This is a genomic window from Leisingera aquaemixtae, assembly GCF_019801145.1.
Classification (GTDB): Bacteria; Pseudomonadota; Alphaproteobacteria; order Rhodobacterales; family Rhodobacteraceae; genus Leisingera; species Leisingera aquaemixtae_A.
The window spans coordinates 450,921-562,461 of the sequence record NZ_JAHVJQ010000002.1 but is presented as its reverse complement, the minus strand read 5'-3'; the positions used below and the strand labels follow the sequence as shown (position 1 = coordinate 562,461).

The following is a 111,541-nucleotide window of genomic DNA, read 5'->3' as shown; positions in this document are numbered from 1 at the left end:
GCCTCCTCAATCGCCAGCTTTCCGGTCCATACATCCGAACCGGTCAGCACCCCGAACCGCCCTTCCTCGTCCTGGAAACTGACGCAAGACACGGGCGGCCCGCCTGCCTCTCTGGCCGCCCTCGCGACCTCCAGCCCGGCGATCACACCCAGCGCTCCGTCCAGCCAGCCGCCCTCTGGCTGGCTGTCGCTGTGGGAACCGACCAGCAGGCTGTTTTCCCCAGCCAGCCCGAACAGATTGCCGAGAGGGTCGAAATACGGCTCTAATCCTGCCTCTTGCATCCGGCCCGCCAGCCATTTGCGCGCCGCAATGTCGGCATCTGAGTAGGCCTGCCGTACCACACCCTTGCCCACGCCGGAGGCACCAAAGCTGCGCAGCTTGTGCAGGTCATCAAGAAAACGCTGAGGGTCGAGGGGCATGGCGGGTCTCCAAACTGACAGAGGCACATTGCGCCATGTTCCCGCGGCCCTCAACGAATTTGATCAGAGCAGCGCCAAGCCCGCCCTTCCCTCTGCCTGCAAGCTCCCCTAAGACTCCCCCGGTAACAACGGAGCCGCCTGTCCATGTCCCACATCACGCTGATCCGCCACGGCCAGGCCAACACCCAGGCCCGCGACGAGGAAAGCTACGACCGCCTCAGCGACTTGGGCCATCAGCAAGCGGCCTGGCTGGGAGACCACCTGCGGGCCAGCGGCAGCCATCATCCGCGCGTCTATTGCGGCACGCTCACGCGGCATATCGAGACGGCGGCCTCGATGGGGTTTGCGGATGCGGTGCAGGACGCGCGGCTGAACGAGATGGAGTATTTCACCCTCGCCGAGGCAATGCGCGATCAGCACGGGCTGCCTATTCCAGAGGAACGCGAGGGGTTTGTCGAGCATCTGCCACAGGTCTTTGCCGCCTGGGCGGCAGGCGACATCACAGACCCTTACGAGAGCTGGGAACACTTCGAAACCCGCACCCGCCAGGCGCTGGATGAGATCGCCGCAGGCGACGGCCCGGCCTTGGTGGTGACGTCCGGCGGGCTGATCTCGATGGCGCTGCGGCAGGCGATGGGGCTGGACACCGCGGGCATGGCCCGGATTGCCCTGGCGGTGATGAACACCTCCATGCACCGGCTGTTCCCCATCGGCGGCCACTGGAGCCCGGTTTTGTTCAATGCGGTGCCGCATCTGGAAGCGCCGGACCGGCATTTTGCCCAGACACATCTCTGAGACACGCACGGGAGGGACGACATGCAGCTCTACTACGCCCCAAATACCATTTCGGTGGCTGTCGCCATCGCGCTTGAGGAAGCCGGGATCGAATATGAGGCAGTGAAGATCGACTTTGCCGCCAAGGAACAGACCGGCGCGGCCTATGCCCAGATCAATCCCAAGGGCCGGGTGCCGGCGCTGGCGGTTGAGGGCGGCATCCTGACCGAGACCGGTGCGCTTCTGGAGTATATCGCCGACATGGCACCCGAAGCGTCTTTGCGCCCGCAAGACCCGGTGGTGCTGGCCCGGATGCGGGAAGTGATGTTCTATCTCGCCTCCACAATGCATGTGAACCATGCTCACAAACTTCGCGGCGCCCGCTGGGCCAAGGAGCGTTCCAGCTGGAAGGACATGCAAAAGATGGTTCCGCAGACCATGACGGCCTCCTGCGAACACATCAGCCAGTTCGGCCTGCGCGGCCCCTTTGTGCTGGGCGAAGACGTCAGCCTGGCCGACTGCTACCTTTATGTGGTTTGCACCTGGCTGAAAGGCGACGGAGTCAAGGTCGCGGACTTCCCCAAAATCCAGAACTTCATGACGGCAATGGAACAGCGCGAGTCGGTGCGCGCGGTCTATGCCAAGGGAATGCTTTAAAGGACTTAACAATGACGCATCTGTGGGTACGGGCGGAACAGCGCCCCAACGAAGAACGGGTTGGCCTGACCCCCGAAGGCGCCAAGGCACTGATGGCCGCGGGCATCAAGGTCACAGTCGAGGAAAGCTCTGTCCGGGCAATCCCGCTGCAGGGCTACATTGATGCAGGCTGCGAAATTGCGCCGGAAAACTCCTGGCCAGAGGCGCCTGCCGACGCGATCATCTTCGGCCTCAAGGAACTGCCCGAGGACGGCACTCCGCTGCCGCACCGCCACATTATGTTCGGCCATGCCTTCAAGGGCCAGCACTCCGGCAAGGCGCTGCTGGAGCGGTTCAAGGCCGGCGGCGGCACGCTTTATGATCTGGAATACCTGGTCGACGAGACCGGCCGCCGGGTTGCCGCCTTTGGCTATTGGGCGGGCTATGCCGGCGCCGCGGTGACGCTGAAAGCCTGGGCGGCGCAGCAGCGCGGCGAGCTCTGCGGCCCGGTTGGCGTCTACGGCGGCAAAGACGCGCTGCTGGCGGATCTGGGCGCCGAGCTGGATGCCCTGAACAGAGACCGCCCCACCGCCATCGTGATCGGCGCGCTTGGCCGCGTCGGCACCGGTGCTGCCGACCTCTGCGAGGCAATGGGCATCGCCGTCACCAAATGGGACATGGCGGAGACCGCCCACGGCGGCCCCTTCCCGGAAATCCTGGCCCATGACCTGTTCCTGAACTGCATCTTTGCACGTCCCGGCACCCCGGTCTTTGTCCCGCAAGAGGCGCTGACCGAGGACCGCAAGCTCACCGCCATTGGCGATGTCGCCTGCGATCCGGACAGCGACTACAACCCGGTGCCGGTCTACGACCGCGCCACCACCTGGGAGGCCCCCGCCCTGCGCGTCGCCGAAAACCCGGTGCTGGACGTGATGGCGATCGACAACCTGCCGTCAATGCTGCCGGTCGAAAGCTCCGAGGATTATGCGGCGCAGCTGCTGCCATCGCTGCTGACGCTGGCCGATTTGGACAGCGGCGTCTGGGGCCGGGCCAAGGCCACATTCCAGGAGCACCTGCCGGAATGACCGCAACCTACATCGGATTTCTGGCAGCTCTTCTCGGCACCGTTTGCTGGCTGCCGCAGGCCTGGAAAGCCTGGGCAACGCGCGATACCGCCGGTCTGTCCCTGCCAGCCAACCTGATGTTTCTCGGAACCGTCAGCCTGTGGCTGATCTACGGACTGCTGGTGGGCGATGCGCCCATCATTTTTGCCAATGCCTGCTCAATCGTCATCGTTCTGGCGATCATCGGGGCAATCCTGAAATACAAGAAAGGGACTGACACATGACTATTCACTGGTGCGGCACCGGCCTGTCGGCAATCCCCGGCCTGCGCCGTCTGCTGGAAGCGGGCCACGACGTGGCGGTCTGGAACCGGACCACCGACAAGGCGCGCGAAGCCGTGGGCGACCTGACCACCAACATTCACGCCTTCAGCATCGCCAACCTGGGCCAGATGCTGAGCCCCAAGGACGTCATCGTGTCGATGCTGCCGGGCGACTGGCATGTGCCGCTGGCGGAACTGGCGATCGAGCGCGGCGCGCATTTTGTCTCCTCCTCCTACATCGCGCCGGAAATGCGCGCGCTGGACCAGAAGGCCAAGGACGCTGGCGTTTGCCTGATCAACGAGGTGGGTCTGGATCCGGGCATCGACCACCTGATGGCGCATGCGCTGGTGGCGGACTACAAGGCCTCCGGTGCCTTCGACCCGGCAAACGAGATCAGCTTCATCTCCTACTGCGGCGGCATCCCCAAGACCCCGAACCCGTTCCGCTACAAGTTCAGCTGGTCGCCCCTGGGCGTGCTGAAAGCGCTGCGTTCGCCGTCGAAGTCGATCCGCGACTTCAAGGAGCTCGACGTTGCCCGGCCGTGGGATGCGATCTCCTCCTACGAGGCACCGCTGCCCGCGCCGGAAAGCTTCGAGGTCTACCCGAACCGCGACTCGATCCCCTTCATGTCCCAGTACGAATTCGGCGAAGACTGGAGGGTCAAGGAATTCGTCCGCGGCACCCTGCGCCTCAACGGCTGGGCCGATGCCTGGGCGGATGTCTTCAAGGAGGTCGAAACCCTCTCCGGTCCAGAAGGCGACGCCCGCCTCAAGGAAATGTCGGATCAGTTCTGGGCCGAGAACGCCTATGACGAAGGCGAGCCGGACCGGGTGGTGCTGTGTGTCGGCCTGAAAGCCGAGAAAGACGGCGCCGAGGTCTGGCACAAGACCTATGTGATGGACGCCTGGGGCGACGAGCGCGGCACCGCCATGGCGCGTCTGGTCTCGTATCCCGTGTCCTTTGCCATCGAGGCCGCCATGAACGGCAAGATCCCCGCCGGTGTGCACGCCGCGCCCAGCGACCCGGAACTGGTCGCAAAGTGGATGGGTGAGATCGGCAAGCTTGCCCAGCATCTCGAGATTGTCGACAGCAAGGCCTGACTGCGGGCTGAAAAACCAAGGGCGCCCGGTTGCGGCGCCCTTTTTCGTAGTGAACCGGTGCAGCAGCCTCAGCGGCCGATCACATCATCCTCGACGTCGTTCACGTCAATGCCCAGCGCCTCCAGGCCGGCTTCCAGGTTGTCGGCCAGATGCGGCGTGCCGAGCAGGTAGTCCACAGTCGGTGTGGTCGCTTCCTGCCGGGCGGTATAAATCGCCTCGGCCAGCTCCTCCGGTTCGAAACTTCCGCGGCCGACCCACATGATGCCGACCAGTTCGGATTGCTGGTCCTCGCTCATCCGGTCGATAAAGGCGCGCAGCTCACCCTCGGCCCGGCCTAGCTCCCGGGCCATCATCGCCACCTGTGCCACCTTGCGGACTGAGATCTCCAGCATTGCTCCATTCCTTCTGTTCGCAGCCTCAGCATATCAAACAGTCAAGAAAACACCTAAGTCTTTGATCTGGGGCAAATGGAGAGGCGGCTAGCCCTGCGCCTTGCCGAAGAGTGCAAGCCCCTTGCTGCGCCCGCGCAAGACCTCCGCCGGCAGCGCGGTCCAGCCCTCGCGCGCGGGCTCTGCCCCGGCCTCCGCCAGCAGATCGGCTGAAACTATCAGCGGCATGCCTTGCGCCTTGGTCAGCTGCTCCAGCCGCGCCGCGGTGTTCACCGTGTCGCCGAAGACGGAATACTCCAGCCGCGCCGAGGTGCCGGTCACACCCGAGAACACCTCTCCCCAATGCACCCCAACCCCGACACCCAAACCGGTGTCCCCGGCCTGCTCCCGCGTCTTCCGCCAGTCCTCCATGTGCGCCAGCAGGCCTTCCGCGCAATCCAGCGCCCGCGCCGCCGCCCGCTCGCCATCAAACAGGATCATCGCCGCGTCGCCGATATATTTGTCGATCAGTCCGCCAGTCCGGGCCGCCACCTCCTCGACCCGGCCCCTGAATTCGGTAATCAGGCGGCTCACCTCCTGCGGCTCGCGGCCCTCGCACCAGCTGGTGAAGCCGCGGATGTCGATGAACAGGATCGCCATCTGCTGCTGGCGGCCCTCCTGCATCGCCTCCAGCCCGCCGCCTGCCAGGCGGTCAGCCAACTGAGACGGCAGGTAACGGGTCAGATTTGCCTTTTGGCGGGCTTCTTCGATGGACCTGTGCAGAAGGGCCCGCATCCGCACCGCGGCCACAACCAGAACCACGCCTGCCAGGCACAGCATAACCAGCCGCATGAAGTTCGGAGGTGAATCCAGGGAAAGCCTGATCCTTCCGACCAGATCCGGCGTGGTTGCAGGCGGCTGCCACAGGATCATCCAGCCGAACCCAACGGCCACCAGAACCACCATCACTGCAAGCCGCAAGGGGCTCAGCCGCAGCACTCCGAAAGCCAGCACGACGGGCGCCATCCAAACAGCGGGCATGACAAAGACTGCGCCGCCGGGCACACCTGTGTTCAGCAGCGAAAGAAAGGTGTTCAGCAGCAGAAAGGAGCAATCCGCCAAAACCGCCGGCCAGATCATCCAGGCTTTGAACAGCCCCTTGCCGATTGCCCAATAGATCAGCACGCCGACCGCCAGGTAAGACAGCATGGTGACTGCCGCCAGCCCGACCTGGCGCCGCAAATGCGGCTCGTCAATCACCCGTACGGACTCAACGGCCAGCATCATTGCCATCATCAGGCCCAGCGCCACCGCAATCCGCAAAAGCGCGACGATGCGCTCGGCCTCGACCTCCGCAGCGCTCAGCAGGGCCGACTCTTCCGGCCTCAGAGCTTTCAGAGCCGGCAGCAGCCGCATCTACTCATCCGCCAAAAGCGCCACCTGGCGCGGCTCGACCTCCACCTGGCCAGGGTCCTCCAGCTCAGCCCCGTTGGCGACTACGCCCATCGCCTCAAACCTTCGGGCCGACGGCAGCACCCGCGCTTCCAGAGAGCCCACCGCCTTGTTGTAGTTGTTCACCGAGGAAGACAGCGACCGCCCTACCGACGCCAAGTTCTTGGAGAAGGTCGCCAGCCGGTCATATAGCTCCTTGGCGGTCTTCTGAACTTCAACCGCGTTTTCTGCCATCTTCTCCTGCTGCCAGCCATAGGCAATCGACTTGACCAGGGCCATCAGCGTGGTCGGAGTGGCGATCAGAACCTTGTTCTCAAAGGCGTATTCGATCAGGCCCGGGTCCGCTTCCGCCGCGGCCGACACGAAGGTTTCACCGGGGATGAACATCACCACGAAATCCGGCGTCTCGCCCAGCGCGCTTTGATAGGATTTGGAGGCCAGCTGCCGCACATGGGTTTTCACGTGGCTGGCATGCCGCGCCAGCGCCGCCTGCTGCTGATCCGGCGTTTCCGCTTCCAGCGCATCCAGATAGGCCTCCAGCGGAGTCTTTGCATCCACCACGATGCTTTTGCCGCCGGGAATGCGCACCACCGCGTCGGGGCGGCGCAGGCCCTCATCGGTGCCGACGCTCTTCTCCAGTTCGTAGTCCACATGCTCGGCCATGCCAGCCATCTCGAACACCTGCCGCAGCTGCATCTCGCCCCAGCGGCCGCGGGTTTTCGGCGCCCGCAGGGCCTGCACCAGCTTGCGGGTTTCGCCGCCCAGCGCGGCCTGCCCATCTGCCAAGTGTTTCACCTGCGCCTTGATCGCGCCGTAGGCCTCGTTGCGGGCCTGCTCGATCTCCTTGATCCGCTCGCCGAACTGGCCCAGCTTCTGGTCCAGCGGTTTCACCAGGCCTTCGATCGCGGCGTGGCGCTTGGCCAGATCCTCATCTGCTGTCTTGCTGTGGGCCTGAAACCGCTCGCTGACCAGGCTCAGGAAGCTCTCGGAGTTCTGCTTCAAAACGCCCGAGGCCAGCGAGGCAAACTTGTGCTCCATCTGCTGGTTCATGTGCTGCAGTTCTTCCAGCCGCGCCGCGTGCTCCGCCTTCAGCGCCTGCACCTGCGCTTCCGCCTGATAGCGGGCCGCCCGCTCGTTCTCGCTGGTGCGGCGCAGGGTGGCCAGCTCATCCATCAACTCCGGCAACCGGGCCGCCTCGGCCCTCAGCCCGGCAATATGGCTGCGCTGGTCTGCGTTCACGTGTTCGAGCTGCCGTGCCGTGCCGCGCAGACGCAGCCCCGCCAGCGCCAGAAGCGCGACCAATCCGGCCAGCGCGTAGATCGCCCATTGGGCCTGTTCCAATGTCACTGCTCGTCCTCCGTTTACCGGGGGTTATAGTTCAGCTGCGCCCGAACAGGCGCTCGATATCTGCCAGTTTCAATTCCACATAGGTAGGCCGGCCATGGTTGCACTGGCCGGAATGGGGGGTCGCCTCCATCTCCCGCAGCAGCGCGTTCATCTCCTCACCCCGCATCCGGCGGCCGGAGCGGATCGAGCCATGGCAGGCAACCCGGCTCAGGATCGCCTCAACCCGCGCCTGCACCAGCTGGCTTTCGCCCTGGTCCGACAGCTCATCCAGGATGTCCTTGATCATCGCCTCGGCATTCACTTCGCCCAGGATCGCCGGGGTTTCCCGCACGGCAATAGCGTTGCCGCCGAACGCCTCGATGCCAAGGCCGAATTTCGCCAGATCATCGGCCACCCCCAAGAGGCAGGCGCAGTCGTTGTCGCTGAGCTCGATGATTTCTGGGATCAGCAGCGCCTGCGCCGCGACGCCGTTTTCGGCCATCTGGCGTTTCAGCTTTTCATAGACCAGCCGCTCATGCGCGGCGTGCTGGTCTACAATCACCATGCCGTCGGCGGTCTGGGCGATGATGTAGTTCTCATGCACCTGGCCGCGCGCCGCGCCCAGCGGCAGGGCTTCGGCCCCGGGCGCGGTGCCCTCAGTCGCATCCGAGGGCTGACCCGGGGCCATCGGGGCCTCGGGCGGTTCTGTCACCCGGCCGCTGTAGGCACCGGCCAGCTCGGCAAAACCCGGAGACGCCGGGGGCTGGTAGGCGGGTGCGGGCGCAAAGCTCTCTGGCTGCTGCGCTGTATAAGATGCCGCCCGTGCGCCATAGGAGGGCCGGTCCATCTGATAGATCCGGGGGGCACCGCTCGCGGTGGGCTGTTCTACCTTCATTGCTCCGAGCGTGGCACCAGCCACGGTGGTCGAGGCGCGGTGCCCGGCCTCTGCCAGCGCATGGCGCAGGGAAGAGACGATCAGCCCGCGTGCCAGACCGGGATCCCTGAACCGCACCTCGGATTTCGCCGGATGCACGTTCACGTCCACCAATTGCGGATCACAATCGATGAACAGCGCCGCCGCCGGGTGCCGGTCGCGGCTGAGGAAATCGAAATAGGCCGCCCTGAGCGCGCCGGTCAGCATTTTGTCCCTAACCGGCCTTGTGTTCACAAACAGGAACTGCGCCACCGCCGCGCCGCGGGAATAGGTCGGCAGCGCCGCATAGCCATAAAGCCGGATTCCCTCGCGGCTGGCGTCGATCTTCAGCGCGTTTTCGGCAAATTCCCGTCCCAGCACAGAAGCCAGACGCCCGTGCAGCGCATCGAAAAGGTCGCCTGACAAGGGATCGGCGCGAAAGGTCACCCGCCCCTCGCCGCCGCCGGAGACATCGCGCAGGGTGAAGCCAACCGAAGGCTCAGCCATCGCCAGGCGCTTTACCGTGTCCCCGATTGCCTGCGCCTCCGCCCGGTCGGTGCGCATGAACTTGAGCCGCGCAGGCGTGGCAAAGAACAGGTCGCGCAGTTCGACAATGGTGCCTGCCCGAAGGGCAGCAGGCTTCACCGGCTCCAGCTTGCCGCCTGAAACCCGGATCTGCGCCGCCTCATGCCCCGGCGCACGGCTGGTGATGGTCAGCCGCCCGACAGCGCCAAGCGAGGGCAACGCCTCGCCCCGGAAGCCGAAAGTGTGGATGTTCAGCAGATCCGTGCCGTCGATCTTGGAGGTCGCATGGCGGCTCAGCGCCAGCGGCAGGTCCTCCGGCGTCATTCCGCAGCCATCGTCAGTGACCCGGATCAGCGTCTTGCCGCCATCGGCAATCTCCACCGTGATCCGCGTGGCCCCGGCGTCAATGGCGTTTTCCACCAGTTCCTTCACGGCGGATGCGGGGCGCTCCACCACCTCGCCCGCGGCAATCCGGTTGATGGCGCTGTCGTCCAGCTGGCGGATGACCGGCCGGACGTCTGACGCCGATTTTTCGCGGATATGGGGTTCTGCACTGCTCATACCGCTAAATTTAGCATGTATGGCCGATTCTGCCACCGGAATGCGCAGCCGCTCCTCAGCAGTGATAATAATTAGAAAAGTCGCCCAATAGAGCCAGACCCCAGCGGCTTTCCGCGCGGGCACAGGCCCTGCCCCTTGATTTTTTGTCCATTTAGTCAAAAAATATGCCCGTCTGCGGGGCCGCTCGCTTGCCAATATGCCGCACCCGTGCGATTTTCGCACGGAACTCTTCCGAGGAATTCCAATGGATAGCCAAACCGCTGAACGAAGCGCGCAGCTGCCGCAGCTGGCCGAGCCGCGCAATCCGGGCATGGATCTGGACCTGGACTGGGTCGCTGCCGTGCAGGCCAATACGTCGGCCATTGAACGCCGCTGCGCCACCCTGCCGGGCCGCCGCAGCGTCAAGAAGGACCACCAGGCCGCCTGGCTCTTGAAGGCGATCAGCCTGATCGACCTCACGACCCTGTCCGGTGACGACACCGAGGGCCGTGTCCGCCGTCTGTGCGCCAAGGCGCGCCAGCCGGTAAGCGCAGGCCTTCTGCGCACGCTGGGGATGGAGGGCCTCACCACCGGTGCGGTCTGCGTTTATCACGACATGATCCCGACCGCGGTCAAGGCGCTGGAAGGCACCGGCATCCCGGTTGCCGCCGTCTCCACCGGCTTCCCGGCCGGCCTGTCGCCGTTCCACCTGCGGGTCGCGGAGATCGAGGAGAGCGTCAAGGATGGCGCCGAGGAGATCGACATCGTGATCACCCGCCGCCATGTGCTGCAGGGCAACTGGCAGGCGCTGTATGACGAGATGAAAGCCTTCCGCCAAGCCTGCGGCGATGCCCATGTGAAGGCAATCCTCGCGACCGGCGAGTTGGGCAGCCTGCGGAACGTCGCGCGCGCCTCGCTGGTCTGCATGATGGCTGGCGCCGACTTCATCAAGACCTCCACCGGCAAGGAAAGCGTCAACGCCACGCTGCCGGTGTCGCTGGTGATGATCCGCGCCATCCGCGATTACTACGACCGCACCGGATACCGCGTCGGTTACAAGCCCGCAGGCGGCATTTCCAAGGCCAAGGACGCGCTGGTCTATCTGGCGCTGATGAAGGATGAGCTGGGCGACCGCTGGCTGCAGCCCGACCTGTTCCGTTTTGGCGCCTCGTCGCTCTTGGGCGATATCGAGCGCCAGCTGGAACACCATGTCACCGGGGCATACTCCGCCGGCTACCGCCACGCGATGGGCTGAGGGCTGAACAGATGACCATCAAAGAGATCTTCGACACCATGGAATACGGTCCCGCCCCCGAAAGCGCTGCCGAGGCTCTGGCCTGGCTGGTTGACCAGGGCAGCCGGTTCGGCCATTTCATCAACGGTGAATTCACTGCCCCCGGCGACGGTTTCGACAGCAAGAACCCGGCTACCGGCGAGGTGCTGGCCACGCTGACTCAAGCCACGCAAGCCGATGTGGATGCAGCGGTTGAGGCCGCCCGCAAGGCGCAGGGCGCCTGGGCCGGTCTTGGCGGCGCAGGCCGTGCCAAATACCTTTATGCCATCGCGCGTCTGCTGCAAAAGCACGCCCGCCTGTTTGCCGTCCTGGAAACGCTGGACAACGGCAAGCCGATCCGTGAGAGCCGCGACATCGACATCCCCCTGGCGCAGCGGCATTTCTACTACCACGCCGGGATGGCCCAGCTGATGGACAGCGAGCTGCCGGATGCCGAAGCCTTGGGTGTCTGCGGCCAGATCATCCCCTGGAACTTCCCGCTCCTGATGCTGGCGTGGAAAATTGCGCCGGCCATTGCCATGGGCAACACCGTGGTGCTGAAGCCCGCGGAATACACCTCGCTGACCGCACTGCTGTTTGCTGACATCTGCCGCCAGGCAGGCCTGCCCAAGGGCGTCGTCAACATCGTGACCGGCGACGGCGCCGTGGGCCAGATGATCACCGCCGCGGACGTGGACAAGATTGCCTTTACCGGCTCCACCTCCGTCGGCCGCAGGATCCGCGAAGCCACCGCAGGCAGTGGCAAGGCGCTGACGCTGGAGCTGGGCGGCAAGTCGCCCTACATCGTGTTTGACGACGCGGATATTGATTCCGCCATAGAAGGCCTGGTGGACGCAATCTGGTTCAACCAAGGCCAAGTCTGCTGCGCCGGTTCCCGGCTCCTGGTGCAAGAGGGCATCGCAGACCGCTTCCACACCAAGCTGAAGGCCCGCATGGACGGCCTGCGCGTCGGCAACCCGCTGGACAAATGCATCGACGTCGGTGCGGTGGTGGACCCGGTGCAGCTGGACACCATCAGCAGCATGGTCGCGGCCAACACCGCGGGCAGCATGCACCAGGCACGGGTCGAAATGCCCGCGGAGGGCTGCTTCTACCCGCCGACACTGATCGAAGGCCTGTCGCCTGCCGATCCGCTGATGCAGGAGGAGATCTTTGGCCCTGTCCTGGTCTCCTGCACGTTCCGCACCCCCGAAGAAGCGGTGGAGCTGGCCAGCAACACCCGTTACGGGCTGGCTGCGACTGTCTGGACCGAAAACGTGAACCTGGCCCTGGACATGGCGCCGAAACTGGCGGCCGGCGTGGTGTGGGTCAACGGAACCAACATGTTCGATGCCGCTGCAGGCTTTGGCGGCGTGCGCGAAAGCGGCTTCGGCCGCGAAGGCGGCTGGGAAGGCCTTGCCGCCTATACCCGGCCCAAAGCCAAGGCCAAACCGCTTGCCAAGGTGGAAGCGTTTGAAGGCTCCGGTGCCCCGGCGGACACGCTGGACCGTACTGCCAAGCTCTATGTCGGCGGCAAGCAGGCGCGCCCGGACGGCGGTTATTCCCAGGCCATCTACGGCAAGTCCGGCACTTTGCTGGGCCATGCCGGACTTGCCAACCGCAAGGACGTGCGCAATGCAGTTGAAGCCGCGGCGGGCGCAAGCAAGTGGTCCAAGACCACCGGCCACCTGCGGGCGCAGATCCTCTATTACATCGGCGAAAACCTCTCTGCCCGTGCAGACGAGTTCGCGGCCCGCATTGACGCGATGACCGGCAAGAAAACCGGCGCGGCAGAAGTCGAGGCCTCGATCCAGCGGCTGTTCTCCGCCGCTGCCTGGGCCGACAAATACGACGGCCAAGTCCACGGCGTACCGATCCGCGGCGTGGCGCTTGCGATGAAAGAGCCGGTTGGCGTGATCGGCGCGCTCTGCGCGGATGAGGCGCCGCTCCTGGGTCTGGTCTCGGTGATGGCACCGGCCATTGCCATGGGCAACCGGGTGGTGCTGGCTGCCTCCGAGCCGTTCCCGCTGGCGGCGACGGATTTCTACCAGGTGCTGGACACGTCGGACGTGCCCGGTGGCGTGGTGAACATCCTGACCGGCAGCCACGCGGAGATGGCAAAACCGCTGGCCTCGCATCTGAACGTGGACGCGGTCTGGAGCTTCTCCTCCACCGATCTGTCTGCGGCAATCGAAGCGGCCTCGGCAGGCAACTTGAAGCGCACCTGGGTCAACAACGGCACTGCAACCGACTGGATGCAGGACCAGACCAAGCGCTTCCTGCAGGAGGCCACAGAGGTGAAGAACATCTGGGTGCCCTACGGCGAGTAAGCCCGAACTGCATCCGGCAAGAATCAAGACGCCGCTCCGTCCGGGGCGGCGTTTCTTTTTCGATCTGCAGCCGGTCCGCGAAAGCCCGCCGCGCAGGCAGGAGCCACCCGTGCGCAGCACGGGCCACGCCCAAGACCAAAGGCAGCCCTGCGCAGCCGGGGGGCCTGGGGGCGCGGGAGCGCTCCTTGGCTTGAGATCGCAGATAAAAAAGAAAACGCCCGCTCCTTTTGGAACGGGCGCTGAAAATCCGGATATGCGCGGATTAGCGGCGGATACCCAGGCGTTTGATCAGGTCCTGGTAGCGGGCCTCATCCTTGCCTTTGGTGTAGTCCAGCAGCTTGCGGCGCTGAGCAACCATTTTCAGGAGGCCACGGCGGCCGTGGTTGTCCTTCTTGTGGGTTTTGAAGTGCTCAGTCAGGGTGTTAATGCGCGAGGTCAGGATTGCAACCTGGACTTCCGGGGAACCGGTGTCGCCTTCTTTGGTTGCGAATTCTTTCATCAGGCGCGCTTTTTCTTCCGCAGTGATCGACATCGGGGTCTCCTTCATAGGTTAGAGTGGATGGCGCAGGCCGGGATGTCGTCCAGCACAGGCCCGTGGAGAAACCTGCCGCAGAATCGCGGCAGATGCGGGCGTATATGATGTTTACGCCATAAAGGCAAAGGATAACTGCCAGCCGCCTGGTGTCATACTCCTGTCTGCGGCGGCAGCATCCCGGCGGCAGCGGCAGAAGCGGTATCGATCAGAACGAGATCCGCAGCCGTCAGCCCCTCAGCGCCGACAACCCGCAGGGCCGGTTCGCCGTCAACAAGGATCAGATGTTCCTCTTCGGCATCCGGGTTTTGCTGCACCTCGACCGCGGGTTCTTCGCCAATCGAAAAGTCCCAGACCAGCACCAATTGGTCCTCGCCCGGGTCATAATCCATCAGCTGTACACCTTCCGCGGTGCCGGTCCAGTTGCCCGCCGTGAATTGGTCTGCGCCCGCGCCGCCGGTCAGCACATCCCCAGCCCCCGCAATCAGGGTGTCATCGCCATCGCCGCCATTTACATAGTCCTGCTCAGTTCCATCCCCGGCGCCGGACACCACGTCATTGCCGGTGCCGCCGAACAGCGCATCTTCGCCGCCGCCGCCCAGCAGGCTGTCATCGCCGTCATTGCCGTGCAGTGAGTCGGCGCCGTCGCCGCCCGCAAGCCAGTCTTCATCACGGCCGCCGTGCAGCACATCCGCACCGCCGCCGCCCAGCAGGCTGTCATTGCCGAAATGCCCGAACAGACTGTCGCCGCCGTCCCCGCCTTGCAGGGCGTCATCGCCGTCTTCACCATGCAGCAGATCCTCATCTTCGCCGCCCAAAAGACTGTCGTCACCGCCGCCGCCATGCAGGACATCGCTGCCGGAGCCGCCCTCCAGCCAGTCATTGCCGCCGTAGCCGCCGATCTGATCGTCTCCGCCGCCGCCGTTGATGCTGTCCTCCAGCGCGCTGCCCGCCAGAACGTCGCCGTCCTCGGTGCCGGTCACGGCCCCGCTGCCCTCAGGGGTCAATGCCTCGCTTTCGTCCGCAGCCGCAGTCTCTCCGCCCGGCTCGATATATCCGCCGTCAAGGCCGCCGCCCGTCATCTCCGGATCAGCCTGCGCGCTGATGTCCTCTTCTTCTTCGGGCTCGGTCTCAACCAGAACCGCGCCACCGACCGCAACCAAACCCAATAAACTTGCCAACCACAACATTGCCAACTCAACCCAAGAGGAACGAAACTCTCACGCCACAATTGTACAAAGACCCGCGCCAAGCAAAACAAAACAAGAACATCGGTTAATGACGGTTAATGACAGCGCTCCTCCGCCTTCCACAACTGCGGCTGCTGGCTGTAGGCGATATACAGCGGATGCTTGGGATGTCCCGCCTTGCTGAGACCGAGATGATGGAGCAGCATGCCAGTGGCCCGCAGTGCAGCTGCCACCCGCGCGCCCTGACCGCGATGTTCGCCATGGGTGCCCCAGGCGCAGATCACCATGTCCGCCCACTCCATGCCCTCCAGGATGGCCGCCATATTGCCCGGCCCTTCCGGCGCATCCAGACGGCGCATCTCGCGCGGGTCGGTCACACGGCAGGCAAAGATGTTGGTGGCCCGGAAACCGCCAAACCCCAGCGCCCGGGCGCGGCGCTCGCAGCGTTCGATTGTCGGATCGTTCTGCACCTCGGTGGCGGTGGAGGGGTTCAGCATCACGAACATCACCTTCCGCCCGTCCGGATCCCAGATCCGGGTCAGGCTGTAGCGGTAGGTCTCGCAATCTGAATAGACCGCGGTTGAGGGCGCGTCGCCCTTGGTGTGGCTGCGAATGATCATGCGGCTGGTTCTACTGCGGCCGGGGTTGCGTTCCAAGCGGTCTTCGCGCAACCTGAAGTCGAAGGGCGGGCGCATTTCTGCCGCTATGATTTTGACCGGTTCGAATAGTCAGAGTGATATGGAACTTCTCATTTTTCTTGCACTTGCAGGTTCGGCCATAGCGGTTGGCTATGACGGCTCAGATGCTGCTTCTGAAGGATCATCCGAAACGGAGGGGCCAGAAGAACCAGACCAGCCGGTTCAAGCCATAGAAGTCTCCGGTACCGCCGGTACTAATGACGTTCTGGAAGGCGGAGATGGAAACGACACGCTGACGGGCAATGCCGGCGACCGGGACCTGCTGGCAGGCGGCGGCGGCGACGACGAACTGCACTTGAGCGCGGGCAACTCCGCCCAGGGCGGCGAGGGCGCAGACCGCTTCATCCTGGGCGATCAGGGCAGCCGTGAAACGGTGATCGAGGATTTTGAACTGGGCACCGACCTGCTTGCACTGACTCCCTATCACTCCGGTTACGTTAGGCTGATCGAGACCGAAGACGGCGGCGGCCTCCGCTTTATCGACACCCTCAACAACAAGACGATCCTGACCCTGCCAGGCGTTTCGCTCGCAGAGGGAGAGGTTTTGGAAGTGGATTTTCTGCTCGAAAATGGAGACATTGAACGAACAGAGCGCTTTGAAAATCCCGGCTTCAGCGCCCCCTTCGCTCTGGATGCGATCCGCGGCACATCGGACGGTGACACACTGGACGGCACCGCAGGCGATGATGTGATCTTTGGCGAACGCGGTGCCGACACGCTCACCGGCGGCGCGGGCAACGACTGGCTCTTCAGCGGCAGCGGCGCGGTCTTTTACGAGGGCTCTTACAATCACTACCCAGGCGACTTGACCAGGATCGGCGACGATGGCGATGTGCTCGACGGCGGCGCCGGCGATGACCACCTGTGGATCGGACCCGGCACCACCGCAGCCGGCGGCGCTGGAGCAGACAGCTTCCACGCCTTCACCAATGTTTTTGAACCCGGCACCCCGGCAGCGGAAATCAGCGATTTCGACCCATCAGAGGATCAGCTGCGGATTGATTTCCCTGTTGTCGCCGGCCACAGCAGGGTTCCGGATTTCCACTTGGAGGACGCCATAGCCGGGCTAAGCATCAACTATGACGCGGATCAGGACAGCACCCTGATCGCCATGGACGGTGTAAGCATCGCCACCCTGCCCGGCGACCAGTCAGGCGTCGGCATTGCATTCCATGACGACTATTCCACCAGCGAAGACCGCTGGCGCAATGCTGCGGGTGAAGAAATCAGCGCCGAAGACGGCGCAGATGCCACCATACTCCTGACCGCTCAGGATTATTATTCAGTGTTCGGAATCAACGAAACGGCCGCACCTGCCTGAGGAAAAGGCGAACAGCCGCCTGACTGCCGGCTCTTGCGAGAGCTGCCGCCAAAGCAGCGCGGTTCCGGTTTGGGTAGGCGGGATCAAGTTAGCAGCTGATTGCAAAGGCACTTTTCACACCCTAGGGTGGAGTCACTTCATACCTGAACATTGTCCTTGATATTGATCTCCTAAAGAGATTCCCATGGAACTTCTTTTCTTACTCTCGCTTGCAACAATCGGTTCTGCCGCAATGGCAATGGGCGGTGATGACAGCTTCGAAGCGGACGAACCGGCAGAACCAGCAGAACTGGACGACCCGCGTGAGCTGACAGGTGAAGTCAACTTTGATGACACCCTTATTGGCGGCAGCGGCAATGACACCCTGACCGGCAACCGCGGCGACACTGACGTGCTTCTAGGCGGGGACGGCGATGATCAGCTGCACCTGCAGCAGGGCAACACCGGAACCGGCGGCGAGGGCGCAGACCGGTTTTCCGTGGACGGAGCTCATTTCTCCAATGCTGGCGAGAACCTGATCAGGCTGACCGATTTCAACCCGTCAGAAGACCAGCTGGTTCTTGAGGACTTCGGCACCGGGATGCAGGTTGCCCCCTTGCCGGACGAAGAAGGCCTGGGGATCTATTCCCGTGATGGAGAACTGGTTCTTTCCCTCCCCGGCGTGACGGAGCTGCCGGAGGGCTCGGTCATCTTCGAAGGGCAACTGCCTGTGCAGGGCTGGGAGTATGAAGAGGTTTCCTTTGACGCCGTGACGTTGGAAGACAGTGAAATCACTATCGCCGAACCGGCAGCCGGGGACCTTTACAGGATGGTGATCGCAGGCAGCGGAGACAACGCCATTTCCGTCTCATCTGATGCCTCGCTGATTGACGGCGGCGCAGGGGGTGATGTGATCACGGTCACGGGCGATGGCGAAACCGCCCTGCCCGAGGCAAGTGTTAGCTCCGGCTCTGCCCTCTATGAGATCCGGGATCAGGGCTGGCTGCACGGATCCGAAGTCCTGCATCACAATCTGTTTGGCGGTGAAGGCACGGACACGATCCGGGTTTCAGATGCGGAAGCCTCCGTTTTCATCGGCACCACAGGTGACGGCGAAGGCGACCTGGTTCAGCTGGACAATGCAGCAACAGTGCTTGTTGAGGCCGGGGACGGCGACACCGTGGTGGCTGCAGACGGGGTTGAACGGCTGTACGCGTATTTTGATGGCGACGGCGGGGTTCTGGAAGGCGGCGCTGCCCTGGTTTCGGCCTGGGCCGAAGGCGACAGCACCCTGAACGGCGGCGATGGAAACGACATTCTGGTTGGCGGCGATGGGGCACAGAGTATCCACGGCGGCGCCGGGAGCGACACCATCCACGGCAACGACAACAGCTATCACTCCAACCACAGCGCCTCTGTCTTCGAGTATATCGACCAAAATCGGGATACTCTGGATGGCGGAACAGGGGAGGACCGGATTTATGCCTCCGGCGGCGACCTGGTGACAGGGGGCGAGGGGGCAGACAGCTTCTGGGCCTACGTGAACCCTGACAGCACGCTGGGCGGCACGGTCATCACTGATTTTGACCCTGCCGCGGAAAGCGTGCAGGTTTCGATTGCCGGCGGCGCGGTTCTGCCAGAGGACAGTGTGGCGCATGGCCCCAGCTACGACCTGCGCGGCCGGGTCACACTGAGTGAAACAGCGGATGGCGGATCAAGCGTTCTGGTAGACGGTCACGAGGTGCTGAACCTGCAAGGCCAGACGGGCCTGAGCGCCGGCTTCCTCCATACTTCGGAAACCGGAGAGGAAACCTGGTACGATCTGGAAGGCAACGAGGTCAACCGGAACGGCCTGCACATTCAGTTGAGCGTCTTCCACAACTACCGGGGCTAAAGAATCGGCCCCAAGGTACTGCTGGCAGCCGGATCACTCCGGCTGCACAAATACCCTGCTGGGATGAAGGGTGCCGGATTTGTATACGCCAACGGCCACTGCCTGCCCATCATGCGAGGCCCAGGCCTCATCCCCGTATTCCACGTCGTCATTGGGCAGCACCATGCCCGGGTTGCCATTGCGCAGCCGGACGGCGCCCTCGGGGGTGCACTTGACCTCCGGCAGATCTGCAAGGCCTTCCTCCAGCGGGCGCAGGAATGCGTCCAGCTCCGGGGTGCGGGCCAGGCGGTCGATTTCCTCCAGCGATATCCCGTCTTCGGCTGCATCAAACGGGCCGGACCAGATGCGGCGCAGTTCCTTCACATGGCCGTGGCAGCCCAGCGCCGCCCCCAGGTCGCGGGCGATCGACCGCACGTAGCCGCCCTTGCCGCAAGTCATCTCCAGCACCACATGGTCTTGGTCCGGGCGGTCCAGCATGACCAGCTCTTCCACCCTCAGCGGACGGGCTTCGATTTCGACGTCTTCTCCGTCGCGGGCCAGCTTGTAGGCACGCTGGCCGTCGATTTTCACAGCAGAGAACTTTGGCGGCACCTGCATGATCTCGCCCAGGAAGGGCATCAGCGCCTCCTTGATCTGTTCATCCGTCGGACGTTCGGTGCTTTCGGCAATCACCTCGCCCTCGGCATCATCCGTGTTGGTCGCCTGACCCAGCCGCACGGTGAAGGTATAGGCTTTGAGCGCGTCGGTGATATAGGGAACGGTCTTGGTCGCTTCGCCCAGCGCCACCGCCAGAACGCCGGTTGCTTCGGGGTCCAGGGTGCCCGCATGGCCAGCCTTCTTGGCATCCAGCGCCCAGCGCACCTTGTTCACGACCGCCGTCGAGGTCAGGCCCGCGGGCTTGTCCACCACCAGCCAGCCGGAAATATCGCGCCCTTTGCGTTTGCGTGCCATGCATCGTCCCCATGTGTATGTGAGGCGCGCCGGTTACCGGATCGCCGGGACAGTGTCAATTTAGCAAAGGTGCTGGCGGCGGGAAAGCGGCGCTGCGCAGCTTGCCCTTGCCGTGATCACGCAGTAGGCAAGCCGCCATGGCCGTTTCAAGCGAATACACTCCTCCGCAGGACCCGCTGAAAATCCTGCACCACGACGCCGAACTTTTGGCGGTGAACAAGCCTGCCGGCCTGTTGTCGGTTCCAGGCCGCGGGGAGCATCTGGCCGATTGCCTGATCAGCCGCATCCAGGCTGCCTTCCCCGAGGCCCTGCTGGTGCACCGGCTGGACCGCGACACCTCCGGCGTGATGGTGTTTGGTCTCACCCCGCATGCGCAGCGGCACCTGTCGATGCAGTTTGAAAAACGCACCGCGAAGAAAGCCTATGTAGCGCGGATTGCAGGCAGGCTGGAGCCGCGCAGCGGCACCGTGGACCTGCCGCTGATCGTCGACTGGCCGAACCGGCCCAAACAAATGGTATGCCACGAGACCGGCAAGCCTGCCGTCACCGACTGGCGGGTGATGAAGTATGAGGACGGTGCCACACGGGTGCGGCTGACCCCCAAGACCGGGCGTTCGCATCAGCTGCGGGTGCATATGCTGTCGCTGGGCCACCCGATCCTGGGCGATCCGCTCTATGCCACTGGCGCCGCACTGGAACATCCGCGCCTGATGCTGCACTCGGAGGAATTGCGGATCAAGCACCCGGACAGCGGTGAGGCTTTGAAGTTCCGGGTCAAGCCGGATTTCTGAAGCCTGCGGAGCTTACGGTGCCTCCATCACCATCATGAACAGCGTCTCCGCCTGCAGCGCCTCGTAGCTGTGCGGGCGGTCGCCGGGATAGGTGTAGTAATCGCCGGGCTTCAAGGTCTCCTCCTGCCCCTCCGGCCCGGCCCGCATCTGACCGGAACAGACCAGCATATGTTCCACCGTGCCGCGCGGATGCGGCTGGGCGCGGCGGATTTGCCCCGGCTGCATCACTACCCGGTAGACATCGCGGCGCACGTTCGGCGGACAGCGCGACAGCAGCACGGCAGCGAAATCCGACTGTTCGGATTCCAGCACCTCGCCTTCATCCGCACGGATCAGCCGGGTGGCAGGCGCCTCGGTTTCAAACAGCAGGCTCAGCGGAACGTCCAATGCGGCGGCCAACGCCCAAAGGGTCTCGACACTGGGGTTGCCATTGCCGGCCTCCAGCTGTGAAAGCGTTGATTTGGCTATCCCCGCCCGCGCAGCAAGGGCCGAAAGCGATATGCCCGCCCGGCTGCGTTCGCGCTGGATGGCCGCGGCGATCATCTGGTGCGGCGCTGTAGCGTTCATTATTTCACCCATTTGTTCGACTTGACGAACGGTAAAGTCGTTCGATATAGAAACCACACGTTCGGACTAGACGAACACTCAGCCAGTTTCCAGAGGAGCCGTGCAATGGCCATTCAGGAGATCACCGCCCATCCAGGTGCCCGCAGCCAGCTGATGGCCGGCCTGCAGGACATTCTTCCGCTTGCGGTCGGCGTCGCAGTCTACGGGCTCGCCTTTGGCCTGCTGGCCGCGCAGGCACAGATGAGCGGGCTGCAGACCGGGGTGATGGGGACCATCGTCTTTGCCGGTTCGTCTCAGATCATCGCGGTGGAGCGGCTGGTGGCTGGGGCGAGCGCCGGTGCGGCGTTGCTGGCTGGCCTCGCGCTGAACCTGCGGCTGTTGCTGATCAGCGCCTCGCTGCGGGATGAGCTTGCCGGGCGGCCATGGTGGCAGATCCTCTTGGGCGTGCACCTGGCTACGGATGAGAACTGGGCGCTGATGCACGCCAAGCGCGCCCGCGGCAATAGCGTTGGCTACTGGTACCTGGTCGGCGGCGGATTGGGCTTGGTGGCTGTCTGGGTGCTGGCCACGGTGGCGGGGGCGAGTTTCGCCACGGCAGTGCCGGAGCCGCGCGCCTTGGGCATGGACTTTGCCTTCACTGCCGCCTTCATCGCCATCCTGCGCTCCCTGTGGAGCGGCAGCGCCATGCTGCTGCCATGGGGCGGATCCGTTGCCATCGTTCTGCTGGCCGGACTGCTCACCCCGCTTGATCCGACCTGGACGCTGATCCTAGGGGGGCTGGGCGGCGCTGCAATTGCAGGAGTGCTGAACAATGACTGAAACCTGGCCCCTGATCCTTGGCCTTGCCGCTGCCACATTCACCGTGCGCCTCTCGGGCTACCTGCTGGGCCGGCGTCTCCCGGACCACGGCCCTTGGGCGCGCGGGCTGCAGGCGCTGCCGGGCTGCCTGATCCTGTCGCTTGTCACCTATCTGCTGATGCAGGGCGGGCCGCAGGAATGGGCTGCAGGCGCAACCGCGCTGGTGGTGGCGATGCTTTCTCGCAGCCTGCCGCTGACAATGGCGGCCGGCATCGCTGCCATTTTCCTGCTTAGAGCCTATTATTAACCTACTCCAGGTTTCGCCTTGCAGGCGCCGGAGCACCACCGGCCCTTTCCGCACAAATAAGAAAGCCGCCCCGAAAGGCGGCTCTCCATCACTGCGAAAGCAGCGGGCTTACTCGGCAGCCCAGCCACCGACGGCTTTTACTTCCAGGAAGTCCTCGATACCCCATTTGCCGCCTTCACGGCCCTTGCCGGACTGTTTCATGCCGCCAAAGGGCGAGCCTGCCGAGCGGGACTTACCGTTCATCTCCACCATGCCGGACCGCAGCGCACGGGCCATACGATTGGCGCGGGCGCCGTCCTGGGTCTGCACATAGTTGGTGAGCCCGTAGGGCGTGTCATTGGCGATCTCGATCGCTTCTTCCTCTGTCTCGAAAGGAATTATCGACAGCACCGGACCAAAGATTTCCTCGCGCGCGATGGTCATCTGGTTGTTCACATCGGCAAAGACGGTGGGCTTCACATAATAGCCCTTGTTCAGGCCATCCGGACGGCCGGTGCCGCCGGCCACCAGCTTGGCGCCTTCGTCGATACCCTTCTGGATCAGGTCCTGGATCTTGTTCCACTGCATCTCATTCACGACCGGGCCTATATGGCGGCCCTGCTGATCTGCCGGGCCGACCTCGACCTTGGCGGCCACTTCCGCGGCCTCAGCAACCACGCGATCATAGATGCTGTTCTGCACCAGCATGCGGCTGGGCGCGTTGCAGCTCTGGCCGGTGTTCTGCATCATGTGCAGCACGCCGCGCTTCACAGCCTTCTCGTCGGCGTCGTCAAAGATCACGTTGGCACCTTTGCCGCCCAGCTCCAGATCCACCTTCTTGAGGGTCGGCGCCGCTGCCTGGGTGATCGCGATGCCCGCGCGGGTGGAGCCGGTGAAGGAGATCATGTCCACATCCGGGTGGGTGGTCAGCTGCGAGCCAACGCCCGCGCCGTCGCCATTCACCAGATTGAACACACCCGCCGGGAAGCCGGCCTCGTCCATAAGCTCGGCAAAGATCATCGCATTGAGCGGGCTCTGCTCCGACGGCTTCAGCACCATGGTGCAGCCGGCCACTGCCGCAGCGCCAACCTTGAGCGTCACCTGGTTCATCGGCCAGTTCCAAGGCGTGATCAGAGCGCAAACGCCCACTGCCTCATGAATGATGCGGTCGTTGGGGCTGCGGTCGTTCAGCGGCGCGTCAAACGGAAACTCCTTGGCCGCGGTGATGAAGTTGCGCAGGTGCCAGCTGCCTGCACCCACCTGCGAGGTGCGCGACATGTCGATGGGCGCGCCCATTTCCAGCGACATCGCCTGGGCGAGGTCTTCGGCGCGGGCTTCGTAGACGTCGATCAGTTTCTCCACCAGCGCGATGCGCTCCTCCACCGGGGTCGCCATCCAGCCCGGCAGCGCCGCCTTGGCCGCGGCCACGGCAGCGTTGGTGTCGGCCTCGGATCCCAGCGAGATCACTGCGCAGGGTTCTTCAGTCGAAGGATTGATCACCTCGAAATCGTTGGCTGCAGAGGGGGCGACCCAATGGCCGTTGATATAAAAGTCGCGTTTCTCGATCATCTGGGAACTCCCGATTCAGATGGATGTCTGGCACCGGCTTGCCGGTTTTGCGGCCACTCTGTCACTGCACCTCAGAGTGGGCAAGGGTGTTTGCTGCATAATTTGATCAAATTATTGCGGGCACTGTCAATGCCTATCCGCAGCAGCAGCAGGCGGCTGCCGACACGGGAAGCAATGATATTTTGCGCTTTACTTGCACGTCGGCTTTTTCGTTGCGTTAGAGTACTTAGATAACAGTCAAAACGACTCAATACTTAACCGACAAGGAGATACCGCCATGGGTTTGCGCATTAACGACACGGTCCCGGATTTTACCGCGGAAACGGATCAGGGCACGATTACCTTCCATGACTGGATCGGCGACAGCTGGGCGATTCTGTTCTCCCATCCCAAGGATTTCACCCCGGTCTGCACCACCGAATTCTCGGCCGTCGCGCAGCTGGGCGACGAATGGGCCAAGCGCAACACCAAGGTGATCGGCGTCTCTGTCGACAGCGCCGAAGATCACCGCAAGTGGAAAAAAGACATCGAGGAATACGGCAAGGCCGCACCTGGCTTCCCGATCATTGCCGACGACGGGCTGACGGTATCCAAAGCGTTCGACATGCTGCCGGCCGAGGCCTATCTGCCCGACGGCCGCACCCCGGCCGACAGCGCCACCGTGCGCTCGGTCTTCATCATCGGCCCGGACAAGCAGCTGAAACTGTCGATGACCTATCCGATGACCGTGGGCCGCAACTTTGCAGAGATTCTGCGGGCACTGGACGGGCTGCAGATGACCGCCAAGGGCGTTGCCACCCCCGCGAACTGGGTTCCGGGCGAGGACGTGATTATTCCGCCTGCGGTTTCCAACGAGGAAGCCAAAGAGAAATTTGGCGAGTTCGAGACGATCTTCCCTTACCTGCGCAAAGTGAAGGCGCCGGAATAAAGCTTTTCCTTGCAGACACAATGCGGGCGCTATTCTCTGCGCCCGCACTTTCCGCATGCAGACTGGATGCACGCTGCCGGGCAGTGCTTATAGCGCTGGTACGGCGCTCAACTCTCCAGAAACTGCAGTGCGGCAAGACCGATATGAACTGCGCCTGTCCGAAAGCTTCGCCAATGCCTGTGACGGCTTATCAGGTGCCCGTCACCTTGTGATACAGCTCCGAACGGTATCCAACCAGAATGCCCAAGGCTCCCAGCACCCAGCCAAGTGTGCGCGCCACGTCCATTAGACGCTGCTGCGGCTGGAACGGCAGAACAAGAAGCAACCCGACCAGAAGAAGCGCTTTTAGCGGAAGCGCCATCATCCGCGCTAGGCCAGTGCCAAAGCTTTCATCAAATTTCCGCCGCAAGTTGGTGTTTACCTGATCGCGCGCCCGCAGGGCCTGATACCAGAACGACAGGCGCTGCTGCGGAATTTCTTCATAAACGAAGGCGTCCTTGACCCAGCCGACGGGAAGCCCTTTGGCCCGCGTTTCGGCGTGGAACTTCGCGTCGGTGCCGCCTGTCATTCGCATCGCTTCGTCAAACCAAAGGCCGTGTTCCGTGAACAGCCGAAGATCAGCCATCCAATTGTTCGTCACCGTGGTTACAGGGCCGGAGTCCTGCAGGCTGGCTTTCCGGGCTGCCCGGTTCTCTTTCCGCAAATAACGGTTGGCAATATTTGCGTGCATCAGGCGCTGCACGAGGCTGGCGCCCTCATGAACCGGAGCGGCCCGAAGCGGCGCGCCGGCCAGCATCGCGCCGCTAGCGCGGAACCCTTCGGTCAGCCGCACCAGCCAGTCCTGCGCCACTGTCTCATCGTCGTCCACAAACGCCAAAATGTCCGACCCGTTGGCGATTGCTTCCTTTGCCGCACGGTTGCGGCCGAAGGGGATACCCAGTTCTGTTTCCAGAACATAGTCAAGCGCAACACCGTTAGGCATAGACCCGGCTTCTTGGACCACGGACTCGCTGCAGGGAACAGTGTCGTTCTCGACAACAAGACAGCGGACTTCGCAGCCTTCGGGGATATCCATTTCACCCCAGCTGCGGACGAGCGCCGCAAGCATGGCAGGCCGTTGCCGCGTCAGCGCAGCAACCGTGATTCTGAAGGGGGCCGATATGGACATGGGGCAGCAATAATGGCTATACGTTCGCCGCGCAACCGGCACCGCCGGGACACCTGTAGATAGGGCAGTCTGTTGAGTCTCACCGCATCCGTTATCATTCCGACCTACCATAGCTGGTCAGTGCTGCAGCGTTGCCTTGATCATCTCGCTGATCAGACAGCAGAGCCATCGGCTTTCGAGATCATTGTCGTCAACAACGCGGAATATGACGATGTTCCGGAGGATCTTGTTCTTCCGCAAAACGCACGCGTCATCTGGGAGCCGAAGCCAGGCTCGTATGCGGCCCGGAATGCAGGAATTGCCGAGGCACAGACCGACCTGCTGTTCTTTACCGATGCTGACTGCACACCCAGGCGCAGCTACATCGAAAACGGGCTGCGCACGTTCAAGGAGCATCCCGGCATCCTGCGTTTTTCTGGCGCGGTTGAGCTGGAGCCCGCCGGTTCGGACTGGACCGTGCCCGAAATCTACGACCGGCTGACCTGCTTGCAGCAGGAGCGTTATGCACGCCAAGGCCGGGCTGCCACTGCCAACGTCTTTGTGCGGCGGGCAGCATTTGAGAAGGTCGGATTGTTCGATGGCGAAGCGCTGTCCGGCGGCGACATGGAATGGAGCAGGCGGGCGCAAGCCAACGGACTTGAACTGATTTATACGCCGGACGTGATTGTCGGGCACCCTGCCCGTGAGAGTTTTGATGCGCTGGCGACAAAAGCCCGGCGTATTCTGGGTGCAAAAATCCGCAGCGCCGGAAACTTCCGGTTCCGCTACTACATTCCGCCAATCAAGAAAATCATCCCTCCCACCAAGCTCCTTCGGCGAGCCATCAAGGATCCTGAACTGAGCTCCCGGCAGGTTTTTCAGGTCTGGGGCTGTGCCTACCGGCTGCGGCTGGCCATGATCGCCGAACAGATGCGGCTGACCTGGCTGCGCGGCACGCACGAACGCCGCTGATCTGAAAAGCCTTTACCCCAAAGAAAAAGCCCCGGCTGAATGCCGGGGCTTTCTTGTGCCTGCCGCCGGAGATTAATCCTCGGCTTGGGCCTTTTCTTTTTTCTCCGGCTGGACTTCCTCGCCGGTTTCCTGGTCGACAACCTTCATCGACAGGCGGACCTTGCCGCGGTCGTCGAAGCCCAGCAGTTTCACCTTCACTTCCTGGCCTTCCTTCAGAACGTCCGAAGGGTGGTTCAGGCGGCGGTTTTCGATCTGGGAGACGTGCACCAGGCCGTCACGCTTACCGAAGAAGTTCACGAAAGCGCCGAAGTCGACGATCTTCACGACCTTGCCGGTGTAGATGGCGCCCTCTTCCGGCTCTGCCACGATCGAATAGATCATGTCATAGGCCTTCTTGATGGCTTCGCCGTTCGGGCTGGCAATCTTGATCACGCCGTCGTCGTTGATGTCGACTTTGGCACCGGACACTTCGACGATCTCGCGGATCACCTTGCCGCCGGAACCGATCACTTCGCGGATCTTGTCGGTCGGGATCTGCATGGTCTCGATGCGCGGCGCGTGAACCGAGAACTCGGAAGCTTCGGTCAGGGCTTTACCCATCTCGCCAAGGATGTGCAGGCGGCCGTCCTTGGCCTGGGCCAGGGCTTTCTCCATGATCTCCGGGGTGATGCCGGCGACCTTGATGTCCATCTGCAGCGAGGTGATGCCGTTTTCGGTGCCTGCCACCTTGAAGTCCATGTCGCCCAGGTGGTCTTCGTCACCCAGGATGTCGGACAGGATCGCGTAGGAACCGTCGTCTTCCAGGATAAGGCCCATGGCAACGCCGGCCACCGGCGCCTTCAGCGGAACACCTGCGTCCATCATCGACAGCGAGCCGCCGCAGACGGATGCCATCGAGGACGAACCATTCGATTCGGTGATCTCGGAGACAACGCGGATGGTGTAGGGGAAGTCGGTTGCCGCGGGCAGAACCGCCTGCAGCGCACGCCAGGCCAGCTTGCCGTGGCCGATTTCGCGGCGGCCCGGGGAGCCGACACGGCCCACTTCACCGACCGAGTACGGCGGGAAGTTGTAGTGCAGCAGGAAGTTCGATTTGAAGTTGCCGTGCAGCGCGTCGATGAACTGCTCGTCGTCGCCGGTGCCCAGCGTGGTCACGACCAGGCCCTGGGTTTCACCGCGGGTGAACAGCGCCGAGCCGTGGGTCCGCGGCAGCATGCCGGTTTCAGCCACGATATCGCGGATTTCGTCGGTCTTGCGGCCGTCGATCCGCTTGCCGGTTTTCACCACGTCGCCGCGCAGGATGCCGGCTTCCAGCTTCTTCAGTGCGGAACCCAGGTTGGCATCTTCCAGCTGCTCTTCGGACAGGGCGGCCTTGATGGTCTCGCGGGCAGCGGCAACAGCGGCGGTGCGCTCCTGCTTGTCGGTGATCGCAAAGGCCGCGCGCATGTCGGTTTCGCCCGCCGCCTTGACCGCCTCATACAGCTCGGAGTAGTCCGGCGCCTCGAAGTCGAAAGGTTCTTTGGCGGCTTCTTCGGCCAGCGAGATGATCAGGTCGATCACCGGCTGGATCTGCTCATGCGCAAAGTTCACCGCGCCCAGCATTTCGGCCTCGGTCAGCTCGTAAGCTTCCGATTCCACCATCATCACGGCGTTCTTGGTGCCGGCCACAACCAGGTCCAGGCGCTGCTCGGGGTTGAGGCGCAGATCCTGCATGTCGTCGACGGTCGGGTTCAGAACGTATTCGCCATCAACAAAGCCGACGCGGGCACCGGCGATCGGGCCCATGAACGGCGCGCCGGAGATGGTCAGGGCAGCGGATGCCGCGATCATTGCGACGATGTCCGGGTCGTTGACCAGGTCGTGGCTCAGCACGGTGCACATCACCAGCACTTCGTTCTTGAAGCCGGGGACGAACAGCGGGCGGATCGGACGGTCGATCAGACGCGCGGTCAGGGTTTCTTTTTCGGTCGGGCGCGCTTCGCGCTTGAAGAAGCCGCCGGGCACCTTGCCCGCAGCATAGTATTTTTCCTGGTAGTGCACGGTCAGCGGGAAGAAGTCCTGGCCGGGCTTCTGCTGACGGGCAAAGGTCACGTTGGCCATGACCGAGGTTTCGCCCAGCGTGGCAATCACGGAGCCATCAGCCTGGCGGGCAACCTTACCGGTTTCCAGTGTGAGCGTCTCTTCGCCCCACTGCATCGATTTTTTGGTGACGTTAAACATCTAGCGTATCCTAATTGGGAGCACTCCCGGCCCTCCGGGTCTCCCGTTTGCGTGGCGGCCCCATTGCCGCCGGCCCCATCTATCTTTCTTTCGCGTGCCGGGGCCTTGGCACATCGTCTCAGACAGGCCCGCCCATACAGGAGTTTCAGGCAAAATGAAAGGGAAAGCGGCAGCGCGCCGCCGCAGTGGGCGGCGGCACGCTGTGGTTAGGCTGCAGGCGGACGGCGAAACCGCGCCTGCCCCGGGTCAATTGGTGGTTTCCAGGCCTTCCGGGCGGCCCGCAATTGTGAAATGCAGCCCGTCGGGGTCCAGGAACTCCGCCGCAAAACGCTTCACATCTTCCAGTGTGACGGCGTTAATGCGGTCTTTGCGGGTCTCCACATAGCTGACAGGCAGATTGTCCATCTGCATTCCCGAAAGGATCGAGGCAATGCGGCTGTTGCCGTCAAAGCGCAGCGGGTAGGCACCGGTCAGATAGGTTTGGGCGTCCTTCAGCTCTTTTTCGGTCACGCCCTCCTCGGCCATGCGGCGCCATTCGTTGCGGATCACTTCCACCGCCTCTGCCATCTTGCCGTTGGCGGACGCCACAGACCCCATGTAAACCGCCGCCAGATCACGCGGCACCAAGTAGGAGTAAACACCGTAGGTCAGCCCGCGTTTCTCCCGCACTTCCGTCATCAGCCTTGTTTCAAAGGAGCCGCCGCCCAGGATCTGGTTCATCACATAGGCGGTGAAGAAATCCGGATCCTCGCGCTTGATGCCCTTTTGGCCAAACAGCGCCACCGACTGCGGCGTGTCGAAATCGACCACGGTCACCCCGCCCTCGATGTTCACCTTTGCCGGGCCGGGAATAGGCGCGCCCTTGGCCGGCAGCGCCCCCAGAAGATCGTCCAGCAGGATGCCAAGCTCATCCGCGGTGATGTCGCCAACAGCGCTGACATAGAGCCTGTCGCGGGCAAACACCGCCTCATAGGCGTCGAAAATGTCCTGACGGCTGAGCGCGGCAACCGACTCCAAGGTGCCCTTGCCGTCACTGCCATAGGGGTGATCGCCATAGGCCATTTTGGCGAAGGCCAAGCCGGCGATATTGTTTGGGTTCTTGGCATCGGAGCGCAGTCCCGCCAGCACCTGCGCCCGCACTCGGTCCAGCGCATCCTGGTCGAACCGCGGTTCAAACAGAGTCTGACGCAGCAGCGCCACCGCATCCGCACGGTTTTCGGTCAGAAAGCGGGCGGATATGGACACCGAATCCTTGTCGGCGTCATAGCTGAACTCCGCCGCCAGAGACTGCAGTGCCCGTGCATAGTCCTGCGCGCGCAGGTCGCCGGAGCCCTCCTCCAGCAAGCCTGTCATCAAATAGACCCCGCCCCGCTTTCCGGGCGCATCCAGGGACGTGCCTCCGCGGAAACGCAGTTCAAGGGCAGAGAAAGGGATCGCGTGATCCTCCACCAGCCAGGCTGTGATGCCGCCGGGCGAGGTCACTTCCTGAATTTTGATCCCGGCCCAGGCCGGCAGCACCAGAAACCAGGCTGTCAGAGCAGCGGCAAGAAATTTCAGCACAGTCATTGGGTCACCTCCTGGCTGCGCGTCATCCAGCCCGTGACTGATGTTTGCGGCCGCAAGACCTCATTTGCGGCGGCGATGATCTCATCCGCGGTCACCGATTGCAGGATCTTCGGCCAGTCCTGCACATCCTTCACCGTCAGCCCGATGCTGAGCGCCTGGCCGTAGCGGTTGGCAATGCCGTTCACGTTGTCGCGGTCGTAGATTTCAGCGGCGCGCAATTGCAGCTTGATCCGCTCCAGCTGGGCCTCGTCCACGCCCTCCTCCAGGAACCGGGCGATGGTTGAGTCCAGAGCTGCCTCAGCTTGCTCCATGCTGGTGCCCTCGGCAGGCACGATCAGCAGGGTGAATGACGTGTCGTCCAGCGTGCTGCCAGAATAGAAAGCGCCCGTGTAGACCGCGACCTGCTGGTCAAATTGCAGCGCGTTTGCCAGATAAGAGGTGTTGCCGCCACCCAGAAGCTCCGCCAGCAGGTAAAGCGCCGCGGCCTTTTGCTGGTCGCCGCTGTCACGCTCCGGTGCCAAATAGGAGCGCTGCACATAGGGCTGCGCCACGCGCGGATCTTCGAACGTCACACGGCGCGCGGCGGTCTGCGGCGGCTCCTGGCTGCGGAAGCGTTCCGGCAGGTCCGGATTGGCAGGGATCACGCCGTAGTACTGTTCAGCCAGCGCCTTCACCTCATCCGGCTGGACATCGCCGGACACTACCAGGATTGCATTATTGGGTGCGTAATAGGTGTGGTAGAAGGACAGCGCGTCCTCCATGTCCAGGCTTTCCATCTCGTGGCGCCAGCCGATCACCGGCTGGCCGTAACGGTGATTAAGGTATTGCACCGCTTGCAGCTGCTCGCGGAACAGCGCAACCGGGTCGTTGTCTGTGCGCTGGTTTCGCTCCTCCAGAATGACCTCGCGCTCGGTGGCAATATCCTCCTCGCTGAGCCGGAGGTTGGTCATCCGGTCGCTTTCCATCTGCATCATCAGCTCCAGCCGGTCGGCGGCAACACGCTGGAAATAGGCGGTGTAATCATAGCTGGTGAACGCGTTGTCCTGGCCGCCATTGGCCCGGACGGTGGCAGACAGCTCGCCCGGAGCCAGCTTGTCGGTGCCCTTGAAGAGGAGATGCTCGAGGAAATGGGCTACGCCGGACTGGCCCGGCGGCTCATCCGCGGAGCCGGCCCGGTACCAGACCATCTGCTGCACGACCGGGACGCGGTGATCCTCGATCACCACCACATCCATGCCATTGTCCAAGGTGAACGCGGTCACCGCCTCATCTTCAGCCCGTGCCGGGACGGACAAGGCAGCGCTCAACGCTGCGGCGGCCAATGTGATCCTCTGGATCATCTGGCATCCTCCAAATTCTGCACCTCTGCCATCGCCCGGCACGGTGCGTTTACTGCTCTTTTGTTCATTTTGATCAATGCAGCCACAATTCGCCGTCCATTGCCAGCAGAAAGACTGCTGTCAACCTACGTTGCCGCCGGCGTCTTGCAAGGCCGGCTGGCAGAAAAGTGAGAGATCAGGATTCTTCTTCAGGCGGTGAAGAGGGCGTGGCCGCGCCCGCCTTGCGGAACTGGTCGCTGACGGCAAAGGGATCAATGCTCTGCTTGCGGTACAGCTGCTCGTAGCGGTCCACAGGCACGATCTTGATCCGTCCCAGATGGCGGTTGCGGTGACGGAACTTTGCATCCTCCGACGCCAGCGTCTCGCGCACGCCCGGTTCCACACCATAGCGGCTGGAGGCGGTGACCAGCGCCGCATCGCCTGACGGCACACCGGTTGCGGGCACCAGGGCGCCCGGCTTTCCGCCCAGCGCGGCAACCGCATCAGCCTGCGGATTGGGATCAGTCAGGTTGCTGCCGCCCGGAGTCGGCACGGGAAGCGAGGCATAGCTTTCCGGCGTGCTCAGCGGCTTGCCCGGAAGGACCAGAAACTCATCCGGACCGGTCCCCGGCTTCTGAAGCACGCGCAGCCCTTTTTGCGCGCAGCCAGACACTGCCAGCGCGCCAGCCAGAACGATCACTCCGAACGGGATCCGCATTGCCCCAAACTCCTGCCTGTTTCCCAGCGCTTGTAACGCAATTGCCCGGCAAGGTCTACGCAGGCTTTTTGCTGCGCCCGTCAAAGAAGATAAGCCCGGCCGCACCGCCAAAGATGAAGATATCCGCGACATTGAACACAAACGGGTTCTGGATGCCGCAGCAGGATGTGTTGAGGAAATCCAGCACATAGCCGTACAAAAGCCGGTCCGCGACATTGCCCAGCGCGCCGCCGATCACCAGCCCGGCGGACAGCTGCATGCCCCATGACGCTTTTTGCGCCCGAAGGATCCACACAGCCACGGCAATACAGATCGCCACTGACAGCCCGATCAGGATCCAGCGCGACGCTTCGTCGCCGCCGCCGAACAGGCCGAAATTGATGCCGGTGTTCTCTCCGTAGCGGAAATTGAGGAACGGCGGCAGCACGTCGATCCGGTGGCGCTGATCCAGCCCCATCCAGTGGACCACCAGGTATTTGCTGGCCTGATCCGCCAGGAAGGAGAGGACCGCGCCCCAGATCATCCAACGTGCTGCCATGTTTTAGCTGCCCTGCTTAGTGGCGGAAGTGGCGCATGCCGGTGAAGACCATGGCGAGGCCTTTCTCGTTGGCCGCCTTGATCACCTCGTCATCGCGCATCGAGCCGCCCGGCTGGATCACGCAGGCACCGCCCGCGGCGGCTGCTTCCAGCAGGCCATCCGCGAAGGGGAAAAACGCATCCGAAGCCACGGCGCAGCCCTTGGCGAGGCTTTCTTCCAAACCCAGTTCCGCGGCCATGCGGCCGGCCTTGGCGGCAGCGACATTGGCGCTGTCAAGACGGCTCATCTGGCCAGCACCGACGCCGACAGTTGCGTTGTCCTTCACATAAACGATGGCATTGGACTTGACGTGCTTGGCGACTTTCCAGGCAAACAGCAGGTCCTGCATCTGGGCGTCGGACGGCGCCTTCTCGGTCACCACTTTCAGGTCGTCCATGCCGACATAGCCGACGTCCTTGTCCTGCACCAGCATACCGCCGGCCACCTGCTTGTAGGCCACGATGGGCTTGCGCGGATCCGGCAGGCTGTCGGTCAGCAGCAGGCGCAGGTTCTTCTTGGCGGCAAAGATTTCCTTGGCTTCATCAGACGCCCCCGGCGCGATCACCACCTCGGTGAAGATCTCGGTGATCTTGGCAGCGGTGTCCGCGTCCAGCGGCTGGTTCAGCGCCACGATACCGCCGAAGGCCGAGGTACGGTCGCAGTCAAACGCCTTCTGATAGGCTTCTGCCAGGGTTGCGCCCTTGGCGACGCCGCAGGGGTTGGCGTGTTTGATGATCGCAACTGCGGGGCTTTCGGCCGGATCGAATTCCGCCACCAGCTCATAAGCCGCATCGGTGTCGTTGATGTTGTTGTAGCTCAGTTCCTTGCCCTGCAGCTGCACAGCGGTGGCCACGCCAGGACGGTTGGAGCCGTCGGTGTAGAAGGCCGCGGTCTGGTGGCTGTTTTCGCCATAGCGCAGGGTCTGCTTCAGCTCGCCGGCAAAGGCGCGGCGCTTGGGCGCTTGCAGTTCCAGCTCGCCCGCCAGCCAGTTGGACACAGCAGCGTCATAGGCGGCCGTGCGGGCATAGGCCTTCTGCGCCAGCTTGCGGCGGAACCGCGGGCAGGTCGCGCCGTCGTGCTGGTCCATGTCGCCCAGCAGTTTCTCGTAATCCTCGACATCCACGACCACGTTCACAAAGGCATGGTTCTTGGCCGCCGCGCGGATCATCGCCGGGCCGCCAATGTCGATGTTCTCGATGCAAGTATCGTAGTCCGCGCCTTTGGCCACGGTGGCCTCAAACGGGTAAAGATTCACGACCAGCAGGTCGATGGCGCCGATGCCATGCTCGTTCATCGCGGCGACGTGGGTGTCATTGTCGCGCAGCGCCAGCAGGCCGCCATGCACCATCGGGTGCAGGGTTTTGACGCGGCCGTCCATCATTTCCGGAAAACCTGTCACTTCGGAGACGTCTTTGACCGTCAGGCCGGCATCACGCAGCGCCTTGGCGGAACCGCCGGTCGAGAGCAGCTCGACACCGCGCGCGGCCAGCGCCTGGCCCAGCTCGATCAGGCCGGTCTTATCGGATACGGAAAGCAGCGCACGGCGTACGGGGTGAAGGTCGGTCATGGCAGGGCAGGTCCTTTTAAAGGCTCAGTCAAACGTCTCGGGTTCGTCCCGGTTCAGGTCTCGCACGGCAATGGCAGTCTCCTGCGCTTTGCTGAGCGTCCACCGGACGCGGGTGGCATATCCCATCGCCCGCCCGGATAAAACGATCTGCTTTGCCGCACGCGGCTTCAAGCGGGTCTTTTCCAGGAAAACGCTTGGCTCCAGCCGCAGATGGCAGGCGCCGTCATGACGGAACACCCAGATTTCCCCGCTCTTAAGCGCCATGGATACTGCTGCGCCGCCCAAGTCAAGGGTTGCATCGACTTCAGGGTGCAGATGCAGGCGGATATCAAAGCTGACTCCGCCATCCGGGTTGCTGCTGCTGGCCTTGTCAAAGCGGGCCTTGGCCGCGTCTTCCAGCGCCAGCAGCATGTCCTCTCCGGCCAGGGCGCGGCCGTCAAAGGACAGATCAAGGGTGCGGGCATGGGTCAGGCCGAAATGCGCGGCATAACCATTGTGGCCGCCCTGAAACCGGAAACCGTCGGACAGGTCCATGATGTCCAAGGGCACGTCGTCCGGCGCTTCGATCAGCTCTTCATGGCCGGTGGTTTTCTGCGGCGCCGACAGCCGGGCGCTGGAATGGCCTTCGATGCACAACGTGCTGTGCGACGGCGTCGCCCGCCCGGCGCGGCGCCACTCCACCCCAAAGGATTCGCCCGAACCGCAGTTCACGACTAGCGGGCGCCGCCCCGAAGTCAGCTCAAACGCCAGGGTCGAGGCATGGCCGTTATAGGAGGCTTTGCCCTTGGGCGGCGCCGAGGCGTCCACGATCACCGAGGTGCGCCGCGCCGACAGCCGGGCAAAACCCATCGCCAGCCCGTCTGCGTGCCGCTCGGCCACGTGGCTGGCAGCCAGCGAATGGTCCAGCCGTCCCTCCAGCCCGCGGCCGCCGCCGTGGAACCGTGCCAGTCCGCCGTCGCTGTGGCGCAGGGTGCGCAAGGTAGGCGCAATCCGTTCAATGGCGGCGATATGGGCGGGCGGCACCATTCGCCCTGCCTCATGCAAAGCAGCGGCGGCCCAGGTCAGAAGGGTGAACACCTCCAGTAGTTCTTCCGGGTTGCGGGTCGGCAAGCCGCCCTGTTCGTCGATTTGGGAGTCGCATTCCGCCGCCAGCGCCTTGACCGCCGGATCGGCCAGTTCCTCGCGGCCTTGCAAGGAAAGGCCCGCATAGATCAGCCCGCACAGCGCTTCGAACCGTGGCAGGCCGGGCGCAGCCCCCTGCCAGCGTTGCGCCAGATACCAGGTCTGCTGCGCCAGGGAGCCATAGAAGGCTTCGGTCTCGTCCTTTTCCTTGCCGCTCAGCAGGAACAGCGCGTGGTTGATCCAGCGGATCACCCGCCGCCCGGTCAGGTCCGGCAGCCAGGCCAAACCGCTGCCGCGCCCGTGCTGCGCAATCCAGCCCCAGACCCATTTCTGCGCCTTCAACCGGGCCTTGAAATCCCCAACAGCCGCCAGATCGTCGAGCCAGGCAAACCCATGCCGCTCCGCGTCAAAGGCAGCGTCAGGCGCCGCAACCTCCCACAGCCCGGTATCCGGCGATTCGACCAGATAGCCGGCAAACAGCAGGTTGCCCGCCACCAGCTGGCGCCCCCGGGCATAACTGCCGATGGTGCGCGGTTCGGGCTGCGAGACGAAACCGGTCGCCGCAGGCTGGCTGCGCGCCCGCCAGGCGTAATAGCGGTTCAGCAGGCGGGTGCCGCGGCCTGCCATTCTGTCATAAGTGGACATGCTCTGTTGCCTCACGCCGTATTTTAACCGGGGCGTTTTGGCGCGAGCATAACCCGAGGTGCGGCTCAAGTCACCGGCGAATGCCGGGAACGCCCAGGGGTCACGCGGATTTGCGCAAAAGGGCCATATAGAAGCCGTCCATGCCGCCGCGGTCAGGCCAGTAATCCGGGCGCAGGCGCAGGCCGCCTTCCTCGGTTATCCAATCGGGCTCCACACCCGGCACCCTCAGCGCCGCGCGGTCGGCTTCCATGTCCGGGAACATCTCCAGCGCCTCCTCGACCTGGCATTCGCCCTCATCCGGCAGCAGCGAGCAGGTGCAGAACATCAGCCGCCCGCCGGGTTTCACCAATGTCCAGGCATGGGCCAGCATCTGCGCCTGAAGCTCGATGAGCTGACCAAACTCACTGCCGTCCTTCGCATGCGGCAGGTCGGGATGGCGGCGGATGGTGCCAGTGGCGGAACAGGGCGCGTCCAGCAGCACGGCATCATACTGGCCGGTCTGCTCCAGCGCGTCGCCGGTAATCAGCTCCGCCTGCAGCCCGGTGCGCTCCAAGTTTTCCCTGAGCCGGGCAATGCGGCCTTCCGAGACATCCACCGCTGTCACCCTGGCACCTGCGGCGGCCATCTGCATGGTCTTGCCCCCCGGTGCGGCACAGAGCTCAAGTACCTGCTCTCCGGGCTGGACGTTCAGAATGCGGGCGGGCAGCGCAGCAGCTGCATCCTGCACCCACCAGCCGCCGGACCCGAAACCGGGCAGCGAAGATACCTGCCCGGCATTAGCAAGCCGCACCGACCCGGTGGGCAGTATCTCTCCGCCAAGCGCGCTCAGATCAGAATCCGGCTTTCCGGTAATGTCCAGCGGCGCGCCAGCGCTATGCGCGGCCTCCATCGCCAGCATCGCCTCAGCACCCCAGGCCTGCACCAGGGGTTTGCGCAGCCAGTTCGGCAGGCGCGGGGTGCGCAGTTTTGCCCACTCCGCCGGGCCGTCTTCTGCCACTTTGCGCAGCACCGCATTGACCAGCCCCTTGAGCTGCCCGTGACGGCGGTGTTTGGAGACAATCGCCACCATTGCATTCACCACCCCGTGCGCCGCACCGCCGGAGCACAGTTCCACCGTGCCCAGCCGCAAGGCGTTCATCACCGTCAGCGGCGGTGACTTCTTCAGATGTTTCTTCAGAATCCGGTCAGCGCGTTCCAGGCTCCGCAGGGTTTCCGATGCCAGCCTCTGCGCCCGCGCACGGTCTTCCGGCACCAGCTTCTCCAAAGCCCCTGCAGCATAGCATTCCGCCAATAGCCGCCCCTCTCCCAGAACCTGATCCAGCAGGTAAACCGCGGTGCGGCGGGCGTGATTGGCATCGGACATCTGGCAACTCCAAAAGGCGCGGCTTGTTTGCGCGGGACAGGGGCGTATATCATGGGCAGAGCATAAAGGAACCCGCGATGAGCGACGATACCGCGCCTGTAAAGAAAGACCTGCCGCCCGCCGCCCTGCGCGCCCTGGCGGAGGCAGAGGAACGCCGCAAAGCTGCTGAGGCCCAGGAGCCGCGCCCCAAGGAACTGGGCGGCCGCGATGGCCCAGACCCGGCACGGTACGGTGACTGGGAGAAAAAGGGCATCGCCGTCGATTTCTGAGCAGCCGGAGCCTGAAACACCATGATCCTGGAAATCCGCAGGTACACCCTGCACCCCGGAAAACGCGAAGAGTTCATCCAATTTTTCGAAGCGGTGAACCGTCCCGCATTGAAGGCCGCTGGAATGCTGGTTTTTGGCCCTATGCGCGATACCGAGGATCAGGACAAGGTTCACTGGCTGCGGGCCTTCCAGACCATGGAAGAACGCGAACGGATCAAAGAAGCATTCTATGGCGGCCCGGTTTGGGCGGATGAGGTTGAGCCAGTGGTCATGCCCCTGATTGCGCATTTCGAGGCTTCCGTTGTCTCAACCACTGAAGGTTTTGAGGGGTTCAAGGGAACCCCCGAGCTGTAATCATAGCCCCAGAACGTCCACCATATCGTACTGGCCCGGCCCCTTGTCCTGGCCCCAAAGCGCGGCCTTCAGCGCACCGCGGGCAAAAATGGCGCGGTCAGTGGCCAGGTGGCGAAGCACGATCCGCTCTCCGGCAGCGGCAAACAGCACGTCATGCTCGCCAACGATGTCGCCGCCGCGGATGGCGGTGAAGCCGATGTCGCCGCGCTTGCGGGCGCCGGTAATGCCATCGCGACCGGAATCGCGCACATCCGCCAGTTTCACACCGCGGCCCTCGGCGGCAGCTTCACCCAGCATCAGCGCAGTGCCGGAAGGCGCGTCGACCTTGTGGTGGTGATGCGCCTCGATCACTTCGATGTCGAAATCCTCATCCAGCGCGGCGGCGACCTTCTTGGTCAGCTGCACCAGCAGGTTAACACCCAGGCTCATGTTGCCCGCGCGGATGATCACCGCGTGGCGCGATGCCGGTTCCAGCTGGGCAATCTGCTCATCGCTCATGCCGGTGGTGCCGATCACATGCACCGCGCGGGCCTGCGCCGCCAGCTTGGAAAACGCCAGCGTTGCCTCCGGCGCGGTGAAGTCGATCACGGCCTGGGCCTTGGAAAACGCCTCCAGCGCGTCGGCGGTCACGGTGACGCCGACCGGCTGGCCGCCTATCATCTCGCCCACGTCGCGGCCGACCCACGCGTGGCCTTCGCGTTCCACTGCGCCCGCCAGCGTGGCCTTGTCGCTCTCCAGCACCGTCTTGATCAGCATCTGCCCCATGCGGCCCGATGCGCCGGTAATCACGATCCCTGGTTTGTGAGTCATTGGCCCATTCCCTTGTTCAAGCTGGTTTTGTCCTACATCGCCGGGCAGCGCTTGGCAAAGCCTGCGATCCGGCATAGATCGGAACTATGGCAAAGAACAAATTCCACGATGGCCCCGGCCCGTCCCAGCGCCAGCTTCGCGTCGGCGAACTGATCCGCCGCTCGCTTTCTGAAGTGCTGGCGCGCGGCGACGTGCATGACCCGGACCTGAACCGCATGTCGATCACCGTGGGTGAGGTGCGCACCTCACCCGATCTGAAAATCGCCACCGCCTTTGTGCTGCCCTTGGGCGGCAAGGGGCAGGAAGACGTGCTGAAGCTCCTGGCCCGCAACAAGGGCGAACTGCGCCGGATGGTCGGCAAGAAACTGGGGCTGAAGTTCACTCCGGATCTGCGGTTCCGGTTGGACGAAACCTTCGACCAGATGGACGAAACCCGCCGAATGCTGAGCCAGGACGCGGTGCGCCGCGACGTGGAAGAGTGATCCGCAAGGCTGCCTTGCTGCTGGCCGCGATTTGGACCGCTCCGGCGGCCGGCGCGGTCGAATGCAGCGATGTGGCCTTTGAGGGCAGCCGGTTCACCATCTGCGAGGTCGACGCCGTCAAGGAGCAGCTGCAGCTGTTCCTGCGCGACGGCAACGGCCAAGTCTACGGCCATTTCTCGAAGCTGGAAGAAGCGCTGGCAGGGGACGGCAAGACGCTGGCCTTTGCAACCAACGCCGGCATGTACCACAGCGACCGCTCCCCCGTCGGCCTCTATGTCGATGAAAGCGGTGAGGAAATGCGGCTGGTGACCAACGCCGGTCCCGGCAATTTCGGCTTGCTGCCGAACGGCGTACTGTGCATCCGTGACGGCCGGGCGGATGTGTTTGAAACCCTTGCGTTCGAGAAGGCCGCCCCCGCCTGCACCTATGCAACCCAATCCGGACCAATGCTGGTGATTGACGGCGAGCTGCATCCGCGCTTCCTGCCCGATTCGGACAGCTATTACATCCGCAACGGTGTCGGCACCTCGGCAGATGGCACGCGCGCGGTCTTTGCGATCTCGCGCAATGCGGTGACGTTTCACCAGTTCGGCAGCCTTTTCCGTGACCATCTGAAGCTGCCGAATGCGCTCTACTTCGATGGCAATATCTCGCGCCTGCACGCGCCGCAGCTGGGCCGCAGTGATGCCGGGTTCATGATGGGGCCGATCGTAGGTGTGGTCGAGGGCGCCCAGTCAGACGGCTGAACCTCTTTCAGCCGGGGCGTTTGCGCATCTGCCGGATCATCGGCACTGAGTAGATCACCAGCGCGGCCCAAATCATCGGGAAGGCAATCATCCGGGCGCGGCCGAATTCCTCGCCGAACAGCAGCACAGCGGCCAGCATGATCATCGTCGGGGCAATGTATTGCAGGATCCCCATGGTCGAGAGCCGCACCAGCTTGGCACCGTTGGCATAGACGATCAGCGGCACCGCCGTAACCACGCCGCAGCCCAGGAGAAGCCAGGTGTCCGTCAGTGAGGCACCAAAGTTGCTGCTGCCGGTGGCGGTCAGGTAAGCGAAATAGCCAAGCGCAGGTGCCAGCAGGATCAGCACCTCCAGCAGGAAGCCCTGATTGGGGCCGATCGGCAGGGATTTCTTGAAAAAGGCGTAGAACCCCCAGGTCAGGGTCAGCCCGACCGCCACCCAAGGCACCCGTCCCGCTTCCAGTGTCAGCACCAGCACAGCCGCCGCCGCCAGCGCAACAGCAGCTATTTGCGCCTTGCCGAGCGGTTCGCGCAGCAGGATGGCGCCGAGAGCGATGCTGAACAGCGGGTTGATGTAGTAGCCAAGCGCGGCATCCAGCGCCCGTCCGGCTGCAATAGACCAGACGTAGATACCCCAGTTGACAGAAATCAGCACCGCGGTGATGCAGGCCATTCCCAGCATCCGCGGATTTTTCAGCGCTGCCCGCAGTTCCTTGGTGCGGCGCAGGATGATCAGCAGCGCGCCAGCCACCGGCACCGACCAGATCACCCGGTGAGTGACGACCTCAGCCGCCGGAATGTGCGACAACGCCTTCATGTAGAGTGGCAAAAATCCCCACAGCAGGTAGGCGGTGATGGCAAAGGCAAGCCCGCGGGGCGTGTCCATGTTGTTAGGCGTCTGATCTGTCATGCCGCGCTCCTCATCCAGGGCGCCGTTATGACCGGTTTTACGAGCCATGAAACTTCGTTTTCTGTGATACCCGGCATTCACCGCTGTTATGGGTCTGCGCGGCCGCCGTTGAGTCAACAAAAAAACGGCCCCGGAAACCGGGGCCGCAGTGCAATTTGGGGTTTGCAGCTTCAGCTATGCGCGCGTCAGGCTTCCAGCGACCGGCGCAGCATTTCGACGTCCTCGGCAATCTGGCCGTCGGTCAGCTTCAGCTCCTCGATACGCTTGACACCGTGCATCACGGTGGTGTGGTCGCGCCCGCCGAACCGGCGGCCGATCTCGGGCAGAGAGCGGCTGGTGAGCTGCTTGCACAGGTACATCGCCACCTGGCGCGGGCGCGCATAGGAGCGCAGGCGCTTGGGGCCGATGATGTCGGACATGCGGATGTTGTAGTACTCGGAGACCTTGCGCTGGATTTCCTCGACGGTGATCTTGCGCTCCGAGGCGCGCAGCACGTCTGCCAGGCAGTCCTGGGTCAGGTCCATGTCGATCTCGCGGCCCACCAGCGAGGCAAAGGCGAACAGCCGGGTCAGCGCGCCTTCGAGCACGCGCACGTTGGTCGAGATCCGATGCGCCAGGAACTCCAGCACGCCGTCTGCGATACGCAGGTCCGGGTAGGTCTCGCGCTGCTGCTGCACCTTGGTCTGCAGGATGCCCAGACGCAGTTCATAGTCGGTCGGGTGCAGGTCCACCACCAGGCCGCACTGCAGGCGCGACTTCACCCGCTCCTCCAGATCCTTGATCTCGCCTGGGGCGCGGTCGGCAGAGATGATGATCTGCTTGTTCTGATCTACCAGCGCATTGAAAGTATGGAAGAATTCTTCCTGGGTGGAGTCCTTGCCTGCGATGAACTGGACGTCATCCACCATCAGCACGTCGACCGAGCGGAACAGGTGCTTGAAGTCCATCATCTTGCGCTCGCGCAGGGCCTGCACGAACCGGTACATGAACTGTTCCGCCGACAGGTACAGCACGTTCAGCGACGGATTCTTTTCCTTCAGCTCCCAGGCGATGGCGTGCATCAGGTGGGTTTTACCCAGGCCCACGCCGCCATACAGAACCAGCGGATTGAAAGTGACAGGACCACCCTCGCCGACGCGGCGCGCGGCAGCATGCGCCAGTTCGTTCGGCTTGCCGACCACAAAGCTGTCAAAGGTGAAGCGCGGATCCAGCGGCGCCGCCTGCAGCGCTTCCAGCGTGTCCTTGCCAGCAGCAGAGGCTGCTGCCGATGCCGCAGGTGCAGCCATGACCGCCACATCGCCCTCAGCATCGCCATAGGCCTCAGCAGAGGCAGCAGGGCCCGCCGGACGGGACGGGCTGTTGGCCGCGACCCGGAAGGCCAAGCGCTGCACATGCTCGCCCGACATGCTGAGCTCATGCAGAATCAGATCTGCAAAGTTCTGGCTGACGTAATTTCCCATGAAATTTGTAGGCACCTTAAAGACGGCAACGCCGCCGTCCACGGTGTCAAATTCAAGGGGCTCAATCCAGGTCTTGAAATTGTTCTGACCAACCGTCTTCAACAGCCGGTTTCTGAGCTGTCCCCATTTTTCTTCTGTCATGCTGCGCCTCACGCATCCCCAAAAAAGCAGCGGCCCCTTTGCCGGGCCAATTCTATTCTTACCCCCAACCACCCGGGGGGCATTCACGCACAGGGCTATCGTGTGCGGACCAGCAGTAGGCCGCATTGCCCGGAGGCTTGACGTTCGCTGAAAACAGCAAAAACAGCCGCAGCACGCGGCGGATATGCCGTTACGAACAGTATCGCACACAATTGAGACAAGGCTGCTGACCATAACCGATACAGCAGTGGATCCCGGCCAGTACCGCGCATGAATATGCGCCCTGTGCCGAGCAACCTGGCAACCTTGATGCCCGTCAAGATTGCCGCAAGCAGCCTGTCCCCCCAGCGAGTGAATCGCTGAAACAGTGGTAGCAATTTGAGGGGGGGAGCGGCAACGAAACTATGATGTTGACTCTGTCTTTGGCGGCAAAGAATCTCCTGCGCCCACCGCAGTCAGCCAAGGCTTTTCCTAAAAAACAAGGCGCTGCAATTTGCAGCGCCCTGACAACTTTTCAATGGCTCGTGAGCCTGCTCAGCAGAGCGAATCTCAGCCCAGCGCCTTCACGCGCGCGGACAGGCGCGAGATTTTCCGGGAAGCGGTGTTTTTGTGATACACACCCTTGGTGACGCCGCGCATCAGTTCGGGCTGAGCCGCGCGCAGAGCAGCGGTTGCAGCTTCTTTGTCGCCGGAAGCGATGGCTTCTTCAACTTTACGCAGGAAGGTGCGGATGCGCGAACGACGGGCTTTGTTGACGGCAAAGCGCTTCTCGTTCTGACGTGCGCGCTTCTTGGCCTGGGGCGAATTTGCCATGGTGTCTGACCTTATCTCGGGTTCTGTTTCAATCGGACGCAATGCCAGCCAACCCCGGGTCGGACCACCGGTGTGATTCTAGCCTGAGCGGGCTGCACGCGCATGTATGAGGGCGGCGTTTATCCAACTCTGCGCGGAAATGCAAGCGCACCGTCCCGGAATGCAAATGCGGCGGGCTGTCCGGCCCGCCGCTTGATCGTCTTCGCCAAATACCGGGTTCACTTGTCCCGGAACTGCGCCTCGCGTTTTTCCAGGAAGGCAGCCATGCCTTCTTTCTGGTCTTCGGTGGCAAACATCGAGTGGAATACCCGGCGCTCGAACAGAATGCCTTCGTTCAGCGGCAGCTCGTAGGAGCGGTTCACCGCTTCCTTGACGGCCATCGCGGTCAGAAGAGATTTCTCCGCGATCTTCTGGGCTGCCGCAGTCGCTTCCTCAATCAGCTTCTTGGCCGGCACCACCCGCGACACCAGGCCCGCGCGCTCTGCTTCCTCAGCGTTCATGAAGCGGCCGGTCAGGTTCATGTCCATGGATTTGGATTTGCCCACATAGCGGGTCAGGCGCTGCGTCCCGCCGATGCCCGCAACGACCCCCAGGTTGATCTCAGGCTGGCCGAACTTGGCGGTTTCCGCCGCGATGATGAAATCGCACAGCATCGCAAGCTCACAGCCGCCGCCCAGCGCATAACCGGCCACAGCCGCGATGATGGGCTTGCGGATTGCCGAGATGCGGTCATTGGCATCGGCAAACAGATTGATGGAAAACACCTCGGTGAAAGTCATCTCCGACATCTCCTTGATGTCGGCACCCGCGGCGAAAGCCTTTTCCGAACCGGTCAGCACAATGCAGCGCACCTTGTCGCTGGCGTCAGCCTCTTCCAAAGCGTCACACAGCTCGCCGAGAAGTTCCTGGTTGAGCGCGTTCATCGCCTCCGGGCGGTTCAGTTTAATAAGGCAAACGTGGTCCTGCACATCGACGTTGATCGTCTCGTAGGCCATGATTTCTCTTTCGGTTGTTCCGTTCAGATCCGAGTCCTTACCAAAAGGGTCCCTTTGATCAAGCTATCTTTGGCACTTTACACAGTAGAAGGTGGAGCGCCCCGATTGGGTGATTCTGGCAATTGACCCGGCGCAACCTTCGCGCCGGCAGGGCTCTCCCTCGCGCCCGTAGGCATCAAAACTATGCTGAAAATATCCAAGTTCACCAGAGGCTTGCCTGAAATCCTTGAGCGATGACCCACCCGCGCGGATGGCGTCCTGCAGCACGTTACGGATGATCGGCACAAGGGCCGCAACCCTGTGCGCGGCAATCTGCCCGGCCTTGCGGCGTGGCGAAATTCCCGCACGGAAGAGCGCTTCGCAGACATAGATGTTACCAAGCCCTGCGATGATTCCCTGATCCAGTAATGCAGATTTCACCGGCGTGTTGCGCCCCTTGAAAGCCGCAATCAGATGGTCCTCGTGAAAATCATTGCCCAAGGGTTCCGGCCCCAGCACCGCCAGCAGCTTGTGAGCATCTGCCGTCGCCGTCTCCAGCAGGTCCATCGCCCCGAACCGGCGCGGGTCGTTGAAGGTGATGCGGGCGCCATTGTCCATGTCCAGCACCACATGGTCGTGCTTTTCTGCCTGCGGGTGCTCATGCGCGAACTGCCCCAGCGGGTCCCCTGAGACGGTCATCCGCCCGGACATGCCCAGATGAATCAGAAGGGTTTCATCGGTATCCAGATCGGCCAGTATGTATTTCGACCGCCGTCTAAGGCCTTTGACCCTTGCGCCGGTGAGCCGCTCCGCCATCCGCTCCGGAAACGGCCAGCGCAGATCCGGGCGGTTCACAGCGGCCTTCACAATGACCGCGCCTTCCATCGCAGGCGCCAAACCGCGTTTCACCGTCTCGACCTCGGGCAATTCTGGCATTACACCCCTCCTGAACCAACGGGCCGCATTGTGCCTGCCCCACAGCGCCTTATAACAAGGGCCAAACTCAGCAAACGGCAAGCCTGATGAGCAACACCAGCGACAACACCACCCATTTCGGGTTCGAAACCGTCCGCGAGGAGGAGAAGGCAGGCCGCGTGCAGGGGGTCTTCAACTCGGTCGCCTCGAAATACGACATCATGAATGATGTGATGAGCGTCGGCATCCACCGGGTCTGGAAAGACGCGATGATGGACTGGCTGGCACCGCGCCCCGGCCAGCGGCTGCTGGATGTGGCGGGCGGCACCGGCGACATTTCCTTCCGATTTCTGAAACGCGCAGGGCACGGCCACTCCACCGTGCTGGACCTCACCCGCCCGATGCTGGAGGAGGGCCGCAAGCGCGCCGAGGCCGAACAGATGGCCGACAGCCTCGACTGGGTCACCGGCGACGCCATGAAGCTGCCGTTCAAGGACAACACATTCGACGTCTACACCATCTCCTTCGGCATCCGGAACGTCACCCGACCGCAGGAAGCGCTGAATGAAGCCTACCGGGTGCTGCGCCCCGGCGGCCGGCTGATGGTGCTGGAGTTCTCGCAGCTTCCGAATGACGGTCTGCAGAAGCTCTACGACCTCTATTCCTTCAACGTGATCCCAAGGATGGGGCAGATGATTGCCGGCGATTACGACAGCTACCAGTACCTGGTGGAATCGATCCGCAAGTTTCCGGATCAGGAAACCTTCCTGGGCATGGTAAAGCAGGCGGGGTTCGGGAACGCCAAGTACCGCAACCTGTCGATGGGCATTGCCTGCCTGCACTCGGGCTGGAAGATCTAATCCATGCGCGGCCCTCATAATATTCTGCGCCTGATCCGCACAGGCGCCACTTTCGAGCGCACCGGGGCCATGCATTCGGTGCTGGAGGCGTTCGAGGCGCCAAAGCCGATCCGGGTGCTGGCCCGGCTGCTGGGCTGGCCGTTCAAATGGCTGGGCTACAAGGGCGATCCGCTGATGCCGCCCGAAACCCGCGCGCTGAACGCGCTGGGGCCTGCCTACATCAAGTTCGGCCAGGTGCTTTCGACGCGGCCCGACGTTGTGGGCAAGGATCTGGCCAACCAGCTGCGTGTCCTGCAGGACAAGCTGCCGCCGTTCTCTCGCGCCGCGGCGCTGGCCGAAGTGGAAAAGGAGCTGGGCCGCCCGGTCTCCGAGATATTCTCTGACTTCAGCGACCCGATCGCCGCCGCTTCCATCGCCCAGGTGCACCGGGCAACGCTGAAGGAAACCGGCGAGGAAGTGGCCGTCAAGGTGCTGCGCCCCGGCATTGAGCGCGCCTTTAACAAGGACGTCGATGCCTTCTACTTTGCCGCCCGCATTGTTGACCTGTTCGCGCCCGGCGCCCGCCGCCTGAAGCCGATGGATGTGATCGAGCATTTCGACGGCGTTGTGCAGGGCGAGCTGGACCTGCGGCTGGAAAGCGCTGCAGCTTCGGAATTTGCTGCCAATACAGCCAAGGACGAAGGCTTCCAGCTGCCCGAAATCCGCTGGGCCTATTCCGCCCGCAGGGTGATGACTATGGGCTGGGCCGACGGCATTCCGCTCGGCGACAATGAGGCGCTGGATGCGGCGGGCCATGACCGCAAGCTGCTGGCTGACCGTGTCCTGTCTCTGTTCCTGCGCCATGCGCTGCGCGACGGCTTCTTCCACGCCGACATGCACCAGGGCAACCTCAAGGTGGCGGCCAACGGCGATATCATTGCCTACGACTTCGGCATCATGGGCCACATCGACGAATACACCCGCCGGGTTTATGCCGAAATTCTCTATGGCTTCATCAAGCGCGACTACAAACGCGTGGCCGAGGTTCATTTCGAGGCCGGCTATGTGCCCGCAAACCGGGACGTCGACGAATTCGCCCGCGCCCTGCGCGCGGTGGGTGAGCCGATCTTCGGCATGGACGCTTCGCAGATCTCGATGGGCCGCCTGCTGAACTACCTGTTCGAAGTGACCGAACGCTTTGGCATGGAAACCCGCACCGAGCTGATCCTCTTGCAGCGCACCATGGTGGTGGTCGAGGGCGTCGCCCGCTCGCTCGATCCGCGTATCAACATCTGGGAGGCGGCCCGGCCGGTGGTCGAGGATTATATCAAGAAATCCATCGGCCCCCGCGCTGTCGTCACCGACCTGCTGGACACCGCCAAGGTGATGGCCCGCTTTGGTCCCCGCCTGCCCGCACTGGTGGAACAGGCGCTGATCGCGCAGGCCGCGCAGAATGGCATACGGCCTGTCAGCAACAGAAGCTGGGTGGCTCCTGCCGTTCTGGGCGCGGCCGGCGCCACCGGGATCTTTGCCGTCATCGCCTTGCTGACCTGATAAACGCCGCGGATTGAAGGGCTTACCAGAACAATACCGCCAAAAGTGTGTTACGGGCTACAAATCACCCAAAAGAAGATCTGCGGCCGGCTCGGACACGTTGGCCGCAGGTTGAAAGAGTCCCATGATGCCAGTGGGACCCAAGGTCGGCCATCCCGCTGAAACACCTGACTTTGCGGAACCACTGAGGAGCCGGCTTGGTCACCCTCGAGACAATGCCGTGACCGGATACCTGTTTCTGATCGCAGCCGCAGCACAGACGGAACCAGCTGATGAACAACCCGCGGAAAGTCCTGCTCGTCGAAAATGACGAATTCACGCGATACATGATGCGAGAAATCATTGTGGCGCTTGGGGTTGACGTTGAAATTGCCGAAGATGGTCAAGCCAGCATCGACATGCTCAGCAGCGCGCCGAACGAATACGGTCTGGTGCTTATGGACCTGCACATGCCGCGGGTGTCCGGGGTCGAGGCGACTCGGCAAATTCGCGCTGCTCCGGTCGATCCCCCCAGCAGTCTGCCGATCGTTGCGGTGACCGCTGATGTAGCCTATCACGACGATGCTATTGTCAAGGGGCTGGGCATGAACGGGTTTGCTCCCAAGCCGGTGACACAAGGGCCAACTGCTGAAGATGATCGACAATTATTGCGCCACCGCATAGCTTGGCTGGAGCCGTCGGCGGAAAGCTGCAGGCAGGATAGGTGTGCTTGAAGCCCAAATAAGAAGACCGTTAATCGCATGGAAGACCTGGAACAGGACACAAAAGCCGGTGCGGACAACAGCAGTCTCCATGTAGCCTGTATTGCCTCCTCCGCTGACGGTCTGGAGGCGCTGTTGCTTCTGGTAAAGAATCTCCCCCGTACAGACAACACCATCTATGTGATCGCCCAGCAAATTTCGCCCTCCCAAAAAAGCGATCTGACTTCGCTGATTGCCCGCGAAGCAACACTGCCGGTGGTGGAACTGGACGGCGAAACCGACCCCGTTCCGGGCACCATTTACATCGCGCCGCCAGACAATGATGTGGCGTTTGAGGGCAGCAAGCTGCGTCTGCGCGATCCCGCAGAGCACCCGGCATCTGCAAAGCCATTCGCCGACCCCCTGTTCAAAAGCATTGCCGAAGAGTGCGGAGAACGCTGCGTTAGCATCGTTCTGGCAGGCACCGGCAGTGATGACAGCTAAAGCTTACCGTCAATCCGCGAAGGCGGCGGGATTACCATTGCACAAGAGCCAGGTTCTGCGAAATACGACGGAATGCCGGTCTCGGCCATTGAAACCGGCTGCATCGATCTGACCCTGACACCGGAACAGATTGGCGAGCATACTGAGAAGATTCTTGCCCAGCCCCGCAACTTGGACCAGTTGCGGCCCGCTGCCGGCGAACCCAGCAAGCTTAGCGAATTGTTCGGCATCCTCCAGGCCCGCACCCGGGTTGATTTTGCCAATTACAAGGAAAACACCCTGAACCGCCGGATTGCCCGGCGGATGACGGCGCTGGGTATCGAAGACTATGAGAGCTATGTCGATTTTTGCCGGACGAACCTCGACGAGGTCGACGCTCTGCACCGCGATCTGCTGATCTCGGTCACCCAGTTTTTCCGCGACCCGGAACAATTCCGCAAGCTGAATGAGCATCTGGAGAAGCAGCTGGTAAACCACGGCCCTGGCCCGATCCGGGTTTGGGTGGTTGGCTGCGCCACCGGTGAAGAAGCCTATTCGATTGCCATTCTCATAGCAGAGTATCTGGGCGGCCTTCACGCGTTGACCAAGAACAACGTTCAGATCTTTGCCACCGACATCGACCAGAACGCCATCGAAGTGGCGAGGAAGGGGATTTACCCGATCTCCGCGGCCCAGGATATTCCTCCCAACTACCTGAAGGAGTATTTTGTCCTTGGCGAGAACGAAATCACGGTGCGGCAGGAACTGCGCAGCGTGACACTGTTTTCGCGCCACAACGTGTTCCAGGATCCGCCCTTCATCAATGTCAACCTGGTCACCATCCGCAACGTTCTGATCTATTTCAACCTGGCGCTGCAGGAACGGGTGCTCACCAGGCTGCATTATTCGATGGCCCCGGGCGGTTTGCTGTTCCTGGGCACGTCCGAAACCGTGGGCGAGATGGGTATCTATTTCGAAGCCCGTCAGGGTGCGGACAAGATCTTCGGCAAGCGCCGCGGCATTTCCGGCGAACTGACCGTTTCCTCGAGCTCACCCGGAACCTCCTACCTGCGAACCCGCACCCTGCGGAAGTCTGCGGCACAGGCAGCGGCAGAGCAGGCTGCGCAGGCTGAACTCTCTCTTGCGCGGTCCGTGGCGCCCAACGGGCTGATCTGCACCCGCAATGGCGACATCATCGAGGTCCTGGGCGATATCAGCGTCTACAGCGAGATCCGGGCCGGAATGTCGACCTCGCTGAACGTGAAGATGCTGATCGACCCGCTGCGCAGCGAGGCCTCCAGCCTGATCGCGGTGTCTATCCGAAACGAAGAGCGCCGCGATGGGCGCTGGCATAGCGTTTCCCTGCCCACCGGCAACCGGGTTCAGCTCCAGGCGTTCCCCTTCCTCAACCACAAGGGCGGCGAGGTGCATTGCCTGCTGGCAATCAACTCCAAGTTCGAGGAAGAAAAAGAACTCAAATTCGAGGAAATCTCCGACCGCGATCAGCGCGAGTATGTCGAGCGGATGGAGCTGGAAATCCGCTCCACTCAGGAGGCGCTGCAACAGACGATTGAGGAACTTCAGACCGCCAACGAGGAGCTGCAGTCTTCAAACGAGGAGCTGCAATCCACCAACGAGGAGTTCCAGGCCACCAATGAAGAGCTGGAAACCTCCAACGAAGAGCTGCAATCCACCAATGAGGAATTGCTGACCGTCAACGAGGAATTGCAGATCAGCTCGGCAGAGCGCCAGGCGCTGGCGTCCGAGCTGGAAGCGATGCTGGCATCTTCGCCTTATGCCGTGGCCCTGGCTGATCAGGCATTGATCATCCGGCGGCTGTCGCGCGTGGCGCAGGATGTGTTCGGCATTGGCGAACTTCCTCCAACCGGCCTGCACCTTAGCCACTGCCATCTGCCCAGCGGTTTTCCGGCCCTGGCGCCGATCGCAAATACAGTGCTTCGGCTGCAGGAAACCCGGCGCATTCCGGTCCTGTCCGGCAGCGATTACTATACTCTGATCCTCTCCCCGGTCCTGGACCTGCACCAAAAGCTGATTGGCCTCTCCATTACGGTGACCCGGTTCGACAATGAGCCCTTCAATGACGTCCTGCGGCTGGTCAGCAAGGTCACGCGGGTTGGCTTCTGGACCCAGAACCTGCAAACCGACGAAACATATCTCTCCCCCGAATCCCACGCCATTCTCGGCATCGACGATGAAACAGCCGGCCTGAGCCTCGACGGCCTGCTGGCCAGGGTCCACCCCGAGGACCGCACAAGCCTGCAATCAAGACTGGACCGGCTGTTTGTCGACGGCGGCTCCTTCGAATTCGAGGCGCGGTTCTTTGACGATACCGGCAACACCCTGAACATTGCCGGCAGCTTGATGGTGTTCCAGGATTCGCATGGCGAAAACATCCAGCTGATCGGTGTGTGCTGGGACAAGGCCAAATTCGACGAGCGCGACCTGATGCTCGGATGCAGCGTTGCGGTGCAGAACCATCTGTCCGTCGGTATTTTCTCCTTCGACGTGATGAACAACGTGCCGGTCTGGAACCCGCCGATGTACGGCCTGCTGGGCTATAAACAAGGCACAGACGTTCCGTCGGTGGAAAAACTGCTGGAGCGTGTTCACGAGGAGGACCGGGACTTCATAAAAGACGGACTGCAAGATGTGCTGACGATAGGGCAGTCCTTCCACTACCAGTTGCGGCTGCGCACCAGCGACGGCAGCTACGCAAGCGGGGAGCTGTTCGCACGGGCAAGGCGGGACAAAGCGGGCCGTACGACACATGTCTTCGGCGGACTGCAGCTCTACCGCAGCGGACCGGAGTGAGCCGCGGGTGTACGGTAAAGGAAAGCGCTTGCTGCAGTGGCGCCTGAGCCGGGCACCGTCACCCCAGCAGGACCCGCTCTGTGCCGCCTGCCGCTGTCTGCAGCCAGACGGCATGCATCCTGCGGGTGCATGCCAGTGACTGCAGAGGTGAACAGCCCGGCCTCCAACCTCCTTGCGAGCGCCTTTCTGGCATCCCCCTATGCCTCTTTCATCCTTGACTGGTACGGCCGCATCCTGGTCTGCAACCGGCGGGCTGAGCGCAGCTTTGCACCCGCAATAGCGCCAGACAGCGGGGCACTTAGCGGCAGCTGCATCAGCAGCCTGACCTTGCTGGAACCGGACCGCGTGATCGAAAGGCTCCGGCATGGCACGGCTAACGGCGTTGCAACATTGCCGATGGCAAGCGGCATCCGGACGAATGGATCATCGGAAACGGAATTCCGCGTCTCCCTGCTGCGGGCCGACACCCGGGGTGAACGGCTCATCCTGCTGACACACGACCAGCTGCGGGTCACCGTGGACTCCCTGCGGCATATGAACGAACTGCGCAGCCAGTTGCGCGGTGAATTGCGCAACGCCAAGGATGCCAACCTGAAGCTGCAGGAAACACTCCTGTCCATGGAGGCCTTTGCCCATGCGGCCTCTCATGATCTGCGCACACCGATCAACACTCTGGCTGGCTCCTTGCAGTTCTTCTCCGAACACTACGCCGCAGGGCTGCCTGACACGGCGCGGGAGTTCTTGCAGCACATGACCCGGGCCACCGGTCAGATCGACCGGCTGACAACCGAACTGCTGGAGCATTCGGTCTCCACATCCGCCGGGATCAACATTCAGGAAATCACCGTTCAGGACGCGGTTTCTGAGGCCTGCACGAGCCTGGCGCAGGAGCTCGAAGCCTGCGGCGGAAAGTTCCGGGTCATAGGCGACGGTTTCAGGCTCCATGCGGACCCGACCCTGCTGCATCTGGTCCTGACCAACCTGCTGTCCAATGCGATCAAGTACAGGCACCCGGAGCGGGTTCTTGAAATTTCGATCCGGATGAATGGTGCAGAGCGGGACCGGTGGGAGCTTTCGGTTGCCGACAATGGGACCGGCTTCGCGCCAGAGGACAAGCAGCTTATCCTCCAGCCTTTCCATCGTGCCCACCGCGAAATCGAGGGCAGCGGCATCGGGCTTTCGACCTGCGCCGAAATTTGCCGCCGGCACAATTGGAAATTCCTTGCCGATGGGGAACCCGGAAAAGGCGCTGTCTTCACCATTTCCTTCAGCTGACCGGCCGCCGCCTGCGCCGATCAGCTCGCTTCCGCGGAAACCGCCTTGCTCGTCACGTAATCAACCATGCTGAGAAGGTCGGTCAGGTTAACCGGCTTGTGCAGCACCCAGCGGATGTTGCGGCTCAGCCCGAAGAGCTCTCCGCCGGTGAACAGCCGGCTGCCGGTGATGTAGACGACGGGAATATCCGGGCGCAGAAGGGCAGCGTAATCCGCTACTGGAAGCGAGGTTTCTTCACCAATCTTCAGATCCAGGATCAGGATGCCCGGCTCAAAGTCGGCCAGCGCGGCAATTGCTTCTGCACAACTGGAGACGGGCCGTACATCATACCCGGCATCCTGCAAAGCCATGCTGAAGGTAAATCTTACCCCATCGTCATCTTCCAGAAGCAAAACCTTGACCGCCACAGCAATCCCCTTATCGCACATGAAGGCTGCCCCGGGATCACGCTAAGTGTAATCTGTCCTGCCAGCCCTCAAATCCCCAAGACGATGCGGCCGCGCACCGAACCGGGCAGTCCCGGCGAGTCGGCTCCCACTCGCTGGGTATTCTAATTACTACTTTAAATTGCGTATGACGGATATGGTAGCGTAAAAATTTATCGGCAAATTCCTGAGCTGTTGCATTCTGCTCCGCAGCTGGGGGCAAGTCGCGAACCAGCCCCCAGCCTGTTGAAATCAAAGACGTTCGATGGCCAAGGCAATGCCCTGACCGCCGCCGATGCACATTGTGATCAGCCCTTTGGAGCCGCGGGTCCGTTCCAGTTCATAAAGGGCCTTCAGGGTAATGATGGCTCCTGTTGCCCCCACGGGGTGACCCAGCGCGATGGCGCCGCCGTTGGGGTTCACCTTGGCCGGATCCAGCCCCAGTTCCTTGTTCACGGCCAAGGCTTGGGAGGCGAAGGCCTCGTTCGACTCGATCACGTCGAAGTCGCTGGCAGAAAGGCCGGTCTTCTCCAGCAGGTTGCGCACGGCAGGCACCGGGCCGATGCCCATGACCTCAGGGCGGACACCCGCATGGGCATAGCCCAGAATGCGGGCCTTCGGTTTCAGCCCGGCCCGTTCAGCCGCCACCGCCGTGGCCAGCACAACAGCCGCAGCGCCGTCGTTGATTCCGCTGGCATTCCCGGCAGTTACCCGGCCGTCTTTCTGGAATACCGCCTTCAGGCCCGCCAGCGCCTCCGGCGTGGTGGCCTTGGGGTGCTCGTCCACTTCAAAGGGCACCAGGTCGCGCTTGACCTTGACCTCGACCGGGGTGATCTGGGACTTGAAATGACCCGCCTCAATCGCCGCCGCGGCGCGGCTCTGGCTGGTCAGGGCAAAGTCATCCATCTGCTCGCGGGTGATGCCGTGCTCGTCGGCGACATTCTCAGCCGTCACCCCCATATGGCCGGTGCCGAACGGGCAGTTCAGCGCGCCCAGCATCATGTCGAGCGATTTCACATCGCCCATCTTGGCGCCCCAGCGGCTTTGCTGGATGATGTAGGGGCTGCGCGACATGTTCTCGGCGCCGCCGGCCAGGGCGAACTCTGCGTCCCCCAAGGCAAGCGACTGATAAGCTGACACAATTGCCTGAACGCCGGAGCCGCAGAGGCGGTTCACGTTCATTGCCGGCACCACGTCCGGAACACCTGCCTGCATGGCGGCAACCCGGCTCAGGTACATGTCGCGGGGTTCGGTGTTGATGATGTGGCCAAACACCACATGGCCGATCTGGCCGCCCTCCACCCCTGAGCGTTCCAGCGCCGCCTTGGACACGGTGGCTGCCAGGTCGATCGGCGCGGTGTTTGCCAGCGCGCCGCCAAAGGTGCCGATGGCGGTGCGGGCGCCGTCCAGAATCACGATGTCAGTCATTGTTTTTTCTCCTCAACTCCTGCGTTGGCGCCATTATGCGCCCGCAGCATGGACCTGTCTGCCGGGACGTGCCGTCATAGAAACGCGGCGTCACTCCCCGTGCACCCCTTGTACACCCCCTGTGCACCGCCGCGGCGCAGCATCCGCAGTTTGCCGGATCAATTGACAAATGCCGCCCATCGGCGCAGAGAATCCGTCATGACGGAAAACACAGACGATATCCTGACCCTGCTGCCCGCCCGCCTGAAGGAGGCGCGCCGCGCCCAAGGCCTGAGCCTGGAGGCGGTCGCCAACCTGTCGGGCGTCAGCCGCTCGATGGTGAGCCAGATCGAGCGCGGCGAAAGCTCCCCCACCATTGCGACGCTGTGGAACCTCACCCGCGCGCTGCAGGTGGATTTTGCGGGTCTCTTGGAAGCGGGCGACATGCAGGACCGGATCGAGGTGCTGCGCGCGGCGGACGTGCCCAAGATCGAGAACATGGGCCAGGGCTGCCGCATCCGCATCCTGTCGCCGCCGGAGGAGGCCGGCGGGCATGAGGTCTATGACATCCGGTTCGACCAGGGCGGCGCGCTGGTCAGCCAGCCCCACACCCGCGGCGCGGTGGAGCAGCTGACGGTGCTGGAAGGCAAGATCGCGGTGAGTTCCGGCAACGCCAGGGACCAGCTGCAGGCAGGCGACACCGCCCGCTATGCCGCCGATGTGGCCCACTCGATCACCGCGCCCGAGGGGCCTGCGCGGGTGTTTTTGATTGTGAAGAATGCTTGAGGTGACGAATGCCGCCAAGCATCTTCAGGCTAAATTGAGTTATGTGTCTCAGTCTAAAACTAAAATTCGATACTCAAAGTTGCTTTAAAATGGTGAAAACATGGTTGGTTTTTATCCTCGCACTTTAAAGAGACGCCCTGCAACTACACTTGTGGTTACTGTGCTGACATACTTTTCATTTGTGCCTGTCGTATGGGAGCTGGACCAATCCTTCAGCGCGGCCGCAGCTATAACCGCTGTGTGGGCTTACGGTATTTGGTTCGCTTACTCTGGCTTTCACCTTTTTAATCATTTCAAACACATCTAACATTGAATTCAGCGTGTGCTGTGGCATTCGTCAAGCGGGCACACGCGCTCAGGTATTGCTGTGACCGTCCTGCGTCTTGAGACCGCCCCGGCATCCTTCGGCAGGAAATCCCCACCTTGTGCCTTTTATGCACATTCCCCTTGAACGACTCGGGGGACCGGCCCATATGTGGTCCGCTAACGTTATTCTTGTCGATCCACTGTCTCCCGTTTACCGGCGCTTTCAGTCTCTCGATCCAGACCGACTACGCCAGGCTGCCGCACTTCCGCGGGCAGCAAAAACTCTAGGAGACTACGGATATGGCCACCGGCACCGTAAAATGGTTCAACACCACCAAAGGCTACGGCTTCATCGCGCCCGAGGGCGGCAGCAAGGATGTGTTCGTGCACATTTCCGCTGTTGAGCGTTCCGGCCTGACCGGCCTCGCCGACAACCAGAAAGTCACCTTCGACATCGAGCCCGGCCGTGACGGCCGCGAGTCGGCGGTGAATCTGGAACTGGCATAAGCCAGGCAGCTTTGCTGATTGGAAGCGCGGTCCCCGGGAGGGGGCCGCGTTTTCTTTTGGGCGGTTTCTTTCGGGAAGTCAGCCCTTGTTGCTCTCGTCCCAAAGCTTCGGCTCCCACAGCTCCACCTTGTTGCCCTCCGGGTCCATGATCCAGGCAAAACGGCCGTTCTCATAGGCGTCCGGCCCTTTCAGGACGGAAATACCTGCGTCCGTGAGCTGCGCGATCATCCCGTCCATATCGTCGATCCGGTAGTTGATCATGAAACCGGCGGTGCTGGGATCAAACCAAGTGCCGTCCGCATCGGCGGTGCCCCAGACGGTGAGGCCGCCGTCCTCTGCCGTGTCGTCCTTCCAATTGAGGACAGCGCCGCCGAACTCCTCCAATTCCAGCCCGAGGTGGTCGCGGTACCATGCGGCCAGCGCCTTGGCGTCGCCGCGCGCCTTGATGAATACCCCGCCGATGCCAGTGACCTTTGCCATTCCGCGTCCTCCCTTTTGCAGGGGCAGATAGCCCGGGCTGGCGGATTTCCACCCACGGCGTCCAGTTTCACGGATTTTTTTCCGCAATCCTGAAATCCTGTATTCCGGAAACGTATCCGCTATGATAGACACGCGACTCGAGACACCAAGGGAGTTTGCGCATGTCCACTGCTTTTCTGACCGACATCTCCAACACGCTGGCCCAGATCGAGGCCGAGGGGCTGTACAAGCGCGAGCGAATGATCACCTCCCCGCAGGGGGGCGAGATCACGGTTGGCGGCCGGGAAGTTATCAACCTGTGCGCCAACAACTATCTGGGTCTGGCCGACCACCCCGCCCTGATCAAAGCCGCCAAGGACGCGATGGAGCCGAAGGGGTTCGGCATGGCCTCTGTCCGATTCATCTGCGGCACCCAGGACATTCACCGGGAGCTGGAGCAAAGGCTGGCAAAGTTCCTTGGCAAGGATGACGCGATTCTGTTCGCGGCCTGTTTCGACGCTAATGGCGGGCTGTTCGAGCCGCTGTTGGGGCCGGAGGATGCGATCATCTCCGACAGCCTGAACCATGCCTCGATCATCGACGGCATCCGGCTGTGCAAGGCCAAGCGCTACCGCTACCTGAACAGCGATATGAACGACCTGGAGGCCTGGCTGAAGCAGGCCCGCGAGGACGGCGCACGGCATATCATGATCGCCACCGACGGCGTGTTCTCGATGGACGGCTATCTGGCCAAGCTGCCGGAGATCCGGGCGCTCGCCGACAAATACGATGCGGTGGTGATGGTGGATGACTGCCACGCCACCGGCTTCATGGGGGCGACGGGGGCCGGCACGCCAGAGCATTTCGGGGTGGACGTGGACATCCTGACGGGAACCTTGGGCAAAGCACTTGGGGGGGCCATCGGCGGTTACATCGCCGGGCCGCAGCCAGTGATCGACCTGCTGCGGCAGCGGGCGCGGCCCTATCTGTTCTCCAATTCGCTGCCGCCATCGATTGTTGCTGCCGGGCTGGAGGCGATCCGGCTGGTGGAGGAAGGGGACGGCCTGCGGGCGCAGCTGTTCGAAAATGCGAAATACTGGCGCGCGGGGCTGGAAAAGCTGGGCTTTGACCTGCTGCCGGGTGAGCATCCGATCATCCCGGTGATGCTGGGCGAGGCGCAGCTGGCGCAGGACATGGCAGCCCGGCTATTCGACGAGGGCGTTTATGTCTCCGGCTTCTTCTTCCCGGTGGTGCCGCGCGGCCAGGCCCGCATCCGCACCCAGATGAATGCGGCGCTGACGCGGGATGAGCTGGACCGGGCGCTGGCGGCATTCGGCAAGGTGGGCAAGGAACTGGGGGTGATCTGATGAGCCGTCCGAACACGATGAAGGCGCTGGAGAAAAGCCATCCGCAGGAGGGCCTGTGGATGGTGCAGGCGCCGGTGCCGGAAATCGGCCCCGACGAGGTGCTGATCAAGGTCAAGAAGACCGGCATCTGCGGCACCGACATCCATATCTGGAACTGGGACGAATGGGCATCGCACACCGTGCCGGTGCCGATGATCACCGGGCATGAGTTCGCGGGCGAGATCGTCGAGATCGGCCGCAATGTGGAGGATCTGGCGGTCGGGCAGCGCTGCTCCGGGGAGGGGCATCTGATCAAGACGGACTCGCGCCAGAGCCGCGCCGGCAAGTTCCACCTCGACCCCGGCACCCGCGGCATCGGGGTGAACGAGCAGGGCGCCTTTGCCCAGTATCTGAAACTGCCGGCCTTCAATGTGGTGCCGCTGCCGGATGATATCCCGGACGAGATCGGCGCCATCCTCGACCCGCTGGGCAACGCGGTGCATACCGCGCTCAGCTTTGACCTGCTGGGCGAGGACGTGCTGATTACCGGGGCCGGCCCCATTGGCATCATGGCGGCAGCCGTGGCGAAGCACGCAGGCGCCCGGCATGTGGTGATCACCGACATCAACCCGGACCGCCTGACGCTGGCCCGGCATGTGGTGCCGGCGGTGCGCACGGTGAATGTGGCCCAGGAAGAGCTGCGGGATGTGGTGCGCGAACTGGGCATGAAACAGGGGTTCGACGTCGGACTGGAAATGTCCGGCAGCCAGGCGGCTCTGGATCAGATGGTGGAGGCGCTGGTGATGGGCGGCAAGATTGCCCTGCTGGGCATTCCGCCGGGCAAATCGCCGGTCGACTGGTCCCGCATCGTGTTCAAGGCGATCACCATCAAGGGCGTCTACGGGCGCGAGATGTTCGAGACCTGGTACAAGATGATCGCGATGCTGCAGAACGGGCTGGATGTGAGCCGGGTCATCACCCACCGCTTCGGCGTGGATGATTTCGCCGAAGGCTTTGCGGCGATGAAATCAGGTTCCAGCGGCAAGGTGGTGCTGGACTGGACGTGACGGTTATTTGAGGGGGCTTTGCCCCCTCGGCCTTCCAGCTGGGCTTCGCCCGTTCGGGTCTGAAATGATCCTCCGGATCGTTTCCGGGATGACCCTCACCCCCAGAGTATTTCCGGAAAGATGAAAGAGGGGATCAGGGTTCCAGCGGCACCCTGCCCGTTTCCGTCAGCAGCCAGCAGTCGCGGCCTTCGAGAACGGCGGCGGTGAGCGGGCGGCCGTAGCCGGCACCGCTGTCGAGGTTGATGCGGTTCACGTGGTGCTCCGCCCGTTTTCCGGGGGTGTGGCCATGCACCACCAGCCAGGAGTGGGCGCGCTCGTCATTGAGGAATTCCTGCCGGATCCAGATCAGGTCGTCCTCGCTTTGGCTCTCCAGCGGCAGGCCGGGGCGGATGCCTGCGTGGACGAACAGAAGTTCGCCCTCCTGGTGGTGGGGTTTGAGGCCTGCCAGGAAGTCCAGATGCGCCTGTGGCACTGCGGCGCGGGCGCGGGCGTGGGTCTGGTAGATGCGGTCGCCCTCCTCCACGCCAACGCCGTAGGATTGCAGGGTCTCCATGCCACCGATACGGTCGTGCAGCCAGTGGTAGCCGACCAGCAGCCGGGCGTCGTTGCGCGGGTAGTCCTCCAGGAACATCGAGAACATGCGGTCGTGGTTGCCCTTGAGGCAGATCCAGTTGCGGCCCTCGGACTGGCCCTGCATCAACCGGTCAATCACGCCGCAGCTGTCAGGCCCGCGGTCGGTATAATCGCCAAGAAAGACAATGCGGGCGTCCGGGCCGCCATCGGCTTCGATCAGCGCCAGCGCCTGTTCCAGCATCTCAAGCTGTCCGTGGATATCGCCAATGGCGTAGATTGGGCTGGTCATGTCAGGATCCTTTGCCGGAAAGGCGCCGAAAAAATGAAAACGCCGCCCTTATAGCCGGGCGGCGTTTCCGATTGAACCGTTTACAAGTTCAGCACTAGGGCCCGGTCGTCAGATGACGTCGAATGCCAGCGGCTTAATCTGGTTGAACAGCCCGGTTTCGGCAAGCTTGGCACGCACCTCTGCCGGGACCTCGTCATCCACATAAAGGAGCGCGATGGCTTCGCCGCCTGCCTCGGACCGGCCCAGGGTGAAGTTGGCGATGTTGACGCCGTGATCGCCCAGGGTGTGGCCCAGGGTGCCGATGATGCCGGGCACGTCCTCGTTGGTGGTGTAGAGCATATGCGCGCCCACATCCGCCTCGATGTTGATGCCCTTGATCTGGATGAACCGCGGCTTGCCGTCGGAGAACACGGTGCCAGCCACCGAGCGCTCGCGCTTGGAAGTCACCGCGGTCACCTTGATGTAGCCGTCAAAGGAGCCGGATTTATCCTGGTTGGTGGTGGAAATCTGAACACCGCGCTCCTTGGCGACAACCGGGGCGGAGACCAGGTTCACTTCCGGATTGGAGCGTTTCATGATGCCCGCGATCACCGCGCAGTTCAGCGCGTCCAGGTTCATGCCGGCCGCAACCCCGTCGTAGAGGATGTTGATCGCCCGCAGCGGCTCGTCGGTCATCTGGCCCACGAAGGAACCCAGGTGGTCGGCCAGCTTGATCCACGGGCCCATGACCTTGGCTTCCTCGGCGGTGACGCTGGGCATGTTGAGCGCGTTCTCAACCGCACCGGTCAGCAGGTAGTTGGACATCTGCTCCGCCACCTGCAGGGCAACGTTCTCCTGCGCCTCGGTTGTGGCGGCGCCCAAGTGCGGGGTGCAGACCACGTTGGGCAGGCCAAACAGGGCGTTTTCCTTGGCCGGTTCCACCGAGAACACGTCAAAGGCAGCGCCTGCCACATGGCCGGAGGTCAGCAGCTCCGCCAGTGCGGCTTCGTCCACCAGGCCGCCGCGGGCGCAGTTGATGATGCGCACGCCCTTCTTGGTCTTTTCCAGGTTTTCCTTGGACAGGATGTTGCGGGTCTGGTCAGTCAGCGGCACATGCAGGGTGATGAAGTCGGCGCGTGCCAGCAGCTCGTCCAGCTCGACCTTTTCGATGCCCATCTTGTCAGCCTTGTCGTTGCTGAGGAAGGGATCGTAAGCGACCACTTTCATCTTCAGGCCGCGGGCGCGGTCGCAGACGATGCCGCCGATATTGCCGGCGCCGATCACGCCTAGGGTCTTGCTGGTCAGTTCAACGCCCATGAACTTGGACTTTTCCCACTTGCCGGCATGGGTGGAGGCCGAGGCCTCCGGCAGCTGGCGGGCAACCGCGAACATCATCGCGATGGCGTGTTCGGCAGTGGTGATCATGTTGCCGAACGGGGTGTTCATCACAATGACGCCGCGCTTGGAGGCGGCTTCCTTGTCGATGTTGTCGGTGCCGATGCCGGCGCGGCCGATCACCTTGAGGTTTTCGGCGTTTTCCAGGATCTTTTCCGTCACCTTGGTGGCGGAGCGGATCGCGAGGCCGTCGTACTGGCCGATGATTTCCGCCAGCTTGTCCTTGTCCTTGCCCACGTCGGGCAGGAAGTCGACGTCGATGCCGCGGTCGCGGAAGATCTGGACGGCAGCTTCGGAAAGCTTGTCGGAGATGAGAACTTTGGGAGCCATGGGTTAGGGTCCTTTTGCGGGGGCCTGTGCGGCCATTTGTTTTGAGAAGGGCTGCGCCCGGCCCTGGGTGGGTGCGAAGCGCCCTCCCGTGGGGAGGGTCGGGCGCTGCCCGGCGGTGCCGCCGGGCAGTACAACTATCAGGCCGCTTCGGTCTGGGCGGCGATCTCGGCCTCAAAGGCCCATTTGATCCAGGGCATCAGCGCGGCCACATCGGCGGCCTCAACCGTGCCGCCGCACCAGATGCGCAGGCCCGGAGGCGCGTCGCGGTAGGCGCCGATGTCATACGCCACGCCTTCGGCTTCCAGGCGCTTGGCCACGGCCTTGGCAAAGGCGGCGCCGTCCTTGATGCGCTCGTCCGTGAACTTGAGGCAGACCGAGGTGTTCGAGCGGTATTCCGGCTGCTCGGCCAGGAAGGCGATCCAGGGATTGTCCTGCACAAAGCTTTGCACCGCGGCCAGGTTGGCATAGGCGCGTTCGCGCAGGCCTTCCATGCCGCCGACGGAGCGGGCCCAGTCCAGCGCCAGCAGGTAGTCCTCGACCGCCAGCATCGAAGGCGTGTTGATGGTGGCGCCCTGGAAAATGCCGTCGATCAGCTTGCCGCCCTTGGTCAGGCGGAAGATCTTGGGCAGCGGCCAGGCCGGGGTGTAGCTTTCCAGCCGCTCCACTGCGCGGGGGCTGAGGATGATCATGCCGTGCGCGGCTTCACCGCCCAGCACCTTCTGCCAGGAGAAGGTGGTCACATCCAGCTTGTCCCAGGGCAGGTACTGGGCAAAGGCGGCCGAGGTGGCGTCGCAGATGGTCAGCCCGTCGCGGTCCGCCGGAATCCAGTCGCCATTTGGGACGCGCACGCCGGAGGTGGTGCCGTTCCAGGTGAAAACGACATCGTTGGTGAAATCGACGGTCGAGAGGTCCACAATCTGGCCGTAGTCGGCGGTCTTGACGGTGGCGTCCAGCTTCAGCTGCTTCACCGCGTCGGTCACCCAGCCGGAGCCGAAGCTTTCCCAGGCCAGCATCTCGACGCCGCGGGCGCCCAAGAGGTTCCACATCGCCATTTCCACCGCTCCGGTGTCGGAGGCGGGCACGATGCCGATCTTGTAACCGGCGGGGATGTTCAGGATTTCGCGGGTGCCTTCGATCGCCGCCTTCAGCTTCTCCTTGCCCACCGCAGCGCGGTGCGAGCGGCCCAGCGGCGCGCCTGCAAGTTTGCTCAGATCGAAGACGGGGGGTTTGGCACAGGGGCCGGACGAAAAGCGCGGATTGGCCGGCCGCGCGGCAGGTTGTTCAATAGCCATAAATGCTACCCTTCCAGATAAGCGCCCCTCGTTGGGGAGGGGTGTCCCGCCATCAGAGCTAGTGTGCTGCAGCGCGGCACGCAACAGATATTTTGAAATAATGCGGCTGTTCATCTGTTTTTTGCGACATGAATTTCCACCATCGGAAACAGCCGCGCTGAAATGGCGCAATTGGCTGTTCCTTATGATGCCCCCTGGTTTCAGCAGTTTTTTGCCGTCTGGCTGTTCCGCCGCGGCGGCGTTATGACAGGGGCAGATAGCGCCGGAACGGAGCCCGCCGATGTACACCGCCACCCTGCTTTGCAACCCTGCCCGACCGGTGCTGGAACCCGCGCTGATCGAATCGCTGCGCAATGCCTGGGGCGGCGGCGAGGCAGCCTGGCTGGCGCCGGGAGTGGCGGCTGAGTTTCCGCTGGAGCGGATGCCGGACAATCGCTGGGACGCCTGGGCGGATATTCAGAAAATGGGCGCCGACCTGGTGATCCAGCCCAGCGCCGAGCGGAAAAAGAAGATGCTGCTGGCCGACATGGATTCCACCATGATCCAGCAGGAATGCATCGACGAGCTGGCCGAGGAGGCGGGCGTCGGCGCGCGCGTGAAGGACATCACCGCACGGGCGATGAACGGCGAGCTGGATTTCGAAGGCGCGCTGACTGAGCGGGTCGGGCTGCTGAAGGGGCTGCCGGAATCGGTAATTGGCAAGGTGCTGGAGGAGCGCATCACGCTGATGCCTGGCGGCAAGCAATTGCTGGCAACGATGAAGGCCGATGGCGCCTATGCGGCGCTGGTTTCCGGCGGGTTCACGGCGTTCACCGCACGGGTCGCGGCAGAGCTGGGCTTTGACGAGAATCGCGCCAATACGCTGCTGGCGGAGGACGGCCAGCTGACCGGCGAGGCCGCGCGCCCGATCCTGGGCCGCGAGGCCAAGGTGGAGGCGCTGGAGCAGATCACTGCCCGGCTGGGGATTGCGGAGGCAGATGTGATCGCGGTGGGTGACGGCGCCAATGACCTGGGCATGCTGAAGCGCGCGGGCGCGGGGGTGGCGCTGCACGCCAAGCCCTCTGTCGCAGCGGAATGCGATATCCGCATCAACCACGGCGATCTGACGGCGCTGCTGTACATTCAGGGTTATGCCCAGGACGACTTCAAGGGCTGATCGACCGCATGCTGGAAGTGGGTATTGAAACCCTGCTGCTGTTGCTGGCAGCGGGGTTTGCCGCCGGGTTCATCGACGCGATTGCCGGCGGCGGCGGGCTGATCACCGTGCCGGTTCTGCTGCTGGCCGGGGCCAATCCGGTCACTGCGCTGTCGACCAACAAGATACAAGGTTTGTTCGGCGCGGCAACTGCGGCGGCCACATATGCCCGCGCCGGGCATGTTGACCTGAAGGCCCAGGTCGGGCCTGCGCTGATTGCCTTTGCGGCGGCAGTTGCGGGCGCGTTTCTGGTCGCCTACCTGCCCACCGAATGGATCAGGATGATCCTGCCGGTGCTGCTGATCGCCATTGCGGTCTTCTTTGCCCTGAAGAAGGGGCTGGGCGATCTGGACCGGCACCGGCGCCTGTCCCCTGCCCTGTTCACCGCCACCATGATCCCCTTGTGCGGCGCCTATGACGGGCTGCTGGGCCCGGGGGCTGGCAGTTTTTACATGCTCGCCTTTGTGTCGCTGGCGGGCTACGGCATTCTCAAGGCCACGGCGCATACCAAGCTGCTGAATTTCGCCTCCAACGCGGGCGGGCTGGTTGCGTTTTCCTTCTTTGCGACCCCCTGGTGGATCACCGGCCTGCTGATGGGCTGTGCCCAGATCGCCGGGGCACGGGCGGGCGCGGGGCTGGCAAAGAAACAGGGCGCCAGGGTGATCAAGCCGCTGCTGGTGGTGACGTCCGTATCGCTGGCTGCCAAGCTGCTGTGGGACATGGTGTGACGGCTGGTTGCAGCCTCACCAGTAGTTAACCTTTTTATTAATTAACAATCATGCTAAAAATGGGCATGACACCGATTCTGAAGTCCTTTGCCGCCCTGTCGGACGAGACCCGCCTTTCAATTGTGGACCAGCTGATTTCCCAAGGCGAATTGCCTGCAGGCGATCTGGCGCCAGGCGCCGGTATTTCGGCCCCCGCCATATCACGCCATTTGAAAGTCCTGCGCGAGGCGGGGCTGATCTCGCAGCGGGCGGAAGGCACCCGGCGGCTGTATTCCGCCCGCCCCGAAGGGTTGCGGATGATTGCTGAGTGGACACAATCGCGCCGTGCCTTCTGGGAACGCAGCCTGGACCGGCTGGAAGCGGCCCTGATGGAGGATGATGCATGAGCGACCTGCAGCTGAGACGGACCTTTCCGGTCAGCCCGGAGAAACTGTTCGGCTGGGTGACCACGCCGGACAAGCTGCTGAAATGGTGGGGGCCGGAAGGAGTTTCCATTCCGGAGCATGACCTCGACCTGAGCCGCACCGGCCCCTGGTATTCGGTCATGCAGAACAGCGACGGCCAGCGGTTCCATGTTTCCGGCCAGGTGACCCATGTGGATGTGCCGAAATCCGTCGGTTTCACCTGGGCCTGGCATGAGGAGGACGGCAGCCGCGGCGCCGAAAGCCATGTGACCTTAACCATCGCGGCCGCCGGGGATGGCGCCATGCTGGTGGTTGATCACCGCGATCTGGGTGACGACGGCATTGCCGCGCGCCACGAGGAAGGCTGGACCTCCACCCTGCGCAAGCTGGAAGCGGAGCTGGCCAAGAGTTCCTGAACAGGGTTTCACCGCAACCAAGGGAGAAGACCAATGCCACAGTTCATTTTTGCTTATCACGGCGGCAAAACTCCGGAGAGCGAGGAAGAGGGCGCCAAGGTCATGCAGGCCTGGAAGGACTGGATGGGGGCGATGGGGGATGCCCTGAAGGTGCCGGGCGCGCCGGTCGGCCTGTCCAAGACCGTCAGCGCCGGCGGGGTGGCGGACAATGGCGGTGCCAATCCGCTGTCGGGCTATTCGGTGGTGGAAGCCGCCGATCAGGACGCGGCTTGCGAAATGGCCAAGGGCTGCCCGATGGTGGCGGATGGCAGCGGCTCGGTCGAAGTCGCAGAGATCATCGAGATGGAGATGTAACGCAAATGCCCCGGGTTTGAGCCCGGGGCATTCGTTTTCAGAACAGCAGTTCGGCGGCGGGGCGGATTGACCCGCATTCCAGCCCGCGGCGGCTGTAGAGCATCTTGTTCATGTACTTGCGGGTCTCCGGGTGGTCCGCGTCCAGCACGCCGAGGCTGACCATCAGCGCCGCAATCGCGCATTCGCTGGCACGGGTGGTGCCATCGGCAATCTTCAGCGCAACGCCCAGTTTCTGTTCCGGCAGGATGGCGATGAACACCGCCTCGGCCCCGGTCTTGATTGCCACCTTGCCGTCCATGGCGCGCATCAGGTTGGTGCAGCAGCGGGTTTCGCCGGCCACCAGCTCGGGATGCGCGGTCATAGCGGCAACCAGCTGCTGCGCCGCGTCGGACGCGCGGTCGGAGCGGTCCGCGGCGCTGGCAAACCAGGCCATCGAACGCGCCAGCCCGGTGACGGTGGTGGCAAAGTTCGGCGCCGAGCAGCCGTCGATGCCATAGCCGGGGCTGTCCTGGCCGGTGGTTTCCTCAAACGCCGCCAAGCAGGCCTGCTGCACCGGGTGGTCCATCTCGATGTATTCCGAACCGCCGCCCAGGTACTGGTTCAGGGTCAGGAAGCCCGCGTGTTTGCCGGAGCAGTTGTTGTGCACCTGGCAGGGGCTGCTGTCGGTCTTGATCAGCTCGTTGCGGGCCGGAATGTCGTCCGGCAGCTGCGGGCCGCAGCGGAAATCGTCATCATCCATGCCCAGCTGATCCAGCCAGGAGTTAACACGGTCCGTATGAATGTGCGCGCCGTTGTGGGAGGCGCAGGCCAGCGCCAGCTGTTCAGAGGTCAGCCCATAGCGCGCGGCCGCACCGGAGGTGATCAGCGGCAGCGCCTGGATCATCTTGGCGGAACTGCGCGGATAGATCACTGCATCCGGGTCGCCCCAGCTGCGCACCACCTGGCCACTGTCATCGCAGATGACGGCATGGCCCAGGTGCAGGCTTTCCAGCAGCGGGCCGCGCCAGACTTCGGCCATGGGCACTGGATTCGGCATGATGTCTCCCCTCATGTTTGCATGCGGATTTCTGGGCGAAATCCTGCCAAAACGCACTTTCGCCCGTGGTGCTAGTTACGTTAGTGTGCTTGTGTAGCGCAAGCGAGGGGATCGGGACCAGACAGCGGATGAACGCTGCGGGCCCTTTGCTTGGTTTTGAGGTATAAGAGAACAGTCTTGGAGTCGGGACAAATGGCATTGAAACTCGCCCGCGTGGCTGCGGGCCTGTGTCTGGCAGCATTGGCAACCACCGCAACTGCGCAGGAAACGTCGAACAACCGGGTTGCAGCCAAGGTGGACTGGAGCGTCTTCGAGGGCAACGATCCGAATGAATGCTGGGGGGTTTCCGCACCGAAGGAGACCGTGAACACCCGCGACGGCCGCGTCGTGGCGGTGCGCCGCAGCGAGATCCAGCTGTTTGTCACCTTCCGCAGCGGCGATGCGCCCAAGGGCGAAGTGAGCTTCACCGGCGGCTACCCGTTTGCGCCGGGGTCGACCGTGAACATGGCAATCGGCGAGTCCGAGTTCGAGCTGTTCACCGAGGGCGAATGGGCCTGGCCGGCAACCCCCGCGGATGATGCCAAGATCGTCACCGCCATGAAGCGCGGCGCCGATGCGGTGTTGACCGCGCGTTCGGCGCGGGGCACCCAGACCAAGGACACCTTCTCGCTGCTGGGGTTCACCGCGGCGGTCGAAGACGCGGAAAAGCGCTGCAGCAAGTAACCCTCTGCATGCGCGGAAATCTGGCAAACCCCGGCCCGCGCCGGGGTTTTCTTGTTTGAAGGCCGCGGGGCGCGTAGCATGAGGGCAGGAGGTGCTGCCCATGCTGAACTCTGTCTTTCCCCCGATCCCTTGCCTTGCAGTTCTTCTGCTTGCACTGCCCGCCTGGGCCAATCCGGCACTGGAATGCGGCCAGGGCAGCCAGGAGGAAGTCGGCTCCTGCGTGGCCGAGGATGAGGAAGGTGTCGAAGCGGCGCTCTTCAATGCATTGGAAGCGGCAATGATCACGGCTGCAGAGCGGGACAATACCAGCGGCGGAACGGCGTCGGAGGCGGCGCTGATGCAGAGCCAGAACACTTGGGAAGCTTTCCGGGCAGCACACTGCAGTTACATCGGAACGGCGCATCCAGTGCCTGAAGAAGCCGGCATTGCCACCCGCGCGTGCTGGACCAAGCTGGGCCGGGCAAGGGTTGAGGAACTGGTGCGGCTGAGCAAATGAACCTTGTCCGCCCCGCTGCCTGAAATGTGTTTTGGCGGATTCCTTTTGATCTCCGTTCGAAATCCTATATAGAGCCGCATCCGCCCACCATCATCCGAGGCTTTTGCCATGACCGCCAGCGCGCCGATCACCCAGGACGTAATGACCCTGCCCCGCAAGGAGCCCGAGGGCGGCAAGATCAATCTTGTCGGCCTGACCCGCGAGCGGATGCGCGAAGTTCTGATCGAACACGGCACCCCGGAGAAGCAGGCCAAGATGCGGGTCGGCCAGATCTGGCAGTGGATCTACCAATGGGGCAAGCGCGACTTTGCCGACATGACCAACCTGGCCAAGGCCTACCGCGCGCAGCTGGCGGAGACGTTTGAGATCCGCATCCCCGAGGTGGTGAGCAAGCAGGTGTCGACCGACGGCACCCGCAAATACCTGGTGCGGATCAACGGCGGCCATGAGGTCGAGGTGGTCTATATCCCCGAGGATGACCGCGGCACCCTGTGCATCTCCTCCCAGGTGGGCTGCACCCTGACCTGCTCCTTCTGCCATACCGGCACCCAGAAGCTGGTGCGTAACCTGACCCCGGCCGAGATCGTCGGCCAGGTGATGATGGCGCGCGACGATCTGGAGGAGTGGCCGGTGCCGGGTGCGCCCAAGGAAGAGACGCGCCTGCTGTCGAACATCGTGCTGATGGGCATGGGCGAGCCGCTTTACAACTTCGACAACGTGCGCGACGCGATGAAGATTGCGATGGACCCGGAGGGCATTTCCCTCAGCCGCCGCCGGATCACGCTGTCGACCTCCGGCGTGGTGCCGGAAATTGCCCGCACAGCCGAGGAAATCGGCTGCCTGCTGGCAATCTCCTTCCACGCCACCACCAACGAGACCCGCGACGTGCTGGTGCCGATCAACAAGCGCTGGAACATTGACGAGCTGCTGCAGGCGCTGGCGGATTACCCCAAGGCCTCCAACTCTGAGCGGATCACCTTTGAATACGTGATGCTGGACGGGGTGAATGACTCGGACGAGGACGCGCACCGTCTGATCGACCATATCAAGCGCTACAACATCCCGGCCAAGATCAACCTGATCCCGTTCAACGAATGGCCGGGCAGCCCGTACAAGCGGTCCTCCAACAACCGCATCCGGGCCTTTGCCAATATCATCTATCAGGCAGGTTACGCCTCGCCGATCCGCAAGACCCGCGGCGATGACATCATGGCCGCCTGCGGCCAGCTGAAATCGGCCACTGAGCGCGCCCGCAAGAGCCGCAAACAGATTGAGGCCGAAGCCGGGATGAAGTAACCCCGGCTCCGGCCCCGCTGCGGCGGGGTCCCCGGCTGCCTTAACTGAAAATGAAGTCGTCCGCGGTCAGCCCGCCGGTGTAACCGGTGAGCTCAATGTCGTGGTTGCCGTAGTAACTGATCAGCGTGTTGCCGCCCTGCTCTGTGATGGTCAGATCGCCGAAGCCGCTGACCACTGTTGCCGAAAACTCGATCCTGTCGTTGCCACTGCCGAAATCGGTGATGGTCTCGTCTTCCCAGTAATCCGCATAGACAAAGACAAACACGTCGGCGCGGGCGCCGCCGGTCAGAACATCAGAGCCGTCGCCACCCACAATTCTGTCGCGGCCGGCGCCGCCGTTCAAAGTGTCATCGCCGCGGCCGCCGAACAGCGTGTCATTGCCGCCATTACCGCGCAGGATGTCGCTGTCATTGCTTCCGCCTGAATAATCCCCGCTGTCCGAACCGCCATGAAGCACGTCATGGCCCTTGCCGCCCCAAATCCGGTCGGCGCCCTGGCCGCCGCTGACAGTGTCCGCACCGCCGCCGCCGAACAGCCTGTCATCCGCTTCGCGGCCCAGCACCGTGTCGCTGCCGGCCATTGCCCGGATCACCGTATCCTGACCGGTCGCAAGCACCGTCTCGGAACGTTCGCTGGCCTCGATCACAACACGGCCGGCCTGATTGAGACTTGCAGTCCAGCCCTCTGTGCCGCCGGTGCCGCCGTAAAGGTGCTGCAGCGCCTGCAGATCGAACATGCCAAGTTCGGTGGCATTGTAGCCGCCGTAGTTGTAGGTCATGACCGAATGGGCCTGGTCGTCGAGATGCCCTGCCAGCGTGTTTTCGCCATCATGGGGATGCTCCAGCCCCACAGCATGGCCGATTTCGTGCAGGATCGTTTCATAGCCGTATGAACCCGGCGCCATGCTGCTGCCCTGGATTGCCAGCTGCCCCTGCCCGGTAGAGTAGGCGCTGGACCAGGCATAATGAGCCCAGCCTGCGGCGCTGCCGCCATCGTAGCCGAACACATTGATCATCGCCGGGCCATCGGTTTCGACAAAGATCAGCCCGGCGGCCTCCTCGAATTCGGCCAGCGCCAGGCGGAAATAGTCGCGCTGCGTCTCGTTGAAGGACCAGTAGCCGGTTGCGCCATAAGGATCACTGGACGCGTCATCCAGTTCACCGCTGCTGACGAAGCTATAGGTCACAACCGTTTGAGTGCCGAGGCTAACCTGACTGTTCCAGCGGTAATTGCCATTCGACGTATAGGCCAGAAGTGACGTGTAGTCTGAGACTTCGGACATCCTTGCTCTCCACTGCTCCACCGCCGGTAAGGTATTGTTTGCAAATACGGCCAAGTTTGGCCGCTTTTCAGGCGCAACCGGCGCAAACACGTTAAGGTTTGTTGTAAATGGCGGATATCTGCGTGTTAGGGACGCGCCTGGGCGCGGATTCCGGCCGGTCCGCCCGGCACGGCCGCCGGCGGTTCAGCAGCCTCCACGCCTGTTGCAAGGCGGGCACAGTGCCTGACGCTTGAGCCGCCGCCGCATTCTTTCCCCAATCCGGTTCCATTTCCGCCGCTTGCGGCAAACAGTTTCCAGATTACGGACAATCAAATTTTCAGAAGGAAACGCAGATGGCTCCGATGGAACGAAAGACCGCCCCGATCGACCCCAGCGTACTGGACCTGATCCGCAGCGAACGGCAAAAAGCGCTGAGCCCGCGGGAGTGGCAATTCCGCCTGCGCGGCTACGGTTATGCAGTGAAAACCGTGGAAGGCACCCAGATCCTCACCCGGCTGACCACCGGAGATGAAGTGGGCAGACTGCCGCCGGAATTCGCCTGATCCCGGCAGCAGCAGTTCACGCTGCGCTCAGCGCTCGCGGCCCGGCAGGCTGTCGCGCGGCGGCGCAGGCTCCCAGTTTTCAATGATCTTCACCGCTTCCTGCGCGGTATCGACCACCCGGAACAGGTCCAGATCCTGATCCGAGATGGTGCCGGCATCGGCCAGCGCCTCCCAGTTGATAATCCTGTCCCAGAATTCCTTGCCGAACAGCAGGAACGGCACCCGCTCCATCCGCCCGGTCTGGATCAAGGTCAGGCTTTCGAACAGCTCATCCATCGTGCCGAAACCGCCCGGGAAGACCGTGATCGCCCGCGCCCGCATCAGGAAATGCATCTTGCGGATCGCGAAGTAGTGGAAGTTGAAGCTGAGATCCGGGGTCACGAAGCCATTGGGCGCCTGTTCATGCGGCAGCACGATCGACAGGCCGATGGAATGGCCGCCCGCATCCTGTGCGCCGCGGTTGCCCGCCTCCATCACGCCAGGGCCGCCGCCGGTTACCACGACATTCTGACGGCCGCCGCTCTGCTTGGATTTCTCCGTCATCAGCCGGGCGAATTCGCGTGCCTCATCATAAAAATGCGACAGGTCCGCCAGCGTCTGGGTACGCGCCTTGTCCTTGTGCTCCGGGTCCGGAATGCGGGCGCCGCCGAACATCACGATGGTGCTTTCGATGCCGCGCTCGTTCAGCATGAGCTCAGGTTTCAAAAGCTCCAGCTGCAGCCGCACCGGGCGCAGCTCCTCGCGGTACATGAAATCCTGGTCGGCAAAGGCCAGGCGGTAGGCAGGCGACCGGGTCTGCGGCGTGGCGGGAACATGCTCTGCCCGGTTCCGGTCGGTATGGGCATCGCTGAAACGGCTGTGGCGGTCTTCGGTCATGGATAATCCAGGTAAAAAATAACAGGACCTCCTTTGTAACCGCCCTTGGCTGTTAGCGCCAATCAAGAATGCAGGAGAACGCGCCGTTCCGCTTGCGCCCGGGCCCGGCACCGATAAGGTTCCGGCGCAGCAGGCAGGAGGGCAGCGCATGGATTGGCAGAAAGAAATCAAGGCAGCGGCAGAGCGCATCCGCCCGCATGTGCAAGAGACCCCGGTGATGCAGACCCGCGGTTTCGGGCTGGACTATCCGCTGGAGCTGAAGCTGGAGCACATGCAGCACACCGGCAGCTTCAAGGCCCGCGGCGCCTTCAACACGCTGCTGAGCCAGGAAGTGCCCGCGGCCGGGCTGGTCGCTGCCTCGGGCGGCAATCACGGCGCCGCAGCGGCCCATGCCGCGCATCAGCTGGGCCACCGGGCCCGGATCTATGTGCCGGAGATGGCAGGCCCCGCCAAGATATCGCTGATCGAACGCACCGGCGCCGATCTGCAGGTTGTGCCCGGCGCATATGCCAACGCGCTGGAGCAGGCGCAGGCCTATGAGCGGGAGACTGGAGCGATGCAGGTCCACGCCTATGACGCGCCCGCCACCGTCGCGGGACAAGGCACCTGCTTTGCCGAGTGGCAGTCCCAGGGGCTGCAGGCGGATACCCTGCTGATCGCGGTGGGCGGCGGCGGGCTGATTGCCGGCGCGCTGGCTTGGTTCCAGGGGGCAAAGAAGATCGTCGCTGTGGAACCGCAGAACTCCTGCGCGCTGAATGCCGCTCTGGCGGCGCAACAGCCGGTGGATGTGGAAGTCTCCGGCGTGGCCGCCAACGCGCTTGGCGCCAAGCGGATTGGCAATATCTGCTTTGAACTGGCCGTTGCGCAGGGCGTCACCTCCCTCACCGTTCCGGACAGCGCAATCACCCAGGCGCAGACTGCCCTGTGGCGCGAACGCCGGATCCTGGCCGAGCCCGCTGGCGCCACGGCACTGGCAGCGCTGATGTCCGGCACCTACAGGCCGGCGCCGGGTGAACGTGTGGCGGTACTGATCTGCGGGGGCAACATTGCCCCGGACCCGCTGGTATAATCCTTGCGGGCCGGAATCCGCACAGGTATCGCCATAATATGTCTGCAACCATCGCTGATACGATCTACCACGCCCTGAGCGAACGCATCATCACCGGCAGCCTGCCTGCCGGGGAAAAGCTGCGCCAGGACCATATCGCGCGGGAGTTCGAAGCCAGCCACGTGCCCGTGCGCGAGGCGCTGTTGCGGCTGGAGGCGCACGGGCTTGCTGTTTCCGAACCCCGCCGCGGCACCCGTGTCAGCGCGCTGAACCCGGCGGAGATCCGCGAGGTGATCGAGATGCGGGTGGCGCTGGAGGTTCTGGCGCTCACCCACGCCTTTGGCCGCCTGACAGCTGAGGACATCGACGCCGCGGAGGCCGCCCGCCTGGCCTGTGACGCGGCAGAGGACATGGCCGGCTGGGAGCGGCTCAACCGTGCCTTCCACAAAGTGATCCTGGCCCCCTGCGCAATGCCCAGGCTGCTGGCCTCGATCGACGATCTGCACATCGCCGCCGCCCGGCATCTGTTTGCCAACTGGCAGCATCAATGGAGCCGCCGGGTGGACGCAGACCATGCCGCCATCGTCCAGGCGATGGCCCGGCGCGATGCCGCCGGCGCCTGCGAGATCCTGCGCCGCCACTTGCGCCGGGTGCGCTGACCGGCAGGAACCCGGCAAAACGCCGTCAGGAGCGGCAATTTGGACGCAATCCGGACATGACCTGCAGGCAGTTTGCCGCTATGAAGCTGCGACTCAAACCGACGCCGGAGGAACATCCATGTCCAACGCCCAGCTGGAAGCAGCGATCGAAGCCGCCTGGGAGGCGCGCGACACCATCACCCCCGCCACCACCGGCGAACAGCGTGAAGCCATCGAAGACACCCTGAATGCGCTCGATTCGGGCAAGCTGCGGGTGGCCGAGAAGCTGGAGAACGGCGACTGGCATGTGAACCAGTGGGCCAAGAAGGCGGTGCTGCTGGGCTTCCGCATCAAAGACATGGAAATCCACGAAGGCGGCCCGCAGGCCGGCGGCTGGTGGGACAAGGTCGACAGCAAATTCAACGGCTGGGGCGAAGCTGACTGGAAATCCGCAGGCTTCCGCGCAGTGCCGAACTGCGTTGTCCGCAAATCCGCCTATATCGCACCGGGCGCAGTGCTGATGCCCTCCTTCGTGAACCTCGGCGCGTATGTCGACGAAGGCACCATGGTCGACACCTGGGCCACCGTCGGCTCCTGCGCGCAGATCGGCAAGAACGTGCACCTGTCGGGCGGCGTCGGCATCGGCGGCGTGCTGGAGCCGATGCAGGCCGGCCCCACCATCATCGAGGACAACTGCTTCATCGGCGCCCGTTCCGAGGTGGTCGAGGGCTGCATCGTGCGCGAAGGCTCGGTTCTGGGCATGGGCGTGTTCATCGGCAAGTCGACCAAGATCGTCGACCGCGAGACCGGCGAAGTGATGTACGGCGAAGTGCCGCCCTACTCGGTTGTGGTGGCGGGTTCGATGCCGTCGAAGAACAACATCAGCCTTTACTGCGCGGTGATCGTGAAGCGTGTCGACGAGAAGACCCGCTCCAAGACCGGCATCAACGAGCTGCTGCGCGACTGATCCGCGCCCCGCAGTCTAAGACCAGAAACGCGCCCCATTCCGGGCGCGTTTTTCTTTTTCTGAAGCGCCTGCTTGTTTCTGGTAAAAATACCCGCGGAGAGGCCGTTAGGCCCCGGGACGGCGCCCCCTCCTGCACGAAAACCTTGCCGCGCATTAAGCCTGCTGCTAATACCATTACATCTACACATAAGAGGGTCAGATGCAGACCATATTCGCCCAGCGCGCCCGCCTGCCCCAGGGATGGGCAGAGAACCTCCGGCTGACGATTTCTGAGGGCCGGATTTCTTCCTTGGAAACCGGTGCCGAACCGCAGGCAGGGGATACCCGGGCGGATGTGCTGCTGCCATCGCTGGGCAATTTGCACTCCCACAGTTTCCAGCGCGCGATGGCGGGGATGACGGAGTACCGGGCCGCAGGCAAGGACAGCTTCTGGACCTGGCGCGAACTGATGTACCGCTTCATGGACCGCATCACGCCCGAGCAATACGAGGCGATTGCCGCGCTGGTGTTCATGGAGATGCTGGAGGCAGGATATGCCTCTGTGGGCGAATTCCACTATGTCCACCACCAGCCGGGCGGTGCGCATTTTACGTCGGTGACAGAGCTAAGCGAGCGGGTGTTTGCGGCCGCCGGCCAGACCGGCATCGGCCTGACCCACTTGCCGGTGCTTTACACCTACGGCGGTGCCGGCAAGCAGGAGCTGAGCGGCGGCCAGCAGCGGTTCGGCAATTCGGTGGCTGAATTCACCGAGCTTGTCAGCCGCGCCCGTGAAATTGCCGCCCGCGAGCTGCCGTCCGACGCCTGCGTTGGCATCGCCCCGCATTCGCTGCGTGCCACCTGCCCCGAGGATCTGGCAGAGGTGCTGCAGATCCAGAACGGTCTGCCGGTGCATATCCACATCTCGGAGCAGCCCAAGGAAGTTGCCGACATCAGCGCTTGGCTGGGTGCGCGGCCGGTCGAATGGCTGCTGGACAACGCGGCGGTCGACGGCAAGTGGTGCCTGATCCATGCGACCCACATGACCAGCTCTGAAACCGCAGGCATGGCGCGGTCCGGCGCCGTGGCGGGCTTGTGCCCGATCACCGAAGCCAACCTGGGCGACGGCCCGTTCAACGGTGTGGAATACTTGGCGGAGAAGGGTGCGTTTGGGGTGGGATCAGACTCTAACGTGCGGATTTCTCTGCCCGAAGAGCTGCGCACGCTGGAATATTCCCAGCGTCTTCGGGACTTTGCCCGCAACGTGCTGGTGCCGGGTGAGGGCTCGGTTGGCGAAACCCTGTACCTGGGCGCGGCGCAAGGCGGGGCGCAGGCCTTGGGTCGCGACGCCGGGCGGATCGAAGAGGGCGCGCTTGCAGATCTGGTTGCGATTGACAGCGGCGTGCCCGCTCTCTGCGCGCTGAAGCCGGAGCAACTGCTCGACGGCCTCTGCTTTGCTGCAGGCGATGACACGGTCACAGACGTCTGGAGCGCCGGCCGCCATGTGGTGAATCAAGGCCGCCATATCGCGCGGGACAGCGTGGTTGCCGGCTACAAGACGGCCATTAAAGAACTGTTGAACAGTCTCTAAACAGGCAGAATCCGCACTTGGACAACAGTGCCGCCGCCGGTGACCACAGCGCCGGCGGCGGTCCCGGTCACGATCCCCTCCCCGGGACCAAGGCGGTCTGCGTCCACGCCTTCCAAGCTGCCGGAGACCACAAAAAGCACTTGCCGTCCTTCAACAGCCGGAACAGGGCCGTCCACAAGGATTTCGGATCCCGCCGTCACCCGCGCCGGGTCATATATCACGTTGAAGGCCTTGCAGGGCCCATCGCGCAACCGGCAGTCCAGCGGCGACCCGCCATCGAAGCGCAGCGGTTCCAGCGGCCGGGCCTCCAGCCGCGTGGTTTCATTCGACAGGGTGTGCCCGGCCCCTTCGACGATGCAATGGATACGGGCGAGGCCGGGGAATGCGGAAAACGGGCCATCACGGGTGATGTCCGCCAGGCTCAGGCGCCAGACCATCCTTCCGTCTTCAGCGTGCGTGGCCAGTTCCCGGGTCACACCGCCGCCGTTCTTCCATGGCACGGGATGGGCAGTCATGGCGGAGAAGCGCATTGCAGGATCCTTGCAGCCGATCTTTCAACCCAGGCATAAATCCCGGATGCCAGGAACCGCAAGCTTTCCGTTTCCCGCTCATCGGGCCTGCAGCGGCACCGCAATTTGATTGACCATCCCCCTACCCCGGCGCTATGGCGGCGGCATGGAAAAGAAGAAACCCTCCCGCCAGCAAGTTTATACCCTGCTTGTCCAGATCGGCCGCAAGGACGGAGACGGCCTGCCCGACGGCGCCACAGGCGCGGCGCTGATGATCTATGCATCGGGCATTGATGAAGCTGAGGCGGTGCGGGAAACCGTGGCGATCCTCAAGCAGGCCGACACCGCGCCGCTGGACGTGACCGGCTACGGCACGCTGGAAGAACGCGAGGCCGAAGGCCATGAGATCGGCGAAGAGGAGCGTGACCTGATGCAGCGGGCGCTGGAGGAAAACGCGGTGATCGTCGCGCAGATGACCCCGTTCTTCGACGGCGAAGAGCCAGTGTTCCACTGACCGCAGACCTCAGTCCTGGCTGCCGAACCATTTGCGGTAGAGGGCGTCATAGCTGCCGTCCTCCTGCATCGCCAGCAGCGCCTGGTTGACCTCTTCCACCAGCGGCGAGCCGGCCGGAAAAACCAGCCCGTAGTTTTCGCGCAGGAACGGCTGGCCAATGGTCTGCCCGAATTTGTGCCCGCCCTGCTTCTCGTAGTAGTTCAGCACCGGCGCATCAAAGACAACTGCCTTGATCTCTCCCGTCTCAAAGGCAGCCAGCATGTCCTCCAGCCCGGAAAAGGCGGCGTAGTCGATCTCGCGCCGGTCCAGGAAGCCGGCTGCCGTCGAACCGCTGATGGTGCCGACGGATCTGCCATAAAGATCGTTCACCGAATTCACCGAGCCACTGATTGCCTCGACGGTCATCACTGCAGTGATCTTGGCGACGAAGACCGAGACGATGAACAGCGACGAGACCACCAGCACCACACCGAACATGCGGCCGACCGGTGTCCGCGGCACCCGTTCCTCGAAGCCGCCATTCACCACTAGGTTCAGCGCCCACCAGAACGACGGGAACCAAGCCTCATTCAAGGGGCGGTCGAAATAGGGTTGGGCGCGGCGTTCAAAGGCCCACATCACCATGCCGCCGCCGAACAGCAGAAGAAAGGCGATGCCGATAGCAGCGGCCAGATCCCAGGACATCAGCGCCCGCAACAGCGACGGCTGGCGGACGTCATCGGCCTGAACCATGATCTGCAGACCGCTTTCGAAAACCGGGTGGCTGAAATCCATCAGGATTTCGCGGGAGGCTGTGATCGAAATATTGGCGGCAGCCAGGTCGGCCTCGCCGGTGCGCACACCGTCCAGCATCTCTGCAAAGCTGCCGGTGCGGTTGATGCGGTAATCCCAGCCCAGCCGTTCCGCCAAAATCCCGAACAGCTCCAGCGAAAAGCCGGTGTCGCGCCCCTCTTCCACCATGGAAAACGGCGGCCGGGTGACAGTGTTGACCGTCAGAACCTGCGCAGAGAGCAGTTGCCCCCAGAGCATGAACAGGGCGGCGGTGATCAGACGGAGATACAGCACGGAAACGCTCGGATTGGCCTCTGAAAGGGTTTCAACGTCCTTAGGCGGATCACCATTTTCACGCAAGCGCTTTGGCCGCGGCGGCAGAATTGCCACCGGAACTGTGTCAGGCAATCCGCTGCGCAGAGGTCTGGCGGCAGCAACAGTTTGCGGTTGGGGGCAGCCTCGGCTTGCCTCCCTTAGGCCAACGGCCTTTGCGCCCATTTCGCTGTCTCCGCTGTGAATTGCGCCGCGTGCCGATCCGCGCTAGGCCTGTGCCAACCGGAACCCGAGGAGCCCACCGATGCCGCAAACCGATCCCGCCCGCCTGACTGCTGACCTGATCCGCTGCCCGTCGGTCACGCCCGAAGAAGGCGGTGCGCTGGTGCTGCTGGAGGAGCTTCTGAGTGGTGCGGGCTTTGAGTGCACCCGCACCGACCGCGGCGAGGTCAGCAACCTGTTTGCCCGCTGGGGCGCCAAGGGCCACGCCAAGACTTTTGGCTTCAACGGCCACACCGATGTGGTGCCGCTGGGGGACGAGGCCGCCTGGACCATGCCTCCCTTTGGCGCCGAGGAGAAGGACGGGTTCATGTACGGCCGCGGTGCCACCGACATGAAGTCGGGTGTTGCCGCCTTTGCCGCGGCTGCCGTGGACCTCGTGCAGGACACCCCGCCGGATGGCGCCATCATCCTGACCATCACCGGCGATGAGGAAGGCGATGCAGTGGACGGAACCACCGCTCTGCTGGACTACATGGCAGATGCGGGCGAGCAGATGTCCGTCTGCCTGGTGGGCGAGCCCACCTGCCCCAATGAGATGGGCGAGATGATCAAGATCGGCCGCCGCGGCTCGATGACGGCCTGGTTCACGGTGACCGGTGTGCAGGGGCATTCGGCCTACCCGCACCGTGCCAACAATCCGCTGAACGCAATGGCGCGGCTGATGGACCGGCTGGCCAGCCATGAACTGGACCAGGGGACTGAACATTTCGATGCGTCCACTCTGGCCGTTGTCACCATCGACACCGGCAACACCGCCACCAACGTGATCCCGGCGCAGGCCACCGCTGCCGTCAACATCCGCTTCAACGACGCCCATTCCGGCGCCGGCCTGACGGAGTGGCTGCAGGGTGAGGCGGACAAGGTGGCAGCGGAATTCGGCGTCGAAATCGGGATGAAGGTGAAAATCTCCGGCGAGAGCTTCATCACCCCGCCGGGCGCGCTGTCGGACCTGGTCTCAAAAGCAGTTGAGGCGGAGACCGGAAAGGTTCCGGAACTGTCGACCACCGGCGGCACTTCCGACGCGCGGTTTGTGAAAAACCACTGCCCGGTGGTGGAATTCGGTCTGGTTGGCAAAACCATGCACCAGGTGGATGAGCGGGTCGAGGTCGCCCAGATCCACCAGCTGAAAGCCATCTATACCCGAATCCTGCAGGACTATTTCGCATGAACCTGAGCATTTCGGTCACCGAGGATCTCAAGACATGCTTTGCCTTGCGCCACCAAGTTTTCGTGGAGGAGCAAGGTGTGCCGGTGGAGGAGGAGCAGGACGAGTTGGACGCCACTGCCACCCATCTTCTGGCGCTGCAGGACGGTGTTCCGGTGGGGACGGCGCGGATTGTGTTCAAGGGCGGTACCGCCAAGATCGGCCGGGTCTGTGTGCTGTGCTCCGCCCGCGGCACCGGGCTTGGCGCCAAATTGATTGAGGCCGCAGTGGATGCCGCCCGAGCACGTCCCGGGATAACAAAGGCCAAGCTTGGCGCGCAGATCCATGCGCTCGGGTTCTATGAGAAGCTTGGCTTCACTGCCTTTGGCCCGGTCTATGACGATGCCGGTATCGATCACCGGGACATGGTGCGCGATTTCACGTGAAACGCTCCCTGATCATCATGGTCAAGGAACCGCGCCCCGGCCGGGTCAAGACCCGGCTGGGGGGGGACATTGGCGTGATCCCCGCCACCTGGTGGTTCCGCCATCAGTCCGCCCGGCTGATCCGCAGGCTGTGCGACCCGCGCTGGCAGATCGTGCTGGCGGTGGCACCGGATACCGCAGCCGCTTCAAAAGTCTGGCCCGCTGATTTACCCCGCCTGCCGCAAGGGGGCGGTGATCTGGGTCAGCGAATGAAACGGATGCTGCGGGCTGCTCCTGGGCCTGTCTGCCTGATCGGCGCCGACATCCCTGGCATCACCCGGGCCCATATCGCCCGCGCCTTTGCAGCCCTTGGCGGTCATGACGCGGTTTTCGGTCCAGCAGCGGACGGCGGTTATTGGCTGGTGGGTGCCAAGCATCCATCCCGCCTGCCAAAAGGCATGTTCGAAAATGTCCGCTGGTCCACCGAACACGCGCTGGCCGACACGCTGAACACCCTGCCCGGCTGGCGCATTGCGCTGACCGATACCCTGCAGGATGTCGACACCGCCGCGGATCTGCCGCGGCGCTGACGCTTCGCTTTTCACCATGACGCCGCCCCCGCGCCATGCTACGCGGGAAGTATGAGCCGTATTCCCTCCAAGGCCGAAATCCTCGATTGGATCTCCGCCAACCCGACCCATACCTCCAAGCGCGACATTGCCAAGGCCTTTGGCATCAAGGGCGCCGACCGCATCGACCTCAAGCGCATCCTGAAGGAGCTGGAGGCGGAAGGGCATTTGCAGAAGCGCAAGAAAACCTACCGCGACCCGGACCAGCTGCCGCCGGTGACGGTGCTGCAGGTCAAGGCGCCGAACGAGGATGGCGACCTGTATGGCCGTCCGCTGGAATGGCATGGCGAGGGCGTGGAACCTATCATCCTGATCCTGACCAAACCCTCGGACCCGGCACTGGGAGAGGGCGACAAGATCCTGGTGAAGCTGCAGATGGTCCCGGATCAGGACCACAATTACGAGGCGCGGCTGATCCGCCGCATCGGAACCAACCCCAAGCGGGTTCTGGGCATCTTCCGCAAAGGGTCTGAGGGCGGGCGGATTGTGCCGATCGACAAGGCTGCGTCGAGTGAATGGATGGTGGCGCAAGACGCAGTCAATGGCGCCAGAGACGGCGAACTGGTTGAGGCCGAGCAGGCCGGTCCAAAGGGCCGCATGGGCCTGCCGCGCGCGCGCATCGTGGAACGGCTGGGCGACCCCACCGCCCCCAAGGCGGTGTCGCTGATCGCCATTCATCAGCACGGCATCCCTGATCATTTCCCCGATCCGGTGATGGCAGAAGCCGATGCGGCCAAACCCGCAGGGCTGAAGGGCCGCGAGGACCTGCGTGAACTGCCGCTGGTCACTATCGATCCGGCAGACGCCCGCGACCATGACGACGCCTGCTATGCCCACGCCGATGACGACCCCAAGAACCCCGGCGGCCATGTGATCTGGGTGGCGATTGCCGATGTCGCTGCCTATGTGCGCCCCGGCTCGGCGCTCGACCGCGAGGCGAAGAAGCGCGGCAATTCCAGCTATTTCCCCGACCGGGTGGTGCCGATGCTGCCGGACCGGCTGTCCGGCGACCTGTGCAGTTTGCACGAAGGCGTGCCGCGAGCCTGTATCGCAGTGCGGATGCAGGTGGATGCCGAGGGCAACAAGCTGTCGCACAGGTTCGTGCGCGGGCTGATGCGCTCTGTGGCCTCACTCAACTATGCCGAGGTGCAGGAGGCGCAGGACGGCAATCCGAACGACAAGACCGCACCGCTGCTGGACGATGTGATCAAGCCGCTGTTTGCAGCCTACAAGGCTCTAACAAGGGCAAGAACTGCGCGCGAGCCGCTGGATCTGGACCTGCCTGAGCGCAAAATCGTGCTGGATGACGACGGCCATGTCACCTCGGTTGCCTTCCGCGACCGGCTGGATGCGCACAAACTGATCGAGGAATTCATGATCCTCGCCAATGTCTCTGCGGCAGAGACGCTGATCAAAAAACGGTCGCCCTTGTTGTTCCGGGTGCATGAGGAGCCGGCGCAGGAGAAGCTGGAAGCGCTGCGCGAGACCGCGCAAGCGGCGGGCCTCAGCCTTGCCAAGGGGCAGGTGCTGCAGACCCGGCATCTGAATGCCCTGCTGAACCAGGCCGCGGGAACAGACGATGCAGAGCTGATCAACATTTCCACCCTGCGCTCGATGCAGCAGGCCTATTACAACCCGGAAAACTTTGGGCATTTCGGCCTGGCGCTCAGGAACTACGCGCATTTCACCTCGCCGATCCGCCGCTATGCCGACCTGATCGTGCACCGCTCGCTTATCTCTTCGCACGGCTGGGGCGATGACGGGCTGGATGCCGCCCAGATCGAGCGGCTGGAAGACACTGCCACCCATATTTCTGAAACCGAGCGGCGCTCGATGATTGCGGAACGGGACACCACGGACCGCTACCTGGCGTCCTACCTCAGTGAGCGGGTGGGCAATGAATTCGAAGGCCGGATTAGCGGCATCGCCCGCTTCGGCGCCTTTGTGAAGCTGGACGAGACCGGCGCAGACGGGCTGGTGCCGGTGCGCTCCATCGGGCGGGAGTTCTTTCATTTCGACGCCCAGGCCGGAACCCTGACGGGGGCGGACACCGGCATGACCCTGGCCATTGGCCAGCGGGTGACGGTGCGGCTGACTCAGGCGGCGCCTGTCACCGGCGGGCTGGAGCTGGAGCTGCTGGCGCTGGAGGACGCGCCCATGCCCGCTGGCGGCAGCCAGCGCGGCCGCCGCAGCCCGGCGGGCCGGACCGTCAAGCGCAAGGCGGCCAAGTCCAAGCACAAGGCCGCCAAGGTGAAGCGCAAGGTGGAACGCAAGCGGCGGAAATAGGCCTCTGTTGCCACGCGGACAGGCCAGTTTTCTCTCACGCTGGAGTTTTCAGCGGCGGGCGGGTCTTGTAGGTCAGCGCCCGTTTGATCAGCCAGCCATGGCGGATGGGTTCAACCTCCTCCGGGAGGTTGAACAGGACCGCGCGGGTGCCTTCGAACCGGTCCCAGGCAGGGAAGGCCGCGGCAAACTCCGGAATCAGCCGGCTTTGGCAATGCACAAACAGGGCAAAGCGCGCGCCCTTTGGCACCCCCAGCCGGATGGTGGAACCCGCCTTGGTCTCAGGCGTGACGTAAGACGGCTGTCCCCAGCGCAGCACTTCCTCCACCCGCCCGGCTTCCGGTGTTTCGGCGGCGGTATCAAATATCAGCTGCCTGAGCCGCAGCAGCCCTTCCCGCGCCAGCGGGTCAGACACCGCAAAGGCAGCCGCGATCTCCGGGGTGGCAAAGGCAGGTTTCATGGCAAGGGCACCGTTTCGAACACACGGCTCAGATAGGCGCATAAAACCTTGTCGCCCCGCAAGCGTTTGCTGACTGCCGAAGCCTCAGAGGTGTGCAGCATGGAGATCAGGAACGGCGCCACGCTCAAGTCAGCAGAGGTGATGCTGCCGCCCATCAGGAACGGACGTTCACTGGCAAGCACGGAGATAGGCTTCAGGTCCTGCTCCAGCCGGTGCATCCGCTCCGCTTTGCTGAAGCGTGCGAGGCCCTGCCAGTGCAGCCCGGCCTGGATTTCCTTCCTGACCGGGGCGCTGATCTCATCGCGCATGGGTTCGGGAACCGGCTGAAAGATCTGATCCCGCACCTCGGGCCAGACCGTGTCATCATTCCAGCGCATTTGCAGCAGGTGCAGGCCCAAGTGGTATTCCGCCAGCCGCACCCAGGCGCGGGCGTAGGCGCGGGAGGCCGCATCCAGCCCTGTGTCGAAATCGGCCCCCTGCCCTTCCAGCCAGTCGCGGATGCCGTCGCTGTCGGCAATCTGTCCGTCAGGCGTCGCAAGAACCGGCAGCTTCCGGTGCGGCATTTCGGTCGGATCCAGCATGTCGCTGCGCTGCCAGGGCTGGCCGGACAGCTCCAGCATCAAGGCGGATTTGATGCAGAAGGGACTCATGCTGAACAAACCGAAACCGGTGGGGAAGGTGAGGAGGGAAAGCATTGCTGAAATCCTGTTCGTTACGCTTACAGGTTTTTTCTAATCCCTGCTGATGACAGTTAGTGTCATCAGTGCATAGGATAGTCAGGCATGTCCCGAACTCATCGCCTCTTTCAACTGATGCAGGCCCTGCGCCTGGGGCCTGGCCCGCATACCGCGGCCCGGCTGGGGGAGGAACTGGGCGTGTCGGCCCGCAGCATCCACCGCGATATCGCGACCCTGCGCGAGATGGGCGCGGTGATCGACGGCGAGGCGGGATACGGCTTTACACTGATCGAGGACAATGCACTGCCGCCGATGGGATTTCGCGACACCGAACTGGAGGCGCTGGTTCTGGGGCTGCGGGAAGTCGAGCTGATCGGTGACCCGGAGCTGGCCACCGCAGCCTCTGAAGCCCTGCGCAAGCTGCAGGCGCGGCTGCCGCCGAGGCAGGCGCACCGGCTGCGCCACGCTGTGCTGGCGCCCTACCGGTTCGAACGCCCGATTCCGCCCGCGATTTCCGCACAGGATCTGCGTCAGGCGGCATGGGACGAGGTCGAGGTGCGGTTTGGCTACACGGACGGCTACGGCGCAGTGACCGAGCGGCAGGTGAAACCACTGAGCGTGGTTTATTTCGACCGCTCGACCGTGCTGATCGCCTGGTGCTGCCTGCGTCAAGCGGTGCGGGTGTTCCGGCTGGACCGGATGCGCGGGCTGGAGGTGACGGAGCAGAGTTTTCGCCCGCACCGGGTGCCAATGCTGCGGGAGGCCTTGGAACAGATGCGCCAGGAGCACCGGCAAGAGCATCGTCAGTAGGACAGGCAGGCGGCACCCCGCACACGCCAGTAGTGGCCTCTTTACCCGGTTCGCGCTGCCGCTAAACTGGAGCTGGGCAGTGAATAACGAGGTGCATCATGCGCAAATGGGTAGCTGTATCGCTGGTGGCAGGCAGTGCAATGGCGGCAGAGGCCGCGCCGGACAACTCCTTGAGGCCTGCCGAGCGGCCCGGGGCCGCGAAGCAGGAGAGGCAAGGTGAAAGCTATCAGCTGGCTTCGGCCACAACCTTGAGACCGGTCGCCAGGCCTGTTGCGCCTCAGGAGGCCGCGGTGGAACTGGCGGCGGCGGAGCTGAACTTCAAAGGCTGGATCTCGGAATTCAAAGACCGCGCCTTGGCGCAGGGCATCAGCGCCTCTGTGCTGGACAGCGCCTTTGCCGGGGTGCGCTATGATCCCGAAGTGATCCGCCGCGACCGAAACCAATCGGAGTTCACCAAGGCGATCTGGGATTACCTCGACAGCGCCGCCTCGGAACTGCGGGTGAAGAACGGCAAGGCAGCGCTGCGCAACCAGCAGGTGCGGCTGGATCAGATCGAGGCCAAATACGGTGTCGAGAAAGAGATTGTGGTTGCGATCTGGGGGCTGGAAAGCAGCTATGGCACCTTCCGCGGCAAGATGGATGTGGTCCGCTCGCTGGCAACCTTGGCCTTTGACGGGCGGCGCGGGGAGTTCTTTGAGGGTCAACTGGTTGCAGCGCTGAAGATCCTGCAGGCCGGTGATGTTGCCGCCGGCAAGATGACCGGCAGCTGGGCCGGGGCAATGGGCCACACCCAGTTCATTCCGACATCATACCTGGACTACGCGGTGGATTTCACCGGCGACGGCAAGCGGGATATCTGGTCGGACAACCCGGCCGATGCACTGGCGTCTACTGCAACCTACCTAAAGCAGTTCGGCTGGGTGAAAGGCCAGCCCTGGGGAGTGGAAGTGACCCTGCCCAAGGGGTTTGATTACACCCTGGCTGATCGCGACATCGAGAAACCGCCGGCAGAATGGGCGGCGCTCGGCATCAAGGGGCTGGATGGGCGTGCGGTGAAGGATCACGGGCCCGCCTCAATCCTGCTGCCTGCGGGCAGCAAGGGCGCGGCCTTCATGATTTTCCGGAACTTTGCGGTGCTGGAACGCTACAACACTGCGGATGCCTATGTGATCGGGGTCGGGCATCTGGCGGACCGGATCAGGGGCGGCGGGCCAATCCAGGGCAGCTGGCCGCGCGGCGACCGGGCGCTGTCCCTGGCAGAGCGCGAAGAGATGCAGCAGCGGCTGACCAGCGCCGGGTTCGATACCGACGGTATCGACGGCAAGATCGGGCCCAAGACCATCGGGGCAGTGCGCGCCTATCAGGTTGCAAACGGGCTGACGCCGGATGGCTATGCCTCGCTGCGGCTGTTGCAGCGGCTGCGGTAGCACCGGCGGAGGGGGCCTGTCCCCTCCTGGGACAAAGACCTTTGGCTCGCCAACTGGCAGCAGTAAAAAAGATGAAGGCCCCGCAATGCGGGGCCTTTTCTGTTCAATGATCCTTGCGGTGATCAGCCGGGAGACATCCCGCGCAGGCGCTCAGAGCGGCGGCGCAGCATTTCGACCGTGGCCAGCAGCATGATGGAGATCGCCACCAGGATCGTCGCCACCGCCAGGATGGTCGGCGAAATCTGCTCGCGCAGGCCAATGAACATCTGCCAGGGCAGCGTTTTTTGCCCGGCCGAGCCGACAAACAGCACCACAACCACTTCGTCGAAGGAAGTGATGAAGGCGAACAGACCGCCCGAGATCACCCCTGGCAGGATCAGCGGCATTTGCACCCGGAAGAAGGTGGTGACCGGATCGGCACCCATGTTGGCCGCGGCGCGGGTCAGCGAACGGTCAAAACCCACCAGCGTCGCCGTCACAGTGATGATCACGAAGGGGATGCCCAGTGCGGCATGCGCCAGAACCACGCCGATGTAGGTCCCCTGCAGGCCGATGCGGCTGTAGAAGAAGTACATGCCGGCCGCAGAGATGATCAGCGGCACAATCATCGGCGAGATCAGGATCGCCATGATCGCCCGGCGGAATGGCACATGCGGCTGGCTGAGCCCGATGGCGGCCAGCGTGCCGAAGGTGACCGAGACGATGGTGGCCATCGGCGCGATCTTCAGCGAATTCCACATCGCAGACTGCCAGGAGTCATTGTTGAAGAAATCGCGGTAGTGCTTCAGCGAGTAGCCTTCCGGGTCCAGCCGCAGCATTTCCGGTGTGAAAGTGAAGAAGTCCTGCGCGTTGAAGCTGAGCGGGATAATCACCACGATCGGTGCGATCAGGAAGAAGAAGACCAGACCGCAGATTACCCGGAAAGTGTAGTGCCAGGTGCGCTGGCCAACGGTCGCATAAGGAGGAAGTGCGCTCATATCGGTTATCCCAGCTTAACGTTGTCGATGCCGACGACCTTGTCGTAGACCCAGTAGAGGAGCAGGACGACCGCCAGAAGGATTGCGCCCAGTGCCGCACCCAGGCCCCAGTTGCCGGAGGTCGAGATGTGGTAGGCAATCAGGTTGGAGATGAAGGTGCCTTTGGTGCCGCCGACCAGGGCCGGAGTGATGTAGTAGCCCACAGCCAGGATGAAAACGAGGATCGAGCCTGCGCCGATGCCCGGCACGGTCTGCGGGAAATAGACCCGCCAAAAGGCTGTCCAGTCAGTTGCGCCCAGCGATTTGGCGGCGCGCAGGTAGGACGGGTTGATGGTCTGCATGACGGAGTACATCGGCAGGATCATGAACGGCAGCAGGATGTGCGTCATCGCGATAATCGTGCCGAGCTCGTTGTTGATCAGAACCAATCGGTTGGCATCGTCCACAAGCCCGATCCAGACCAGTGTATCGTTTATCACACCCTGCTGCTGCAGCAGGATCTTCCAAGCGGAGGTCCGCACCAGGAGAGAAGTCCAGAAGGGCAGCAGCACCAGGATCAGCAGCAGGTTCGCCTTGCGTGCCGGCAGGTTGGCCAGGATCCACGCGACAGGGTAGCCCAGCAGGATGCAGCTGAAGGTGATGATCAGGGACATCCGCATGGTGCGGATCAGCATGGTGTTGTAGATCCGCTCGTTCTCGGGCCGGATTTCCGGGCCTTCAGCGCCCAGCTGCATATCGACGGCGTTCAGGAAGTAGCCGGATGTTACGGAGCCGGAATAGGTCTTGATGGTGCGCCACAGTTCAACGTCGCCCCAGCCATCGTCAATTTCGATCAGCTTTTCACGGAACGGACCGTCTGCAGCGAGATCCCATTTGCTGACTTTGCGGCCCGATTTGCGGAACACAGAGGAAACGCCCGGGTTTTCATAGTTCAGGCGCTTGGCGACCTTGGTGTGGGTTTTCGCGCGGGCTGCGATCTGGAGATCCGCGGCCATGGCGGCAAACACTGCCTCTTCAGGCAGCTGTCCTGACGCTGGGTCCCAGTCCGCCAGCGCTTCGACCGTTTGGGGCAGCGTGTCCTGGACGATCCGGTTCTCCACCGAGCGGAACAGCATATCAGCCACCGGCAGGATGAAGGTCACAAGGATGAACAGCAGGAGCGGCGCAATCAGCATCAGCGCGCGCAGCTTCTGCATCCGCAGTGCCCGCGCCAGGCTGCGCTTCAGCGGCGTGCCGTCCGCGGCCAGCACCGGGCCGGATTGGCTAATGTCAGTCATAGGGTTCCCCGTCGGGTCTTTATTTTTTTGGGCAGGGGGCCTGGACGCAGCAGGCCCCCTGCAATCTTGGAAGGGTCAGATTACTTGGCCAGCCATGCCTGGAACTTGGCGTCCAGATCATCGCGGTTGTCTGCCCACCATTCGTAGTCATAGACATGCACGTTGCCGGCGTTGGCGGGATCGGTCGGCATGTGCGGCGCCATTTCGATGCCCAGTTCGGCGTGCTTGCCCACCAGCGGTGCCGAGGAGGCACGGGCCGGGCCATAAGAGATATAGGCGGCCTGGTCAGCCAGACGCTGGGTGTCGGTTGCGAATTTCAGGAAGTCCATCACACGGGCCTTGCGGTCCGCGGGCAGGCCTGCCGGAACAACCCAGCCGTCGAGGTCAAAGGACTGCATGTCCCAGAGCATGCCGATCGGTTGGCCCTGCTCGGCGATTGCGGAGAACAGGCGGCCGTTGAAGGTCGAGCCCATCACCACTTCGCCGTCGGCCAGCAGCTGCGGGGTTTCCGCGCCTGCGGTCCACCACACCACCTGGTCCTTGATGGTGTCGAGTTTGGCCAGAGCTTGCGCCACACCTTCGTCAGTGCCCAGCACGTCGTAGATCTCATCCTTGGCCACGCCGTCGCAGTAGAGAGCCCACTCCATGTTGTCGATCGGACGCTTCTGCAGCGAGCGCTTGCCCGGGTATTTCTCGGTGTCGAAGATCGCGCAGACCGAATCCGGCTGGTCGATCAGGTCGGTGCGGTAGCCGAAGGTGGTCGAGTAAACGATCTGCGGGACGAAGCAGTCGCTGACGATCAGGTCGCCGAAGTCCTCGGAGGCGGCGGTGCCGTCCGGCGCCGCTGCCAGGTCTTCGTCATGGTTGATTTCTTCCGCCAGGCCTTCGTCGCAAAGACGCATGGAGTCGGAGGCCACAACATCGACCAGGTCCCAGGTCACATTGCCGGCTTCGTTCATGGCACGGATCTTGGCCACGGCTTCAGCCGAGCTTTCGTCCCAAACCACTTTCACATCGGGGTTGGCGGCCAGATAGGGCTCAACATAAGCCTTGTGCTGGCTGGTCTGATAGGCACCGCCCCAGGACACCAGGGTCAGCTCATTGGCCATTTCCTCGGCAAAGGCCGAAGGGGCGCAAAGGGCGGTGGTCATCGCCAGTGCAGACAGTTTGCTGAGTTTCATAGAGAGTCTCTCCTTGTTGAAATTCACAGATGTGAGATGCCCCCCGGTCGTTCTTCTGCCGGGGGTTCGGCGCGCGCGGATCAGGCGTCCAGCGCGCGGCAGTCTTCCGGCAGCCAGCCGATTTCGATCTGCTGACCGGGCTGGAGACGGGTCTGGTCCGGGGCGTTCCGGGTCTTGATGATGAACTCATCGTTGCCGGCAACCCGCAGACGGGTGCGGAAGATGTCGCCCATGTAGATGAACTCCAGAACTTCCGCCTTGAGGGTATGCACGCCTTCGCGCAGGCGGCTCTTGTTGTATTCCACCCGCTCCGGACGGATCGACACGCGGGTGCGCTCGCCGGGCTTCGAGACATTGACCGGCTTGCAGTCGATCAGCTCGCCATCGTCCAGCTGCACCAGCGCGATACCGTTGTTGATTTCCTTGACGGTGCCTTCGAGCGTGTTGTTTTCGCCGATGAACTGGGCCACGAAGCTGTTTTCCGGGCTTTCATAAAGCTGGTCCGGCGGCGCGATCTGCTGGATGCGGCCGTCGTCGAACACGGCAACGCGGTCGGACATGGTCAGCGCCTCGGTCTGGTCGTGGGTCACATAGACCACGGTGATCCCCAGACGGTGGGCGAGATGGGTGATCTCGAACTGCATCTTTTCGCGCAGCTGCTTGTCGAGCGCGCCCAGCGGTTCGTCCATCAGAACCAGTTCGGGTTCGAACACCAGCGCGCGGGCCAGTGCGATCCGCTGCTGCTGGCCACCCGAAAGCTGTGCCGGGCGGCGGCCGCCAAAGGCGCCCATTTCCACCATATCCAGCGCCCGCTTCACCTTTTCTTCGCGTTCAGATTTGCCCATCTTGCGGACTTCCAGCGGGAAGGAGAGATTTTCCGCAATCGTCATGTGCGGAAACAAGGCGTAGTTCTGGAACACCATGCCGATGCCGCGCTTGTGCGGCGGAATATTGTTAATCGATGTTCCGTCCAGGCGGATATCGCCGTGGGTTGCCGTTTCAAAACCAGCCAGCATCATCAGACAGGTGGTTTTCCCGGACCCGGAAGGGCCAAGCATGGTCAGAAACTCGCCCTTGGGCATGGTGAGGTTAAGGTCTTTGACAACGAGATTTTCGCCATCATAGCTCTTTTGGACGCGTTCGAATTCAACGAACGCATCAACGTTTGACGCATCAGCCAAAGCAGGCTCCCCGTAGTTTTGTCATTCCGGCAGATTGGCTCTGCACTTATTCGAAGTTAATCACACCAAAGCTACCAAGCGCTAGATATGAAAAAAATATTCTTTCACCGGTGAGCGTACGAAATTCATACTTCGGTCCCCTCCTGACGGAAAAGAATACCCTAGCGGAACCCTAGTCCTGTTCCGCCCTGGATGATCGGACGCTTTGCGACCCACTTCGGACATTTTGCGCCGCAAACTGCGAAACCTTGGCTGGAAACCGACTCTTTTACCCCCGGAACCGAAGAGAAAAGGCCCGGCAATAATATTGCCGGGCCTTATGAGTCTACCCCTGAATCGGAGCCGGATATGGAATCAAGCGCTGTGCAGCAGATCCTTCGCTTTCAGTTCCGCGTAGCATTCATCCAGCGACTTGACGGCGCGTTCGATCAGCACGTCGATCTGCTCCGGGGTGATCACCAGCGGCGGCGAGATGATCATGCGGTCGCCGACATGGCGCATGACCAGATTGTTGGCAAAGCAGCGCTCCCGGCAAATGTAGCCGACGGTGCCGGCATCAGATGCAAACGCGGCGCGGGTTTCCTTGTTCGGGGTCAGCGCAATCGAGCCCATCATGCCGACAATCTTGGCCTCGCCCACCAGCGGGTGATCGGTCAGCGCTTCCCATTTCTGCTTCAGATACGGGGCCGCGACGTCGCGCACGTGGCCCAGGATGTTTTCCTCTTCCAGGATGCGCAGGTTTTCCAGCGCAACCGCTGCGGCCACCGGGTGGCCGGAGTAGGTGTAGCCGTGGTTAAACTCGTCGCTTGCGATCACCGAAGCAATCTCATCGCTGACAATAGAGCCGCCGATCGGCGCGTATCCGGAGCTGAGGCCCTTGGCGATGGTCATGATGTCGGGGCGGATGTTCAGGGTTTCGCTGCCGAACCAGTTGCCGGTGCGCCCGAAACCGCAGATCACCTCATCCGCGATCAGCAGGATTTCATACTTGTCGCAGATCCGCTGGATTTCCGTCCAATAGGTGTCTGGCGCCACGATCACGCCCCCGGCCCCCTGCACCGGCTCTGCGATAAAGGCAGCCACACGGTCTTCACCCAGCTCCAGGATCGCCTCTTCCAGCTCGCGGGCACGCTGCAGGCCGAAATCTTCCGGCGGCATGTCGCCGCCTTCGGCCCACCAGTTCGGCTGATTGATATGGTGGATATCCGGGATCGGCATGCCGCCTTGGGCATGCATGCCGCTCATGCCGCCCAAAGAACCGCTGCCGACAGAGGAGCCGTGATAAGCGTTCTTGCGGCTGATGATGACGGATTTCGACGGCTTGCCCTTGAGCGCCCAGTAATGGCGCACCATGCGGATGTTGGTGTCGTTGGCTTCAGAGCCGGAACCGGCAAAGAACACATTGTTCAGGTCGCCCGGCGCCAGCTCGGCGATCTTGGCCGCCAGCGCGATGGCCGGCACATGGGTGGTCTGGAAAAAGGTGTTGTAATAGGGCAGCTCGCGCATCTGGCGGGCGGCCACCTCGGCCAGCTCCTCACGGCCGTAGCCGATGTTGACGCACCACAGACCCGCCATCGCATCAAGGATCTGATGCCCTTCGCTGTCGGTCAGATGCACGCCATCGGCGCGGGTGATAATGCGCGCGCCCTTTTGCGACAGCTCGCCATTGGAGGTGAACGGGTGCATGTGGTGGGCGGCGTCCAGCGCCTGCAGCTCGGCCGTCGGCATGTGGTTGGTGATCACGGTCATGAGACTCGCTCCTGAGAATAACTGATTGGCACCAGAATATGATCAAATTCTCAGGTGTCAATCGAATCAGTTCGCGGCCCGCAGACCCTGAACCACATGCTCCATGCCCTCAAAGACGTCCCGCTCCATCGCCAAGGCGGCCATTTCCGGGTCCTGGCGCCGCAGCGCGTCGAGGATGTCCTTGTGCCGGTCCGGAAAGCTCTGGGTGCCGAGGCGGCCGCTGACCACCCGCAGCGAGGGGCCGAAGCGCAGCCACAGGCGGTCGGCAATGTCGCTGAGAATGGGCGCTTTCGCATGGGAATAAAGCGCCGTGTGAAAGCTGTAGTTCTGCACCAGATAGCCCGCGACATCACCGGTCGCGATCGCCTTGTCCAGCGCGTTATCAATGGTCACCAGCTCTTCGATATCGGCGGCAGCAATCTGCATCGTGGCCCGGCGTGCAAGCTCACATTCGATTGTTTTTCTTGCGAAAATAAGCTCCTCCAGGTCCTGCGGCCCGAGCAGAGGAACCGACACCCGACGGTTGCCCTGGAACATCAGCGCCCCATCGGAAATCAGCCTGCGGATCGCCTCGCGCACCGGCGTCATGCCGGCTTCCAGCGTCTCGACCAGACCTTGGATTGTCACGGCCTGCCCGGGCACCAGTTCGCCGAACAGAATCTGCGCCCTGAGCTTCTGGTAAACGATCTCATGCGCGGGCAGTTTCGCCGGGCTTTCCTGCGCCGCTGCGGGGGGCGAAGTGGTCTCTGTCACCTGGGGGTTTCCTCCTCGATTTTGGCCAGCTTGCACCATCCTGAGCCAAGTGAAAACATAAAGAGTATTGCCGAACGCGGCAAAACTTGATCAAATCTATTTACAGCCGGACCTGGAAGCCGGCACGCACAGGGAGAATTTCATGACACTGAAAACGATGACCATGACCGCCGTCGTTGCCCTTGGCACGGCAGCCGCCGCCACGGCGGAGGAGGTTCGCGTCTACAACTGGTCGGACTATATCGACGAAGGCCTGCTGGAAAAGTTCGAGAAGGAAACCGGCATCGACCTGATCTATGACGTCTTCGACAGCAACGAGGTTCTGGAAACCAAGATGCTGGCAGGCGGCTCGGGCTATGATGTTGTGGTGCCGACCGGCTCCTTCATGGCGCGCCAGATCCAGGCCGGCGCCTTCCAGAAGCTGGACCCGTCGAAACTGCCGAACAAGGGAAACATGTGGGACGCAATCGAGGAGCGCACCGCGAAGTATGACCCCGGCAATGAATACTCCATCAACTACATGTGGGGCACCACTGGCATCGGCGTGAACGTTGCCAAGGTGAAAGAAGTTTTGGGCGACGACGCCCCAATCGACTCGCTGGAGCTGGTGTTCAACCCGGCCAATATGGAAAAGCTTGCAAGCTGCGGCGTGCATTTCCTGGATGCCCCGGACGAAATGATCCCGGCGGCGCTGAAATACATCGGCGAAGATCCCAACAGCATGGATGCCGATGTCGTTGAAAAGGCAGAACCAGTGCTGCTGGCTGTTCGCCCCTACATCACCAAGTTCCACAGCTCCGAATACATCAACGCCCTGGCCAACGGCGATATCTGCGTGGCCTTCGGCTGGTCCGGCGACATTCTGCAGGCGCGCGACCGTGCGGTCGAAGCAGACAATGGCGTCGAGATCGAATACAACGCGCCCAAGGAAGGCGCGCTGATGTGGTTCGACCAGATGACCATCCCGGTCGATGCCCCGAACCCGGAAGGCGCGCACAAGTTCCTGAACTTCATCATGGATGCGCAGAACATGGCGGCTGCGTCCAACTACGTCTATTACGCCAACGGCAACAAGGCGAGCCAGGAATTCCTGGAAGAGGATGTGATCGGCGATCCGGCAATCTATCCCAACGAAGAAACCGTCCAGAACCTGTACATCAAGGAAGGCTACCCGCCGAAAGTACAGCGCAAGGCCACCCGCATGTGGACCAAGGTCAAATCCGGCACCTGATCAGCCGTTGCTTGACCCGCGGGGCGCATTCGCCGCCCCGCAAATCCTGACGCGCCTGGGGTTCCCTCGCGCGGCCCCCCAAGACATCCGCGCGACAATTCGCAGAAGAGGCCCGGCTTGACTGCTTCCGTATTCGAACCTTGGAACGATCCTGAGGCTAAGCCCTTGATCCACTTCCAGAACGTCACCAAACGGTATGGTGAGTTCACCGCCATCGACAACCTGACCATCGACATCTACGAGCGGGAATTCTACGCGCTGCTGGGCCCGTCCGGCTGCGGCAAGACCACGCTGATGCGGATGCTGGCCGGATTCGAGACCCCGACCGAAGGCAAGATTTTCCTGGCCGGGCAGGATATTGCCCCGGTGCCGCCGAACAAGCGGGCCGTGAACATGATGTTCCAGTCCTACGCGCTGTTCCCGCATCTTTCGATCTGGGAAAACATCGCCTTTGGCCTGAAGCGCGAGAAGATGCCCAAGCATGACATCAACGACCGCGTTGATGAAATGCTGCGGCTGACCCGGCTGGAGAAATTCGCCCGCCGCAAGCCGCATCAGATTTCCGGCGGCCAGCGCCAGCGTGTTGCCCTCGCCCGTTCGCTTGCGAAACACCCGAAGCTGTTGCTGCTCGATGAACCGCTGGGCGCGCTGGACAAGAAACTGCGCCAGGACACCCAGTTCGAATTGATGGACATTCAGGAGAAAACCGGCACCACCTTTGTGATCGTGACCCACGACCAGGAAGAGGCGATGACCGTCGCTTCCCGCGTGGCGGTGATGGATCACGGCAAGATCATCCAAGTGGCGACGCCGGACCGGATCTATGAAAGCCCGAACTCTGTCTATGTGGCTGATTTTATTGGCGACGTGAACCTGATCGAAGGCACGGCCAAGCTCAACGGCAGCGAAGCCTACGCCATGTCCTGGCACGAGGGCCATGAACCGCTGACCGTCAAGTCACCGACCGCGTTTTCCGACGGGCAGAAGTGCCATCTGGCGATCCGGCCCGAAAAAGTGGCGATCAGCGCCGAAAAGCCGGCCGAGGCGGATAACGCCGTACAGGGCCGCATTCTGGATATCGCCTATCTTGGCAATATCTCCACCTACCATGTGGAACTGCCCACCGGCGCGGTGATCAAGGCGCAGACCGCCAACACCCGCCGCATCGCCCGCCGCGCCTTCACCTGGGAAGACACTGTCTGGCTGTCATGGACTGCCACGGCAGGCGTTCTGCTGGCAGACTGATGCGCCGCTTTGTCCTGATTGCCATCCCCTATGTCTGGCTTCTGGCACTCTTCCTGGTGCCATTTGCCATCGTTCTGAAAATCTCCCTGTCGGATGCCGCGGTGGCCCGCCCGCCCTATTTCCCGCAGTTCGACTGGGCCGAGGGCATCGCAGCCTTCATCGCAGAGCTGGACTTTGAGAACTTCGTCTGGCTGACCGAAGACGATCTTTATTGGAAGGCCTACCTCAGCTCTCTGAAGATCGCGGTGGTCTCGACCTTCTTCACCCTGCTAGCCGGCTATCCGATTGCCTATGGCATGGCGCGCGCGCCGGAAGAATGGCGCCCGACCTTGATGATGCTGGTGATCCTGCCGTTCTGGACCTCTTTCCTGATCCGCGTTTATGCGTGGATGGGGATCCTGTCGAACGAGGGCTTTCTCAACCAGTTCCTGATGTGGATCGGAGTGATTTCCGAGCCGCTGACCATCCTCAACACCAATTCCGCAGTCTATATCGGCATCGTCTACACCTACCTGCCGTTCATGATCCTGCCGGTCTATTCGGCACTGGAACGGCTGGACGGCTCGCTGATCGAGGCTGCCGAGGACCTTGGATGCTCGCGCCTGACGGCCTTCTGGCTGGTAACCGTGCCGCTGTCCAAGACCGGCATCATTGCCGGCAGTTTCCTGGTCTTTATCCCGGTGCTCGGTGAATTCGTGATCCCGTCGCTGCTGGGCGGATCCGACACGCTGATGATCGGCAAGGTGCTGTGGGAAGAGTTCTTCTCCAACCGCGACTGGCCGGTGGCATCCGCGGTGGCGGTGGTTCTGCTGCTGCTCCTGGTGATCCCGATCGTGCTGTTCCAGCGCAACCAGCAGAAACAGCAGGAGGCAGAGCAATGAACCGTATGAGCTGGTTTAACGCCGTATCTTTGACCCTCGGCTTTGCCTTCCTATACATCCCGATGGTGATCCTGGTGATCTTCAGCTTCAACGAAAGCAAGCTGGTCACCGTCTGGGCCGGGTTTTCAACCAAGTGGTACGGCGAGCTGCTGCAGAACGAGGCGTTCCTGAATGCCGCCTGGGTGACCATCAAGGTGGCGGTGTTCTCCTCCACGATGGCGACCGTGCTGGGCACTATTGCCGCCTATGTGCTGGTGCGCGGCGGGCGGTTCATGGGGCGGACGCTGTTTTCCGGCATGATCTATGCGCCGCTGGTGATGCCCGAGGTGATCACCGGCCTGTCACTGCTTCTGTTGTTCATCGGCATCGGCCTGGATCGCGGCGTGTTCACCATCGTGCTGGCGCATACCACCTTCTCGATGTGCTATGTCTCGGTGGTGGTGTCCTCCCGGCTGGTGACATTCGACCGCTCGCTGGAGGAGGCTGCGCTGGATCTGGGCTGTTCCGCGTCTGAGGCGTTCCGACTGGTGACCCTGCCGATCATTGCGCCCGCGGTGATTTCCGGCTGGCTCCTGGCCTTCACCCTGTCGCTCGATGACCTGGTGATTGCATCCTTCACCTCCGGCCCCTCAGCCACCACCCTGCCGATCAAGATCTTCTCGGCCGTGCGCCTGGGTGTCAGCCCCGAAATCAACGCACTGTCGACGATCATGATCTCGATCGTCACCGTGGGCGTCATCACCGCCTCGCTGGTGACCAAGCATCAGGTGGCCCGCCAGAAGCGCGAGGAACAGGCTGCGGTGCGCACCTGATGCGCCGGATCTTTTCCGGCTATGCCTATGGTCCCGGCCCGCGCAGCAATTGCTGGTGGGACGAGACCATCCCGGCACCGGACTGGCCCGTTCTTAAAGGGGAAGCCGTTACCGATGTTGCCATCATCGGCGGCGGTTTCACCGGCGTGTCGGCAGCCCTGCACCTGACCGGAAGCGGGGTTTCCGTTGCCCTGCTGGAAGCGGAGACACCGGGCTGGGGTGCGTCAGGGCGCAACGGCGGGTTCTGCTGCCTTGGCGGCTCGAAACTTTCCGGCACCGCAATGCGCAGGCTGTTCGGCAGTTCCGCCGCAGACGTTTACGAGGCCAGCGAAGAGGCTGCGGTGCACCTTGTGCAAGAACTGCTTTCCTCTCACGGCATAGCGGCCGACACCCACTCCCGCGGGGAGACGCAGCTGGCGCACAGCGAAAAAGCTGCGCGCCGCCTGTCAGCACAGGCCGAGGAACTGCAAAGGGCGGGCGAAGAGGTGGAGTTCCTTGCCCGCCGCCAGTTGGCGGACCACGGTCTGAACGGCAGTTTCCATGCCGCGCTGACCACGCCGGTGGGCTTTGCCTTGAACCCGCGCAAATACCTGTTCGGCCTGGCCGCCGCTGCCGGGAAAGCAGGCGCCAAACTGTTTCAGAACAGTCCGGCCCTATCCATAAAACAGGCGGCCGGCGGGTATGAGATAGAGACTAAAAAAGGGATTCTGAGGGCATCCAAGGTTGTCATCGCCACCAATGGTTACTCCTCTGAGGACCTGCCCGAATGGCTGGCGGGGCGCTACATGCCCGCACAATCGACGGTCATGGTAACTCGCCCCCTGACAGAGGCAGAGCTGCAGAAGCAAGGCTGGTTTTCTCAGCAGATGGCCTATGACACCCGCCACCTGCTGCACTACTTCCGGCTGATGCCGGACCGGCGTTTCCTGTTTGGCATGCGCGGCGGGCTGCTGGCCTCGCCCCGTGCCGAGGCAGGCATCCGGCACAAGCTGCGGCAGGATTTCGAAGCCATGTTCCCGGAGTGGCGGAATGTGGAAACCACCCATTGCTGGTCCGGCATGGTCTGCCTGTCGCGCAATCTGGTGCCTTTCATCGGGCCGGTGCCCGAGAGTCCTGGAATGTTTGCCGGCCTCTGCTATCACGGCAACGGGGTTGCGATGGGCAGCTATGCCGGGCGGATTCTCAGCGACCTGGTGCAGGGGTGCAGGCCAGAGCTGCCCTATTCGCCTGCAGTGCAAAAGATGCCGCGCTTTCCATTCGGCCGCGCCCGCCGGGTGCTGATGCCGCCCGCCTATGCGGTTCTAGGCCTGATGGACTGAAGCGCCGCGCGTTCCAGTTGATAGCCTTGCCGGTCCTTCTCTCCGCCCTGTTCGGCCCGCCACAGGCAGTAGGCTGCCATGCGCCAGTGAAACCAGGGTTTCAGCGCTAGCGTCCGGCCTGCAATACGCGGATCGGGATAGGCCCTCAGAAAGCTGTCTTCCTCGGCCTTCGTCAGCGGCGCCCCCCGGTACATCAGCTGCATTGCCGGGGACAGGAACAGAGACAGATCCTCTGCCGGGTCGCCGATCTGCGGGCATTGCCAGTCGATCAGCGTCAGGGTGCCATCATGCGCCAGAAGGTTTCCCGGCACCGGATCGCCATGGATGAGCACCGGCTGCGGCAGAGGCGGAACCCGGCCCAGCGGGCGCAGGGCTGCCAATTGGTCAGGGTCCTTGCAGTTCTTGAGAATACCCAGAGTTTGCGTTTCCAAAGCCGAACTGCCGTTTATCCCCTGCGGCAGCCCAGGTGGCGGCGACACATCGTGCAACCGCCCCAGGAGCCTTGCCACATGGGCGGTGTCTTCCTGCCAGGGGCTGCCGTTGACATGGGCATAGCTCAGCCAATTCCGGCCTTCGAATGCACCGGTCTGCACCAGTGGCGGCACCATTCCGGTACCGGACAGCGCCGCCAGTATCGCCCCCTCGCGCGCCGGGTCATTGGCGAACAGCGGATTTGCTCCATCTTCGGCGTAAAGCTTGATCACCAGCCCGCCGGCCCGCCAGACGTGGTTTGACCGCCCGCCGGTCAGACGCCGCGGGGCAGGCACATGCAGCCCCTGTGCAGACAAATGCGCAAAGAAACGGGCTTCGAACTGATCGGGCAGCGGTTGCAGGGCGGTCTCCGGTGTTGGCCGCCCTGTTCTTAGACAGTTTTTCCGTCAGCGCCTACCGCCGGATTACCCTGCAGGTTCGCGCAACGCACTGACCGAGGAGGCGAGAACCACCGAGCCGCCCTCGGTAATCAGCCCCACATCTCCGCCCTGCATCCGGGTTTCGTTCACCTTGAAATAGATCTCGGCATATTCCTGCAGCAACAGGTCATCGCCCTTCCTGCTTTCTACGATAAAGGAATACTCTCCAGTTTCCAGCGGGTTGCCGTCGTCATCCAGGCCATTCCACTGATAGGGCTCAGCCGACACCGGCAAGGTGACGCGCTGCACTTCAGTGCCATTGGCATTCTGCACGACCAGTGTCACCGAATCCGCCGCGGCGGCCGGGTTGGGTGCAATGGTGATCTCATTGCTGCCGTCGAAATAGCCGGGCGCCACGCCCCGCGCCTCCATGCCGACCCAGCCCGACAGCGCCGCCATGTTGGCGAGGCCAAGCTGCGACTGCAGCCCCTCCAGCAGGGTGTTGCTTTTGGTTTGCTGTTCAACCATCGAGAACTGCGCCAGTTGCGCCGCATATTCGGTCGAATCAAGCGGTTCCAATGGATCCTGATTCGTGGCCTGCGCGGTCAGCATCTTCACGAAGGTTTCGAAATCGGATGTCAGCCCGGAAGTGCCTTGGGAGGCCGCCGGCTGCGCGTAGGTTTGTGCCGCAGAGCTGCCCGCGGAAGTGACTGCTGTTGTCATGTGTTCAGACCCTCATATCCACACCGGCAGCGCCAAGCCGGAGATTCTGTGTTGCTGGCGCTCCGGCGGCCATTCCACCGGACATTTCCGTCTCACCTCTGCCGCCGGCCTGCGCCGAACCGCCTTGTTCATTTTCACCCTGCTGCCCGCCGCCGGTCTGGCCGCCGCTGAATTCAAAAGAGATATCTTCGTACCCCATGCGGCGGAATTCTTCGGCCAGCTCGTTGATATGGCGCCGCATCAGGTCGCCGGTTTCCGGGCGTTCTGTCTGGATGATCATCGTGATGCCCGATTCGCTGGTCACCACCCGCATTTTCACATGCCCCAGCTCCTGCGGGTTCAGGCTCACCTCGACTTTCTGTTCGCCCTTGGCTGCAAATGCCTCGGCAATCTGGGCTGCGATCATCCGGGGCATTTCCGGCCGGTGCCCGGCTTGCGTGCCAAACGACGCTTCCGCCAGAAGCTGGGTCAGCCCCGGTGAGTCACCGGTCATGCCAAGCGCAAGGGACAGAAAATCGGTCTCTGCGGAGGCCTCAGCCATCCCGCCAGCCTGTAACGACTGGATAACCGCCGCAGCCGGAAGCGCCGCTTGCGGTGCTGAGGCGACCTGGGCAGTTCCGGTCCTGACATCTGCGGATGCGGCTTTCGCCACTTCAGCTGCTGCCTCTGAAACCTCGTCAAAGACTTTCATGCCAGAAAGGTCCGGCTGCGCTTTCTGATGTGGCGCCGGTGTCACTGGCTGGCCTGCGGCAAGCGCTTGAACTGCGCCTTGCGCGCCAGCCGCAACGGCGCGCGCCACGCCTTCGGGCTGCACCGCGGCCAGTTTCTCAACAGCCTGCGCATTTGGAAAACCTGAAAGTGGCAGGGCTCGGCCAGACCCATCGGAGGCTTGACCCGAAGCAGCGCTGGCGCTGAACGAAGGAGCAGGCCTCACCGCAGAATCGGCTGGCACAGTATGGCCGCTGCCGCGGCTGCCATTTACGGCAGGCGGTGCCGCTGTACTTGCTTCCAGCCCCGCCGCTGCCGTGCCGGAAACAATTTTGCGCTCACCGTCTGCCAAAGGTTGGTCCGGCTTGGTTTGCCTTCCGCTCAAAACACTTTGGACTGCCAGGCTGCTAACCTCTCCTGGTGTTGAGCCCTGCTGAGCGGCTGCGGCGACTGCACCGTGCGCATCTTGGCTGCTGCTGCCGGCTGCCGCCAGTTCCCCACGGCCTGGTGCCGCACGGTCTGGCTCTACACGCTCTGGCACCATACGGTCCGCGGTGCCCGGCGTCTTGCTGCCGGGGTCCGATGCAAGACGCGGAATGTCATCACTGTCAGGCAGGCGGCTTGTCTCATCGATGTTCGCTGCCTTGGTCTCAGACATGTCTTCAGGTTCCAAGCCAACTCCCGCCGCGTCCGGTTCGGTGCCGTTCCCTGCTTCCATGCCGGGTTTTCTGTCAATCTCAATGGCGGCGAATTCAACCGCACCGGGACCTTCTGGCTTTGCGCCTGCGCTCCCGATTCCGGTCTCTGGGGCAGTGTCGGACTGCCCACCGGCCGCTGCCGTCTCGCTGCCGGCACCAGCATTGGCGTCCTCACTGCTGGTTTCGGCAGAGGTGCCTTCCTGACCGGCTTCGGCTTTGGGCACCGCAGATTCGCCGGCTGGTTCAGCAGCATTTTCAGAAACTTTTTCCGGGACTTCGCCCCGCCCATTTTCTGCAGCCACAAAAGCTGAAAAATCACTGGAACTATTTGATTTTTCTTGAGTCCTCGCGTTGGCCGCCAACGGCTTTCCACCGCTGGCAGCCTCAATTCCAAGGATCGAATTCATCATCATGGTCATGTTCCGGATATTCTATCTCGACCCGGACACACCTACCCCAAAGCGGTTACGGCAATTTTAACCGGTTCCGGGGCAACTTCAGAAAATCGATGGAATTCGAGTTTCAACCGGAGAACCGGACATGACAGACATATTGCCCATCCAGCTTCAGACTTCCTCTGCGGCCACCCCGGTGCGGCCCGCCAAGAGCGACCCGCTGCGCGAGGCGGCAATTGAACTGGAAGCCACATTTCTTGCTGAAATGCTCAAATCCGCAGGCCTCGGCGAAGCCAGTGAAAGCTTCGGAGGCGGCGCTGGCGAAGAGCAGTTTTCCAGCTTTCTGATCCGCGAGCAAGCAACGCAGATCGCCCGCTCTGGCGGCATTGGCCTGGCCGAATCACTTTATCACGCATTGAAGGAGACCCAAGGTGAGCAACCCTGAACCGCAGCAGCTCATTGATGAGCTCGATAATATTCTCGACCGCGAACGCGTTGCCCTGATGGCAGGCGACCTGAGCAAGCTGGAAGAGCTTCTGGCGAAAAAAGAGAAAGTCATCAGCAAACTGAACTCTGTGACAGAGCTTGAGCGCGAGGCGCTGGAACTGGTGCAGACCAAATTGTCGCGCAACCAGCAGCTTCTCGACAGTGCGATGGAGGGGATCCGATCCGTCGCTGCCCGGATGGCCGAATTGCGCCGCATCCGCAGGGGCCTGGACGTCTATGACCAGTCCGGGCGCCGGAACCGCTTTGGCACCCGCGGGGCAACCAAACTGGAAAAAAGAGCCTGAGCGCAATTTGGAGAAAATTCTAAAAAACCAAATGCCGCCATTAGCACTCCCTTAGCAACTGATGCGCCAATGTCGCCTTGCACCTGATGAAAGGTGGCGCGGAAGCCGGACGGCGGAACGCACTGTCAGAAAGACGTCACACAGCGCCCCCAGGGGCAAGGAATAATGGGGTCAAAGCGCCCCGCAGCTAAAGGAAAAAGCTATGACCAGCATTCTGACCAACAACGGCGCAATGGTTGCTCTGCAGACTCTGCGTTCGGTGAACAATGACCTGAGCGACACTCAGAACCAGATTTCGACTGGTAAAGAGGTCGGCATGGCCAAGGACAACTCCGCTGTCTGGGCCATCTCCAAGACTATGGAATCCGACATCCAGGCTTATGAAGCCGTGAGCGACGCTCTGAACTTTGGCGAAGCAACCGTTGCCGTAGCATCTTCCGGTGCGGAGCAGATCGTCGAAGCTCTGAAGGACATGAAGGAGCTGATTGTTTCCGCGAACTCGGAAAACGTTGACCACGCCAAGATCCAGAACGACATTGAAAAGAAACAGGAGCAGATTACCGCAATCATTTCTTCTGCGGAATTCAATGGCGCAAACCTTCTGAATGCCACTGTTGACGGCACTGCTTCGTCGCTGACGGTGCTTGGTTCCGTCGACGGCTCGACATCGATCACCGTCGATGCCGTAGACATGGAGAACGATCTTGATTGGACCGCAAGTGTTCTCACTACGATCACCGATGCAACCACTGCAGCCTCTGCGCTCGGTGAAATCGACACCCTTATCGCAGGTGCGATCGACGATGCAGCGGCACTTGGTGCGGACTCCAAGCGCATCACCGACCAGAACGAGTTTGTGTCCAAGCTGACCGACTCGCTGAAGACCGGCGTCAGCGCGATGACCGACACCAACATGGAAGAGGCATCTGCCCGCCTGAAGGCGCTGCAGACCCAGCAGCAGCTGGCCGTGCAGTCGCTGACCATCGCCAACCAGGCGCCGTCGACCCTGCAGCAGCTGTTCCGTTAACAGCCCTTACCGGGGCGCTAAACGCGCCCCGGTCTTCCCTTCTCAGAGAACCTGAAGAATAAAACGTTAGGAAAACACGTGAATGCCCTTCTGAAGGCGAAGAGTGCCTATTCGGCGGCAAAGTCCCCGACCCGGACAGCAAAGAATTTCGAGTATGAAGTGGTCGCCCGCGTTACCCGCCGGCTGATCACGGCTGCGCAGAAAGGCGGCGATGGCTTCAGTGATCTTGCTCAAGCACTGAATGACAACCGCAAGCTTTGGTCCATTTTCACCGCAGATCTCTCGATGGAGGCGAATCCACTGCCGGATGATCTCAAGCGGAATCTCTTCGAACTGGCGGAATTCACGAGACAGCACACCAGCAAAGTGCTTCAGCGCAAGGCCAATGTCCGGCCGCTGGTGGAAATCAATACGGCCATCCTGCGTGGCCTCCGCAGCGGAGCATCCTGAATATGAGCGGACTTGTCCTGAAACTTGCCCCCAAAGAGCGTGTCCTTGTAAATGGCGCGGTGATCGAAAACGGCGACCGCCGAAGCCGCCTGTCCATTGTTACACCGGACGCCAATATCCTGCGCCTTCGTGATGCAATCCATCCGGAAGAAGCGAATACGCCAGTGCGCCGGGTGTGCTACGCCGCCCAGCTGATCCTGTCGGGCGATGCAGACCCTGATGAGGAACGCCTGCCGATGCTGCGCCGGATCGAAGAACTGAGCCAGGTCTTTACCGACCCTGACAGCCGGTCATCCATTGCCGAAGCCACGGACGCCTTGATCAACAACAACCACTACCGCTGCCTGAAGGCGCTGCGCACCTTGCTGCCGCGGGAAGACCGCTTGTTCGCGGTCCGGCCGTCATGAACTTTCAGCCCCTCTTGCCAGCCACAGGTATCGCCGGGTGGAACTTCCTCCAGGCGACCTATGACAAGCAGTTCGACGTTTTCAAAAATGACGCGGTCCTGAAACGCGAAACCGATTATTTCATGGAAAACATCGGGAACGTGAAAACAGCAGAGGACCTCATTGGCGACTCGCGGCTGCTGAATGTTGCCCTTGGCGCATTCGGGCTGGAAGAGGACAGCTACAAGAAAGCCTTCCTGGAACGGATTTTTCAGGAAGGCACCGAGGCCGACGACGCGCTGGCCAACCGGATGGGGGATGACCGCTATGTCCAGCTGAGCGAGGCTTTCGGGTTTGGCCCGGGGCAATCGCTCAAAACCGGCGATCTGAAGGCGATGTTTGACCTGGTTCACACCAATCAGGTGCAATCCTTCGAGGCCGCTGTTGGTGAACAGGACAACTCTATGCGCGTGGCCATGTTTGGCGAACGCGAAGTCCTGAACCTTGCCGAAGATGGAACCGCTGTGAACACCAAGTGGTTCAATGTCATGGGCCAGCAGGCACTGCGGGAGCTGTTCGAAACCGCCCTGGGCTTGCCAACCAGCCTGGCACAGATCGATCTGGACCAGCAGCTGGAAGTCTTCAAAGACAAGTCAAAACAAGTGTTCGGCTCTGATGATCTCGCAGTTTTCTCTGATCCGGAAAAAATGGAAAAGCTGATCAACACTTACCTGGTGCGGTCAGAAATTGCCGATTTCCAGGCAAGCGTTTCTTCCGGCTCAACCGCATTGATGCTGCTGACCAGCTGAACAAGCGGGCCAGATAACACGGAAAACTCAAGAAGGGTGCCACCAGTTCAGTCTGGCTGCACCCTTTTCGCATTTTCCCAGAGGGTAACCAGCACCTGCACTTCCCAGCCGGGCTGACAAGTACAGGCGCCGGCTTCAGCGCCCGGCCTTGGCCCGGCGCAGCAGAAGCAGCAGGCGGTTGAAGCTGCTGGTGATACCTTCCGGATCTTCCCGGCCGAAAAACGCATCCAGCTCCGGCCACAGTTTCACGGCCTGATCCAGGACCGCATCGTTGCCTTCAGCGTAAAGACCCGCGCGGATCATGACCTCGGACTGCTCATAAGCCCCCAGGTACTTGCGCACGTCCTGGATCGCAGCATTTTCATCGGCTGTCGCTGCGGCTGGCAGGCTGCGCGACACAGAGCGGGACACGTCGATTGCGGGAAACCGTCCGCGTTCGGCGATTTCCCGGTTCAGGACGATATGCCCGTCGAGAACCCCGCGCAGAATATCCGCGATCGGCTCGTCCATGTCCGACCCAGCAACCAGGACACTGAATACCGCCGTGATATCGCCCTGGCCCTCGGCCCCCGGCCCCGCCCGTTCGCACAAGCCGGTAATCAGCGGCGTCACCGAAGGCGGGTAGCCGCGCAGCGCCGGCGCCTCGCCGGAGGCGGCCGCAATCTCCCGGTGCGCTTCGGCGAAACGCGTGACCGAATCCGCCAGGAACAGAACGTTCTTTCCCTGATCGCGGAAGTGCTCTGCCACGGTCATGGCAGCCCACGCGCAGCGGCGCCTGACCAGCGCGGATTGATCGGAGGTCGCGGCGACCACAATGGCGCGGCGCATGCCTTCCGGTCCCAGGACCTGCTCAACGAAGTGGTTCACCTCCCGGCCGCGCTCGCCGATCAGTGCCATCACAACCACATCGGCCTGCATTGCTTGGGCAAGTTTGGCCAGCAATGAGGATTTACCGACCCCGGACCCGGCAAAGAGGCCGACTCGCTGCCCCCGTACAATCGGAAGAATCGTATTCAGAACCGCCTGCCCGGTGGCCAGCCGCTCTCCCATGGGCCGCCTGCCAGCAGCCTTGGGCGGCGGCGCCATCAGATCGCGCGGCTCACTGCCGGGAAGCATTGGGCGGCCGTCCAGCGGCTCGCCAAAGGGATCGATAACGCGTCCAATCCAATGATCGCTGGGTGCAAATTCCGGAGACGGGTTCAGCAAAACCGGATCTCCGATGGCGGCCCCATCCGGCGCCCTATCCGGTAACATGCTAATATTGCTGCCATTTATCTTCAGAACTTCGCCATGCAATGCATCCTGCGGCCCACGCCGCAAGATCAGCCTGTCGCCAATCCGCGCCGAGGAAGCCAGCCCGCCGATTTCGATTTCCCCGCCCGAGATCCCCGTCACCCGGCCCATCTTTGTCGCCAGGCGTTTTCCGGCGATCTGACGGGTCAGTGCTTGCAGCTCTGCTTTCATCGCAGCGGTCTCCCTTCATGTCCTGAAAACAATTTCTAAAGGAATCGGGGTTAAGCCTTGATTGAAATCGATCAAGGGAGAAACCCTGGTGTTCACAGAATTGAACGTATTCAAAATCGCCTATTCGATGGCAACCCATGCCGGGAAACGCCAGGCATTGGTTTCCCAGAATATCGCTAATTCCGATACGCCGGGTTACCACGCCAAGGACATCAAGCCATTCAAAGAGGTCTTTGCTGCAGGCGCCCGCCCGACCGGAATGATCGCATCCCGCGGCAGCCATTTGAATGGCAACTCAAACAGCAATTTGGACTGGGCCGTCACTTCTACCGAGGCCGGCAGCGACCCCAACGACAATTCCGTCTCCGTCGAAACCGAGCTGCTGAAGGGCGTCGAAGTCGCCCGGCAGCACAAACGCGCCATGGCGATCTACAAATCTTCCATGAACATTCTGCGCGCCAGCCTCGGCAAGAACTGAGGGGGATGAGCGATGAGTGAGTTTTCAAGAGCCCTTTCCGTCACTTCCAGCGGCCTTAAGGCGCAGGCTGCACGGCTTCGGCATGTGTCTGAGAACATCTCCAATGCGGATACTCCGGGCTACCGGCGCAAGACCGTGCCATTCGAGGCCGTGCGCGAACTGCAAACCGATGTGGAGCATGTGCGCACCGGCCGGATCAATCTGGACCGCCGGGACCTGGAGAAAGTCTACGATCCTTCGCACCCGCTTGCCGATGACAGCGGCCACTACGAGGGCTCCAATGTCGACCTGATGATCGAGATTGCCGACGCCCGCGAAGCCCAGCGCAGCTACGAAGCCAATCTGAAGATGTTTGAACAGACCCGCTCGATGTCAGCCTCGCTGATGGACCTTTTGAGACGCTAACCGAAAAATTTGGAGATCCAGAATGGATATTCACAGTCTTTCCGCCGCAGGCGGCTATGCCGCCGCCAGGCCAGCCACCAAGGCCGACCCCAACCATGAAGCTGCTGGCGCTGGCGCCCGTCTGAAAGAGAGTTTCGAGCACTTTGCAACGACCCTGCAGAGCAGTGAGCAGGTCTCCGTGCAATCAATGACTTCGCAGGCGGACCCGCATGCACTGGTGCAAGCGCTGGCGCAGACTGAACTGGCGGTCGAGACTGCCGTCACGGTGCGCAACAAAGTGGTCGAGGCGTACCAGGAAATCCTGAGGATGCCGGTCTGAGCCATGATGAGCGAAAGCCTCTTCTATGACACGCTGCGCCAGGGAATTTGGGCGGCCGTGACCATGGCAACCCCGATCCTGATCGTTGCGCTGGTTGTCGGTCTGGCCATTGGCCTGTTTCAGGCCCTGACGTCGGTGCAGGAAATGACCCTGACTTTCGTTCCCAAGCTGACGGCCATTCTGGTCGTGTTCTGGATGACCATGGGCTTCATGACGCAAACGCTGGTGGCCTTCTTCGACGGCCACATCATTCCGATGATTGCCGGAGGTTCGTAATGGAAACTGCAGGTTACGCCACGCTTTCACGCCAGTCCGGTCTGATCCGGGAGATGCGCGTTGTTGCGAACAACATCGCCAACTCAGCCACGACCGGATACCGCCAGGAAGGGCTGATTTTCTCGGAATTCGTGCAGTCGTCTCCGGGGCAGCAATCGTTGTCGATGTCGCGTGCGAACATTTTCAACACGTCGATGGAACAAGGCCAGTTCACCCAGACGGCCGGCACATTTGATTTCGCAATCGAAGGCGACGGGTTTTTCATGGTCGAGACGCCCCAGGGCGAACGGCTGACCCGTTCCGGTGCGTTCTCTTCCAATGCGGCCGGCGACCTCGTGACCATGGACGGCTTCCGGGTGCTCGACGCAGGCCGTGCGCCGGTTTTTGTGCCGCCGGATGCCGGCAAGATCGAAGTCGGTTCCGACGGCTCAATCAGTGCAGACGGGCGTCTGCTGGGCCAGCTGGGCCTCTTCAAGCCAATGGATCAGCACACGATGGTTCGGGAAGACGGGGTCATGTTCCGCGTCGAAGGGGAGATCGAGCAGTCCTTCGATTCGAAGGTCCTGCAGGGGTTCCTGGAAGGATCCAACGTGAACGCAATTTCCGAAGTGACCCGCATGATCGAAGTGCAGCGCGCCTATGAAATGGGCCAGAGCTTCCTGCAGTCGGAAGACGAGCGCATCCGCAATGCCATCAAGAACCTGATCAAGACCTAGGAGAATCCAGATGCGTGCCCTGAAGATCGCCGCGACCGGCATGAGCGCCCAGCAACTGCGGGTGGAGACCATCTCCAACAACCTCGCCAACATGAACACCACCGCGTACAACGCGCGGCGGGCCGAGTTTGCCGACCTGCATTACCAGCAGATTTCGCGCGCCGGCACCGTGAACGCGTCCGACGGAACCGTGCTTCCAACCGGTGTGCAAGTAGGCCTGGGCGTGCGCCCCGCCGCCGTATCCGTGCATCTGTCGCAGGGCGCTCTGCAGCAGACCAACAACGACCTGGACATCGCCATTGACGGCAACGGGTATCTGGAAGTGACCCTGCCGTCCGGCCAGACCGCCTATACCCGCGACGGCGCGCTGAAGCGCTCGGCAGAAGGGCTGATTGTCACCTCTGACGGCTTCGCCGTTTCGCCCGAAGTCACAATCCCCGATGACGCAACCAGCATCTCGATCAATGCCGAAGGCGAAGTCTACGGGTACTTCAACGAAACGACGGAAGGCCAGTTGCTGGGTCAGTTCACGCTGGCAAGTTTCACCAACCCCAAGGGGCTGGAGGCAATCGGCAGCAACCTGTTCACGGAAACGGAAGCCTCCGGCGCTGCCGCCGTATCGACAGCTGGCGAAGACGGGCTCGGCACATTGCGCCAGGGGTATCTGGAAGCCAGTTCCGTTGACGCGGTGCGCGAAGTGACCGAGCTGATCGAAGCCCAGCGCGGTTATGAAATGAACGCCAAGGTCATCTCGGCAGTCGACCAGATGATGAGTGCAACCACACAGGTGCGCTGATGAAACGTGTTCTTGCCTGCCTGACAGCCGCGGCGCTGTGCGCTCCCCCAGCCTGGGCGGAATACCTGACACCTTTGCGCACGATCCGCGCAAAGGAGATCGTGAATGCCGAGGACCTGGCCTTGAAAAAAGGCGAGATCCTGGGCGCACTGACCGACCCGTCGGAGGTGATCGGCATGGAAGCGCGGGTCGCGCTTTATGCAGGCAGGCCCATGCGCCCGGGCGACATCGGCCCGCCGGCCATCATCGAACGCAATGACCTTGTGACCCTGATCTTCCGCCAGGGCGGGCTGACCATTGCCGCGGAAGGGCGTTCTCTGGGCCGCGGCGCTGCAGGCGAAGCCGTCCGGGTCATGAACCTTTCTTCCCGCACCACTGTCACCGGCCGGATCAACGGCGACGGCTCCGTA

At 62.6% G+C, this 111,541-nt stretch carries 113 protein-coding genes and 2 pseudogenes (2 of these 115 only partly in view); 66 read left to right on the top strand and 49 right to left on the bottom strand.

What is annotated here, in order from left to right; all coding sequences use genetic code 11:
- A protein-coding gene (locus tag KUW17_RS07285) for a hydantoinase/carbamoylase family amidase (protein ID WP_222477404.1) crosses the window boundary here: on the bottom strand, positions 1-419 show its 5' portion. 781 nt of this gene lie to the left of the window's left edge; the window shows 419 of its 1,200 coding nt (coding positions 1-419); the start codon lies at positions 417-419; its stop codon lies off the left edge, out of view.
- A gap of 144 nt (positions 420-563) precedes the next feature.
- On the opposite strand from KUW17_RS07285, the gene KUW17_RS07280 reads away from it, so the two are divergent.
- From KUW17_RS07280 to KUW17_RS07260, 5 genes are read left to right on the top strand one after another with little or no spacing between them, the layout of a single operon-like run.
- Positions 564-1,214 carry a histidine phosphatase family protein gene (locus KUW17_RS07280; RefSeq protein WP_222477401.1) on the top strand — a complete coding sequence of 217 codons (651 nt, stop codon included), beginning with the start codon at positions 564-566 and terminating at the stop codon, positions 1,212-1,214.
- A gap of 21 nt (positions 1,215-1,235) precedes the next feature.
- Complete coding sequence (locus tag KUW17_RS07275) at positions 1,236-1,850, top strand: glutathione S-transferase family protein (RefSeq protein ID WP_222477399.1); 615 nt, start codon at positions 1,236-1,238, stop codon at positions 1,848-1,850.
- An 11-nt stretch (positions 1,851-1,861) separates the two neighbouring features.
- Entirely contained in the window at positions 1,862-2,914 is a 1,053-nt protein-coding gene (locus KUW17_RS07270) for a saccharopine dehydrogenase (RefSeq protein WP_222477397.1), read from the top strand.
- Positions 2,911-3,177: a SemiSWEET family sugar transporter gene (locus KUW17_RS07265; protein ID WP_222477395.1), complete on the top strand. Its 267-nt coding sequence runs from the start codon at positions 2,911-2,913 to the stop codon at positions 3,175-3,177. The genes KUW17_RS07270 and KUW17_RS07265 overlap by 4 nt, the downstream gene beginning before the upstream one ends.
- Complete coding sequence (locus KUW17_RS07260) at positions 3,174-4,316, top strand: saccharopine dehydrogenase family protein (protein ID WP_222477393.1); 1,143 nt, start codon at positions 3,174-3,176, stop codon at positions 4,314-4,316. The genes KUW17_RS07265 and KUW17_RS07260 overlap by 4 nt, the downstream gene beginning before the upstream one ends.
- A 68-nt stretch (positions 4,317-4,384) precedes the next feature.
- On the opposite strand, the gene KUW17_RS07255 is transcribed toward KUW17_RS07260, so the two are convergent.
- The 4 genes from KUW17_RS07255 to mutL form a co-directional block, all read right to left on the bottom strand.
- Positions 4,385-4,708, bottom strand: coding sequence for a DUF3775 domain-containing protein (locus KUW17_RS07255; RefSeq protein ID WP_039193284.1), 324 nt, complete (start codon positions 4,706-4,708; stop codon positions 4,385-4,387).
- An 87-nt stretch (positions 4,709-4,795) separates the two neighbouring features.
- Positions 4,796-6,100 (bottom strand): adenylate/guanylate cyclase domain-containing protein, encoded by a 1,305-nt coding sequence (locus KUW17_RS07250; RefSeq protein ID WP_222477380.1) that lies wholly within the window; start codon positions 6,098-6,100, stop codon positions 4,796-4,798.
- On the bottom strand, positions 6,101-7,483 hold the full coding sequence (rmuC, locus tag KUW17_RS07245) for a DNA recombination protein RmuC (RefSeq protein ID WP_222477378.1): 1,383 nt from the start codon (positions 7,481-7,483) through the stop codon (positions 6,101-6,103).
- A 31-nt stretch (positions 7,484-7,514) separates the two neighbouring features.
- On the bottom strand, positions 7,515-9,461 hold the full coding sequence (mutL, locus tag KUW17_RS07240) for a DNA mismatch repair endonuclease MutL (protein WP_222477376.1): 1,947 nt from the start codon (positions 9,459-9,461) through the stop codon (positions 7,515-7,517).
- A 244-nt stretch (positions 9,462-9,705) separates the two neighbouring features.
- On the opposite strand from mutL, the gene deoC reads away from it, so the two are divergent.
- Together deoC and KUW17_RS07230 are read left to right on the top strand one after the other, a co-directional pair.
- Entirely contained in the window at positions 9,706-10,695 is a 990-nt protein-coding gene (gene deoC / locus KUW17_RS07235) for a deoxyribose-phosphate aldolase (RefSeq protein ID WP_222477369.1), read from the top strand.
- Positions 10,696-10,706: 11 nt separating this feature from the next.
- A complete protein-coding gene (locus tag KUW17_RS07230; RefSeq protein ID WP_222477361.1) occupies positions 10,707-13,043 on the top strand; it encodes an aldehyde dehydrogenase family protein in 2,337 nt (778 codons plus the stop codon).
- A 262-nt stretch (positions 13,044-13,305) separates the two neighbouring features.
- Here KUW17_RS07230 and rpsO read toward each other — a convergent pair whose 3' ends face one another.
- The 3 genes from rpsO to KUW17_RS07215 all read right to left on the bottom strand — a co-directional run bounded on the left by rpsO (position 13,306) and on the right by KUW17_RS07215 (position 15,385).
- Positions 13,306-13,575 carry a 30S ribosomal protein S15 gene (gene rpsO, locus KUW17_RS07225; protein WP_019295116.1) on the bottom strand — a complete coding sequence of 90 codons (270 nt, stop codon included), beginning with the start codon at positions 13,573-13,575 and terminating at the stop codon, positions 13,306-13,308.
- Between the two features lie 152 nt (positions 13,576-13,727).
- Positions 13,728-14,744, bottom strand: a complete 1,017-nt coding sequence (locus KUW17_RS07220) for a calcium-binding protein (protein ID WP_261397049.1) — start codon at positions 14,742-14,744, stop codon at positions 13,728-13,730.
- Between the two features lie 116 nt (positions 14,745-14,860).
- A complete protein-coding gene (locus tag KUW17_RS07215) occupies positions 14,861-15,385 on the bottom strand; it encodes a DUF1643 domain-containing protein (RefSeq protein WP_222477358.1) in 525 nt (174 codons plus the stop codon).
- 118 nt (positions 15,386-15,503) lie between these two features.
- Here KUW17_RS07215 and KUW17_RS07210 point away from each other — a divergent pair, with 118 nt between their 5' ends.
- Together KUW17_RS07210 and KUW17_RS07205 are read left to right on the top strand one after the other, a co-directional pair.
- Positions 15,504-16,784 carry a hypothetical protein gene (locus KUW17_RS07210; protein ID WP_261397048.1) on the top strand — a complete coding sequence of 427 codons (1,281 nt, stop codon included), beginning with the start codon at positions 15,504-15,506 and terminating at the stop codon, positions 16,782-16,784.
- Positions 16,785-16,968: 184 nt separating this feature from the next.
- A complete protein-coding gene (locus KUW17_RS07205; protein ID WP_222477354.1) occupies positions 16,969-18,657 on the top strand; it encodes a calcium-binding protein in 1,689 nt (562 codons plus the stop codon).
- A 33-nt stretch (positions 18,658-18,690) separates the two neighbouring features.
- Here the strand turns inward: KUW17_RS07205 and truB are convergent, their stop codons facing one another.
- Positions 18,691-19,608 carry a tRNA pseudouridine(55) synthase TruB gene (gene truB, locus KUW17_RS07200; protein WP_222477352.1) on the bottom strand — a complete coding sequence of 306 codons (918 nt, stop codon included), beginning with the start codon at positions 19,606-19,608 and terminating at the stop codon, positions 18,691-18,693.
- 137 nt (positions 19,609-19,745) lie between these two features.
- Between truB and KUW17_RS07195 the strand changes: the two genes are divergently transcribed.
- Complete coding sequence (locus KUW17_RS07195) at positions 19,746-20,399, top strand: RluA family pseudouridine synthase (protein WP_222477350.1); 654 nt, start codon at positions 19,746-19,748, stop codon at positions 20,397-20,399.
- 12 nt (positions 20,400-20,411) lie between these two features.
- Here the strand turns inward: KUW17_RS07195 and KUW17_RS07190 are convergent, their stop codons facing one another.
- Entirely contained in the window at positions 20,412-20,966 is a 555-nt protein-coding gene (locus KUW17_RS07190; protein ID WP_261397047.1) for a helix-turn-helix domain-containing protein, read from the bottom strand.
- Between the two features lie 105 nt (positions 20,967-21,071).
- Here KUW17_RS07190 and KUW17_RS07185 point away from each other — a divergent pair, with 105 nt between their 5' ends.
- Both KUW17_RS07185 and KUW17_RS07180 read left to right on the top strand, forming a co-directional pair.
- Positions 21,072-21,785: an AzlC family ABC transporter permease gene (locus KUW17_RS07185; RefSeq protein WP_222477348.1), complete on the top strand. Its 714-nt coding sequence runs from the start codon at positions 21,072-21,074 to the stop codon at positions 21,783-21,785.
- Entirely contained in the window at positions 21,778-22,071 is a 294-nt protein-coding gene (locus KUW17_RS07180) for an AzlD family protein (protein ID WP_222477341.1), read from the top strand. The genes KUW17_RS07185 and KUW17_RS07180 overlap by 8 nt, the downstream gene beginning before the upstream one ends.
- Positions 22,072-22,179: 108 nt before the next feature.
- Here KUW17_RS07180 and KUW17_RS07175 read toward each other — a convergent pair whose 3' ends face one another.
- The gene (locus KUW17_RS07175; protein WP_222477339.1) at positions 22,180-23,619 is read right to left on the bottom strand and encodes an aldehyde dehydrogenase family protein; all 1,440 of its coding nucleotides are present in this window, start codon (positions 23,617-23,619) and stop codon (positions 22,180-22,182) included.
- A 277-nt stretch (positions 23,620-23,896) separates the two neighbouring features.
- Between KUW17_RS07175 and KUW17_RS07170 the strand changes: the two genes are divergently transcribed.
- Positions 23,897-24,547 carry a peroxiredoxin gene (locus tag KUW17_RS07170; RefSeq protein WP_222477337.1) on the top strand — a complete coding sequence of 217 codons (651 nt, stop codon included), beginning with the start codon at positions 23,897-23,899 and terminating at the stop codon, positions 24,545-24,547.
- A gap of 190 nt (positions 24,548-24,737) precedes the next feature.
- Here the strand turns inward: KUW17_RS07170 and KUW17_RS07165 are convergent, their stop codons facing one another.
- The gene (locus KUW17_RS07165) at positions 24,738-25,757 is read right to left on the bottom strand and encodes a glycosyltransferase (RefSeq protein ID WP_315899386.1); all 1,020 of its coding nucleotides are present in this window, start codon (positions 25,755-25,757) and stop codon (positions 24,738-24,740) included.
- Positions 25,758-25,787: 30 nt separating this feature from the next.
- Here KUW17_RS07165 and KUW17_RS07160 point away from each other — a divergent pair, with 30 nt between their 5' ends.
- Complete coding sequence (locus tag KUW17_RS07160) at positions 25,788-26,666, top strand: glycosyltransferase family 2 protein (protein WP_261397046.1); 879 nt, start codon at positions 25,788-25,790, stop codon at positions 26,664-26,666.
- A gap of 72 nt (positions 26,667-26,738) precedes the next feature.
- Here KUW17_RS07160 and pnp read toward each other — a convergent pair whose 3' ends face one another.
- The 8 genes from pnp to KUW17_RS07120 all read right to left on the bottom strand — a co-directional run bounded on the left by pnp (position 26,739) and on the right by KUW17_RS07120 (position 37,763).
- Positions 26,739-28,886, bottom strand: a complete 2,148-nt coding sequence (gene pnp, locus KUW17_RS07155; RefSeq protein ID WP_222477329.1) for a polyribonucleotide nucleotidyltransferase — start codon at positions 28,884-28,886, stop codon at positions 26,739-26,741.
- A gap of 246 nt (positions 28,887-29,132) precedes the next feature.
- On the bottom strand, positions 29,133-30,452 hold the full coding sequence (locus tag KUW17_RS07150) for a M16 family metallopeptidase (protein ID WP_222477328.1): 1,320 nt from the start codon (positions 30,450-30,452) through the stop codon (positions 29,133-29,135).
- Entirely contained in the window at positions 30,449-31,792 is a 1,344-nt protein-coding gene (locus KUW17_RS07145) for a M16 family metallopeptidase (RefSeq protein WP_222477325.1), read from the bottom strand. Before KUW17_RS07145 ends, KUW17_RS07150 begins: the two co-directional genes overlap by 4 nt.
- A 175-nt stretch (positions 31,793-31,967) precedes the next feature.
- The gene (locus KUW17_RS07140) at positions 31,968-32,489 is read right to left on the bottom strand and encodes a DUF3035 domain-containing protein (protein ID WP_222477324.1); all 522 of its coding nucleotides are present in this window, start codon (positions 32,487-32,489) and stop codon (positions 31,968-31,970) included.
- A 55-nt stretch (positions 32,490-32,544) separates the two neighbouring features.
- Complete coding sequence (gene lspA, locus KUW17_RS07135; RefSeq protein WP_222477323.1) at positions 32,545-33,027, bottom strand: signal peptidase II; 483 nt, start codon at positions 33,025-33,027, stop codon at positions 32,545-32,547.
- A 16-nt stretch (positions 33,028-33,043) separates the two neighbouring features.
- The gene (purH, locus tag KUW17_RS07130) at positions 33,044-34,633 is read right to left on the bottom strand and encodes a bifunctional phosphoribosylaminoimidazolecarboxamide formyltransferase/IMP cyclohydrolase (protein ID WP_222477322.1); all 1,590 of its coding nucleotides are present in this window, start codon (positions 34,631-34,633) and stop codon (positions 33,044-33,046) included.
- A gap of 24 nt (positions 34,634-34,657) precedes the next feature.
- Positions 34,658-36,400: a heparinase II/III family protein gene (locus KUW17_RS07125; protein ID WP_222477321.1), complete on the bottom strand. Its 1,743-nt coding sequence runs from the start codon at positions 36,398-36,400 to the stop codon at positions 34,658-34,660.
- Between the two features lie 100 nt (positions 36,401-36,500).
- Positions 36,501-37,763: an RsmB/NOP family class I SAM-dependent RNA methyltransferase gene (locus tag KUW17_RS07120; protein ID WP_222477314.1), complete on the bottom strand. Its 1,263-nt coding sequence runs from the start codon at positions 37,761-37,763 to the stop codon at positions 36,501-36,503.
- A 77-nt stretch (positions 37,764-37,840) separates the two neighbouring features.
- On the opposite strand from KUW17_RS07120, the gene KUW17_RS07115 reads away from it, so the two are divergent.
- Positions 37,841-38,032: a DUF1674 domain-containing protein gene (locus tag KUW17_RS07115; RefSeq protein ID WP_222477312.1), complete on the top strand. Its 192-nt coding sequence runs from the start codon at positions 37,841-37,843 to the stop codon at positions 38,030-38,032.
- 21 nt (positions 38,033-38,053) lie between these two features.
- The gene (locus tag KUW17_RS07110; protein WP_222477309.1) at positions 38,054-38,386 is read left to right on the top strand and encodes an NIPSNAP family protein; all 333 of its coding nucleotides are present in this window, start codon (positions 38,054-38,056) and stop codon (positions 38,384-38,386) included.
- Here KUW17_RS07110 and dapB read toward each other — a convergent pair whose 3' ends face one another.
- Positions 38,387-39,196, bottom strand: a complete 810-nt coding sequence (dapB, locus tag KUW17_RS07105) for a 4-hydroxy-tetrahydrodipicolinate reductase (RefSeq protein WP_222477307.1) — start codon at positions 39,194-39,196, stop codon at positions 38,387-38,389.
- 86 nt (positions 39,197-39,282) lie between these two features.
- Between dapB and rbfA the strand changes: the two genes are divergently transcribed.
- Together rbfA and KUW17_RS07095 are read left to right on the top strand one after the other, a co-directional pair.
- Complete coding sequence (gene rbfA / locus KUW17_RS07100; RefSeq protein ID WP_222477305.1) at positions 39,283-39,678, top strand: 30S ribosome-binding factor RbfA; 396 nt, start codon at positions 39,283-39,285, stop codon at positions 39,676-39,678.
- Positions 39,675-40,424 carry a phosphodiester glycosidase family protein gene (locus tag KUW17_RS07095; protein ID WP_222477298.1) on the top strand — a complete coding sequence of 250 codons (750 nt, stop codon included), beginning with the start codon at positions 39,675-39,677 and terminating at the stop codon, positions 40,422-40,424. Before rbfA ends, KUW17_RS07095 begins: the two co-directional genes overlap by 4 nt.
- Before the next feature lie 7 nt (positions 40,425-40,431).
- Here KUW17_RS07095 and rarD read toward each other — a convergent pair whose 3' ends face one another.
- The 5 genes from rarD to mutM all read right to left on the bottom strand — a co-directional run bounded on the left by rarD (position 40,432) and on the right by mutM (position 45,658).
- Positions 40,432-41,334, bottom strand: coding sequence for an EamA family transporter RarD (gene rarD, locus KUW17_RS07090; protein WP_222477289.1), 903 nt, complete (start codon positions 41,332-41,334; stop codon positions 40,432-40,434).
- Positions 41,335-41,519: 185 nt separating this feature from the next.
- On the bottom strand, positions 41,520-42,935 hold the full coding sequence (gene dnaA, locus KUW17_RS07085; RefSeq protein ID WP_222477287.1) for a chromosomal replication initiator protein DnaA: 1,416 nt from the start codon (positions 42,933-42,935) through the stop codon (positions 41,520-41,522).
- Between the two features lie 549 nt (positions 42,936-43,484).
- Positions 43,485-43,748 (bottom strand): 30S ribosomal protein S20, encoded by a 264-nt coding sequence (rpsT, locus tag KUW17_RS07080; RefSeq protein ID WP_008556347.1) that lies wholly within the window; start codon positions 43,746-43,748, stop codon positions 43,485-43,487.
- Positions 43,749-43,966: 218 nt separating this feature from the next.
- The gene (locus KUW17_RS07075) at positions 43,967-44,743 is read right to left on the bottom strand and encodes an enoyl-CoA hydratase (RefSeq protein ID WP_222477278.1); all 777 of its coding nucleotides are present in this window, start codon (positions 44,741-44,743) and stop codon (positions 43,967-43,969) included.
- A 63-nt stretch (positions 44,744-44,806) separates the two neighbouring features.
- Positions 44,807-45,658: a bifunctional DNA-formamidopyrimidine glycosylase/DNA-(apurinic or apyrimidinic site) lyase gene (gene mutM, locus KUW17_RS07070; protein WP_222477270.1), complete on the bottom strand. Its 852-nt coding sequence runs from the start codon at positions 45,656-45,658 to the stop codon at positions 44,807-44,809.
- 86 nt (positions 45,659-45,744) lie between these two features.
- Here mutM and ubiE point away from each other — a divergent pair, with 86 nt between their 5' ends.
- The 6 genes and pseudogenes from ubiE to KUW17_RS07045 all read left to right on the top strand — a co-directional run bounded on the left by ubiE (position 45,745) and on the right by KUW17_RS07045 (position 53,300).
- Complete coding sequence (gene ubiE / locus KUW17_RS07065; RefSeq protein ID WP_222477268.1) at positions 45,745-46,497, top strand: bifunctional demethylmenaquinone methyltransferase/2-methoxy-6-polyprenyl-1,4-benzoquinol methylase UbiE; 753 nt, start codon at positions 45,745-45,747, stop codon at positions 46,495-46,497.
- A gap of 3 nt (positions 46,498-46,500) precedes the next feature.
- Positions 46,501-48,030 (top strand): 2-polyprenylphenol 6-hydroxylase, encoded by a 1,530-nt coding sequence (gene ubiB / locus KUW17_RS07060; RefSeq protein ID WP_222477266.1) that lies wholly within the window; start codon positions 46,501-46,503, stop codon positions 48,028-48,030.
- Positions 48,031-48,302: 272 nt separating this feature from the next.
- Positions 48,303-48,743: a response regulator gene (locus tag KUW17_RS07055; RefSeq protein WP_226429923.1), complete on the top strand. Its 441-nt coding sequence runs from the start codon at positions 48,303-48,305 to the stop codon at positions 48,741-48,743.
- 27 nt (positions 48,744-48,770) lie between these two features.
- Positions 48,771-50,168, top strand: a pseudogene (locus KUW17_RS23300) (CheR family methyltransferase); the annotation flags it as partial.
- Positions 50,154-52,025, top strand: a complete 1,872-nt coding sequence (locus KUW17_RS23465) for a PAS domain-containing protein (RefSeq protein WP_315899389.1) — start codon at positions 50,154-50,156, stop codon at positions 52,023-52,025. The pseudogene KUW17_RS23300 and the gene KUW17_RS23465, both read left to right, overlap by 15 nt.
- A 129-nt stretch (positions 52,026-52,154) precedes the next feature.
- Positions 52,155-53,300, top strand: coding sequence for a sensor histidine kinase (locus KUW17_RS07045; protein ID WP_222477264.1), 1,146 nt, complete (start codon positions 52,155-52,157; stop codon positions 53,298-53,300).
- Positions 53,301-53,320: 20 nt separating this feature from the next.
- On the opposite strand, the gene KUW17_RS07040 is transcribed toward KUW17_RS07045, so the two are convergent.
- Entirely contained in the window at positions 53,321-53,728 is a 408-nt protein-coding gene (locus KUW17_RS07040) for a response regulator (RefSeq protein WP_261397042.1), read from the bottom strand.
- 249 nt (positions 53,729-53,977) lie between these two features.
- Complete coding sequence (locus tag KUW17_RS07035) at positions 53,978-55,153, bottom strand: acetyl-CoA C-acyltransferase family protein (RefSeq protein WP_222477252.1); 1,176 nt, start codon at positions 55,151-55,153, stop codon at positions 53,978-53,980.
- A gap of 198 nt (positions 55,154-55,351) precedes the next feature.
- Between KUW17_RS07035 and KUW17_RS07030 the strand changes: the two genes are divergently transcribed.
- Both KUW17_RS07030 and KUW17_RS07025 read left to right on the top strand, forming a co-directional pair.
- On the top strand, positions 55,352-55,918 hold the full coding sequence (locus KUW17_RS07030) for a helix-turn-helix domain-containing protein (protein WP_222477250.1): 567 nt from the start codon (positions 55,352-55,354) through the stop codon (positions 55,916-55,918).
- Positions 55,919-56,524: 606 nt separating this feature from the next.
- On the top strand, positions 56,525-56,731 hold the full coding sequence (locus KUW17_RS07025; protein WP_039184356.1) for a cold-shock protein: 207 nt from the start codon (positions 56,525-56,527) through the stop codon (positions 56,729-56,731).
- A 78-nt stretch (positions 56,732-56,809) separates the two neighbouring features.
- Here KUW17_RS07025 and KUW17_RS07020 read toward each other — a convergent pair whose 3' ends face one another.
- On the bottom strand, positions 56,810-57,211 hold the full coding sequence (locus KUW17_RS07020; RefSeq protein ID WP_222477248.1) for a VOC family protein: 402 nt from the start codon (positions 57,209-57,211) through the stop codon (positions 56,810-56,812).
- 161 nt (positions 57,212-57,372) lie between these two features.
- On the opposite strand from KUW17_RS07020, the gene KUW17_RS07015 reads away from it, so the two are divergent.
- On the top strand, positions 57,373-58,557 hold the full coding sequence (locus KUW17_RS07015; RefSeq protein ID WP_222477240.1) for a glycine C-acetyltransferase: 1,185 nt from the start codon (positions 57,373-57,375) through the stop codon (positions 58,555-58,557).
- 17 nt (positions 58,558-58,574) lie between these two features.
- A complete protein-coding gene (tdh, locus tag KUW17_RS07010) occupies positions 58,575-59,603 on the top strand; it encodes an L-threonine 3-dehydrogenase (protein ID WP_222477593.1) in 1,029 nt (342 codons plus the stop codon).
- 133 nt (positions 59,604-59,736) lie between these two features.
- Here the strand turns inward: tdh and KUW17_RS07005 are convergent, their stop codons facing one another.
- From KUW17_RS07005 to KUW17_RS06995, 3 genes are all read right to left on the bottom strand, one after another.
- The gene (locus KUW17_RS07005; protein ID WP_222477232.1) at positions 59,737-60,465 is read right to left on the bottom strand and encodes a metallophosphoesterase family protein; all 729 of its coding nucleotides are present in this window, start codon (positions 60,463-60,465) and stop codon (positions 59,737-59,739) included.
- Between the two features lie 108 nt (positions 60,466-60,573).
- Positions 60,574-62,169: a phosphoglycerate dehydrogenase gene (gene serA, locus KUW17_RS07000; protein WP_222477230.1), complete on the bottom strand. Its 1,596-nt coding sequence runs from the start codon at positions 62,167-62,169 to the stop codon at positions 60,574-60,576.
- Between the two features lie 137 nt (positions 62,170-62,306).
- Positions 62,307-63,461, bottom strand: coding sequence for a phosphoserine transaminase (locus tag KUW17_RS06995; RefSeq protein WP_222477228.1), 1,155 nt, complete (start codon positions 63,459-63,461; stop codon positions 62,307-62,309).
- Between the two features lie 280 nt (positions 63,462-63,741).
- On the opposite strand from KUW17_RS06995, the gene serB reads away from it, so the two are divergent.
- From serB to KUW17_RS06970, 5 genes are all read left to right on the top strand, one after another.
- Positions 63,742-64,617, top strand: coding sequence for a phosphoserine phosphatase SerB (gene serB / locus KUW17_RS06990; protein ID WP_222477225.1), 876 nt, complete (start codon positions 63,742-63,744; stop codon positions 64,615-64,617).
- An 8-nt stretch (positions 64,618-64,625) separates the two neighbouring features.
- Complete coding sequence (locus tag KUW17_RS06985) at positions 64,626-65,384, top strand: TSUP family transporter (protein WP_222477218.1); 759 nt, start codon at positions 64,626-64,628, stop codon at positions 65,382-65,384.
- Positions 65,385-65,449: 65 nt separating this feature from the next.
- On the top strand, positions 65,450-65,770 hold the full coding sequence (locus tag KUW17_RS06980; protein WP_222477194.1) for an ArsR/SmtB family transcription factor: 321 nt from the start codon (positions 65,450-65,452) through the stop codon (positions 65,768-65,770).
- Positions 65,767-66,204: an SRPBCC family protein gene (locus KUW17_RS06975; protein WP_222477186.1), complete on the top strand. Its 438-nt coding sequence runs from the start codon at positions 65,767-65,769 to the stop codon at positions 66,202-66,204. Before KUW17_RS06980 ends, KUW17_RS06975 begins: the two co-directional genes overlap by 4 nt.
- A gap of 33 nt (positions 66,205-66,237) precedes the next feature.
- On the top strand, positions 66,238-66,558 hold the full coding sequence (locus KUW17_RS06970; RefSeq protein ID WP_222477179.1) for a YciI family protein: 321 nt from the start codon (positions 66,238-66,240) through the stop codon (positions 66,556-66,558).
- Between the two features lie 37 nt (positions 66,559-66,595).
- On the opposite strand, the gene KUW17_RS06965 is transcribed toward KUW17_RS06970, so the two are convergent.
- Entirely contained in the window at positions 66,596-67,594 is a 999-nt protein-coding gene (locus KUW17_RS06965; protein WP_222477177.1) for an asparaginase, read from the bottom strand.
- Positions 67,595-67,786: 192 nt separating this feature from the next.
- On the opposite strand from KUW17_RS06965, the gene KUW17_RS06960 reads away from it, so the two are divergent.
- The 3 genes from KUW17_RS06960 (at position 67,787) to rlmN (ending at position 70,109) form a co-directional block, all read left to right on the top strand.
- On the top strand, positions 67,787-68,317 hold the full coding sequence (locus tag KUW17_RS06960; protein ID WP_222477169.1) for an invasion associated locus B family protein: 531 nt from the start codon (positions 67,787-67,789) through the stop codon (positions 68,315-68,317).
- Between the two features lie 100 nt (positions 68,318-68,417).
- Positions 68,418-68,813, top strand: coding sequence for a lysozyme inhibitor LprI family protein (locus KUW17_RS06955; protein WP_222477167.1), 396 nt, complete (start codon positions 68,418-68,420; stop codon positions 68,811-68,813).
- 108 nt (positions 68,814-68,921) lie between these two features.
- Positions 68,922-70,109 (top strand): 23S rRNA (adenine(2503)-C(2))-methyltransferase RlmN, encoded by a 1,188-nt coding sequence (gene rlmN, locus KUW17_RS06950; protein WP_222477163.1) that lies wholly within the window; start codon positions 68,922-68,924, stop codon positions 70,107-70,109.
- Between the two features lie 40 nt (positions 70,110-70,149).
- Here rlmN and KUW17_RS06945 read toward each other — a convergent pair whose 3' ends face one another.
- Positions 70,150-71,391 (bottom strand): type I secretion protein, encoded by a 1,242-nt coding sequence (locus KUW17_RS06945; RefSeq protein WP_222477154.1) that lies wholly within the window; start codon positions 71,389-71,391, stop codon positions 70,150-70,152.
- 341 nt (positions 71,392-71,732) lie between these two features.
- Here KUW17_RS06945 and KUW17_RS06940 point away from each other — a divergent pair, with 341 nt between their 5' ends.
- Entirely contained in the window at positions 71,733-71,933 is a 201-nt protein-coding gene (locus KUW17_RS06940; RefSeq protein WP_409996769.1) for a hypothetical protein, read from the top strand.
- 27 nt (positions 71,934-71,960) lie between these two features.
- Here KUW17_RS06940 and KUW17_RS06935 read toward each other — a convergent pair whose 3' ends face one another.
- Positions 71,961-72,809 (bottom strand): TIGR00730 family Rossman fold protein, encoded by an 849-nt coding sequence (locus tag KUW17_RS06935; protein ID WP_222477150.1) that lies wholly within the window; start codon positions 72,807-72,809, stop codon positions 71,961-71,963.
- Positions 72,810-72,957: 148 nt separating this feature from the next.
- Here KUW17_RS06935 and KUW17_RS06930 point away from each other — a divergent pair, with 148 nt between their 5' ends.
- From KUW17_RS06930 to KUW17_RS06915, 4 genes are all read left to right on the top strand, one after another.
- The gene (locus tag KUW17_RS06930) at positions 72,958-73,878 is read left to right on the top strand and encodes a threonine/serine dehydratase (RefSeq protein WP_222477148.1); all 921 of its coding nucleotides are present in this window, start codon (positions 72,958-72,960) and stop codon (positions 73,876-73,878) included.
- A gap of 38 nt (positions 73,879-73,916) precedes the next feature.
- A complete protein-coding gene (locus KUW17_RS06925) occupies positions 73,917-74,516 on the top strand; it encodes a GntR family transcriptional regulator (protein ID WP_222477146.1) in 600 nt (199 codons plus the stop codon).
- A 118-nt stretch (positions 74,517-74,634) separates the two neighbouring features.
- Positions 74,635-75,462, top strand: a complete 828-nt coding sequence (dapD, locus tag KUW17_RS06920; protein ID WP_222477144.1) for a 2,3,4,5-tetrahydropyridine-2,6-dicarboxylate N-succinyltransferase — start codon at positions 74,635-74,637, stop codon at positions 75,460-75,462.
- A gap of 199 nt (positions 75,463-75,661) precedes the next feature.
- Positions 75,662-77,029, top strand: a complete 1,368-nt coding sequence (locus KUW17_RS06915) for a formimidoylglutamate deiminase (protein WP_222477142.1) — start codon at positions 75,662-75,664, stop codon at positions 77,027-77,029.
- Here KUW17_RS06915 and KUW17_RS06910 read toward each other — a convergent pair.
- A complete protein-coding gene (locus KUW17_RS06910; protein ID WP_261397040.1) occupies positions 77,026-77,544 on the bottom strand; it encodes a HutD family protein in 519 nt (172 codons plus the stop codon). The genes KUW17_RS06915 and KUW17_RS06910 overlap by 4 nt on opposite strands.
- Before the next feature lie 160 nt (positions 77,545-77,704).
- Here KUW17_RS06910 and KUW17_RS06905 point away from each other — a divergent pair, with 160 nt between their 5' ends.
- Positions 77,705-78,052, top strand: coding sequence for a hypothetical protein (locus KUW17_RS06905; RefSeq protein WP_222477138.1), 348 nt, complete (start codon positions 77,705-77,707; stop codon positions 78,050-78,052).
- A gap of 9 nt (positions 78,053-78,061) precedes the next feature.
- On the opposite strand, the gene KUW17_RS06900 is transcribed toward KUW17_RS06905, so the two are convergent.
- Positions 78,062-79,081 (bottom strand): transporter substrate-binding domain-containing protein, encoded by a 1,020-nt coding sequence (locus tag KUW17_RS06900; protein WP_222477591.1) that lies wholly within the window; start codon positions 79,079-79,081, stop codon positions 78,062-78,064.
- 319 nt (positions 79,082-79,400) lie between these two features.
- Between KUW17_RS06900 and dapE the strand changes: the two genes are divergently transcribed.
- Genes dapE through rnr form a run of 4 tightly spaced genes read left to right on the top strand, consistent with a single transcriptional unit; the run spans position 79,401 to position 83,862 of the window.
- Positions 79,401-80,546, top strand: a complete 1,146-nt coding sequence (gene dapE, locus KUW17_RS06895; RefSeq protein WP_222477136.1) for a succinyl-diaminopimelate desuccinylase — start codon at positions 79,401-79,403, stop codon at positions 80,544-80,546.
- The gene (locus KUW17_RS06890; RefSeq protein ID WP_222477122.1) at positions 80,543-80,968 is read left to right on the top strand and encodes a GNAT family N-acetyltransferase; all 426 of its coding nucleotides are present in this window, start codon (positions 80,543-80,545) and stop codon (positions 80,966-80,968) included. Before dapE ends, KUW17_RS06890 begins: the two co-directional genes overlap by 4 nt.
- Positions 80,965-81,537 (top strand): TIGR04282 family arsenosugar biosynthesis glycosyltransferase, encoded by a 573-nt coding sequence (locus tag KUW17_RS06885; RefSeq protein WP_222477120.1) that lies wholly within the window; start codon positions 80,965-80,967, stop codon positions 81,535-81,537. The genes KUW17_RS06890 and KUW17_RS06885 overlap by 4 nt, the downstream gene beginning before the upstream one ends.
- Positions 81,538-81,588: 51 nt before the next feature.
- Entirely contained in the window at positions 81,589-83,862 is a 2,274-nt protein-coding gene (rnr, locus tag KUW17_RS06880; RefSeq protein WP_222477118.1) for a ribonuclease R, read from the top strand.
- A gap of 34 nt (positions 83,863-83,896) precedes the next feature.
- Here rnr and KUW17_RS06875 read toward each other — a convergent pair whose 3' ends face one another.
- Both KUW17_RS06875 and KUW17_RS06870 read right to left on the bottom strand, forming a co-directional pair.
- On the bottom strand, positions 83,897-84,319 hold the full coding sequence (locus KUW17_RS06875; RefSeq protein ID WP_222477117.1) for a DUF1801 domain-containing protein: 423 nt from the start codon (positions 84,317-84,319) through the stop codon (positions 83,897-83,899).
- A complete protein-coding gene (locus KUW17_RS06870; RefSeq protein ID WP_222477115.1) occupies positions 84,316-85,014 on the bottom strand; it encodes a glutathione S-transferase family protein in 699 nt (232 codons plus the stop codon). Before KUW17_RS06870 ends, KUW17_RS06875 begins: the two co-directional genes overlap by 4 nt.
- Positions 85,015-85,101: 87 nt before the next feature.
- Here KUW17_RS06870 and KUW17_RS06865 point away from each other — a divergent pair, with 87 nt between their 5' ends.
- Together KUW17_RS06865 and KUW17_RS06860 are read left to right on the top strand one after the other, a co-directional pair.
- Positions 85,102-85,806: a helix-turn-helix transcriptional regulator gene (locus KUW17_RS06865; protein ID WP_222477113.1), complete on the top strand. Its 705-nt coding sequence runs from the start codon at positions 85,102-85,104 to the stop codon at positions 85,804-85,806.
- 98 nt (positions 85,807-85,904) lie between these two features.
- Positions 85,905-87,233, top strand: a complete 1,329-nt coding sequence (locus tag KUW17_RS06860; RefSeq protein WP_222477111.1) for a lytic murein transglycosylase — start codon at positions 85,905-85,907, stop codon at positions 87,231-87,233.
- Positions 87,234-87,355: 122 nt separating this feature from the next.
- On the opposite strand, the pseudogene KUW17_RS06855 reads toward KUW17_RS06860, so the two are convergent.
- The 6 genes and pseudogenes from KUW17_RS06855 to KUW17_RS06830 all read right to left on the bottom strand — a co-directional run.
- A pseudogene (locus tag KUW17_RS06855) lies at positions 87,356-88,201 on the bottom strand (ABC transporter permease); the annotation flags it as partial.
- Between the two features lie 14 nt (positions 88,202-88,215).
- Entirely contained in the window at positions 88,216-89,487 is a 1,272-nt protein-coding gene (locus KUW17_RS06850; protein WP_222477109.1) for an ABC transporter permease, read from the bottom strand.
- Positions 89,488-89,567: 80 nt separating this feature from the next.
- Positions 89,568-90,668, bottom strand: a complete 1,101-nt coding sequence (locus KUW17_RS06845) for an extracellular solute-binding protein (protein ID WP_222477107.1) — start codon at positions 90,666-90,668, stop codon at positions 89,568-89,570.
- Between the two features lie 80 nt (positions 90,669-90,748).
- A complete protein-coding gene (locus KUW17_RS06840; protein WP_222477105.1) occupies positions 90,749-91,849 on the bottom strand; it encodes an ABC transporter ATP-binding protein in 1,101 nt (366 codons plus the stop codon).
- Between the two features lie 354 nt (positions 91,850-92,203).
- Positions 92,204-93,598: an aspartate aminotransferase family protein gene (locus KUW17_RS06835; protein ID WP_222477103.1), complete on the bottom strand. Its 1,395-nt coding sequence runs from the start codon at positions 93,596-93,598 to the stop codon at positions 92,204-92,206.
- 66 nt (positions 93,599-93,664) lie between these two features.
- Positions 93,665-94,351, bottom strand: coding sequence for a GntR family transcriptional regulator (locus tag KUW17_RS06830; protein WP_222477097.1), 687 nt, complete (start codon positions 94,349-94,351; stop codon positions 93,665-93,667).
- 142 nt (positions 94,352-94,493) lie between these two features.
- Between KUW17_RS06830 and KUW17_RS06825 the strand changes: the two genes are divergently transcribed.
- From KUW17_RS06825 to KUW17_RS06805, 5 genes are all read left to right on the top strand, one after another.
- Positions 94,494-95,582: a polyamine ABC transporter substrate-binding protein gene (locus KUW17_RS06825; protein WP_222477095.1), complete on the top strand. Its 1,089-nt coding sequence runs from the start codon at positions 94,494-94,496 to the stop codon at positions 95,580-95,582.
- A 117-nt stretch (positions 95,583-95,699) separates the two neighbouring features.
- Positions 95,700-96,827 carry an ABC transporter ATP-binding protein gene (locus KUW17_RS06820; protein WP_222477092.1) on the top strand — a complete coding sequence of 376 codons (1,128 nt, stop codon included), beginning with the start codon at positions 95,700-95,702 and terminating at the stop codon, positions 96,825-96,827.
- The gene (locus KUW17_RS06815) at positions 96,827-97,708 is read left to right on the top strand and encodes an ABC transporter permease subunit (RefSeq protein WP_222477090.1); all 882 of its coding nucleotides are present in this window, start codon (positions 96,827-96,829) and stop codon (positions 97,706-97,708) included. Before KUW17_RS06820 ends, KUW17_RS06815 begins: the two co-directional genes overlap by 1 nt.
- Positions 97,705-98,520 (top strand): ABC transporter permease, encoded by an 816-nt coding sequence (locus tag KUW17_RS06810; RefSeq protein WP_222477088.1) that lies wholly within the window; start codon positions 97,705-97,707, stop codon positions 98,518-98,520. The genes KUW17_RS06815 and KUW17_RS06810 overlap by 4 nt, the downstream gene beginning before the upstream one ends.
- The gene (locus KUW17_RS06805; RefSeq protein WP_222477087.1) at positions 98,520-99,839 is read left to right on the top strand and encodes an NAD(P)/FAD-dependent oxidoreductase; all 1,320 of its coding nucleotides are present in this window, start codon (positions 98,520-98,522) and stop codon (positions 99,837-99,839) included. Before KUW17_RS06810 ends, KUW17_RS06805 begins: the two co-directional genes overlap by 1 nt.
- On the opposite strand, the gene KUW17_RS06800 is transcribed toward KUW17_RS06805, so the two are convergent.
- The 3 genes from KUW17_RS06800 to KUW17_RS06790 all read right to left on the bottom strand — a co-directional run bounded on the left by KUW17_RS06800 (position 99,812) and on the right by KUW17_RS06790 (position 103,238).
- Entirely contained in the window at positions 99,812-100,612 is an 801-nt protein-coding gene (locus tag KUW17_RS06800) for an aminoglycoside phosphotransferase family protein (RefSeq protein WP_261397073.1), read from the bottom strand. The genes KUW17_RS06805 and KUW17_RS06800 overlap by 28 nt on opposite strands.
- A 123-nt stretch (positions 100,613-100,735) precedes the next feature.
- Positions 100,736-101,413, bottom strand: a complete 678-nt coding sequence (locus tag KUW17_RS06795) for a FlgD immunoglobulin-like domain containing protein (protein ID WP_222477085.1) — start codon at positions 101,411-101,413, stop codon at positions 100,736-100,738.
- Between the two features lie 4 nt (positions 101,414-101,417).
- Entirely contained in the window at positions 101,418-103,238 is a 1,821-nt protein-coding gene (locus KUW17_RS06790) for a flagellar hook-length control protein FliK (RefSeq protein WP_222477083.1), read from the bottom strand.
- Between the two features lie 121 nt (positions 103,239-103,359).
- Here KUW17_RS06790 and KUW17_RS06785 point away from each other — a divergent pair, with 121 nt between their 5' ends.
- From KUW17_RS06785 to KUW17_RS06760, 6 genes are all read left to right on the top strand, one after another.
- Entirely contained in the window at positions 103,360-103,659 is a 300-nt protein-coding gene (locus KUW17_RS06785) for a rod-binding protein (RefSeq protein WP_222477079.1), read from the top strand.
- On the top strand, positions 103,646-104,005 hold the full coding sequence (locus KUW17_RS06780; protein WP_222477077.1) for a flagellar biosynthesis protein FlgN: 360 nt from the start codon (positions 103,646-103,648) through the stop codon (positions 104,003-104,005). The genes KUW17_RS06785 and KUW17_RS06780 overlap by 14 nt, the downstream gene beginning before the upstream one ends.
- 202 nt (positions 104,006-104,207) lie before the next feature.
- The gene (locus KUW17_RS06775) at positions 104,208-105,032 is read left to right on the top strand and encodes a flagellin (protein ID WP_222477076.1); all 825 of its coding nucleotides are present in this window, start codon (positions 104,208-104,210) and stop codon (positions 105,030-105,032) included.
- A 78-nt stretch (positions 105,033-105,110) separates the two neighbouring features.
- The gene (gene flaF, locus KUW17_RS06770; protein ID WP_222477075.1) at positions 105,111-105,482 is read left to right on the top strand and encodes a flagellar biosynthesis regulator FlaF; all 372 of its coding nucleotides are present in this window, start codon (positions 105,111-105,113) and stop codon (positions 105,480-105,482) included.
- Between the two features lie 2 nt (positions 105,483-105,484).
- Positions 105,485-105,889 carry a flagellar biosynthesis repressor FlbT gene (gene flbT, locus KUW17_RS06765; protein ID WP_222477074.1) on the top strand — a complete coding sequence of 135 codons (405 nt, stop codon included), beginning with the start codon at positions 105,485-105,487 and terminating at the stop codon, positions 105,887-105,889.
- Positions 105,886-106,677, top strand: a complete 792-nt coding sequence (locus KUW17_RS06760; protein WP_222477072.1) for a DUF1217 domain-containing protein — start codon at positions 105,886-105,888, stop codon at positions 106,675-106,677. The genes flbT and KUW17_RS06760 overlap by 4 nt, the downstream gene beginning before the upstream one ends.
- A gap of 135 nt (positions 106,678-106,812) precedes the next feature.
- On the opposite strand, the gene KUW17_RS06755 is transcribed toward KUW17_RS06760, so the two are convergent.
- The gene (locus KUW17_RS06755; RefSeq protein WP_222477071.1) at positions 106,813-108,141 is read right to left on the bottom strand and encodes a FliI/YscN family ATPase; all 1,329 of its coding nucleotides are present in this window, start codon (positions 108,139-108,141) and stop codon (positions 106,813-106,815) included.
- An 88-nt stretch (positions 108,142-108,229) separates the two neighbouring features.
- Between KUW17_RS06755 and KUW17_RS06750 the strand changes: the two genes are divergently transcribed.
- The 7 genes in view from KUW17_RS06750 to flgA are tightly spaced (at most 22 nt apart) and all read left to right on the top strand, a layout consistent with a single transcriptional unit that may run on beyond the window.
- Complete coding sequence (locus KUW17_RS06750) at positions 108,230-108,619, top strand: FlgB family protein (protein WP_222477069.1); 390 nt, start codon at positions 108,230-108,232, stop codon at positions 108,617-108,619.
- Between the two features lie 12 nt (positions 108,620-108,631).
- Positions 108,632-109,024: a flagellar basal body rod protein FlgC gene (gene flgC, locus KUW17_RS06745; RefSeq protein ID WP_222477067.1), complete on the top strand. Its 393-nt coding sequence runs from the start codon at positions 108,632-108,634 to the stop codon at positions 109,022-109,024.
- Positions 109,025-109,046: 22 nt separating this feature from the next.
- The gene (gene fliE / locus KUW17_RS06740; protein WP_222477065.1) at positions 109,047-109,343 is read left to right on the top strand and encodes a flagellar hook-basal body complex protein FliE; all 297 of its coding nucleotides are present in this window, start codon (positions 109,047-109,049) and stop codon (positions 109,341-109,343) included.
- 3 nt (positions 109,344-109,346) lie between these two features.
- Positions 109,347-109,619, top strand: coding sequence for a flagellar biosynthetic protein FliQ (locus KUW17_RS06735; RefSeq protein ID WP_222477063.1), 273 nt, complete (start codon positions 109,347-109,349; stop codon positions 109,617-109,619).
- On the top strand, positions 109,619-110,335 hold the full coding sequence (locus tag KUW17_RS06730; RefSeq protein ID WP_222477061.1) for a flagellar hook-basal body complex protein: 717 nt from the start codon (positions 109,619-109,621) through the stop codon (positions 110,333-110,335). Before KUW17_RS06735 ends, KUW17_RS06730 begins: the two co-directional genes overlap by 1 nt.
- 10 nt (positions 110,336-110,345) lie before the next feature.
- Positions 110,346-111,131, top strand: a complete 786-nt coding sequence (gene flgG / locus KUW17_RS06725; RefSeq protein WP_222477059.1) for a flagellar basal-body rod protein FlgG — start codon at positions 110,346-110,348, stop codon at positions 111,129-111,131.
- Positions 111,131-111,541, top strand: the 5' portion of a protein-coding gene (flgA, locus tag KUW17_RS06720) for a flagellar basal body P-ring formation chaperone FlgA (RefSeq protein WP_222477057.1). The gene runs 12 nt beyond the window's last position; the window shows 411 of its 423 coding nt (coding positions 1-411); the start codon lies at positions 111,131-111,133; its stop codon lies off the right edge, out of view. Before flgG ends, flgA begins: the two co-directional genes overlap by 1 nt.

Coding starts and splice junctions, on each gene's coding strand:
- KUW17_RS07125 (WP_222477321.1), bottom strand. CDS start 36,400: ATGTCCACTTATGACAGAATGGCAGGCCGCGGCACCCGCCTGCTGAAC.
- KUW17_RS06775 (WP_222477076.1), top strand. CDS start 104,208: ATGACCAGCATTCTGACCAACAACGGCGCAATGGTTGCTCTGCAGACT.
- KUW17_RS06825 (WP_222477095.1), top strand. CDS start 94,494: ATGACACTGAAAACGATGACCATGACCGCCGTCGTTGCCCTTGGCACG.
- flgG (WP_222477059.1), top strand. CDS start 110,346: ATGCGTGCCCTGAAGATCGCCGCGACCGGCATGAGCGCCCAGCAACTG.
- KUW17_RS07115 (WP_222477312.1), top strand. CDS start 37,841: ATGAGCGACGATACCGCGCCTGTAAAGAAAGACCTGCCGCCCGCCGCC.
- purH (WP_222477322.1), bottom strand. CDS start 34,633: ATGACCGACCTTCACCCCGTACGCCGTGCGCTGCTTTCCGTATCCGAT.
- truB (WP_222477352.1), bottom strand. CDS start 19,608: ATGGCACGCAAACGCAAAGGGCGCGATATTTCCGGCTGGCTGGTGGTG.
- KUW17_RS06915 (WP_222477142.1), top strand. CDS start 75,662: ATGCAGACCATATTCGCCCAGCGCGCCCGCCTGCCCCAGGGATGGGCA.
- KUW17_RS06735 (WP_222477063.1), top strand. CDS start 109,347: ATGATGAGCGAAAGCCTCTTCTATGACACGCTGCGCCAGGGAATTTGG.
- KUW17_RS07215 (WP_222477358.1), bottom strand. CDS start 15,385: ATGATCATTCGCAGCCACACCAAGGGCGACGCGCCCTCAACCGCGGTC.
- mutL (WP_222477376.1), bottom strand. CDS start 9,461: ATGAGCAGTGCAGAACCCCATATCCGCGAAAAATCGGCGTCAGACGTC.
- KUW17_RS07020 (WP_222477248.1), bottom strand. CDS start 57,211: ATGGCAAAGGTCACTGGCATCGGCGGGGTATTCATCAAGGCGCGCGGC.
- KUW17_RS06910 (WP_261397040.1), bottom strand. CDS start 77,544: ATGACTGCCCATCCCGTGCCATGGAAGAACGGCGGCGGTGTGACCCGG.
- KUW17_RS06795 (WP_222477085.1), bottom strand. CDS start 101,413: ATGACAACAGCAGTCACTTCCGCGGGCAGCTCTGCGGCACAAACCTAC.
- KUW17_RS07175 (WP_222477339.1), bottom strand. CDS start 23,619: ATGATCGAGAAACGCGACTTTTATATCAACGGCCATTGGGTCGCCCCC.
- KUW17_RS07230 (WP_222477361.1), top strand. CDS start 10,707: ATGACCATCAAAGAGATCTTCGACACCATGGAATACGGTCCCGCCCCC.
- KUW17_RS06975 (WP_222477186.1), top strand. CDS start 65,767: ATGAGCGACCTGCAGCTGAGACGGACCTTTCCGGTCAGCCCGGAGAAA.
- KUW17_RS06930 (WP_222477148.1), top strand. CDS start 72,958: ATGGATTGGCAGAAAGAAATCAAGGCAGCGGCAGAGCGCATCCGCCCG.
- KUW17_RS07045 (WP_222477264.1), top strand. CDS start 52,155: ATGCCAGTGACTGCAGAGGTGAACAGCCCGGCCTCCAACCTCCTTGCG.
- KUW17_RS06905 (WP_222477138.1), top strand. CDS start 77,705: ATGGAAAAGAAGAAACCCTCCCGCCAGCAAGTTTATACCCTGCTTGTC.
- KUW17_RS06815 (WP_222477090.1), top strand. CDS start 96,827: ATGCGCCGCTTTGTCCTGATTGCCATCCCCTATGTCTGGCTTCTGGCA.
- KUW17_RS06940 (WP_409996769.1), top strand. CDS start 71,733: ATGGAACGAAAGACCGCCCCGATCGACCCCAGCGTACTGGACCTGATC.
- KUW17_RS06865 (WP_222477113.1), top strand. CDS start 85,102: ATGTCCCGAACTCATCGCCTCTTTCAACTGATGCAGGCCCTGCGCCTG.
- KUW17_RS07195 (WP_222477350.1), top strand. CDS start 19,746: ATGGCCGTTTCAAGCGAATACACTCCTCCGCAGGACCCGCTGAAAATC.
- dnaA (WP_222477287.1), bottom strand. CDS start 42,935: ATGACAGAAGAAAAATGGGGACAGCTCAGAAACCGGCTGTTGAAGACG.
- pnp (WP_222477329.1), bottom strand. CDS start 28,886: ATGTTTAACGTCACCAAAAAATCGATGCAGTGGGGCGAAGAGACGCTC.
- dapE (WP_222477136.1), top strand. CDS start 79,401: ATGCCGCAAACCGATCCCGCCCGCCTGACTGCTGACCTGATCCGCTGC.
- dapD (WP_222477144.1), top strand. CDS start 74,635: ATGTCCAACGCCCAGCTGGAAGCAGCGATCGAAGCCGCCTGGGAGGCG.
- KUW17_RS07110 (WP_222477309.1), top strand. CDS start 38,054: ATGATCCTGGAAATCCGCAGGTACACCCTGCACCCCGGAAAACGCGAA.
- KUW17_RS07255 (WP_039193284.1), bottom strand. CDS start 4,708: ATGCTGGAGATCTCAGTCCGCAAGGTGGCACAGGTGGCGATGATGGCC.
- KUW17_RS07150 (WP_222477328.1), bottom strand. CDS start 30,452: ATGACTGTGCTGAAATTTCTTGCCGCTGCTCTGACAGCCTGGTTTCTG.
- KUW17_RS07040 (WP_261397042.1), bottom strand. CDS start 53,728: ATGTGCGATAAGGGGATTGCTGTGGCGGTCAAGGTTTTGCTTCTGGAA.
- fliE (WP_222477065.1), top strand. CDS start 109,047: ATGGATATTCACAGTCTTTCCGCCGCAGGCGGCTATGCCGCCGCCAGG.
- KUW17_RS06760 (WP_222477072.1), top strand. CDS start 105,886: ATGAACTTTCAGCCCCTCTTGCCAGCCACAGGTATCGCCGGGTGGAAC.
- KUW17_RS07250 (WP_222477380.1), bottom strand. CDS start 6,100: ATGCGGCTGCTGCCGGCTCTGAAAGCTCTGAGGCCGGAAGAGTCGGCC.
- rpsT (WP_008556347.1), bottom strand. CDS start 43,748: ATGGCAAATTCGCCCCAGGCCAAGAAGCGCGCACGTCAGAACGAGAAG.
- deoC (WP_222477369.1), top strand. CDS start 9,706: ATGGATAGCCAAACCGCTGAACGAAGCGCGCAGCTGCCGCAGCTGGCC.
- KUW17_RS07185 (WP_222477348.1), top strand. CDS start 21,072: ATGGCCATTCAGGAGATCACCGCCCATCCAGGTGCCCGCAGCCAGCTG.
- KUW17_RS06925 (WP_222477146.1), top strand. CDS start 73,917: ATGTCTGCAACCATCGCTGATACGATCTACCACGCCCTGAGCGAACGC.
- rlmN (WP_222477163.1), top strand. CDS start 68,922: ATGACCGCCAGCGCGCCGATCACCCAGGACGTAATGACCCTGCCCCGC.
- rbfA (WP_222477305.1), top strand. CDS start 39,283: ATGGCAAAGAACAAATTCCACGATGGCCCCGGCCCGTCCCAGCGCCAG.
- KUW17_RS07170 (WP_222477337.1), top strand. CDS start 23,897: ATGGGTTTGCGCATTAACGACACGGTCCCGGATTTTACCGCGGAAACG.
- rpsO (WP_019295116.1), bottom strand. CDS start 13,575: ATGTCGATCACTGCGGAAGAAAAAGCGCGCCTGATGAAAGAATTCGCA.
- KUW17_RS06790 (WP_222477083.1), bottom strand. CDS start 103,238: ATGACCATGATGATGAATTCGATCCTTGGAATTGAGGCTGCCAGCGGT.
- KUW17_RS07145 (WP_222477325.1), bottom strand. CDS start 31,792: ATGATCCAGAGGATCACATTGGCCGCCGCAGCGTTGAGCGCTGCCTTG.
- KUW17_RS07025 (WP_039184356.1), top strand. CDS start 56,525: ATGGCCACCGGCACCGTAAAATGGTTCAACACCACCAAAGGCTACGGC.
- KUW17_RS06945 (WP_222477154.1), bottom strand. CDS start 71,391: ATGTCCGAAGTCTCAGACTACACGTCACTTCTGGCCTATACGTCGAAT.
- KUW17_RS06835 (WP_222477103.1), bottom strand. CDS start 93,598: ATGACCGTGATCACCAACCACATGCCGACGGCCGAGCTGCAGGCGCTG.
- ubiE (WP_222477268.1), top strand. CDS start 45,745: ATGAGCAACACCAGCGACAACACCACCCATTTCGGGTTCGAAACCGTC.
- KUW17_RS06955 (WP_222477167.1), top strand. CDS start 68,418: ATGCTGAACTCTGTCTTTCCCCCGATCCCTTGCCTTGCAGTTCTTCTG.
- KUW17_RS06730 (WP_222477061.1), top strand. CDS start 109,619: ATGGAAACTGCAGGTTACGCCACGCTTTCACGCCAGTCCGGTCTGATC.
- KUW17_RS06985 (WP_222477218.1), top strand. CDS start 64,626: ATGCTGGAAGTGGGTATTGAAACCCTGCTGCTGTTGCTGGCAGCGGGG.
- KUW17_RS07005 (WP_222477232.1), bottom strand. CDS start 60,465: ATGACCAGCCCAATCTACGCCATTGGCGATATCCACGGACAGCTTGAG.
- KUW17_RS07015 (WP_222477240.1), top strand. CDS start 57,373: ATGTCCACTGCTTTTCTGACCGACATCTCCAACACGCTGGCCCAGATC.
- lspA (WP_222477323.1), bottom strand. CDS start 33,027: ATGGCAGCACGTTGGATGATCTGGGGCGCGGTCCTCTCCTTCCTGGCG.
- KUW17_RS06995 (WP_222477228.1), bottom strand. CDS start 63,461: ATGGCTATTGAACAACCTGCCGCGCGGCCGGCCAATCCGCGCTTTTCG.
- ubiB (WP_222477266.1), top strand. CDS start 46,501: ATGCGCGGCCCTCATAATATTCTGCGCCTGATCCGCACAGGCGCCACT.
- dapB (WP_222477307.1), bottom strand. CDS start 39,196: ATGACTCACAAACCAGGGATCGTGATTACCGGCGCATCGGGCCGCATG.
- mutM (WP_222477270.1), bottom strand. CDS start 45,658: ATGCCAGAATTGCCCGAGGTCGAGACGGTGAAACGCGGTTTGGCGCCT.
- KUW17_RS06935 (WP_222477150.1), bottom strand. CDS start 72,809: ATGACCGAAGACCGCCACAGCCGTTTCAGCGATGCCCATACCGACCGG.
- KUW17_RS06900 (WP_222477591.1), bottom strand. CDS start 79,081: ATGCTCTGGGGGCAACTGCTCTCTGCGCAGGTTCTGACGGTCAACACT.
- KUW17_RS06960 (WP_222477169.1), top strand. CDS start 67,787: ATGGCATTGAAACTCGCCCGCGTGGCTGCGGGCCTGTGTCTGGCAGCA.
- serB (WP_222477225.1), top strand. CDS start 63,742: ATGTACACCGCCACCCTGCTTTGCAACCCTGCCCGACCGGTGCTGGAA.
- flbT (WP_222477074.1), top strand. CDS start 105,485: ATGAGCGGACTTGTCCTGAAACTTGCCCCCAAAGAGCGTGTCCTTGTA.
- flgC (WP_222477067.1), top strand. CDS start 108,632: ATGAGTGAGTTTTCAAGAGCCCTTTCCGTCACTTCCAGCGGCCTTAAG.
- KUW17_RS07055 (WP_226429923.1), top strand. CDS start 48,303: ATGAACAACCCGCGGAAAGTCCTGCTCGTCGAAAATGACGAATTCACG.
- serA (WP_222477230.1), bottom strand. CDS start 62,169: ATGGCTCCCAAAGTTCTCATCTCCGACAAGCTTTCCGAAGCTGCCGTC.
- KUW17_RS07120 (WP_222477314.1), bottom strand. CDS start 37,763: ATGTCCGATGCCAATCACGCCCGCCGCACCGCGGTTTACCTGCTGGAT.
- KUW17_RS06845 (WP_222477107.1), bottom strand. CDS start 90,668: ATGAAACTCAGCAAACTGTCTGCACTGGCGATGACCACCGCCCTTTGC.
- KUW17_RS06970 (WP_222477179.1), top strand. CDS start 66,238: ATGCCACAGTTCATTTTTGCTTATCACGGCGGCAAAACTCCGGAGAGC.
- KUW17_RS07270 (WP_222477397.1), top strand. CDS start 1,862: ATGACGCATCTGTGGGTACGGGCGGAACAGCGCCCCAACGAAGAACGG.
- KUW17_RS06890 (WP_222477122.1), top strand. CDS start 80,543: ATGAACCTGAGCATTTCGGTCACCGAGGATCTCAAGACATGCTTTGCC.
- KUW17_RS07180 (WP_222477341.1), top strand. CDS start 21,778: ATGACTGAAACCTGGCCCCTGATCCTTGGCCTTGCCGCTGCCACATTC.
- KUW17_RS07265 (WP_222477395.1), top strand. CDS start 2,911: ATGACCGCAACCTACATCGGATTTCTGGCAGCTCTTCTCGGCACCGTT.
- KUW17_RS06870 (WP_222477115.1), bottom strand. CDS start 85,014: ATGCTTTCCCTCCTCACCTTCCCCACCGGTTTCGGTTTGTTCAGCATG.
- KUW17_RS06785 (WP_222477079.1), top strand. CDS start 103,360: ATGACAGACATATTGCCCATCCAGCTTCAGACTTCCTCTGCGGCCACC.
- KUW17_RS06860 (WP_222477111.1), top strand. CDS start 85,905: ATGCGCAAATGGGTAGCTGTATCGCTGGTGGCAGGCAGTGCAATGGCG.
- KUW17_RS23465 (WP_315899389.1), top strand. CDS start 50,154: ATGGGTATCTATTTCGAAGCCCGTCAGGGTGCGGACAAGATCTTCGGC.
- KUW17_RS07280 (WP_222477401.1), top strand. CDS start 564: ATGTCCCACATCACGCTGATCCGCCACGGCCAGGCCAACACCCAGGCC.
- KUW17_RS06980 (WP_222477194.1), top strand. CDS start 65,450: ATGACACCGATTCTGAAGTCCTTTGCCGCCCTGTCGGACGAGACCCGC.
- KUW17_RS06875 (WP_222477117.1), bottom strand. CDS start 84,319: ATGAAACCTGCCTTTGCCACCCCGGAGATCGCGGCTGCCTTTGCGGTG.
- KUW17_RS06965 (WP_222477177.1), bottom strand. CDS start 67,594: ATGCCGAATCCAGTGCCCATGGCCGAAGTCTGGCGCGGCCCGCTGCTG.
- KUW17_RS07205 (WP_222477354.1), top strand. CDS start 16,969: ATGGAACTTCTTTTCTTACTCTCGCTTGCAACAATCGGTTCTGCCGCA.
- tdh (WP_222477593.1), top strand. CDS start 58,575: ATGAAGGCGCTGGAGAAAAGCCATCCGCAGGAGGGCCTGTGGATGGTG.
- KUW17_RS06805 (WP_222477087.1), top strand. CDS start 98,520: ATGCGCCGGATCTTTTCCGGCTATGCCTATGGTCCCGGCCCGCGCAGC.
- rnr (WP_222477118.1), top strand. CDS start 81,589: ATGAGCCGTATTCCCTCCAAGGCCGAAATCCTCGATTGGATCTCCGCC.
- KUW17_RS07275 (WP_222477399.1), top strand. CDS start 1,236: ATGCAGCTCTACTACGCCCCAAATACCATTTCGGTGGCTGTCGCCATC.
- KUW17_RS06810 (WP_222477088.1), top strand. CDS start 97,705: ATGAACCGTATGAGCTGGTTTAACGCCGTATCTTTGACCCTCGGCTTT.
- KUW17_RS07035 (WP_222477252.1), bottom strand. CDS start 55,153: ATGACTGACATCGTGATTCTGGACGGCGCCCGCACCGCCATCGGCACC.
- KUW17_RS07140 (WP_222477324.1), bottom strand. CDS start 32,489: ATGCGGATCCCGTTCGGAGTGATCGTTCTGGCTGGCGCGCTGGCAGTG.
- KUW17_RS06755 (WP_222477071.1), bottom strand. CDS start 108,141: ATGAAAGCAGAGCTGCAAGCACTGACCCGTCAGATCGCCGGAAAACGC.
- KUW17_RS07210 (WP_261397048.1), top strand. CDS start 15,504: ATGGAACTTCTCATTTTTCTTGCACTTGCAGGTTCGGCCATAGCGGTT.
- KUW17_RS07030 (WP_222477250.1), top strand. CDS start 55,352: ATGACGGAAAACACAGACGATATCCTGACCCTGCTGCCCGCCCGCCTG.
- KUW17_RS07075 (WP_222477278.1), bottom strand. CDS start 44,743: ATGGCCTACGAGACGATCAACGTCGATGTGCAGGACCACGTTTGCCTT.
- KUW17_RS07190 (WP_261397047.1), bottom strand. CDS start 20,966: ATGAACGCTACAGCGCCGCACCAGATGATCGCCGCGGCCATCCAGCGC.
- KUW17_RS06850 (WP_222477109.1), bottom strand. CDS start 89,487: ATGACTGACATTAGCCAATCCGGCCCGGTGCTGGCCGCGGACGGCACG.
- rarD (WP_222477289.1), bottom strand. CDS start 41,334: ATGACAGATCAGACGCCTAACAACATGGACACGCCCCGCGGGCTTGCC.
- KUW17_RS07260 (WP_222477393.1), top strand. CDS start 3,174: ATGACTATTCACTGGTGCGGCACCGGCCTGTCGGCAATCCCCGGCCTG.